This window comes from Mesorhizobium sp. P2_C5_2 (assembly GCF_056404535.1).
This window is the reverse complement of sequence record NZ_JBFUDV010000004.1, coordinates 223,705-332,104: the sequence shown is the minus strand read 5'-3', so window position 1 is coordinate 332,104 and position 108,400 is coordinate 223,705. Positions and strand designations below refer to the sequence as shown.

Sequence of the window (108,400 nt, the reverse complement as noted above, 5' to 3'; positions counted from 1 at the left end):
CAGCCGCGCTTCCGCGACACTTACCACTTCCATGGGCTGGAAAGGCTCGCCGTCGGGTTCTGACGCGAGGCTGGGGTGGCGCAATGAGGCTGTTTTCGACAAGGGCGATGGCGTTCGCCCTGGTACTGTCTTGCGCAGGCATCGCCACCGCATGGGCGCAGCGGCAGCCGGAGAACATCCCGCAGGAAAACAGCGACGCCATCGCCCGTGCCCTGGCAGGGCCTCTGCTCCAACGCCAGATCGGTGCCGCGGTGCCCGCGGACAAATTCTCGGCCTATGAGGTCGATTTCAATCTCGACGGATTCTCTGAAATCTACGTCTACGTCCCGGATCCAGCCTGCGACGGAGTGAAGTGCGGACTGTTCCTGTTCGTGCTGGAAGACGACAGCTATCGCGAGGTTCTCGGCGACATTCCGGGCGCAAGGCTGACGCGCGCGGACAGGGTGGCGCTCGGCGCCTTCAAACGCAACGGCTTCATCGACCTGCAGCTCGACGAGAAGCTGTTTGGCTGGGCGGGCGACCGCTATGCTGACGTTTCGACCTTCCCAGCCACCTCGCTCGACGGTGCCGCCTTCATTGCTGCCTGCCAGAAAAGCAGATCAAACGAACAGCCCGAAGAAGGCGAGGCCGAAAGGGTCGCGGGAGAATGCCAATGCCAGTTCAACCGCTTTCAGGCGATCGGCTTCGCACAGACCGACCTCGATCAATATGCCGCCTCGCTCGGCGAGAAATTCGACTATCCCAGTGGTGACAAGGAGAAGGCCTGGCAGGCCATCGCCACCAACGCAAGCGACACCGCAACTGGCTGCGATATCATCGGCGGCAAGAGCCAGTGGCAGCCGGCCTATTTCAACCATGGCGACCAGACGCAAGAGAAACTCGAATTCAATGCGTTCATCAGCGCCTGCCCTACGCAGGATTTCATCCTGACCAACCGCAAGATCGGCTCGCCGGACCGGGCACTTGGGCTCTGCGGCTGCCTGGCACGCGAAATGCCGACGCAAGGGGTGAAGCAGGAAGGGCTCGACCTGCTGACGCAATATTATCGCGATGAGATATCCGATAGTGATGTCGATGCCGGAAACGCCGACCTTTTGGCCGAGCACGACAAGGCCTCCGACGCATGCCTCGGCCAGTTTCCGGCGAAATAGCCGACCGCCAGCGACAAACCGTAGCGCCGGAATGATAGGGTCGAGCCGATGAGATTCGCGTTCCTGCAAGAACCTCCCTTCTGCTTTACCGACCCCTCCGGGGCACTGCACGGTTGCGACGCCAGGCTGGCCGAGAAAGTCTGCGCATTGCTGGCGGAGCCATTTTCATCGGTCAAGACTGAGTTTGCCGAACTGCTCCCCGGGCTGGTCGATGGTCGATGGGACATGACTACGGGCCTGTTCGTGTCGGCAGAGCGCAGGATGCTCGTCGACTTCACCCGGCCGATCTGGATGCTGGCTGACGGGCTTCTGGTCGCCAAGGGCAACCCGCGTGCCTTCGACGGCTACCGGTCCGTTGCCGAGGATCAGGCAGCCTTGATCGGCATCATATCAGGCCAGATCCAACACCAGACAGCCCTGCAAAACGGTGTTCCGCCCGAGCGCATCAAGGTCTTCGCCACGCAGGCTGAAGCGGCTGACGCTGTCGCTGCTGGTGCGGTGCATGCCTATGCCAGCGTCGCCATGGCGCATCGCGGCTATCTCGGCAGGCACCCCGATGCGACGCTCACCGTCATCGACGTTCCCGCGGCGGAAAAACAGCCGGCCGCCGGTGCCTTTGCGCTGGCCAAGGGCAATGCGGCGTTGCGCCGGCGCATCGATTCCTGCCTCGACGATGTGCTGGGCAGTTCCTGGCACCGCGAGATGATGAGCGAGTACGGATTTTCCGGCGCCGACATCGATCACCTTCTGTGAATCCGGGGCTAGAGCTTGATCACATACTCCTTGCGGGTCGTTTCAAGCACTTCCCAGCTGCCTCTAAAGCCGGGCCTGAGCACGAAGCTGTCGCCGGCGCGCACCGTGCGCGCCTCGCCGCCGTCCTCGGCAACCACCGAGACGCCGGACAGGATGTGGCAGAACTCCCATTCGTCATAGACGATGCGCCATTTGCCCGGCGTCGCTTCCCAGATCCCGGCATAGAGGCCGCCGTCACGCTCCTCGACGTTCCATGTGCGGAATTTCGGATCGCCCGCTATCAGGCGGTCCGGCGCCGGCGCGCCATGTTCGGCGTCGACGCTGTCGACGCCGACGGACAGGAATTTCGGCTCGGCCATGATCAAACCTTGGCCAGGGCCTGTTCCAGATCGGCGACGATGTCGTTGACATCCTCGATGCCGATGGAAAGCCGGACGGTGTCCGGCCCAGCACCGGCCTTGACCTTCTGCTCGTCGGAAAGCTGGCGGTGCGTGGTCGAGGCCGGATGGATGACCAGCGACTTGGTGTCGCCGACATTGGCGAGGTGCGAGAACAGTTCGAGCGCCTCGACGAACTTGACACCGGCCTGGTAGCCGCCCTTCAGGCCGAAGGTGAAGACAGCGCCGGCGCCGAGCGGCGAGTACTTCTTCTGCAGCGCGTTGTTCTTGTCGCTTGGCAGGCCGGGATAGGACACCCAGGCGACCTTGGGATGATTGGATAGCCAGCCGGCGACGGTGACCGCATTGTCGCAGTGGCGCTGCATCCTGAGCGGCAAGGTTTCCAGGCCGGTCAGGATCAGGAAGGCATTGAAGGGCGATATCGCCGGGCCGATATCGCGCAGGCCAAGCACGCGCGCGCCGATGGCAAAGGCGAAGTTGCCAAAAGTTTCGTGCAGGACGATGCCGCCATATTCCGGGCGCGGCTCCGACAGCATCGGATATTTGCCCGATTTCGACCAGTCGAAAGTGCCACCGTCGACAATGGCGCCGCCGATCGAATTGCCGTGACCGCCGATGAACTTGGTCAGCGAGTGAACGACGATGTCGGCGCCGTGCTCGATCGGCCGCACCAGATAGGGCGAGGCCAGCGTGTTGTCGACGATCAGCGGCAGGCCGTGCTTGCGGGCAATGTCGCCGATCTTCTCAATGTCGACGAAGGTGCCGCCCGGATTGGCCAGGCTTTCGATGAAGATCGCCTTGGTCTTGTCGTCGATCTGACTCTCGAAGGTCGAGATGTCGTTGGTGTCGGCCCAGCGTACCTGCCAGTCGAAATTCTTGAAGGCGTGGCCGAACTGGTTGATCGAGCCGCCGTAAAGCCTTGTCGCGGCGACGAAATTGTCGCCGGGGCGCATGAGGTTGTGGAACACCAGCACCTGCGCGGCATGGCCCGAGGCGACGGCAAGTGCTGCCGTGCCGCCTTCAAGGGCGGCGATACGTTCTTCCAGCACCGCCTGGGTCGGGTTCATGATGCGGGTGTAGATGTTGCCGAACGCCTTCAGCCCGAACAGCGAGGCGGCATGATCGGCATCGTCGAAGACGAAGGAGGTCGTCTGATAGATCGGCGTGGCGCGCGCACCCGTCGCCGGGTCTGGCTTGGCGCCGGCATGGACGGCGAGCGTGCTGAAACCGGGCGTACGGGTCATCGAAACCTCCCTCTCCTGAACCTTCTGAAAATCGCCGGGCATTCTTGGCGAAGCCCGGACGCGAATGCAAAGAAGAAAATACCTTTCGGCGGATCATCTGCGATGAACGCGCAGGAAAATCCACTTCTTCCCGGAATAATATTCTGCCTGGGCGGCAATGCGTCCGCCGGCGTTCCCGCACATCACTTCTGGCGCACGCCAAAGCTCTGGAATCCGGACCGCATCAAGGGCTTCTTCGACGACAGTACGCCCGAGTTGACGCCGGTCCAGCCGATCTCGCCGGACAGCTTGCCGTATTCGATCTTCGGGCAGCGGTTCATCACCACCTTGATGCCGGCCGCCTCGGCGCGCGCTGCCGCTTCGTCATTGCGCACCCCAAGCTGCATCCATAGCACTTTTGGCAAAGGGTCCAGCTTCAGCACCGCATCGACAATGCCAGGCACTGCTGCGGAGGCGCGAAAAATGTCGACCATGTCGACCGGCTCGGGCAGATCGGCAAGGCTGGCATACGTCATGCGGCCGAGGATTTCCTTGCCGGCCTGCCCGGGATTGATCGGGAACACCAAAAAGCCCTTGGCCAGCAAATATTTCAGCACGAAAAAGCTCGGCCTGACGTCATTGGCCGACGCGCCGACCATGGCGATGGTCTTCACCGAATTGAGGATGCCGCCGATATAGGCATTGTCGTAGGCGTCGTGGTTCATCCGGCAATCGCCTTCCTGCGGTAGTGATATCGGTAGAGTTCACGGCTGAACCCAAGCGAGGCATAGAGCGCGCGACCCGGCGCATTGTCGGCGACGACCTGCAGGCAGGCCGCCGAGGCCCCTGCCCCCCGCGCCCAGCCGATGAGACTGCCAACCGTCTTGCGGCCGAGGCCTTGCTGCCGAAACCTGCTGTCGGTTTCAACCGACTCCACCACAAGCAGGCGATCGCGGATGACGCCATAGGCCAGGGCGGCAATTTCGCTGTCGCGCCCGCAAGACACGAACGCCTTGTCGCCGACGATCAGCCCAGGCATTTCGCGAAAAACGCGGCGATCCGTGTCGTCATAAGCGCCCATGCGGAATCGCGCCGCGAACCAGTCCTCATCAGGCGTAGGCGAAACGGTGACGTGCTCGTCGCTGACATCAGCCAGCTCGTCGATCGCACCATAGAGATGAATGGTTCCGCCTTCGAGGTCGTAGCCTTGGCAGTCGAGGAGCGCGTCCATCTCGGCAGCGATGTCGGCAACCCGAAACAGTGGCGTCTGGCCATGGCCGGCATAGAATGCCTCGGCCGCCTCAAGCACCTTGTCAGGCGCACCGCGCTTGCCGCGCAAGGGATTGACCGAGTTGCTGCGCCGGATCCGGCCACCGGAGCGCCTGAGCAGCCAGCCGTCAACGACCGTTTCAACCGCTGCCGGCCAGGCTTCACGGCAAGCCTGTTCGCTCTGCCAGTTGAGATCGTCGTCGCTCATCGTCACTTTTCGTCTTCCCGCAGCGCCTCTTCCATAAACGCCTGCGGGTCGATGCAGAAGTCGCGCATCATGCGAAAATGATCGGTGTCGCTGAAATCGGTCGGATCAAGGCCGAAGCGGCTGATGCGAAACAGCCGCGCGCCCGGACAAGCCATCAGCAGCGGCGAATGCGTCGCCATGATTACCTGCGCAGTGCCCGACTGGTCCATGCGACGCAGCATTTTGAGCAATTCGATCTGGCGCGATGGCGACAGCGCGCTTTCAGGTTCGTCGAGGATGTAGATGCCTTGCCGGCGGCAGCGCTCCTCGAAGAAGCGGATGAACCCTTCGCCGTGCGACCACGACAAAAAGTCCGGCGGCGTCCCGCCGGACTCCCTGGCCGCCTCGTCGAGGTAACGGGCAACGGAATAGAAGGATTCAGCGCGGAAGAACCAACCGGCGGTAACCTTCGGCAGCCAGTGGCAACGAAAACTGTTGGCCAGCCCGGCACCGCTGTTGTCGATGGCACGAGAATGGTCGACGGGCCTATAGCCCTTGCCGCCGCCGGCTTCGTCGTAACCGGCCAGAGCGCCGATGGCTTCCAGCAGCGTCGATTTGCCGGTGCCGTTTTCGCCGACAATGATGGTGATCGGTGTGGTGAATTCGAGTTTGAATTCGTGGCCGCGAAACAGCGGCAGGTTCCAGGGGTATTTTTCCCAGTCAGCCACCCGCTCAGGATCGAGCAGGATGCGCTTGAGGTAAGGCGCCTTCAGCCGCGTCAGTTGCTTGCGGTACGCCATCCCCGGCGGTCAGTCCGGCAGCGAGATGGTGCCGTCTTCCGCGATCGGAAAGGCCGGATTGTGCGCGACTTCCCAGACATGGCCGTCGGCATCGGCGAAATAACCGTACCACCCGCCCCAGAAAGCGCGGCCAGCCGGCTTGACGATCCTGCCACCGGCCTTCTCGGCCGACGCCAGCACTTCGTCGACCTCGGCGTCGGAGCGGGTGTTGTAGGCGAGGTAGACGGCCGACGGCGCCTTGGCGAAGGTGATGCCTGAATCTTCTTCGGCGCTTGGGCGCGGAAACAGGCCGAGAATGACGCCGCCCATCTGGAAGAAAGCGACGCCGTCAGTGATACCGGCATGACGCTTCAGACCCATTGCCTCGTAGAAGCGCACGGCGCGCTCAAGATCGTCGGTGGCGATGGTGATGATCGAGATGCGCGGTTCCATGGGTCGAAAAACCTATTCCTCCGTCCATTGCGGCTTGCGCTTGCCGATGAAGGCGCCGATCCCTTCTTCTGCATCGCGCGCCAGCATATTCTCGACCATGGTGCGGCCGGTAAAGGCATAGGCGTCGGCCAACCCCATCTCGGCCTGCGCGTAAAAGGCCTCCTTGCCGGTCTTGATCACCAGAGATGATTTGGAAGCAATGGTTTGCGCGTATTTGGTGACGATCTGATTCAAATATTCTCGCGGCACGACGCGGTTGACCAGGCCGAACTCCTTGGCCGTTGCCGCATCGATGGTCTCGCCGGTCAGAAGCATCTCCATAGCGTGCTTGCGCGACACGTTGCGCGACAGCGCCACCATCGGCGTCGAGCAGAACAGGCCGATATTGACGCCCGGCGTGCAGAAAGTGGCCTCATGCGAGGCAATGGCGAGGTCGCAGCTGGCGACCAGCTGGAGCCCGGCGGCGGTGGCGAGGCCATCCACTTCGGCGATCACCGGGAGTGGATGGCGTACAATCTGCTGCATCAGGGCCGCGCAGGCCGAAAATGTCTGCTCGAAGAACGCCTTGCCCTTGTCGGCGTCGGCGCGACGCGCGGTCAGTTCCTTGAGGTCATGGCCGGCACAGAAAACCTTTCCGGCCGCCGCCAGGACGATGACGCGGACGGATCTATTGGCGTTTGCATGGTCGAGTTCGGCACTCAGCGCTGCCATGACGGCAAGCGACAAGGCATTGGCGGGCGGGTTGGCGAGCGTCAGGCGCAGCACGCCCTTGTCCAGCCGGGCGATGACCGGCCCATCTATGGCAGCAGGTTTGATGGCAAGGATTTCGGCCATGATAAGGTCTCCGCGATTCCGCTGGGCGCCGCCAGACTATCTAATATCGAATCGGGTTTCATCAACACCCATCGCTTGCGCCAGAAGGGTGAAGGTGTTGCCAGAAACGCGCCATTGCGTTCATACAGGCCCGGCACAGAACGAGAGACCGACATGCCCGCCCAGGACAATCTCAAGCCGGTGCTGACGGCGACCGAAGTCAATGCGCTGATGGCCAGCGTCTACCCGCAGCTCAACGACGAATTCACTTCATACGAAGCGCTCAAAGTGTTTCCTGGCGGCTGCACGGTTCGGCTCAACGCAAACGAGCGGCATTTGCGGCCCGGCGGCACCGTCTCAGGGCCGTCGCTGTTCACGCTGGCCGACATTGGCGGCTATGTCTGCGTGCTCAGTCATGCCGGGCCGGACGCGCTGTCGGTGACCACCAACCTCAACATCAATTTCATGCGCAAGGCCGAGGCCGGGCCGATCGACGGCCATTGCCGCATTCTGAAGCTGGGCAAGAGCCTGATGGTGTTCGACATCGACATCGTTGCGGGACCGGAGGGACACACGGTGGCGCATGCCACGGGCACCTATTCGATCCCGCCGAAGCGATAGCCGAATTCCTGCCGCCAATTATTTGTCAGCCAGCGGTCCCAAGATTTGCAGAACCGTCTCAAGAATGAGGCGACGCAAGTTTGCAGGCCTATCGAGGTGACTGGCGATGAGCAGCCCATCGCTGGCAACGGTGAGGATATCGGCGGTGGTTTCGGAATCCGAACTGCCGTCGGCCACAAGCAGGCCGCGCAGCAGGTCGCGCTTCCAACGCCTATGCTCATCGATCGCCTGCCGTACCGGATGGCTCGGGTCGGGATATTCGGCGGCAGCGTTCAGAAACGGGCAGCCGCGGTAGCCAGGCTGGGCGGCGGCGTCCGCAACAAGATCAAAGATAGCCAGGATCGAATCCCGCGCCGATCGCTCGCTGATCTTGTCGATCATCGCCCTTCCTTGCCGGCTTTGATTCTGAATGTACGCGCGGACGAGTTCATCCTTGGCCGGAAAATACTTGTAGAAAGTGGCCTTGGCCACACCTGCCTCGGCGATGATCCGGTCGATGCCGACCGCGTGCACGCCCTCGGCATAGAACAGGTTCGTGGCTGTATCGAGTATGCGGCTGCGCGCAGCACTCTCCCGGCCGATGTCAGTAGCGTGGTCCACCATATCGAATACCCTTTGACGTCGACCCTTTTCCGTCATACAGACAGACTTGTCTAGTAGACAAACTTGTCTGCCCTTAAACGAGAGGTGCAAAAATGGGATCAGTTATCAGGGAAATGATAGTCGACGCATCGCCTGAGAAGGTCTGGCAGACCGTCGGCAACTTCGCCGAAGGGCCGCGACTGACAACGCCAGATATTTTCGTGGATTGCCGGTTGATCGAGCCCGACTTGCGGCAAATGACCTTCGCCGACGGCAACGTCGTGCGGGAGAGGCTTATAGCCCGCGACGAACAGGCACGCCGCATCGTCTGGGCGTGGGAAGGAGAAGAGGTTTCGCACGACAACACCTCCATGCAGGTCTTTGCAGAGAACAATGGACGCAGCCGGTTGGTGTGGATTCATGACACCTCGCCGGACGAGCTCTGCGGCTGGCTTGCCGCCGCGATGGACCAAATTGCGCCGGAGATCCGTCGCTCGCTCGAAAGAGCCAACTGAAGACCGGACCGGTCAAAGAACGTTCCGGCCATGCTCCCGGAGCGTTCTTTTCTCTTGGTATTATAATACCACATCGATAACCCATTGTTTTTGCATAACCTTTTAGGAATACTCCAGAAACTTCAGCCTTGACGCGCCCCCTCGCCCTCGCCTATAAGCCCTCACGAAGCAGCGGCCCGCAAAGGCCGCCGTTTTGTTATTGGCGGCGGGCAAGTGCCTTGTCACCAATCCAAGCAACAAGAAACGCCTTCTCCATCATTTGGGGTAGGTCCAAACCGAAAGCAGAAATCCATGGCAACCTTTTCGCAGAAGCCTGCGGATGTGGTGAAGAAGTGGGTGCTGATCGACGCCGAGGGTCTCGTCGTCGGCCGTCTCGCCACTGTCATCGCCAATCATCTTCGCGGCAAGCACAAGCCGACCTTCACCCCGCATGTCGACGACGGCGACAACGTCATCGTCATCAATGCCGACAAGGTGGTGTTCACCGGCAAGAAGTTCACCGACAAGGTCTATTACTGGCACACCGGCCACCCAGGCGGCATCAAGGAGCGCACCGCGCGCCAGCTGCTCGAAGGCCGTTTTCCCGAGCGTGTCGTCGAGAAGGCCGTTGAGCGCATGGTCCCGCGTGGCCCGCTCGGCCGTCGCCAGATGAAGAACCTGCGCGTCTACGCAGGTGCCGAGCATCCGCATGTCGCCCAGCAGCCCGTCGTGCTCGACGTGGCCAAGCTGAACGCCAAGAACAAGAAGGTCGCATAAGATGGCTGAGCTTTCCTCGCTCGCAGAACTGGGCGCCGCCACCGGCAATACCAATACCCAGCCGGCGGCCCCCGTCCACGTCCAGAAGCTCGATAAGTCGGGCCGCGCCTATGCCACCGGCAAGCGCAAGAACGCCATTGCGCGCGTCTGGGTCAAGCCGGGTTCCGGCAAGATCGTCGTCAACGACAAGGAATTCGCGACCTATTTCGCGCGTCCGGTCCTGCAGATGATCCTCAACCAGCCGATCATCGCCTCCAACCGCGCCGGCCAGTACGACATCGTCGCCACTGTCATCGGCGGCGGCCTGTCCGGCCAGGCCGGTGCAGTTCGTCACGGCATCTCCAAAGCGCTGACCTATTACGAGCCGGCACTGCGCGCCGTGCTCAAGAAGGGCGGCTTCCTGACCCGCGACAGCCGCGTCGTCGAGCGCAAGAAGTATGGCAAGGCGAAGGCTCGCCGCAGCTTCCAGTTCTCGAAGCGCTAAGCGCTACGAAACGTCCATATCGAAAGGCCGCCTCCGGGCGGCCTTTTCTTTTGAGTCTCGGCAGTCACCCCACCCGCGCCTTCGGCGCGACCTCCCCATCGAGGGGAGGTAGGGGGTCACGGCAGTTTCGCCGCCCGAACAATCCACAATGGTCCAGCTGATACCAAGCCAATCGCCCGACTGAAGGGCGCGGCACCCTACCTCCCCTCGATGGGGAGGTCGGCGCGCAGCGCCGGGTGGGGTGATGGCGCCGGCCTCGGTTCAAGTCTCAATACTTGCCGGCTTTGACGAAATCGATAAACGCCCGTAGCGGCGCTGGCACCAGGCGCCGGCCAGGATAATAGAGGAACGGCCCGGGAAAACTCTGCCACCACGGTTCGAGCACCGGCTCAAGGGCGCCGCTCTCGAAATGAGGGCGAAGCCAGCCTTCGAAGAGAGCGATGATGCCGCTGCCGGCGATGGCCGCATGAACGGCAAGATCGCTCGCGCCGCCGATCCGCACGATCAACGGCCCCGTCGTGTCGACCCGCACCACCTCGCCGTCGCGCTCAAACTCCCACGGCAGCATTGCTCCGCTGGCAAAGCGGCCGCGCAGGCAAGCATGGCCAAGCAGGTCACTCGGATGCTGCGGCCGGCCATGGCGGTCGAGATAGGCAGGGCTGGCGGCTGTGGCGAAATGCTGGACGCGCGGGCCGATCGGCACCGCAATCATGTCCTGTTCCAGCCGCTCGTCGTAGCGAATGCCGGCATCACACCCGGCCGCTAGCACATCGACAAAATTCTCGTCGGCGATCACCTCCAGCCGAATACCGGGGTAGGCGGCGAGGAACCCCGGGACGATGTCGGGCAGGATCAGCCGCGCGGCGCTGACCGGCACGTTGAGACGCAACGAGCCCGCCGGCCGGTCGCGAAAGCCATTCACCACGTCGAGGGCCGCCTCCACCTCCGACAGCGCTGGGCCAAGCCGTCCGAGCAGGCTGAGGCCTGCTTCGGTCGGAACAACGCTGCGCGTCGTGCGGTTGAACAGCCTGACGCCGAGCTGCGTCTCCAGGCGGCGCACCGCCTCGCTCAAGCCCGACGCGCTGCCGCCGCTGGCGCGCGCCCCTTCGCGAAAACCGCCGGCACGCGCCACCGCCACGAAGGCGTTCAGATCGCCAAGGTCCATCATTGTTCGCCATTCCGCACAAGCTGTGCGGAATGTAGCTGATTATCCCAAGGTTGAGCAGCGCCTATCTTCGCCTGCTCAAAGGAGATCGACCATGTCCACCATCCAAAAGTCCGGCACGTTCACCCTCGGCAGCCACACCGTGAAACGGCTCGGCTATGGCGCCATGCAACTTGCCGGCCCCCACGTTTTCGGTCCGCCGAAGGACCATGACGCGGTCATAGCGGTGCTGCGCGAAGCGGTGGCGTCGGGGGTCAACCACATCGACACCAGCGACTATTACGGCCCGCATGTCACCAACCAGCTGATCCGCGAAGCGCTGGCGCCCTATCCGCAAGACCTCGTCATCGTCACCAAGATCGGCGCACGGCGCGGCAGCGATGGCTCATGGCTGCCTGCCTATTCGGCCAAGGAATTGGAGCAAGCCGTGCACGACAATCTCAGGAATCTCGGGCTTGAGGTGCTGGATGTCGTCAATTTGCGCATCATGTTCGGGATAGGCCCGACCGAGGGCTCGATCGAAGCGCAGCTGACCGCACTCGCTGAACTGCAACGCAAGGGGCTGGTGCGCCATATCGGCCTGAGCAACGTCACCCGCGCGCAGGTCGAGGAAGGCCGTGGGATCGCCGAGATCGTCTGTGTGCAAAACCAGTACAATCTGGCGCACCGGGATGACGACGCACTGATCGATGAGCTGGCGCGCGACGGTATCGCCTACACGCCCTTCTTCCCGCTCGGCGGCTTCAGCCCGCTGCAGTCGTCGACCTTGTCGGATGTGGCGGCGCGGCTTGGCGCCACGCCGTTGCAGGTTGCGCTCGCCTGGCTGCTCAAGCGCTCGCCGAACATCCTGCTGATCCCGGGGACGTCGTCTGTCGGGCATTTGAGGGAGAACCTGGCGGCGGCGGAGCTGGAGCTCTCGGAGGATGTGTTGAGGGAGCTGGATGGCGTGGCGAAGGCAGCTTGAGATTAGCCAATCTCCCCCCAAGTGGGGGGAGATTGCCGGCAGGCCAGAGGGGGGCGCGAAGGATCCCCAGCCTCTCGTCAAACCCATGTCAGAAATTGACGCCAAAGCAATTTCAATTTAGCAAAAAATTGACTGATAGTCCGGCGGGACAGCGCCCCCCTCTGCCCTGCCGGGCATCTCCCCCACAAGGGGGGAGATCAGCAGCTTCCCCGCTCTAATTGATACTCGCCGTATTCGCCGGCACGGCCGGCTTTGCCTCATCGGCATAAGGCACGCGAAACCCATTTGCCGCCAGCCAGCCAATCGCCGCCTTCGGTTCGTCGGTCTGGATGATGGTGGCGCCGCGTTCGGCCCAAAAGCCGTAGGTCTCGGCCGGCAGGCTGGCCTGCACGGCAAGCTCGTCGCCGCGGCCGCCGGAGAGGAAGCCGCCCGGCTTGTTGACGATGGCGTAGGTGTCGGCCCAGATGTGCCAGCCGCCCCGCACCGACATCGCCCGCATGCGCGTGCTGAACAGTGGTCCGCCGGTCTGCGTCAGCGTCTGCGCCCTCGCCCGCCAGTTGATCAGCTCGATCGCGCCGGGCGCAAAAGCCTTACCGACCTTTTCGGCAAAGGCAGCGTCATGCACCGCGTCATCAGCGATGATAGGCATGAACTGGAAGCCGCCGCCGATGGCGTCCAGCGTCGCCTTGACGGTGTCGATCCGCTGCTGGTTCCAGAGGTTTTCCTTGACGATCACCTGTTCGGCCATGCCGAGGTCGCGGGCGATAGCGATCATGCCAGGCAGCGCCTGGACATCGAGCTTGTTGTCGAGATTGATCAGGATGCGATCCCTGGTCGCCAGCAGCATTTCGCGCAGCGTGGAAACCGCCTCGTCGGTGACGGCACCGGTGCCTTCGACCACCAGCCTGCAGCGCTTGAGTTCGGCCAGCGTGTAGTTGACCACCTCGCCCTTGCAAGTCGTGGTGCGGTCGAGCCAGCTGTCGTGCATGACGACGAATTCGCCGTCCTTCGATCGCCTGATATCGACCTCGACGATCTCGGCGCCCATAGCGATCGCGCCTTCGACGGCGGCAAGCGAATTCTCGGCATAGAGCGTCTTGCCGGCCTGCATGCTGCCGGCACGGTGCGCGGCGACCATGACATGGTCGCGCCACTGGTTGGCATGTTCGAAGCGGTCGAGAATCTGCCGGGCGCGGGTTTCGCTCGCCGAGGCCTGGCCGGTGAAGGCGCCAAGGGCTGCGCAAAGCAGAAGGCATATGGTCCGCATCGAGAATCGCTCCTTGCTGGATCGACCCGGGGATAGGCGACGTCAGTGACAGGCCGGTGAACGAAGCCGGCTAGTGGATTGTCGCGCCGCTGCAACAAAGTCGTGCTGAAACCATGTCGGCAGCGCGCCGGAGCGGAGTTGGGAAGGCAGCCTGTAGAGCGCTGCGGCGTTTCGCCAAGCTGTGACTGGCATCTTGCGTGCCGGTTCTGTAGTTGTGGCAGCCCGATGAACAAAGAGGACCCATAATGGCGAACCAGAACATCGACAACGCCTTCACCGCCCGCTCCAAGACGGGGGCATCCTTCGAGCCTACCTATGCCGGCGCGCTGTCGTTCATGCGGCGCAAATACACCAAGGATGTGAGGGGCGCGGACGCAGTCGTGTGGGGCATTCCCTTTGATGCCGCCGTCACCAACCGGCCGGGCGCGCGCTTTGGGCCGCAGGCGATCCGCCGCGCCTCGGCGATCCTCGACAACGACCCGCAATATCCGTTCTCGCGCGACCTGTTCGAGCATCTGGCTGTCGTCGACTATGGCGATTGCCTGCTCGATTCGGGCAACCACCAGAAGACGCCGGGCACGATCGAACGCGAAGCGGCAAAAATCCTGAAGTCGGGCGCTTTCCTGTTGTCGCTCGGCGGCGACCATTTCGTCACCTGGCCACTGCTGAAGGCGCATGCCGCCATCCATGGGCCGCTGGCGCTGGTGCAGTTCGATGCGCATCAGGACACCTGGCCGGATGACGGCAAGCGCATCGACCACGGCTCCTTCGTCGGCCGCGCCGTCAATGAAGGCATTATCGATCCCGACCGCTCGATCCAGATCGGCATCCGCACCCATGCCCCCGATACGTTCGGCATCAAGATCCTCTACGGTCACGAGATCGAGGAGATGCGGGCGTCCGACATCGCCTATGCCATCGTCGACCGCACCGGCGGCAGGAAAACCTACCTGACCTTCGACATCGACTGCCTCGACCCGGCCTTTGCGCCCGGCACCGGCACGCCGGTTGCAGGCGGACCGTCCTCGGCGAAAATCCTGTCGACGCTGCGCCAGCTCGGCCAGGTCGATATTGTCGGCGCCGACGTCGTCGAGGTTGCGCCGGCCTATGATCACGCCGATATAACGGCGATCGCCGGTTCGATGGTGGCCATGCATTATCTCGGACTGGTCGCCGAGCGAAAAGCACGGGCGGAAGACTTAAACAACGGCAACCATGGCGCGGCGAACCACGGCCAAGGCATATAGGTTTGAGTTAGCAGGGAATTGACGGGCACATGAAACCGAAAATCTTCATCGACGGCGAACACGGCACCACCGGCCTGCAGATCAGGGCGCTGCTGGCCGAGCGCGGCGACCTCGAGATCATCTCGATCCCGACCGAGCGCCGCAAGGAAACGGCGGCGCGCGCCGAATTCCTCAATGCCGCCGATGTCGCCATCCTGTGCCTGCCGGATGCGGCCGCCAAGGAAAGCGTTTCGCTGATTGCCAACGACACCACCAAGGTGATCGACGCCTCGACGGCGCATCGCGTCGCCGAGGGCTGGGAATATGGCTTTGCCGAACTGGACAAGGGACAGGCGAAAATCATCGCAAATGCGAAGCGCGTCGCCAATCCCGGCTGCTGGCCGCAAGGGCCGATCGCGACGCTGCGGCCGCTGGTGGCGGCAGGCCTGCTGCCGCCGGATTTCCCGATCACGGTCAACGGCATTTCGGGCTATTCGGGCGGCGGCCGGCCGATGATCGAGGAGTATGTCGCTCAGGGCGAGGATGCCTCCGAATTCCTGCCCTACGGGCTGACCCTGCAGCATAAGCACGTGCCGGAACTGCGCACCTATGCGAAGCTGTCGCATGATCCGATCATGCAGCCGGCGGTCGGCAATTTCGCGCAAGGCATGATCACCGTGGTGCCGCTGCAGCTCGGCGGCCTCGATTATGTGCCGGCCGGTGCTGACCTGCACGCCGCGATCGCCGACCATTTTGCCGCAATAGAAGGCGGCGTGGTCGAGGTGGCGCCTTACGCGCATATGGAGCGGATGCCGGAGATCAATCCGGAGGTCTATAACGGCACCAACCGCATGAAGGTCTATGTCTTCGCCAACGACGACAGGGCGCAGGCGCTGCTGATTGCCGTCTATGACAATCTCGGCAAGGGCGCATCGGGTGCGGCCGTGCAGAACATGGACCTGATGCTCGGTCTTTAATTCAGTTGGAGAGAGCATGATGTTGCCCGAAAACCGCTTAACACTTTTCGGCATCATGCTCTGAATGGAAGCGCCGGCATTTCCAAACCGCTGGAAGGTCAGCGCGCCCGAACTTATTGATGAGACTTTTTCAAGCCGCATCTGGAAGGTGCGGCTTGAGGACGGCTCGCCGGCCATCGTCAAGGCGCTAAAACCGTTTGACGATGTCGAGGACGAGTTGCGCGGCGAGCACTATCTCGCCTGGCGGCGCGGCGAAGGTGCGGTGCGGCTGCTTGGCCGTGACGGCCACCGCATGCTGCTCGAATATGCCGGTGACACCTTGCTGTCCGAGGTTCTGAACAAAGAGGGCGACAACGCTGCCACGGCAATCGCGGCCGAATTGATGGCGCGGCTGTTTTCGCCCTCAAAGCACCCTGTCCCGTCGGACCTGCAGCCGCTGCGGGCGCGGTTTGCCAGCCTGTTCAAAAAGGCCAAGACCGATCGCAACGCCGGAGAGCGGAGCCTCTATGTCGAGGCCGCCGAAATCGCGGACCGGCTGCTCGATGCCCCGCACACGGTCGCGCCGCTGCATGGCGATTTGCATCACGACAACATCCTGCATGGTACGCGTGGCTGGCTGGCGATCGACCCGAAGGGCGTGCTCGGCGATCCCGGCTTCGACGCCGCCAACATGTTCTACAACCCGCTCGAACGCGACGACCTCTGCCTCGATCCGGAGCGGATCGCGCATATGGCGGAAGTCTTTGCCAAGACGCTCGGCCAGACACCGGCCGCCATCCTCGACCACGCCATCGCCTATGGTTGCCTGTCGGCCGCGTGGCACCATGAGGACGAGAATGAGGTCGACGAGAACCGTGAACTATCGGTCGCTGAAGTGATCCGGAAGGTGCGGCTCAGCTTCTGACCCCGGCGCGATCACATCATACTAGATGTAACGAGGCAGGTCGTTTGCAATATAGATTATTGCTACGATCAAGACGCCGTAGACGATGTATCTGCGTTTCATGGGCGGCCGCGTCGGCAGCGGATAGGCGCCCTTGGTGCCGCGCCAGTGTGCTGCGGCAAACCCTAAAAGGACCAGCGCGAAGGCCTGATGCGTCAGCGCCATGTGCAGCGGTACCTGCATCAACAGCGTGCCGATGCCGATCGATGCCTGCACCACAACGAGCAGGAACAGCAGCGTCGCGCGCCGCGCATGCGTCGTGCCGGGCAGGCGCCGGCGTGTCGCGATCATATGCCAGAGCGCCACGGCGAAGACTGTGTAAGCGCCGATCCGGTGGATGAACTGGACCGTCTTCGGATTCTCGAAAAAATTGCGCCAGGCCGGTTCGAGCAACAGCAGGTCGGACGGGATCACCTTGCCGTCCATCAGCGGCCAGGTGTTGTAGCTCAGGCCGGCATCGAGCCCGGCGACCAGGCCGCCGAGATAGATCTGGACGAGCGCCAGCAGCACGATGAAACCGGCCAGCCTTTGCGTCGACCGGTCGGCGGCGGGTTCCGAATGCGGCGCCAGTCCGCGCGCGACCACCATGGTGGCGGTGAAGATCAGCGCGGCAAGGGTCAGGTGTGTCGCCAGCCGGTACTGGCTGACGGAGACCCGGTCGATCAGGCCGGAGGCCACCATCCACCAGCCGATGGCGCCTTGCAGGCCGCCGAGCAGCAGAATGCCGAGCAGTTTTGGCCCAAGGCCACGTTCGATGCGCCGTGTTGCCCAGAAGATCAGAAGCGGCAGGCCGAAGACGAGGCCGACACTGCGCGCCAGAATGCGGTGCACCCATTCCCACCAGAAGATCGACTTGAAGGCGTCCAGGCTCATGCCCTTGTTGAGCTCGGCATATTGCGGGATTTTTTGGTAGAGCTGGAATTCTTCCTGCCACTCGGCGTCGTTGAGCGGCGGTATCACACCGTGGATGGGCTTCCACTCGGTGATCGACAGGCCGGAATTGGTGAGCCTGGTGGCGCCGCCTACCAGCACCAGCGCAAACAGCACAAGAAGCACGACATAGAGCCAGCCGCGCACCAGCGCCCGATTGTACAGGGCGCGGTCGCGATCGATGTAGGGCGCGGCAGCTGATATCGCAGCCATGGATCTGTCCCGGCAGGTTGACGTGGCGAAGTGGTGAACCATCGCAACCCGGCTGACAAGACCGGGCGGCGCGGCACGCCGTCGCGCCGCAAGTCACAGGTTGCACAGGCGCCCGGTTGGGCCTAAGCGAAGGCGATCAACGAGAACGCCTCATGCCCATCCGCCTGAAAAAGCTGATCGGAACCTTCCTGCTGGTGGCGCTGGTCATCATCTATGCGCTGGTCGCGTCGATCATAGCGGTGGCGCAGCTGTCGGAATCCGGCCCGCTGGTGCATTTTCTGTTCTTCCTGTTCAGCGGCCTGTTCTGGGTGCTGCCGGCGATGGGCATCATCAAATGGCTGATCCTGGAGCCGCGGCCGAAAGGCTGAAAGCGGGCCATTTGCAGGCCGGCTGAATATCAACACAGCCTAGATCGTCACCACCATTTTGCCGGCATTGGCCAGCGGCGTCGTTACGCCCGACAACATGGTGCGGATGTGGGCGACGCTCTGGTAGCGGCCATTCACCGAAATGCGCGGCAGCGCGTGCAGGAAGCCGGCGTGCTCGGCATGCAGCACGCCGTGGCGGGTGGTAACCGCCGAGGCATAGCCGGCATCGCGGGCAAAGCCCACTTCGCGGCAGCCGACAGCGCTGGCGTAGCCATAGGGGTAAGCGAGATGGCGCGGCTCTTCGCCCAGCTGTGCCTGCAGCTGGCGCCTGACGTCACCGATCTCATGGCGCGCATCGGCTTCGTCAAGCCGCTTCAGATTGCGATGGTTGACCGTGTGCGCGCCGATCGTCACCAGCCTGTGCCCGGCCATGGCGCGTATGTCGTCCCAGGTCATCAGCGTGCTTGAGCGCAAGCCGTCGAGTTCGATGCCGTTCGAGCGCGCGAGATCGCGAAGCACGGCGCGCTGATCCTCCTCGCGCACCTCGAGCGTGAGATAGGCGTGCAGGCGCGCATTGGCCTGGAGTTTTTTGCCGTGGCTCGAACAGTCGATCGTCGCCGGCCCCTTCGGCGTCGCCAGCGTCAGCCGGTCGCGTGCGTTGACGATGTCCTCGACGACGTCCCACCACAAATCGGCAGTGCCGTCGATCAGCCCCGGCGCGACATAGATGGTGATCGGCGCGTCGTGCTTTTCCAGCACCGGCAGCGCCTCCGTCATGTTGTCGCGATAGGCGTCGTCGGCGGTGATGGTGGCGAACTGGCCGTCCTTGCCACCGGCCTTGATGCGCTCGATCGCCTCGTCGAGCGTGACGAAGGCATAACCCCTCGCCTTCATGTCGGCGACCACAGCATCGAGGAATCGCGGGGCGATGTTGAGATGGCGGTTGACGCCGTCGGGCTTCTCCGGCGTGGCGGTGACCCGGTGCAACATGAGGATGGCGCCAATGCCGCCGACAAAGGGCTTGGCCAGCGGTGCAAGGCCGGTAAAGCGGGCGATGTTAAGCGCCAGTTTCCGAACTGCCTCCCCGCCGTCGATCATTCATTCACCTTTTGCGCCTAGGCTCAATCCAAGCACGGAACGCGCCGACGCGAACTCCCTGATCGCGACGAATACGCCTTAAGGATTGAGGTATGGTTGACGCAACCGCGTCTTTTGACGGCAATCGACTCGCCGCAAGCAAGGCGTCTGCGCGCGCAACGGCTGCCGACCAGACGAGCATGTCGGTGTCGATCGCCGACGCTGCCGCACTCGCTTCCTACGGCGAATTCTGCCATTCGGCACTGTTTGCGCCGGCGCAGAGCGCAGCCTGGGTCAGCGCCTGGACTTCGCAGGCCAATCCCGATGCCGTCGTCGCCACGCTGAAAATCGAGGACAGGCCGGTCTTTGCACTGGCACTAGAAATCACACGAACTGGTCCATTCCGTGTCGCCCGTTTCATGGGCGGACGTCATGCCAACGGCAATTTCGCCGCCGCCGATCCGAGTTGGCTGGCGAAGGCCGATGCCGGGGCGATCCGTAGGCTGGTGACGGCGATCGGCAAGGCGCGTCCCGATATCGACCTCGTTGCGCTGGAAAGGCTGCTGCCCGACCTCGACGGCGTTGCCAATCCGCTCGCGACATTCTCCAATTTTGCCAGCCCCAATTTGTCGCTTGCGGTCAACCTCGATGGCGGTTTCGATGCGCTGCTGTCGCGTGCAAGCGGCAAGCGCAAGCGCAAGAAGCACCGTTCGCAGACGCGCAAGTTCGAGGCTGTCGGCAGCCATCGCCGCATCGAAGCGCGGACCCCGGAAGACGTGAACAGGCTGCTCGACGGTTTCTTCGAGATGAAGGAATTCCGCTTCCGTAAAATGGGCATCGCCAATGTCTTCGGCGAGCCGGAGGTGCGTGCCTTCTTCCGCACCCTGTTCACCGACGCGCTCACCGAAGAAAAGCCGTCCTTCGTGCTGCATGGGCTCGAAGTCGCCGGCAAGCTGCGCGCCATCACCGGCTCGAGCCGCTCGGGCAAACGGCTGATCTGCGAATTCGGAGCCATCGCCGAGGACGATCTCGGCCACACCAGCCCCGGCGATTTCCTGTTCTTCGACAACATCCAGGAAGCCTGCGAGACAGGTTTTGAAGTCTATGATTTCTCGGTCGGCGACGAGCCCTACAAGCGGCTCTGGTGCGATATCGAGAGCCAGCATTTCGAGGTGCTGGTGCCCCTGACGCTGAAGGGACACGCCCTTGCGTCGGCGCTGCGGCAAGGCGCGCGGGCGAAAGCCTTCATCAAGAATAACCCGACGGTCTGGAAGCTGACCAAGATGCTGCGCCGCAAGGCTGCCGGACAGGCAGCGCCCGCGGCCACGGAAGACGAAAGCTAGCCGTCAAAAATTCAGAGCCTCGCGGAGCGCTGGACCGGCCCTGACTCGCAGATCGAGATCTGCTTCTATGTGGTCGATATGGTGCAGCATCAGCCGGCTTGCCAAGCCGGAGTCGCCGCTCTCCAGCGCGCCGACAATTTCCGTGTGCTCGCTGTGCCCACAGGCCGACACGCCAGACCGTCCGTAAAGGGCAATCACCAACGACGAACGCGCCACCAGTTCCTCCATGAAGCGTTGCAGGATGGCGTTGCCGGCGACGGAGGCGAGCAGCAGGTGGAAATCGCCTGATGCCTTGATTTCTGAGCGCCGCGCGGTCGGGCCGCGCTCGGCGATGAAGCGACCTTCCTCGTCGAGTTGTGCCCTGAACGCAGTAAGGTTGGCCGCGGTCACGCGCCCGCAGGCAGCGATCGCGATGCCCGGCTCGATCAGCCGGCGGGAGGCGAACACCTGGCGCGCTTCCTCGGGCGACGGGTTGGCAACGAAGGCGCCACGGTTTCGCTCGGTACGCACCAACCCCTCGAACGACAGCATCTGCAGCGCCGCGCGCGCGACGGTGCGCGAGACGTCAAACAGCGTGCCGACCTCGCCTTCCGACAGCTTAGTGCCTGGCGCCAGCCGGCGGTCGACGATGGCGTCGCGCAGATTATCGCGGATCGCCTGGGCGCGATCCTGATTGGCGCTATCGGCTGCGGAATAGATCTGATCGGCAATGTTCATGGCGATGATGTTCCCGGCCCCTTCTAGCGCGACTCGTCCCCGCCGCACGAGAGACAAAGTGAACACGAAGGCAAAAAAGATTGCATACGATTCTTGTGCAGATCGCGCACAATCGCCCATAATTTGTGCAATGCACAAGGCAGCCAGCCAGATAGGCAGCAATCCGGAAACCTGATTTTTCAGACAATTCAATCGCTTGGCCGCTCGCCCCCGAACTGGCACGCATGATGCTTTGGTTAATGCGACCAAACGGGGAAGCCTGAATGTCAAAAGCCGCCGAGATCGACATCGTGTCCGTTTCGAAAGTTTACGGAATGACGACCGCCGTCGAGGCCATCAGCCTAAAAATACCGGCAGGCACCTATTGCTGCCTGCTGGGTCCCTCCGGCTGCGGCAAGACCTCAACACTGCGCATGATCGCCGGGCATGAAAGCATTTCATCGGGCGATGTCCGCCTCGGCAACACCGTCGTCACCGACCTGCCGCCGGCCAAGCGTGGCACGGCGATGATGTTCCAGTCCTATGCGCTGTTTCCGCATCTCGACCTCATCGACAATGTCGCCTTCAGCCTGAAGATGAAGGGCGTCGACAAGGAACAGCGCCGCGCCAAGGCGCTCGACATGCTCAAGCTGATGCAGATGGAAGCCTATGCGACGCGCCGGCCAGCGCAGCTTTCCGGCGGCCAGCAGCAGCGCGTGGCGTTGGCGCGGGCGCTGATCACCGATCCCGAGGCGCTGCTGCTCGACGAGCCGCTGTCAGCGCTCGACCCGTTCCTGAAGATACGCATGCGCGCCGAACTGAAGAAATTGCAGACCTCGCTCGGCATAACCTTTGTCCACGTCACCCACAGCCAGGAAGAGGCCATGGCCTTGGCGGACCTGATCGTGGTGATGAATGACGGCCGCATCGAACAGGCCGCGCCCCCGCGCGAGGTGTTCGAGCGGCCGGCCACCGCCTTCGTCGCGCGCTTCATGGGCGACCACAATGTCATATCCGGCCGGGTCACCGGCGAGCGTGACGGCATGGTCGTATTCGACGTCAATGGCGGCGGCTCGCTCGCTGCCTGCGGACGAGGCCAGGAAGCGGGAGCCTCGATCGACATCGCGATCCGCACCGACCATGTGCGCATCGGCGAGCCACCCTCGCCCGGCCTCGGCTTCACCGGCATCGTCTCCAACATCGAATATCGCGGCGCCACGGTGAAGCTGTCGATCACCGGCGCCGGTATCGACGATTTCACCGTCATCATCGACGACTCCGACTTCTTCGCCCGACCCGTCGCTCTTGGCGACGCCGTACCGCTCGCGTGGGATTCCGAGGACGCCATCGTCCTCGGGCGCCTTCACTCATGAATTCAACGAAGCAAAACAAAACAGGGGAATAAGCATGACAAACACTATAGAAACCAAGACTGGCATTTCGCGCCGCTCGCTGCTCAAGACGGGTGCCGCCGCCGTCGGCCTCGCCGCAGGCTCGGGCGTCATCACAGGCTTCCCGACCATCTGGGCGCAGTCCAACATCACGCTGCGCCAGTTCGGCACCGGCGTGTCGAACCTCAATGCCATTGCCGACAAGTGCAAGGCCGACCTCGGCATCACGCTGGAAATGACGGCGACCGATTCCGATGCCGCGGCCCAGCGCGCCGTGACCCAGCCCGACAGCTACGACATCGCCGACATCGAATATTGGATCTGCAAGAAGGTGTTCCCGAGCGGCGTGCTTCAGCCGATGGATGTCAGCAAGTTGAAATATTACAACGAGCTGGTGCCGCTGTTCAAAACCGGCAAGCTGACTCCGGATAGCGTCATCGCCCAGGGCACCGCGCCGCACACCGTCGGCTATGTCGAGGCGCAGGACTCAAAGACCTTCGCCAAGGCGCCGACCAACTGGTTCACCATGGTGCCGACCATCTACAACGCCGATACGTTGGGCATCCGGCCCGACCTCGTCGGCCGCGACATCACCACCTGGGCCGACATCATGGACCCGGCCTTCAAGGGCAAGACAGCTATCCTCAACATTCCGTCCATCGGCATCATGGATGCGGCCATGATCATGGAGGCCACCGGCAACATCAAATATGCCGACAAGGGCAACATGACCAAGGAAGAGATCGACAAGACGATCGACTTCCTGATCAAAGCCAAGCAGGCCGGCCAGTTCCGTGCCTTCTGGAAGTCGTTCGACGAGAGTGTCAACCTGATGGCATCGGGCGAAGTGGTCATCCAGTCGATGTGGTCACCGGCCGTCGCCGCCGTGCGCTCCAAGGGCATCGCCTGCCGCTTCCAGCCGCTCAAGGAGGGCTACCGCTCGTGGGGCGGTGGCCTGGGCCTCGCCGCCCACCTCAAGGGCGCCGAGCTCGACGCCGCCTATGAATACATCAACTGGTATACGTCGGGCTGGGTCGGCGGCTATCTCAACCGCCAGGGCTACTATTCCGCCAATATGGTCTCGGCCAAGAAGTTCATGTCCGAGGACGAATGGGGCTACTGGATCGAGGGCAAGCCCGCCAAGGGCGAGATCAAGGCACCGGATGGCACCGTCATGGAAAAGGCCGGCGCCGTACGCGACGGCGGCTCGTTCGAAGAACGCATGGGCAAGGTCGCCTGCTGGAACTCGGTCATGGACGAGGACCGCTACATGGTGAAGCGCTGGAACGAGTTTATCGCGGCGTAAGGGAACAAGCAGCGTCCCTCCTCTACCCCTTCTCCCGCTTCTGGGAGAAGGGAACGCGGCTCAGGCCGCATCGCCAAACCCGAGAGCATTGATGACAGTCGCGCTCGAACGCCCCGCCATCGCCGCCGCCAATCCCAGCAAGCGCCGCCGCTTCACGCTCGGTGCCGTCACGCCTTATTTGCAGTCAGCGCCGCTGGCGCTCATCCTCGGTGCGTTCCTGCTGCTGCCTATCATCATGATCGCCGTCGTGTCTTTTTGGGATTACGACTTCGCCGCCATGTATCCGGATTTCCTGACGACGAACTATTCCGACGTGCTTGGCTCCTGGGTGACGTGGAAGACCTATCTCAACACAATCAAATTCGCGGCCATCGTCTGGGCGCTGACCTTGTTCATCGGCTTCTGGGTCGCCTATTTCCTGGCCTTCCACATCCGCACCACGGCCATGCAGATGGTGCTGTTCCTGGTCTGCACCGTGCCGTTCCTGACCTCCAACATCATCCGCATGATCTCGTGGATCCCGGTTCTTGGCCGCAACGGGCTGATCAACTCGACGCTGGTGCAGCTAGGCCTGGTGCCAAAACCCATCGAATGGCTGCTCTATTCGGAATTCGCCGTGGTGCTGGCCATGGTGCATCTCTACACGCTGTTCATGGTAACGCCGATCTTCAACACGTTGATGCGCATCGACCGCTCGCTGGTCGAGGCCGCACGCGATGCCGGCGCGTCCGGCTGGCAGGTGCTATGGAACGTCATCATCCCGCTGGCCAAGCCCGGCATGGCGATCGGCACCATCTTCGTCGTCACGCTGGTGATGGCCGATTTCTCCACCGTGCAGGTGATGTCGGGCGGCCAGAGCGCGTCGGTCGCACTGATGATGAAGAACCAGATGTCATTGCTGCAATATCCCGCAGCCGCTGCCAATGCCGTGGTGTTGCTGGTGTTGGTGCTGTTGATGGTCGCCGGCATCCTGCGCATCGTCGACATCCGCAAGGAGCTTTGAGGTGAGCCACGAAAAACGCACCCTCGAATTCTATGTGCTTGCGGCCTTCTTCACTCTCTTCGTCCTGTTCCTCTACGGCCCGCTATCGGCAATCCTGATCCTTTCTTTCCAAGGCGAGACCGGCGGCCTCACCTTCCCGCTCAATGGCGTGTCGCTGCACTGGTTCGCCAATCTGTTCGAGCGCCAGGCGGTCGGCGATTTCGGCGGCAGCTTCAAGCGCTCGCTCGTGCTCGGCCTGATGGTGATGATCGTCACCGTCGTCGTGTCGCTGCTCGCAGGGCTCGCTTTCCGGCAAAAATTTCGTGGCGCTACCGCGCTGTTCTACCTGGCGGTCGCCAGCCTCGTCGTACCCTCGATCATCATTTCGTTGGGCATCGGTGTCGTCTTCCAGCAGGTCGGCTTCCGCCCGGCCTGGTACACCTCAGCCTTCGGCGCGCACCTGACCTGGACCTTGCCTTTTGGGGTGCTGATCATGTTTGCCGTCTTCAACCGCTTCTCGCCCGCCTATGAGGAAGCCGCGCGTGACCTGGGCGCCAACTCCTGGCAGACCTTCGCCCATGTCGTGCTGCCGATGATCGCGCCGAGCCTGATCGGCGTCGGCCTGTTCGGCTTCACGCTCTCCTATGACGAGTTCGCCCGCACGCTGATGACGTCGGGCACCTTCAACACGCTGCCGCTCGAGATCTACGGCATGACCACCAATGTCACGACGCCGGTGCTCTACGCACTGGGCACGGTGACCACCGTGTTCTCCTTTCTGGTGATCCTGGCCACACTGGGCGCCATCCTCTATGTCGGCCGCAGGCGGGCCAGGGTTTGATTGTGCAGATACTGGTGGTGAACCCCAACACGACGGCGAGCATGACTGAGACGATCGCGGCGGCGGCGCGCGGCGTTGCCGGCGCCTGGACCGAGGTGATCGCGGTCACCTCCTCGATGGGTCCGGCCTCGATCGAGGGCTATTATGACGAGGCATTGGCCGTGCCCGGTCTTTTGATGGAGATCGCCGCCGGCGAGCGTGCCGGGGCGCAGGCCGCCATCATCGCCTGCTTCGACGATACCGGCCTGGATGCGGCACGCGCCATGGCCTCCATTCCGGTCATCGGCATCTGTGAGGCCGCGCTCAGTGTCGCCTCGTACATTGCCCAGCGCTTCACAGTCGTAACGACCACCGAACGCTCGCGTGTCCCTGTCGAGGGGCTGGTGCAGCGCTACGGCATGGCCGGGCGCGCCCGCGTGCGCGCCGCCGACATTGCGGTCCTTGCACTTGAAGATCCGGCGTCGGGCGCCGTCGAGAAACTGCGCGGCGAGATTGCCCGTGCCATTGAGGAGGACCGCGCGGAGGCCATCGTGCTCGGCTGCGCCGGCATGGCCGACCTCGCCCACCAATTGCAAGAGGAGTTCGACCTGCCGGTCATCGACGGCGTCGGCGCGGCGGTCAAGCAGGCCGAGGCGCTGATCGCCTTGGGGCTGTCGACCTCGAAGCGCGGTGCCTATGCCAGCCCGCTGGCCAAGTCCTACCGCGGCGTGCTGAAATCCTTCTCGCCCGGGACTATCGCCGCGGAGTGAGCCATGAAGCCGACCATCCGTGCGCTATCGCTGCAAGAACTGGCCGTTCTAATCGACTGGGCGGCCGCCGAAGGCTGGAACCCTGGCCTTGACGATGCCGCCGCGTTTCAGCCAACCGACCCTGAAGGCTTCATCGGCGCCTTTGTCGGCAACGAGTTGGTCGCAGCCATATCGGCTGTCGCCTATGGCGGCAATTTCGGTTTCATCGGTCTCTACATCTGCCGACCAGATATGCGCGGCCAAGGCCATGGCAAAGCGGTCTGGAGCGTCGGCATGGCCAGGCTGGCCGGCCGAACGGTCGGCCTCGACGGCGTCGCGGCGCAGTTGGCTAACTACCGGCGTAAGGGATTCAGGCCGGCTTACGAAACCATCCGCTTCAGTGGCCGTACCGCGATCCCACCCGTCCGAAGCGAAGGGGTGCGCATGATAACCACGCAACTCGTGCCCGACATCATCGCCTATGACGCCCGCTGTTTCCCCGCACCTCGGCGAGCCTTCCTGCACCGTTGGGCGCAGCCACCGCATTGCGGGTTCGCCGCGATCAGTTCACTTGGTACTATAGGTTACGCCGTGGCTCGTCCCTGCCGTTCGGGTTACAAGATCGGCCCGCTGTTTGCCGACGACACCGAGACCGCGATGCAACTCTTGGGCGGTCTGGCTGGTGCATGCGAAGGCGGCGAGATGCATATCGACGTTCCAGCCGACAATATCGATTTCACGACCGCGCTTGCAGCGATTGGTTTCAGGCCGACCTTCACCACCACCCGCATGTACAAAGGCCCGCCTCCGAAGGTCGACTCGCGCCGAATATTTGGCGTGACGACCCTGGAGTTAGGGTAGATCCCGGCGCAGCCTGACAGGCTTGGCCAGGCGCTTGCGTTTCTTCACGCCGCGCAGCTGACAGCTTTGGTTTTTGGGAGCCCGCGCGCAATGGACGATCGACTCTGCAAGAAACTGGTGGGCGCCGCCTAAGTAGAAGTGTCTGATGGCTCAGGCGGCGCTACGTCGTCCCGGCACGGGGTTTCCCGGCGTCTCATGGCCTACCGGCGTCACCAGAGTGAGGTCGGGATAGCCGCTTTCGATCAACTTGACGGCGGCCTGCGCCACCTCATCGTCCGCTTGCAGCATGGAGAGGAAGACCTCGGTGCTGTCGCCGACCAGTCGGCTGATACCGTTCGCGTCGGCCGGTCCGCATTCGACAATGACCAGATCATAGGCGGTGGTCAGCGACTGCATGATGATCGGCAGCCGATCGGCGGCGCGCATGGCGCGAACCGGGTCGGCGGTGCCGACGGGAACGACATGGCAGTCCGAATAAAGGTCGGCGTGGATGACATCGCTGAACTGCGCTTCCGAGGCCAGCAGATTGGTGATGCCGGCGAAAAGTCCGCTGTCCAGCATCGGCCGCGAGGCGGCGCCCGATGCAGTCAGGTCGAGCAGCAGCACGCGCAGGCCAGCGTCGGAGACTTCGCGCGCCACCAGCACTGCCGAGGCCGCGGCCTCATCGCCCTCAGGCGACACGAAGATGGCACGCGCCGCGCCGCTGGCGATCAGCTTTTCGGCGGCCTTCTCGACATCGATCTCGCCAAGGCTGGAGCGCACCGGTTCGGGTTCGGCGTCCACAACCGCTGCTTCTTCCAGCGCTGCGGGAGCCGGCTCGGGCTCAGGCTTGAGCTCCAGCTCGGATTCCATGTCCGTCGGCCGATCTTCCGCCTCCTCGGTCGCTGCCGCCGGTTCCGGCTCGACGACCGGCGCCGACATGGCCGGCATCGCAACCTGTTCGATGCGCTCGAAGCGAGCGCCGGGGGCCGGACGCATGGCGCGGCCCGAAAACAGCTCCTGCAAAAGCGTGATGACCGACATCAGCAACAGCGAGCCGACGAAAGCAGCGCCGACGATCGGGACAAGTTTGGGGAAATAGGGCTCCGAAGGCACGCGCGCCGCGGAAAACACACTGGCATCGACCGGAAGATAATTCTTGCGCGAGGACACTTCGCGAAAACTTGTCATATAGGATTCAAGCTGCTGGCGCCGGACGTTCGCCTCACGCTGCAGCGCATCCAGCTGGACCTGCTCCTCGCCGGCGCGCGACGATGCCGCCTTCAGCTTGTTGACGTCCGAGATGAGCTGGTTTTCGCGCGCCTGGGCGGTCTGCGCCTGCGTCAGCAACCCGCGCATGACCTTTTGCGCTTCGTTGCGGATCTGGCCGTCGAGATCGGCTAGCTGGGACCTCAGCGCCCGCAGACGCGGGTGGTTGTCGAGCAAGGTTGTGGAAAGATCGGCGATGTTGGTCCTGAGCTCGATCTGACGCTCACGCAGCCGCTGAATCAGGTCGGAAGACAGAACTTCCGGTACAGCGTCCAGCGAGCCGCCATTCTGCAAGGCCTGGCGCACCCTTTCGGCAGTCGCCTCGGCCGAGGCGCGGTTGGCGCGCACACGCGACAGTTCGGTCGACAGTTCGGACAATTGCTGTGTCGCCAGCACCGAATTGTTGCCGCCCATCAACAGGTCCGACTGGGCGGACCGGAAGGCCGCGACCTTGGCCTCGGCATCCCTGACCTGCTTCTGCAACTCGTCGATCTGCGGCCCCAGGAAGGCGGTCGCGGCGGCGTTCGACTTGGTTTTGGCATCCGCCTGATAGGCCATGTAGGCCTTGGCGATGGCATTCGGAATGTCGGCGGCAAGCCCGCGATCTTCCGAGGAAAATTCGACGGCGATGGCGCGCGTCTTTTCCACGCCATAGACATTGAGCTTGTCGCGCATCTTCGTCAGCACGCGCTCTTCGAGAGGAATCTCGTCCGGGTCACTCTTTAGCCCGGCAATGACCAGAAGCCGACTCACCGGCGACATGCCGAGCGCATCGTTGAATTCGGGCTTGTTGTCCAGATGCAGATCGCCAGCCACCTTATTGAGAATGTCGGATGAGGAAATGACCTGGACTTCGGTTGCAACGCCTTCCGGGTCGAGCACAGGTTTGTCGTCTTCATTGGTGCCGGCAGGCCGCGTATAGGCCGATTCGCTCGGCTGGATTTTCAGCTGCGTCGTCGCCTTGTAATGCGGCGTGGCAAGCCAGGCGAAGGCGAAGGCGAGACCGGTGACGATGAGCGTGACCACAAGGATGCGCAGCCAGTTCCTCGCCAGACTGGCGAAGAGCTGTCTCAGGTCGACATCGACATCTGCGGCCGCGGACTGAACGGACATGCATTCCTGCTCCGGAACATGAGTCTAGATGTTACCGTAAACAACTATGGTAACTCAGCCGTTAAGATCGCGGTAAGCACCCGTTAGGGTTTGCTGACACCAGGTAAACAAAGGCCGCGAAACTACTCGGCTTTTTGTCGATTGCCGCCAAATCGGCCGCATCCCTTTACCGGCCATTAACCCTAACAGGATGATAACAAACCCAGATCCTTAAGATTTGCCGCCGCGCCATGGCGGCCACAGCGACGAAGGTGTGTGTCCGATCATGAAAAGCGCTGCTGGTCTGTTTCGCGCTCTGCTGGCCGTGTCGATGCTCGCCGGCTGCTCCAGCTACCGGCCGACGCCGGCGGCTTTCCATGAGGTACTCGACCAGCCCTACCGGCTCGGCGCCGGCGACCGTGTCCGCGTCACCGTGTTCGAGCAGGACGGGCTGACCAATACCTACAGCGTCGACCAGTCCGGCTACATGTCCTTCCCGCTGGTCGGTGCTGTGCCGGCACGTGGCCACACGGCCCAGCAGCTGGAAAAAGAGCTCGCCGACAAACTGCGCCAGGGCTATCTGCGCGACCCCGACGTGTCGGTCGAGATCGACCGTTACCGGCCGATCTTCGTCATGGGCGAAGTGGGCGCCGCCGGCCAGTATTCCTACGTGCCGGGCCTGACCGTGCAGAAGGCGATTGCGATTGCCGGCGGCTTCTCGCCGCGCGCCAACCAGGAAAGCGTCGACATCACCCGCGACATCAACGGCAAGGTGATGACCGGGCGGGTGGTTACCTCCGATCCACTGCTGCCCGGCGATACCGTCTACGTTCGCGAACGCCTGTTCTGACATCAACGTGGCGGACCAGCTCAGGATCGTCCACTGCTTTCGCTCACCCGTCGGCGGGATCTTCCGGCATGTGCGCGATCTGACGGAGGCGCAGCTCGCCGCCGGGCACGTCGTCGGCATCGTCTGCGATTCGACCACGGGCGGCGAATACGAGGAACGCCTGTTCGATCAGATGAAGGACAGCCTGGCGCTGGGTATCCATCGCACACCAATGCAGCGCCATGTCGGACCGGGCGACCTCGCCTCGGCATGGCGTACCTATCGAATCATCAAGGAATTGCGGCCGGACGTGTTGCATGGGCACGGCGCCAAAGGTGGCGCCTATGCCCGTCTGTTCGGCTCATTGTTGCGGGTATCAAGGTCTCGCGTAGCCCGCCTTTATTCGCCGCATGGTGGCTCCCTCCACTATGACGAAACGACGACCACGGGAAAGCTGTTCTTCGCTCTGGAGCGCTTCATGGCGCGCTTCACCGACTGCCTGCTGTTCGTCTCCGACTATGAGCGGCGCACATATCGCAGGAAGGTCGGCGAGCCGCCGATCCCGAACACGCTGGTCTATAACGGCCTGCGCGCCGCCGAGTTCGAGCCGGTGATCACACTGCCCGACGCAGCCGACCTGCTCTACATCGGCATGATGCGTGACCTCAAAGGCCCGGACATCTTCATCGACGCGCTGGCGCTGGCCGGCACGCAGCTCGAGCGTCGCTTGACCGCTGTCATGGTCGGCGACGGCGACGACCTGCCACGCTACCACACGCAGGTGAAACGGCTGGGGCTCGAAAAACAGGTTCGCTTCCTGCCGCCAATGCCAGCCAGGGACGCCTTTGCGCTAGCCGACCTCGTGGTCGTGCCGTCGCGCGCGGAAGCCATGCCCTATATCGTGCTGGAGACGCTGGCCGCCGGCAGGCCGATGATCGCCACCGCCGTCGGCGGCATACCCGAAATCTTCGGTGAGGGCTCCCCTGCCCTGATCCGTCCCGATCCGCGCCAACTCGGCGACAAGATGGGCGAGGCGCTGCGCGATCTCGACGCCTATCGGCGCGCCATGCCCGACATCGCCAGCCTCAAGGCGCGATTCGGCGCCGATGTGATGGCAGCCGAAATCGAAAAGGCCTATTTCGCCGCGCTCAGCAAATAGACGACCTCCCAAAACCACAAGTTGTCTCAAGGTTTTTTTAGCTCTCTTCTGCTATGGTCACGGCGGAAGCTTGTGGGAAACCCGATGAACGAGACCGACCCCACGCGCCGCTTCTCGGCCGATGCGGTGCGCAAATTCGACGGTCCTGCCGAGAGCCCCACGCCCGGCGGCATGAACAGTGTTGCCCGCCAGGTCGCCTCGCAATACCGCCGCGATACGATGTCGCCGGTCATGGTCAGCGGCGTGCTGCGCATCGTCGAATTCGGTTTGCTGTTCCTGTCGGGGCTCGCGCTCTACTTCCATTTTGTCGGCTTCTTCAACTACCTCGCCTGGCAATATCCGCTGACCATTGCCGCGGCGTCGTTCCTGGCCGTGGTGCTGCTCGACGTCAGCGATTGCTACCAAATCTCCGCCTTGATGCGGCCGATCTCCAACCTCGGCCGCGTGCTGGCGGTCTGGGCCGGCACCTTCGCGCTGATGGCGCTGACGGCCTTCATCATGAAGATGTCGGAGGATTATTCGCGCCTGCTGTTTGGCACATGGTTCGTTGTCGGCCTGCTTCTGCTGTTTGGCCTCAGGCTGGTGATGTCGAAGCTGATCCGACGCTGGGCGCGCGATGGACGCATGGAACGCCGCGCCGTCATCGTCGGCGGCGGCAAGGCGGCCGAGATGCTGATTCGCTCGGTCGAAAAGCAACCCTACAACGACATCCGCATCTGCGGCATCTTCGATGACCGCGGCGACAAGCGCTCACCACCGATCGTGGCCGGCTATCCCAAGCTCGGCACCATTTCGGAGCTGATGGAATTCGCCCGCATCGCGCGCATCGACATGCTGATCGTGTCGCTGCCGCTGACTGCCGAAACGCGCGTGCTGCAGTTGCTGAAGAAGCTCTGGGTACTGCCGGTCGACATCCGGCTCTCGGCGCATTCGAACGCGCTGCAGTTTCGCCCGCGCGCCTACTCCTATATCGGCTCGGTGCCGATGCTCGACATCTTCGACAGGCCGATCAACGACTGGGATTCGGTCGCCAAGCGCGCCTTCGATATCGTCTTTTCGCTGATCGGCATCATCCTGTTTTCACCGGTGATGCTGGTGACGGCCCTCGCCATCAAGCTCGACAGCAAGGGGCCGGTGCTGTTCAAACAGAAGCGGCATGGCTTCAACAACGAGATCGTCGAGGTCTATAAATTCCGTTCCATGTACACCGACCGCTCTGACCCGAGCGCCAAGCAGACGGTGACCAAGAACGATCCGCGCGTCACCCGCGTCGGCCGCTTCATCCGCAAGAGCTCGATCGACGAACTGCCGCAGTTCTTCAACTCGCTGTTCGGCTCGCTGTCGCTGGTCGGTCCGCGCCCGCATGCGATCGCCGCGCAGTCGCACAACCTGCTCTACAATGAGGTGGTCGACGGCTATTTCGCCCGCCACAAGGTCAAGCCCGGCGTCACCGGCTGGGCGCAGATCAATGGCTGGCGCGGCGAGATGGATACCAATGAAAAGATCCGCATGCGCACGGAGTACGACCTCTATTACATCGAGAACTGGTCGATGCTGTTCGACTTGCGCATCCTGTTCATGACGCCGCTGCGGCTGCTCAACACGGAAAACGCCTATTGAGCGCGATTTCCCATGATTTGCCGCAGGCCGCGGTCAACACGTTGCCGCCCTCGGCGGTCAACACGTTGCCGCCCTCGGCGGTCAACGCCAAACTGATCGCACTGATATCCTCGGGCGCGGTGTTTTTTGGCGTCTTCCTCTCTGGCTTCGTCATCGATGAGCCGGCGCCTTACGATCTCTTCATGGTCGGGCTGATCGGGGTGTGGGGGCTGTTTGGCCTGCGCATATCGCGCGCGGCCGTGCCGCTGTTGGTGCTGCTGATCACGATGAACATCGGCGGCATGATTGCCATGACGCAGATGGCCGATCTCGCCAACACACCGCTCTATCTCGCCGTCTCGCTGTTCCTCGCCTTCACCGCGGTGTTCTTCGCCTCGGTGACGGCGGTGCAGCCGAACCTCTACCGGCTGATCTTCATCGCCTATGTCTTCGCGGCTGTGGCGACGTCGCTGCTTGGCATTGCCGGCTATTTCCACGCCTTCCCCGGCGCCGACATCTTCACCAGATACGACCGTGCCCAGGGCGCCTTCCAGGATCCGAACGTGTTCGGGCCGTTTCTGGTGCTGCCCGGCATCTATCTGCTCTATCTGCTCCTGACCGGATCGATCGCGCGCATGCCGCTTCTGGCGGTGCCGCTGCTGATCATCACCGCCGGCATCTTCTTCTCATTCTCGCGCGGCGCCTGGGGCATGTTCGCCGTTTCGGCGATCCTGCTCACCGGCGCCCTGTTCCTGCAGAGCAACAGCGGCAAGTTCCGGCTGCGCGTCGTCATCATGACCATCGCCGCCATCGCGCTGCTGGTGGTGGCCATGATCGTCATCCTGCAACTGCCCGGCGTCAGCGAGATGTTCTCCAGCCGCGCCCAGCTGGAACAGAGCTATGACACGGCGCGGCTTGGCCGTTTCGCCCGCTACACGATCGGCTTCCAGATGGCGCTCGAGCATCCGCTCGGCATCGGCCCGCTGGTCTTCGGCACCATCTTCGGCGAGGACACGCACGACATCTGGCTTAAGACGCTGATGGACTATGGCTGGCTCGGCTTCGTCTCGTTCCTGTCGCTGACGCTGTGGACGATAGGGGCCGGCTTCCGCATCCTTTTGCGCGATCGCCCGTGGCAGCCCTATCTCTTGTGCGCCTACGTCGCCTTCATCGGCAATATCGGGCTCGGCACCTTCATCGACATCGACCACTGGCGCCACCTTTATCTGCTGCTCGGCCTGATCTGGGGCGCGATCGCGCTGGAATACCGGCATCAGCGCGGGTTGAGGGCGCCGGCAATCCGAACCAATGGGAAAGCCGCCGAATTCGGATGACTCCGCCCTGCTGACGGATTGCAGAGATTTCACTTATCTCGCGATGCCGGCAACCCTCTCGGGGTATTGCACGGCAAGCATCGAATTGTCGGCGTGGCTGGCAAAGACGGCGCTGACCTTTTCCGCGTCAAACCTCGCCCTGCGTTTGCGCTTCTCGTCGTTCAGCAAAATGCCGCTGATGGCGTCGAACTTGCGTCCGAGGTTCTTCATGATGCCACGCTTGATCGGCCAGCTGCGGCTGAAGCGGCTGGCCCAGGGCGTGCCTTTCGCCAGATCGCGATAGATCGCCATGGCTTCAAGTTCGACACCGATCGGTGGATGATCCCAAGGCTTGCCCCAGGCGAAGTGGCGGGCGTAGCACCGGCTGAAAGGGATTTGACTGGTGTAGTTGGTCATCACGTTCCAGAACGGATGCATCGTCTGCCACCGACCCTCGAAGGCCACGTTCAACGCGCCTTGATCCATTCCGTAGATATGCTCGGACGCCAACTGCCGCGTACGCTCCAGCAGCCCTTCCTGCTTGATCAGCGGCATGTTGAAGAGAAGAACGCCTGCATTGAATTTCGGCGCTCCAGGCTGCACCGGCAGATGTTGCCTGTACTTCGCATCGAAATAGGTCTGCTCGTCGTGTGAGGCCAGCAGTGGAGCGCTGAGCGGGACGTTGCAGAGGTCGGTTATCGATCGGTTGAAAAGCACGTCGGCGTCGGAATAGGCAATGCGGTCGTACGGCTCGAACTCAGGCAATTGGTCTGCGAACAGCCTGATGTAGGTCGCAAGGGTGGGATGCGTTCCACGGTTGAAGTTCGTCGCCTCCATGAACTTCGTTACGTCGATGATGCCGATCCTCCCGCCGAGCAAACGCTCGCCGGCAGACCGGTCTTCACTGGGAATGGTGCCGGTGTGCAAAATAAAGCCGTCGACGGGGGCTGAGACATCCAGCACGCGGCGCGCCGCCAAACAGGCAAAGGGGAAGAATTTCTGGTCGGCGGCAAAAAAGAAACACGATTTCTGCGACATATCACACCACCCGCTGCCTGCGTCTCTAGCCGTCAATGCTCGTTGTAGTTCTCAGTCGAATCCGCCGAGTCTTTCTGGAAACTGCACAGCCATCGCATCCGCATCAGCATGCTCGGCATATATCTTGTGGACCTTGGTGCCGTCATACCGTGCTCGCCGCCGATACCGATCCCTGTTCGGCAGCATCCCCATGATGCCGTCGAACCTGCGGGCGAACCGCCTCATGACGCCCCGCTCAAAGGGAATGCGCTGCCGGAAGGGCTGAAGCCAGGGCGTATCCTTTGCGAGATCGCGCCAGACGGCAAGCGCCTCGGGCTCCACGTCGACCTGGCTCCCCCACGGCTTGCCGCCGGCGAAATGCCGCGCATAGGCTTGGGCGAACCGAAATTCCCTGGTGTCGTTAGACATCAGATTCCAGTTCGGGTGCATGGTCTGCCACTTGCCCTCGAAGACGATGTTCAGCGCGTTCTGATCGTTCATCTGCCCGGCAACGGCCACATCCCTGGCGCGATGCAAAAGTCCCTGTTCACGCACCGGCGGCATATTGAAGACGATGATACCGGCATTGAAATAAGGCGCTCCCGGCTGCATCGACAACTTCTGCCGGTAGCCCGGGCGGAAGTACATATAATCGTCGTGAGCGGCCAACAACGGAGCATGGAGTGTCTGGCCCACCAGGTCGCCGATATCTCGATTGAAGAGAACATCACAATCGACGTGGGCGATGCGGTCATAGTCCGCGAACTGAGGCAGTTGGTCGGCGAAGAGCCGAACAAAAGTGCCGACATTGCTTGGCCGGAAAGTATGGCCAGCCTCCGCAAACAGCGCCGAAACGTCCATTATGCGAAGACGATTCTTCAGCAGGCGTTCAGCAACACGCATATCGGTATCGCGTGCGCCGACATGCAGGATGAAGCCTGGCGTTGCGTCTCCCGAAACGTCCAGAATTCTGCGCGCCGCCAAGCATGCATACGGAAAATAGTTGGCGTCAGCCGCTAGAAAAAAACAGGAACTTGCCACGCGCAACCCTTCTTATCGATATTGGGCGAGCCATACCGTCTTGGCGTTGTGCCGACAAGGCCGGATGCCTGGCGACTTTCCGGCCCAACGCGCCGTTTTAGCGCTTGCACCATAACCCTTGAAAATATATGGCTTTGCGCGGTCCGGAGTGTAGCGCAGCCCGGTAGCGCACTTGACTGGGGGTCAAGGGGTCGTCGGTTCGAATCCGGCCACTCCGACCATTTTTTAACAGGACTTGCCCCCAAAAGTCCCTTCTTCTCAAATCCCCCCTCAACGATCTCTACTGGCACACATCGACCCATTCGGCGCCGACGATTTCGGCCATGCGCTGCGGGCTGAGCCGTACGGCGGCGTTGGTGGCGCCGGCGGCGGGGACGACTTCATCGAAGGCACGCAGCGAGACGTCGCAATAGACCGGCAGCGGCGCCGGCAGGCCGAACGGACAGACGCCGCCGACAGGATGACTTGTGGCGGCGACAACCTCATCCGCGTCAAGCATGCGCGGCTTGCCGCCGAAGCGGTCCTTGAATTTGCGGTTGTCGAGCCTCGATAGGCCGCCGGCCACGATCAGCATGGTCTGCTCGCCGACACGCAGGCAGATGGTCTTGGCGATCTGCGCCGGCTCCACGCCATGCGCCGCCGCCGCCAGCGCTACTGTCGCAGAACTCGCTTCCGTCACCAGGACTTCGACATCGGGCGCATGGACAGCCAGGAAGGCGCGCACGGATTCAAGGCTCATCTCGGCATCGTCCCATTCGAAAATGCGGTTAGCGTTCACACTGGATAGCTTCACGCTCGGTTGCCGGCAACCTCCCCACCCCTCGACGGCTCCAGCGATGCCAAGCCTGGCGGGTCGCGCCGCATGTCAGCAACGGAAGGCGCATCCCCCGTGCGGGAGATGTGTTCGGGCTGCTGCCTTGGTAGGTCGCAATGGATCAGGGCCGGCGCTGATGCTGAGCTCCTACGATCCACTGGAGAGATCATCATGCTCAAACTCGCCTCGGCTCTGGCGCTGCTGCTTATCGGAACGACGGCGGTGCTTGCCGACGATATGCCGATAAACGCGGGCGATATCAAATGGGGTCCCGCTCCCGCTGTCCTTCCTGCTGGCGCGGACCTGGCTGTCATCGCCGGAGATCCTTCAAAGAATGGCATTTACGTACTGCGGCTGAAGCTGCCGGCCGGCTACAAGATTGCCGCGCACAATCATCCCACCTCGGAATATGTGACGGTGATTTCCGGCAATTTTCATATCGGAATGGGTGACAAACTCGACGAGACCAAAGGCATCGAACTGACCTCCGGCGGCTTCGGCGTTGCCCCGCAGGGAATGAACCATTACGCTTGGACGACAAGGGATACGATTGTCCAGGTTCATGGCGAGGGGCCGTTCGCGATCACCTACGTCAACCCGGCGGACGATCCGAGCAAAAAGTGACATTTTGTCGTGCATAAAAAAGCTCGCCAGGGCAAACCATGGCGAGCTTGTCGAGAGACGCCTTGGCGTCGTTGTTATGAAACGGACCGATTCTCCACAGGCGTCGTCGGCGCCGGGGTATCGATCAGGGCCGTTTCCGGCAATTGCAATGCTGCGGCGATCCGGCGAAGTTTCGACGGATCGGTGTCCTTGCCGCTCTCTATGTCGGCAATCTCGCTGGTCGACAGACCGCAGGTCAGGGAAAGCTCTTCAATACTGTATCCCTTTGTTTCCCGGATGGCTTTAAGGCCGGGGTGCTCAAGCGCAACATCGGCCGCCAGCCTGGAGAAGGGTTCGTGTTTTGCATTTTGGGGCATTGGCAACTCCATGGGCTAAAGAGTTTTGGATCAAATGATAGGGTGTTGCCTGAGAGCCGGGACAATGCCCGCTCAAGGGCGATTTGCCAAGACCCAAACCGACCGTCACGGCATCGTGAACCGGCGTCAAAAACCGCCTGCATCGGGCACGTCGCGATCAAGTTCTTTTGAAGGACCGCACGCCGAAGTGTTCAGCGGTTTCGGGCCGCTCGCACGTTAGCCTGATGTCGCTGGCAACCGCATTAGGCCAGCTTTCCCCAAGAGGATCAGACCCATGACATTGAAGACATCAGCCATCGTGCTCGCAACGATCTCAGGCCTCGCCGGCGCCAGCCTGGTCGCGGCGCAAGCCGCCGACGCCGTGCGCATTCGCGGCACCGTGACCGCCTTTGCCGGATCGACGCTGACGGTGAAGACCCGCGAAGGCGCCACCGACGCCATCGCGCTGGGTCAGGGGTGGAAGATTTCCGGCGTCGCCAAGGCGGACGCCGGGGATATCAAGCAAGGCGATTTCCTCGGCATTGCCTCGGTTTCGAAGGCCGATGGCGGCAGCGGTGCGCTGGAGGTGGTGATCTTCCCGGCGGCGCTCAAAGGCGCCGGCGAAGGCGACCGCCCGTGGGATCTCGAGCCCAACAGCCGGATGACCAACGGCACGGTTGCCGATGTCACCGAGATTGCGGGCCGTACGGTGACGCTGACCTACGACAATGGCCAGAAAAAGCAGATCGCGATCCCGCAGACGACACCGGTGGTAACCTTCGCGCCGGCGACGCCGGCCGACCTCCGGCCTGGTGCTGTGGTGTTCGTCAACGCCGAGCGTGGCAGCGACAGCACGCTGACCGCCGACCGGGTCGTGGTCGGCAACAACGGCGTCGTTCCGCCGATGTGAGCGGTTGCTGCGCCTGCAAAGACGCCAGACACAATCCAGAAACAAAATTCTACAGTCGGGAAAAACTGTCGAAAAATTCGGAGGCGATAGTCATGGCTGCGGGGTTCACGTCACCGATCTTGCTCGGTGGCGGTCAAATTCAGCCCGCGCAGAAAAGGAAACGAAGTCATGAAGAAGTCCCTCCTGTCGGCTCTCGGGCTGGCTTTCGCCCTTGCTGTCTCGCTGCCGATCATCGGCGCCAGCAGCGCGGACGCAGCTCCGATGGCGAAGAAGCATCACCACCATCATCATCATCACCACAAGCACCACAAGAAGCATCACCGCCATCACCACCACCATCACCACAAGAAGGTGGAAGCCAAGAAGGCCTGAGCCGGCTGACTTGCCCGACGGGAAGGCTGGCTTTGGAGTCCTCGCCAGGGCCGCCTTCCCGTTGGTTTTTGCCAGGCGAGACGTGGTGAGATGAAGACAGAATTCGATGGCGCCCATGCGCCAGAAGGCGAGCAACCAACGAACGTATCAGGCGCAAGGCCGAGGCAGCACAGCGGTTGCGAGGCATGCTGCAGGACACCGCGAGTGTCTCAGTGTGTTGCCGAAAACCCGCTAGGATGGCGCCGCGAACGCGAGCACTATCGCGATCAGAATCAACAGCGGTCCCATCCATTTGAAATGCTTCGCGACCTGCAACAACCACGGCTGCTGACCTGACCGAGCCTGAAAAGGACTTTGGAGCAGCCCAAAGCCAACGCCTGTCACCCACAGCCCGACGCAGAACATGATGAACTCGTCGATGTAATTTGCGACCACGCCCCGCCTCCTCCGCCGGTATCTTTGGATTGGCGTTATAGCCGCAGCCGGGCGGGGCAGAAAGCGCGGTGCCAAGATGGTGACAATGACTGCTGCCGCCACCTGACATGAGCCGGGCGGACTCGGTCTTGGCCGGCCATTTTCGGCATGACTTGCCCGACGGGAAGGCTGGTCTTGGAGTCCTCGCCAAGGCCGCCTTCCCGTTGGTTTTTTGTGCCATGCTCGCCTCACAAATGCGGGCGTGATACCGCCTGGATGATTATGCTATGGGGATAGTTGCGGGTCGATCGGCCCGCTTGCCGGCCTGACAGGGATTTCCCTAGAGGTATCCCTCATGAAGGCCAACATCGCGGCCAGACACCGTCTCGTTCTGGCTGTGGCGCGTCTGCTGCTCACGCTTCGCCACCCGGCCCTGGTCGTTCGATTCGTCATGAAACTGGGCTATCTGCCCAATCCGGCCGCGCCCGAGAGCTATCACGAGCTGGTGCTCTGGCGAAAAATCTTCGACCGCAATCCGCTGTTCGTAACGCTTACCGACAAGCTCGCTGCCAAGGCTCACATAAGCAGCGCCTGCCCCGAACTTGCCTTGCCACGGACGCTCTGGTCGGGGCGCGATCCTCTAGACATTCCCCTCGACTTGCTGGCCGGCGATGTCGTCGTCAAGACGAACCACGGCTGTGCGATGAACATATTCGTCGCCGGTGGCGACCCCAACCGCGGCTTCATCGTCGCCAAGGCGAGGCACTGGCTGAGAAAGCGCTATGGCCGCCGCGATGGCGAATGGGCCTATTGGCCGATTGTCCGAACCGTGTTCGTGGAAGAGCGGCTGGCGCTCGCCGGCGCAAGCATCGCAACCGACATCAAGGTGCATGTCTGCGGTGGCGTGGTCACGCATGCCTGGGTCGAGGATAAGGCGGCGCGGCGCTCGCTGCTTCTCGACCGGGAATCCAATCCATTACCCGGGCGCGATCCGGACTATCCCCGCGAGGATCAGGCGGTGCCGGTCAATGCGCCGCTTCTCGACTATGTCCGTCAGGCGGTATCGATCGCCCCTGTCATCGCCGGCGACCTCGACTACATCCGCGTCGACTTCCTGGTTACCGATCATCGTCTCTACGCCGGCGAGATCGTCGTCTATCCCGGCGCCGGCTATGGCACCACCACCAACCCGGCGTTCGCCGGCGAAATCGAGCGCGGCTGTGGCGGCTCGATCGGTCGCATTATCTGCAGCGGCGGCGCAGCGGCCTGGCGCGCGTCTATGCCAGCGCGCTTCACGCCAAATGCATGATCGATGCCGGCAATTCTCGCCCAGCAGGGACTGTTGGCGAAGGCTAAAAATCGACGCCGCGAAAAATGCGAAGAAATTCGAACCACGCATGAACCTTTGTTCTGGGGGCCGCACTAACCCGGCATGGACGCCAAGAAGGCGATCCCAACCCAGAAGGACGCCATGACGGCGATCCCATCCAGAGAAGGAAATGCTCAAATGACCAACTTCAAGCGCATCACGCTCGCCGCGGCCTTCGTCGTCTCGGCTTTCGGTTCAGCCTCGGTTTCGACCTCGGCTTTCGCCAACGGCACGCATCCCACAGGCGACGGCGGCGCGGTTTGCAAGGGCGCCGGCCATTGCCTGGTGCTGTCGATCGAGTGCAAGGGCACCTATACCGACGCCACTGACAAGAATGGCACGGTCTATGGCAAGTGCAGCCAGACCGCGCAGGTTTCGCCGCAGGGCAAGATCAAGCTCGCCAAGTAATCGGCCCCTTATCAAGGAAATGGCGGCCGTCCACGGGGCGGCCGCCATTTTCTTTATTCCCTAGAATTGTTTTAGCGCCGGCTGAGCAACAGGCTGGCGACGAGACCAACCACGACCAGGCCCACCGCAGCCGCCGTCGCCGGATGGTCGCGCGCCGTCTTTTCGATCGCCTTGCCCTGCTTCCTGATTGCGGGCATGGCATCACTGATGCGGTCGGCAAGCTGCGCATAATAGTCGGAAGCAGCATCGCGCCCGTCCTCGTAGTAAGCGCCGCCGCGTTTGGCCACAGCTTTCCTCAAAGCAGCCAGTTCCTTGGAAAGGGTCGCGACCTGCTTTTCAAGATCGAGATCGGAGAGGGTCGAAAGCATGATTGTTTTCCTTCTTTTCAGAGAAGGCCAAACGCACGGCCGCAGAACCGGTTCCGATTTTGCTTGCCTCTGGCATTGCCTAGAGATCTAGCGCACCTGGTCGAGCAGGCGCTTGCATTCCAAAAGGTCGAACAGCGCCTCCTGCAGCAAGGCGCGGTTGTCGCGCGACAGTTTCGACGCGCCGGGCTGGACTGGACCTTCCTCCTCGGTCTTGCCCAGGCCGAAAAAGCGGCGGCTGGGTTTCACCTTGGGCTGGCCGACAAGCATCTCGTCGTCCATGCCGCGCGGTTGCGCCGCCGGCGTCAGAGGCACCTGATCGGCCTGCTTGCGCTGCGAGATCGCTTCGACGGCCGCCATGTCGCCATTGCCGATGGCAACCAGGAAATGGTTGCCGTTCTCGCGCAGCAGCTTCTGCACGCCCTTGATCGTGTAACCCTGGTCATAGAGCATGTGGCGGATGCCCTTGATCAGTTCGACATCCTGCGGCCGGTAATAGCGGCGGCCGCCGCCGCGTTTCATCGGCTTGATCTGGTTGAAACGGGTTTCCCAGAAGCGCAGCACGTGCTGCGGCAGATCGAGATCCTCCGCAACCTCGCTGATGGTGCGGAAAGCGTCGGGGCTCTTGTCCATGGGCGAAATCCTCACGCTGGACGGCGATCCGGCCTAGTCTGCCGAATCGAGTATTATTTCAGCGGTTTATGAAACAACATTCAAGCCCGGCGTCAAACCGGCGGCCGTTTTCAACCGAAGCTTTCGGCAGAAGACTTATTTGCCGCCCTTGGCCTTGCTGTTCTGGTGTGAGCGCAGGATACGGCTTTTCAGCACGTTCGACGACTTGAAGGTCATCACCCGGCGCGGCAGGATCGGCACTTCCTCGCCGGTCTTGGGATTGCGGCCGATGCGCTCGTTCTTGGAACGGACATGGAAGGTGGCAAAGGATGACAGCTTCACCGTCTCGCCGCGTACGATGGCTTCGCAGATTTCGTCCAGCACCGCTTCGACGAGTTCTGCCGATTCAGTGCGCGACAGGCCGACCTTACGGTAAACAGCTTCGGCAAGGTCGGCGCGCGTAAGTGTCTTTCCCCCCATGCGACCGTCCCATCAGCTCTAAAAACATAAATCGATACAGGTAAAGGCAGAGCCTAAGTAATTGATCCGTCAAGGTCAAGGACCGAAACCGGACCGTTCGGCACTTACCAGCGAACGAGAACCGCGCCCCAGGTGAAGCCGCCGCCCATCGCTTCCAGGAGCACGAGGTCGCCCTTCTTGATACGGCCGTCGGCGACGGCCACCGAAAGCGCCAGCGGCACGGAAGCAGCCGAGGTGTTACCGTGCAAATCGACGGTGACCACCACCTTTTGTTCGGCAATCCCGAGCTTCTTGGCCGAAGCGTCAATAATCCGTTTATTGGCCTGATGCGGCACGAACCAGTCGAGGTCGTCGGCGGTGATACCGGCCTGCGAGAACGTCGCCTCGATGACGTCGGTGATCATACCGACGGCGTGCTTGAACACTTCGCGGCCTTCCATCCTGAGATGGCCGACCGTGCCGGTGGTCGAGGGGCCGCCGTCGACGAAAAGCTTGTCCTTGTGGGCGCCGTCGGAGCGCAGGCTCATCGCCAGCACGCCACGGTCGGCAATGCCGCCGGCGCCCTCGTCCGCTTCCAGCACCAAGGCGCCGGCGCCGTCGCCGAACAAAACGCAGGTCGAGCGATCACTCCAGTCGAGGATGCGCGAAAAGGTTTCCGCGCCGATCACCAGCACGCGTTTGGCCAGGCCGCCTCTGATGTAGAGGTCGGCCGTGGTCACCGCATAGACGAAGCCCGAGCACACCGCCTGCATGTCGAAGGCAAAGCCGTGATGCATGCCGAGCCGGTTCTGAATCTCGACGGCGGTCGCCGGAAAGGTGTTATTGGGCGTCGAGGTCGCCAGCACGATGATGTCGATGTCGGCGGGCGTCAGGCCGGCGCTGTCGAGTGCCGCGCGCGCGGCCGCCTCGCCGAGCGACGCCGTCGTCTCGTCATCGGCGGCGATATGGCGCTGGCGAATGCCGGTGCGCTGGGCGATCCACTCATCGGAGGTCTCGACCATGCCTTCGAAATCGGCATTCTTCATGATGCGGCGGGGCAGCGCGGCACCGGTGCCGCGCACGACTGATCTGATCAAGGTTCTTTCCCTATTCCTTTGCGTCGACGGCGGCGTCGGCTTTCCTGTTTGCCTGGGCGTGCGGATTGCGCGCATGGAACAGATCCAGATCGGCCTCGATGCGGTCGATCAGATTGTTGCGCACCATATCGTAGCCAAGCTCGATCGCTGCCGCAAAACCATCCGAATCGGCGCCGCCATGGCTCTTTACCACGATGCCGTTCAGACCCAGGAAGACACCGCCATTGGAGCGGCCCGGATCGAGCTTTTCGCGCAGACGGTCAAAGGCGCCCTTGGCGAAGACATAGCCGATCCTGGCCATCAGCGTGCGGCTCATCGCGGCACGCAGATAGCCTGAGATCTGGCGTACCGTGCCTTCCGCCGTCTTGAGCGCGATGTTGCCGGCAAATCCTTCGGTGACGACCACATCGACCGTGCCCTTGCCGATGTCGTCACCCTCGACGAAGCCGTGATAATTCATCGAAGCCATATTGGCCTCGCGCAGCATGCGTCCGGCTTCCTTGACCTCTTCCTGGCCCTTGATCTCCTCGACGCCGACATTGAGCAGGCCGACTTTCGGCCGGTCGATGCCGAACACCGAACGCGCCATGCCGGTGCCGAGAATGGCGAAATCGATCAGCTGATGCGCATCGGCGCCGATCGTGGCGCCGACGTCGAGCACAACGCTCTCGCCGCGCATCGTCGGCCAGATCGCCGCGATCGCCGGGCGATCGATGGTCGCCATGGTGCGCAGGCAGAATTTCGACATCGCCATCAGCGCGCCGGTATTGCCGGCCGAAATGCAGGCTTGCGCCGTGCCTGATTTGACCGCTTCGACCGCCTTCCACATCGACGACTTCCAGCGGCCATGGCGCAGCGCCTGGCTCGGCTTGTCGTCCATCCTGACCGCGATCTCGCAATGGTGGAACTCGCTGACCTCGGCCAATTTGGGGAATTTGGCGAGCTCGGGGCGCACCATCTCCTCGCGGCCATAGATGATGAAGCGGATGTCGGGACGCCTGACAGCGACCGTCATGAGTGCCGGGATGACCACGTTTGGCCCGTGATCGCCACCCATGGCATCGATGGAAATCCTGATCACGCGGTCTTTATCTCACTAGCTTGGGCCAGGGCTCGTGGCCCGCGAAATACGAACTCGCGAAATTCGGGGGCTCGCGAAGGTTCGGCGAAAATAGCGGTTTTGGGCTGCCGCACAACCGACTTTTCTCCGATCGCGTCGTGTTTTAGGATTTTCTAAGCAAGGATCGCAGCTTTTGCTGGAATTCGTTCTCGACCGGCTCGTCCGGGCCAGCCGGCTCGAGCGAGGCGCCTGCCTTGCGTGGATAGGGATCGATCGCCAGCCCGAAGAACTGTTCGGCGAGCGCGCCGACATCGATCGTGTCGCCGGAGAATGTTTCAGGGCTGTCCGGCCCTTCGGCGTCGATCAGGATTTCGCCACCGCCTTCGAAACCTTGCCGTCCGAGCTTGGATTGCTCCGGCAGGAACAGCGCCTCGACCTCCTCGTCGATATGGGCCGAGACAGGCTCAAGGGTGACGATGCAGGCCTGCGTGATATCGGCCTCGACGCGGCCGCTGACCTTGACGCCGTTGCGCTTCCACGGCGCCACCAGCAACTCGGCGCGGTAGTTTTCGACCGAGAGCAGCTCGTGCTCTGCGGCAAGGGCGGCGCGCTGCGCTGGGTCGGCATCGATCACCACCGGGAGGCCTTTTTGCGGCAGGCGACCGACATTGGCCTTGAATGACACCGGGCTCGGCGTGTCCGCATGTTTCATCTCAGCCTCCCTCTTGATTTCCCTCATTGCGCCTTGCCGTCATTGTATCTTGGCGACGGGAAACGCCACCGTGCCGGAGAGGATCGATTCGAACGGCTGTGCCTCAAGCTGCCTTGCGGCATCGATCACATAGGACGCCAGCGGCAGGGCCTGCGGCCAGGCGCCGGCGTCGGGCCTAACATTGCGCGCCAGGGCGGCAGCAAGCGCATCGCCATCACGGCGTTCCAGCGCGTCGTCATAGGCGGCGGTACGGCCGTAGAACATTTTCGCCAGCCTCTTCATGCGCTTCGGCACGCCGACATCGCCGACGCCCAGTTCCCGCAGCGAATGCTCGACATCGAGAAAGAACTCGTCGATCAGCACCTGCGCGACCTCTTGCGCGACGCCCTCTTCGCCGCGCAGCCTGTGCTGAAACAGGAACATGTGAAGCGACAGCATCTCGAAACGGCCGAGCGGCGTGTCCGGCACATTCCAGTCGGAATAAAACACAGGCTGCCGCGCCGCTGCCACGATTTGTGCGTAAAGCGCCTCGGTGATAGCGCGGTTGGCGTTGCGTTCGCGGCCAAAAAGGCGCTGGAACATTGAGGGTGGTCTCCTGGGGACCTTTTGTTTGAATTGGCCTTGTTGCATCGGCAAGCAAGCTGGTTTACCGGTTTTGCCGCCCAGCGCAAGTTGCGGTCAGCTAATGGAGTTGTTGTTGCGCGCGCTGAAATTCAAGTCGACTTTGCTGCCCGGGGCTACCGCGGCGGTTTCGCTGGTGTTGGTGGCTTCCGCGCTGTCAGGCTGCAATTCGTCCAAAATGTTCGGCGACCTTACCCCGGGCGAGACGCTGACGCAGGGCTATGTCATTGACCAGCAGGCGGTCGACTCGGTGCCGGTAGGCTCCAGCCGCGAACAGGTGCTTCTGGCGCTCGGCACGCCGTCGACGACGGCAACTTTCGACAATGAAGCCTTCTATTACATCTCGCAGACGCGCAAGCGCTATGTCGCCTTCGACAAGCCGCACCTGGTCGACCAGAAAGTGCTGGCGGTCTATTTCGGCGAAGACGGGCGCGTCACCCAGATCGCCAATTACGGCCTGAAGGACGGCAAGATCTTCGACTTCGTGTCGCGCACCACGCCAACCGGCGGCAAGGACCAGAACTTCCTCAGCCAGATCATCAACGGCGCCAGCAAGCTCGCACCCAGCATCCCCGGCGGCGGCGCCTAAGAAGCGGCCGCTTACTCTAGATTTTCTCGCTTTTTGCTTCCCTCGAAGCAACATCATCTCAGGCGACCAAAAGCCCGCGGGAGCGATCCTGCGGGCTTTTGTTTTGAGGTCATGCCGCCGCCTCGCCCGTCGCGCTTCGCCGCGCTTCCGATGGTGTCATGCCGAAATGCCTGCGAAAAGCATGGTTGAAGGTCGACAGATCGCCGAACCCTACATCGAAGGCGATGGCGCCGATGGTGCGATGGGCAAGGCGGGGGTCGGCCAGCTTCCGGCAAACCAGGGCTAGCCGGCGGCCAAGCACGAATTGCGAAAGCGATGTGCCCTCACCCTCGAACAGCTTTCTGATATAGCGCGGGCTGACGCGGTGGCGCCCGGCCAGCGCGTCGGAGCCGACGTCGCCGGAAGCCAGATTGCTTTCGATGTCGGCTTTGATGGTGCGCAGCCGCGCGGCACGTATACCGCGCCCCGCGGCGACCTCGGTGGCTTCCTGCGTTGCCCCGATGGTGACCGCAACGAGGTCCTGTATGTGATTGGCGGCAAGCCAGCACAGTTCGGATGCGGCAAGGTCCGGCTCCTGCATCAGCAGGCGCACATAGCTGGCCAGCAACCCGAACTTCTCACCCACGCACGACATCGGCGTCATCAGGACGGCATCCGCGTTCGCAGCCATGGGCCCGAGGGCCGCCTTCGGAATGGTGATGAAGAGATGACGCGACATTGCCCTCTCGATCACATGCGGGTCGGAAGAGGGCAGAAGGATGGCCTGGCCGGCCTCGATGCTGGCCTCGCGGCCGAGATGCGAGAAACTGGCCGCACCCTCGAGACACATGAAGAAAATGTAATCATCCGTCCCCTTGGCCATTGCCCGGGAACGGGTGGTGCGGAAGGCTGTGGTCCTGGAATCGGCGACGCCGACCCCCGGCAGCCGCAGGATGGTCGCGTCGACGGAGAGTTTTTCCTCGGTGACGTTGAAATCCATGTCGGTCACCATCCGACGCAACAGGTCGCAATAGACACCACGCCATTCAGTTCGCGGCCACATGGCCGTTGAAAAGCGCGCATGAGCAAACTCAGGTGGTCGAATGGTCATGGGTACTCCCAAGCGATTGTCATCGTTTCACAGTCGTTCGTGGTCGAGGCTCGTTCCGTGAACGGGCCTCTCATTCCGACGGCGGCAATCGGGGGGCAGTGGATGGCTACAGTGATTTGCGCATCTGGACAAAAGACTATTTACGACGCTATGAATGAGGAATGCTCATCCATGCCAATGGAGTGGATGGACGGATCGGTAGCGCCAAATGACGAAACGACTTCCACAGCTGGAATCCATTCGGGCTTTCGAGGTCATCGCCCGGCTGGGCAGCTTCAAACGCGCCAGCGAGGAGTTGAATGTCACGGCGAGTGCGCTCAGCCATCGGATTGCCGACCTTGAGGCCGATCTCGGCGTGCTCCTGTTCACCCGCCATGTCCGCCGCGTCGAGTTGACGCTTGAAGGCGAAAGACTGGCGGCGGGGGTGCGGCGGGCTCTGCTCGAGATCCAGAGCACGATCGCCAGTGTGGCGCGCAGTGAACGCACGAGGCTGAGGGTCACCGCCATTCCTTCGCATGCTGTGCGCTGGCTGGCGCCGCGGCTGGCCGGATTTCGCAAGAAACATCCGGAAACCGAAATCGACATTACCGCCGACCTGGCGCTCGCCGACCTCGCGCAGCGAACCGTCGACATCGCTCTGCGCTTCGGCGGCGGCCACTATCCGTCCGTCGAGGCCGAGTGGCTGATGGCTGATACGATCTTTCCCGTCGCCAGCCCGGATTATCTTGCCGCCAACGGTCCGGTCAGGGACCCGTACGATGTGTTGAGGCTGTTTCGCATCCTCGACACCACGGCCGAGAACGACGAAAGCGGCGCCAACTGGCGGCACTGGTTCGAGATGAACAAGCTGCCGCTGGACACGATCGGCGACGGCATGAACCTGAACGGCGCCCTGCTGGCGCTCGAGGCGGCGGCAAGCGGGCTTGGCGTTGCCATTGCCAGGAAATCGCTGGTCGAAAACGAATTGCGCACCGGCCGGCTGGTTCGGCTGGTGGCAATGGATGTGCCGACGAACTGGAACCACTATGTGCTCATCCACCCGTCCATCTCGGCCTGGGAACCTGCCCGATCGTTCATCAACTGGCTGAAGGCGGAAGCCGGCGATAGCACCGGCGCCGGGTAACCGCAGCGGCCGTTGAGAACTGCCCTCCCGAGGTCATCAGAAGGCGTCTCCAGTGCTCACGGGCTCATAGCATCGGCCAGATGCTCATCCTTGCAGCCCCGCTGGGTCGCGGCTTTGGCGGCAAGAGCTGCCGCCATCTGGCTCTCCAGCTCGCGCAGCTTGATGTTGAGTGTCGCCATGCCGCCCCAGCCGAATGTCGCGCGGTAGAGCGGTGCGATCTCGGGCGTCAGGAATTCGACGAGGGTTTCGTCCTCGATCCAGACCTTGAGCACCTTGAACAGGCGCGCATCGATCAGTTCACTGTGCCAACCCGTGCGGGCGGCAATGCCCTGGATGGTTTCGGTCGAATTGGGCGTGCTGAGCAGCACATGCGAGCCGGAGCGCAGGCGCATGTTGGGATCAAAGTCGATGCCGAGCGGCGCCTTCTGGTCCAGAACCGTGCCACAAGGCAGGATTTCGATCAGCGAGCCGAAATCATCGCCAAGGCAGACGAACCATGCGCCCTGCGGGAATGGTGGCGACGGCGCGCGAACCGCTGTGGCGACAAGCATTTCGGCAAGAACGGTGGCGACGGCCTGCGGATCGCGGGCGTTGAATGAAGCGTGGTGCAGCATGGCAATAGTCCTGTCTTTCAATACGGCCCGTCACAGCCACCTTGTCAGTGAGGTGTTTTCTGGACCCGGGATGTAACCATCGCGTGGCGCCGCGGCGGAACTGCCAGGTTACCTGGCGGTCTCAGCAACTCGATCAGGCGGTAGCTGTTGATCGGCAGCAGGATCAATTCCATGACCATTATCGGCCCGGAAGAAGTCAGAACGGCATAGACAAGAAGCGCGACGCTGCTCAGTACCGCGGCCACGCGCAGGGCCTGACCAGATTGTGCAGTTGGTGGAACGAAATCTTCGGCCTGATGCCTTTGGGCAGGTTCGGTGCGACATAGGCGGAGAAGAAAAGGGTCGCGGCCTCCTTCGACTGCCAGATCTCGACCACGCGCCAGCCCTGCTCGGTGGGGTGGGAGGCGTGCAGGACAAAACCATGCGACTGCCTGACGGCATCGCCGACCTTGACCAGCACGCTCTCGTAACCGGCCTGGGTCTGTCCTTCGATCTCGGTAACCAGCAGAACCGGCATCGTCTGTTTCTCCTTCAAAAGCGGGCACGAGCGGCCAGCGCCGGCCCATGCCGCAGCGTTTCGCAAAAACGGAATCACCGGCTCAGGGTCAGGATGACCGCGGCAAACAGGCAGGCGTACTCAGCCAGCCCGAGCACAAGGCGCAGATTGTGGTTGGCCGCCCAGCGGTCGCGCGTTTGCGCCCAATCATCGGGAATGGTCACCGGCGTCCAGCTCTGGACCTGTTTGTTGAGCGGCACCTGTCGGCTGACGGTAAAGCCAATGTCGATCACCACCAGCGCCGCGGCGACGATGGTCAGGATGCGCGGCAGACCGGCGTCGACCGCAAACATCGCCATCGCCGCGATCAGCACCAGCGTCGTCAGCCTGACGACCGGCATCACCCGGGTAAACGTCCTGTCACGCATCTGATGCATGGCCATGTACTGGCCGGCGGTGAGATCATCGATGCGAAAGTCGTGGATTACGCCCGAGACGTAGATGCCGGCAATAATCCCGGCCAGCGCAAGCGAAGCCGTCATCAGAAAAATATCCATGTCTTTTCCCTGCCCGAAATGTCTTTTCCCTGCCCGAAATCGCCGCGTGGGCGAGCCGGACGCCGCGTCAATCGCAACGCCCTGGCCAGTGGCTGGGTATTAAAAGAGGCGGATGACCCGGGCTTGGGCAGGACGGAACGATGTTTTGGGCAATGCGGCCCTTCGGTCCTGTCGGAAGCATCAAGTGCAGTAAGGTTGAAACCCATCAGCAGACGTTGAGGCATACTTGCCAGCGACCGGTCGAATTCGTATCAGACCGTGCTGGGCCAATGGCGGCATCGCGCTGAATTGGGAGGCACCCGTGCAGGACAAAAACCAGACAAAACCGACCGGCTGGATGGCGACCGGAACGGCTGACGGCCAGGTGGTGACGCCTGACTGGATGCCGATCGAGCCGGTGGCGATCGATGGCGTGAGGGTCAAGGAGATCAGGCCGGTCGCAACCTCCACCGGCTATCTGACCGAGATTTTTCGCGAGGAGTGGGAGCTCGATTCCGAGCCGGTCGGCCAGGTCTTCCAGCGCACCTTGTATCCCGGCGCGGTGACAGGTTGGCATGCCCATGCTGTGGCAACCGATCGGCTGTTCTGCTGCGTCGGCAGCGTTCGCATTTCGCTGTTTGACGGACGCAAGGCCTCACCGACCTTCGGCGCCGTCTGGCACAAGATTATCGGCCCGTTGCGCCCGGCGGTCATCATCATTCCACCCGGCATATGGCACGGCGTTGTCTCGCTTGGAGCGGAGACGGCGGTGCTCCTCAATCTCGTCGACAAGGCCTATGCCTACGATCAGCCCGATCACTGGCGCCTGCCGCCGGATACCGACCACATCCCCTACAAACTGGTGTAGCGTGGAAGTATCCGGGCAGCGCGATCAGGTCGGCGGCGAACCGCTGGTCTCGGTCGTGATCGCAACGCACAACCGGCCGGCAGCACTGCGGCAGGCGCTGACCAGCCTGATGCGCCAGTCACTGCAGGATTGGGAAGCCCTGGTCATCGGCGATGATTGCAGGCCGGATACGGCGGCCGTCGTCGCTGAATTTAACGATGCCCGCATCGTCTATATCGATCTTCCCGTCAATTTCGGCGAACAGTCCGGCCCCAACAATATCGGCTTTGCCAGGGCGCGTGGCCGCTTCGTCGCCTTGCTCAACCACGACGATTTGTGGTTTCCCGACCATTTGGCGGCGATGACCGGCTGGATCGACGCGACGGGGGCCGACGTGGTGCTGGCACGCGGCGCCGTCATTCGGCCGCCGCCGGCGGCCGGCGATCCCATCAATTCGATCTTCGGGTTCGGCAAGGACGGCTTCTATGACCCGGTCACGACGGAAGGATTTGGCTCGGCCCAATTGTTCCGCCGCGCTTCGTTCAGCCTACTCGGTCCCTGGCGGCCGGCCAGCCAGTGCTTTTGCGAAAGTTCGCAGGATTGGTTGTTTCGGGCATGGCGAAAGGGCGCGGTGATCGCGACGATGCCGCACCTTACGGTGATCAAACTGCACTCCGGCATCCGCAAAGGTTCCTATCTCGACGACAACGTGCAGGAACAGAAGGATTTTCTGGACGCCATGCAGGCGCCGGACGCCTTGCGCGTGAAAATCCTTGCCCATGCGAGCGAACCCGTCCGCCTTGCGCCGTCGAGCTACCTCAGGCGCAGGCTGATGGCGGCTCTCGGCATCCATCCCCGCGCCCGCGCCTTCCGCCGCAAGCACAAGCGAGGCGCCTTCGTCACCAGGCTGCGCCAGCTGCGTGGCCTGGCGCCGATGCCTGAGCGCGAGCCTGGCGTAAGCGAATTGCTCGATCGCTACAGCAAGCGTGGCGATGCCGGCACCGAGCCGGGTGAGGTCTGACTCGCCTCCAGCGTATATCTCAAACAAAAACCCGCGGGATCGCTCCCGCGGGTTTTTTCCTGAAGCGGTGGCTTTGCCTTAGCCGTGCGCGAGCACGGCCAGCAGCAGGAGCGCGACGATGTTGGTGATCTTGATCGCGGGGTTGACCGCAGGACCGGCGGTGTCCTTGTAGGGATCGCCGACCGTGTCGCCGGTGACCGAGGCCTTGTGCGCCTCGGAACCCTTCAGGTGCTTGACGCCGTCCTTGTCGACAAAACCATCCTCGAACGACTTCTTGGCGTTGTCCCAGGCACCGCCGCCCGAGGTCATCGAGATGGCGACGAACAGGCCGTTGACGATGACGCCGAGCAACGAAGCGCCGAGGGCTGCAAAGGCGGATGCCTTCGAACCCGAAATCAACAGCACGCCGAAATAGACGACGAGCGGTGCCAGCACCGGCAGCAGCGAGGGGATGATCATTTCCCGGATCGCCGCCTTGGTAAGCAGGTCGACGGCGCGCGCATAGTTCGGCTTGGAGGTGCCGGCCATGATGCCCGGATCCTCGCGGAACTGCTTGCGCACCTCCTCGACGATGGCGCCTGCCGCACGGCCGACAGCCGTCATGGCGATGCCACCAAACAGGTAAGGGATCAGGCCGCCAAAGATCAGGCCGGCGACGACGTAAGGGTTGGAGAGGTCGAAGGAAACATCGCCCATGCCCTGGAAGTAGGGATATTTGTCGCCATTGGCGGCAAAGAACTTCAAATCGTTCGAATAGGCAGCAAACAGCACCAGCGCGCCGAGCCCGGCCGAACCGATGGCATAGCCCTTGGTCACCGCCTTGGTGGTGTTGCCGACCGCGTCGAGCGCGTCGGTGGAGTGGCGCACTTCCTTGGGCAGGCCGGCCATTTCGGCAATACCGCCGGCATTGTCGGTGACCGGGCCAAAGGCGTCGAGGGCGACGATCATGCCGGCAAGGCCGAGCATGGTGGTGACTGCGATCGCCGTCCCGAACAGGCCGGCGAGCTGGTAGGTCGAGATGATGCCGCCGACGATGACGATTGCCGGCAGTGCGGTCGATTCCAGCGACACCGCAAGGCCCTGGATGACGTTGGTTCCGTGACCGGTCACCGAAGCCTGGGCGATGGAGTTCACCGGGCGCTTGCCGGTGCCGGTATAATATTCGGTGATCACCACGATGAGACCCGTCACCACGAGGCCGATCAGGCCGCAGATGAACAGGTTCTTGCCGATGATGGTCATGCCGGCAACGGTGCCGACCTCGCCCCAGCCGACGGTTGCCGAGGTAGCGACACCGAGGCCGACGATCGACAACAGGCCAGTGACGATCAGACCTTTATAGAGGGCGCCCATGATCGAGCCGTTGGAACCGAGCTTGACGAAGAAGGTGCCGACGATCGAGGTCAGGATGCAGGCGCCGCAGATGGCGAGCGGATAGAGCATCGCCGCACCCAGAGCGGCGGTGCCGCCGAAGAAGATGGCGGCCAGAACCATGGTGGCGACGACGGTCACCGCATAGGTTTCGAACAGGTCGGCGGCCATGCCGGCGCAGTCGCCGACATTGTCGCCGACATTGTCGGCGATGGTGGCCGGGTTGCGCGGATCATCTTCGGGAATACCAGCTTCGACCTTGCCGACGAGATCGCCGCCGACGTCAGCACCCTTGGTGAAGATACCGCCGCCGAGACGGGCGAAGATCGAGATCAGCGAAGCGCCGAAGCCGAGCGAGACCAGCGAGTCGATCACGATGCGGTCATTGGGCTGCAGGCCCATCGGGCCGGTCAGGATGTAGTAGTAGATCGAGACGCCGAGCAGCGCGAGGCCAGCCACCAGCATGCCGGTGATAGCGCCCGACTTGAAGGCGATGTCGAGGCCGGCGGCAAGGCTGTTCGATGCCGCCTGCGCGGTGCGCACATTGGCGCGCACGGAGACGTGCATGCCGATGAAGCCGGCAGCACCCGAAAGCACGGCGCCGATCAGGAAGCCGACCGCGGCGGTGATCGAGAGCAGCCACCAGGCGAGAATGAGCACGACGACGCCGACGATGGCGATGGTGGTGTACTGGCGCGCCAGATAGGCCTGCGCGCCTTCGCGGATGGCGGCGGAGATTTCCTGCATGCGTGCATTGCCCTGATCGGCTGCAAGAACCGATCGTGTCGCCCAGATGGCGTAGAGGATTGAAAGCAAGCCGCAGGCGATGACGGCGAAAATGATGGTCATTGCCGAATTTTCCTCGATTGATGGCCCAAAAGAACCCCTCCCTGGGCCGTTGAGACGGGGAGCGGATGCCGGCAGGCGGAATCCGTCCTTCGCAGCGGTGTATGCGAAACAGGGCTTGGAACGTCAAGATATTGTTCGGTTTTTGCCCGGCTTTCAGCCAAAAGGTTTAGGCCAGAACATTCCTGTCGCCGATGCCTTGCTATTAGATCGATTGAAATGACGCAGCGGCATCCGGGCTGTTGGTTTGCCACTTGGTCGGTTATCGTTAGGGTCAAACCGGATTTAGCTCATGAAGTTCGCAGCGATCATTCACGAGGCCGAGGAAGGTGGCTACTGGGCAGAGGTGCCGGAAATCCCCGGCTGCGCGACCCAGGGCGAAACCTTGGAGGAACTGGTTGAGAATTTGCGTGAAGCTATCGAAGGCTGCGTCTCAGTAGACATCTGAAATCAGCGCTCGGTCTCCTGCCCCATGCGGCGCGCCGTGTAGCGCTCGATTGCCGACAGGCCGTCATAGATCAGCACGGCAAGGGCGGCGACGATCAGGCCGCCTTGCAGGACGAAAGCGAGATTGTTCGACAGCAGGCCAGCGATGATCACCTCGCCCAGCGTCTTGGCGGCAACCGTCGAGCCGATCGTGGCGGTCGCAAGGCTGATCACCACTGACAGCCTTATACCGCCCAGAATGATCGGGGCGCTGAGCGGCAATTCAACCTTGATCAGCCTTTGCCAGCCGGTCATTCCGGCACCGCGCGCGGCCTCCATGATATTGCCGGGCAGCGTCGTCAGCCCGGTCAGCGCGTTCTCGAAGATCGGCAGCAGGCCATAGAGGAACAGTGCAATCAGCGTCGGTTTCTCGCCGAAACCGACGGCGGGCACCGCCAGCGCCAGCACCGCCACCGGCGGGAAGGTCTGGCCGATATTGACCAGGCTGCGCGACAGCGGCAGGAACTCGGCGCCCGCCGGCCGGGTGACGAGGATGGCAAGTGCGACCGCCACGATGGTGGCGGCGACGGTGGCGATCAGCACGGTCCTGAGATGCAGCAGCGTCAGCGTCAGCAGGCTGCCCTGATTGTAGATCGCCGGCGCGTTGTTTTCGGTCAGCGGCTTCAACAGCGGCTCGAACCAGCTGGGATTGGTGACAAAGGCGACGAGCAGCACCACCAGGGCCAGCCTGAGCAGCGAAGGCAGCCAGGCTTTCATGCCGGCCTCGCCGCGCGCTTCACCAGGCCATCGACAGTGACGCGGCCGAGCGGCTTGCCGTCTTCGCCCTTTACCGGCAGCGCCGGCCGGCCCGACCACAGGAGTTCGGCGAGCGCATCGCGCTGGCTGGCGTCGCCGGGAATCGCCTCTCCTTCGGCGGTTCCCTTCTCCACGGCATCGCGCACCCGGCCGAGCGACAAAAGCCGGAACGGCTTTTCGCTGGCGCCGACCAGGGTCTCGACGAAGGCGCTCGCCGGCCGCGCCAGGATCTCTTCCGGCTTGGCATATTGCACCAGCTTGCCGGCATCCATGACGGCGATCTTGTCGCCCATATGGACCGCCTCTTCCATGTCGTGGGTGACGAGGATGATGGTGGTGCCGAAGCGCTTCTGGATCGCCAGCAGGTCCTCTTGCGCCTTGGTGCGGATGATCGGGTCGAGCGCGCCGAACGGCTCGTCCATGAGAAGCACATTGGGCTCGGCGGCGAGCGCACGGGCAACACCGACGCGTTGCTGCTGGCCGCCGGACAGTTCGTGCGGATAGCGCGGACCATAGGCCTCGGGGTCGAGCTGATAGAGCGTCATCAGTTCGGCGACGCGGGATTTGATACGGGCGCTGTCCCAGCCGAGCAGCACCGGCACGGTGGCGATGTTCTGCGCCACGGTGCGGTGCGGGAACAGGCCGTGACCCTGGATGGCATAGCCGATGCTGCGGCGCAGCTCGTAGCCGGGCAACGAGCGGTTATCGTTGCCGTCGAGCTTGATCACGCCCGCGGTCGGCTCGACCAGCCGATTGATCATTCGCAGCAGCGTCGTCTTGCCGGAACCGGAGGTGCCGACGATGACGCAGACCGTGCGCGGCTCGATGACCATCGACACGTCGTCGACCACGGTCGTTGCGTCATACCGCTTGGTAATGCCTTCGATCTCGATCATGCCGTTTCAACCCTGCGCTTGGTGGCGGTCATTTCGATCACAGCGTCGAGGGCGATGGCTGCGGCAAAGGCCAGCGCCACCGTCGGCACGGCGCCGAGCAGCACTAGGTCCATCGCCGTCTGCCCGACACCCTGGAACACGAACACGCCAAAGCCGCCACCGCCGATGAGCGCTGCGATTGTGGCTAGGCCAATATTCTGCACCAGAACGATGCGGATGCCGGTGAGGATGACCGGAAAGGCCAGCGGAAACTCGACGCCGAACAGGCGCTGGCGATCGGTCATACCCATGCCGCGAGCGGCATCGTTGGCCGCGCGGGGTACACCGGCAAGTCCGACCACCGTGTTGGCCACCACCGGCAGCAGCGAATAGAGGAACAAAGCGACGAAGGCCGGTGCGGTGCCGATGCCTCTGATACCGAGCGCCGCAGCACCTGGAACATGCGCGGCGACCCAGCCGAGCGGCGCGATCAGCAGGCCGAACAGCGCGATCGAGGGTATGGTCTGGACGATGTTGAGCACATTGAGCACGCCGGCCCGCAACCGTTCGACGCGATGGCACAGAATGCCGAGCGGCAGGCCGACGATCACCGCCGCCGCCAGCGATCCCAGCGCCAGCGTGATGTGCTTGGAGCCTTCGGCCCAGAAACTGTCGGCGCGGTTGGCATATTCCTTGAGGATCGACAGACTGTCCCACTGCCCCGATATCAGCAGCAAGCCGATGGCGAGCGCCGCAATGACGAGCACGCCGACGCGGGCCAGTGGCGACAGGTTGAGCCTGGTCAGCACATCGGCCAAAAGCAACATGAAGGCAAAGATCAGCAGCCAGAAGCCGGAAGCCGGCGAGATGCGGGCGAAGGTGTTGCCCGCCGGCGTCAGGAAGGTGCCGGCAACGCCGATCAGCATGGCAAGGGCTGCAAGCGCCGCCACGCTTGCCGCAAGGCGCAGGACCAGCGGGGTCTTCAGCAACGCAATAATTGCGGCCACGACGACGATTGCCAGCAGAAGCGGCCCGACAGTGGCGGGCAACGCCTCGAGTATCGAACGCGCCTCCCCGGGCACGATGCGGTTGGCGCGGAAGGTGGCGAACGAGGCGAAGAACGCCGCATAGGCAACGATCGCCGCAATGACCACACCGAGCTTGTCGAAACGGAGGGTCATGGATGCCTCTCATGAGAGGCGATTGGCGAAAGCCCGCGCGACATCCGATCTCCCCCCTTGCGGGGGAGATGGCCGGCAGGCCAGAGGGGGGTGTGAAGGATCGCCAGCTTTCGAGCGTCGGCTTGTTCAGAAGCAACCCTGTCCGAGCATGCGGCGGTGACGGGCCGGAAGGTCGGCGGGGCAGCACCCCCCTCTGTCCTGCCGGACATCTCCCCCGCAAGGGGGGAGATCAGCAGCTTCCAGAAGGGAGCGCCTCGCACCGATGTCACGATCAGCTGGCTGCGCTGACTACTTCAAAAACCCGTTCTTCTTCAGGAAGTCCTCGGCGACGCCCTTGACCGGCTCGCCGCCGACCTGGACGCGGCCGTTGAGTTCCTGCAGCGTGACGAGGTCGAGCTTGGCGAAGACCGGCTTCAGCAATGTCTCGATCTCGGGATGCTCCTTCAGCACGGCTTCGCGGATGATCGGCGCCGGCTGGTAGACCGGCTGCACGCCCTTGTCGTCATCGAGCACGACCAGGCCGGACGGCGCGATGCCGCCGTCGGTGCCGTAGACCATGGCGGCGTTGGCGCCGTTGGTCTGGTTGGCGGCCGCGCCGATGGTCGCCGCAGTGTCGCCGCCCGAGAGCGTGATCAGCTGGTCCGGCTTCAGCGTGAAGCCGTAAGTGGTCTGGAAGGCCGGAAGTGCCGCCGCCGAATTGACGAACTCGGCCGAGGCCGCCAAAACCACTGTGCCGCCGCCGGCGACGTATTTGCCGAAGTCGGACAGCGTCGCCAGCTTGCTGGTCTCGGCAACCTCCTTGCGCAGCGCGATCGCCCAGGTGTTGTTGGCCGGCGACGGCGACAGCCAGACAATCTTGTTGGCGTCATAGTCGAGCTTCTTGGCCGTCTCATAAGCCTTGGCGGCATCCTTCCAAATCGGATCGTCGGCCTTCTCGAAGAAGAAAGCGGCGTTGCCGGTGTATTCGGGATAGATGTCGATCTCACCGGCGGTGATCGCCTTGCGCACCACCGGCGTGCCGCCGAGCTGGATGCGGTCGGTGGTCTTGATGTTGTTGGCGTTCAGCACAAGCTGGATGATGTTGCCGAGCACGCCACCCTCGGTGTCGATCTTCGAGGAGACGACGACCTGGGCATTGGCGGAAGCCGCGGTGATGCCAAGCGCCAATGCCGCGCTGGCCAGAACCTTGACTGAAAACATTATGAAAACCTCTTGCTTTGAACCGGAATGCGGCGGCCGCATATGAGCATGGCTTCAACGCCCCGTCGGGGCACACGGTTTCATAACAATAGGTACAGGCGCAATAATTTTGTGCCGCCGCCGCGATTTCGGCCGGCGCCATGCTGACAGGCCGTGTCAGCGATCAGGCGCGGGCTTTGCGCAATCCCGTCAACTTGAGCGCGCCCAGCGCGACGAAGCACAGAGCGACGACCGGGAAGACCAGCCAGTTCAGCATCTCCCAGCCCCAGGCATTGTAGATGGCACCCGACATCAGCGAGGCGAAGGCGACGGAGCCGAACAGGACGAAGTCGTGGAAGCCCTGCACCTTGCTCTTTTCGGACGGATGGTAGCTGTCCGCAACCATGGCGGTGGCACCGATGAAGGCGAAATTCCAGCCGAGGCCAAGCAGGATCAGCGCCGTCCAGAACTGCCACAGATGCAGGCCCGACAACGCCACCGTGCCGCAGCCAACGAGCAGGACCAGGCCGGTGGCAACGATGCGTTCGGCGCCGAAGCGATGGATCAGCGAACCGGTGAAGAAGCTCGGCGCAAACATCGCCATCACATGCCAGGAAATGCCAAGCGTGGCGTCGTCGGTCGACAGGCCGCAGCCGACCATGGCCAGCGGCGCGCCGGTCATGACGAAGCTCATCAGCGCATAGCTGCCGACGGCGCAAAACAGTGCCGCGACGAAACGCGGCCGGGTGACGATCTCGGACAGCGGCCGGGCGTCTCTGGACGCCACTTCCGTATGGCCGGTGGCCTTGGCCGGGATGCGCAGCATCCAGAGAATGGCTGCGCCAACTGCCGCCAGCACGGGAATGGCCGCGAACGAGCCGGCAAACATGACCGGCGCCAGCAATTCGCGGGTGAAGATGACGATCTGCGGCCCGAGGATGGCGGTGATGATGCCGCCGGCAAGCACGAAGGAAATGGCGCGCGCCTTGAATTCGGGCGGCGCGTTGTCGGCGGCGGCGAAGCGGAACTGCTGGACGAAGGCGCCACCGACGCCGATCACCAGCAGGGCGAAAGCAAACAGCCAGAAGCTCGCCTGGAACAGCGCCAGCGTGGAGATAACGCCGCCAAGCGCGGTGACGATGGTGCCGGTCATGAAGCCGCCGCGTTGGCCGAGCCAGCGGATGATGGCCGCGGCCGGCAATGCGCCGAGCGCCACGCCGATGTTGAAGCCGGTGATCGGCGCTGTCGCCAGCGACTTGTCGGGACCGAGCAGATATTGCCCGGCCAGTCCGCCCATGGAGATGGCTATCGGCGCCGCCGAACCGATGATCGCCTGCGAGGCCGCCAGGATAATTGCCGTGCGGCGCGCTTCCCTTGCTGCGCCGGCGACCGCGTCGATCACGACGCGTCCTTGCCGCGGCCCTCACCGCGCACCCGGCGCGACACGCGATCCAGCACGGCATTGGTCAGCTTCGGCTCGTCTTCCTCGTAGAAGGCCTTCGCGATGTCGACATATTCCGAAACGATGACGGCCACTGGCACGTCGTCGCGCTTCATCAGTTCGTAGACGCCGGCACGCAGGATGGCGCGCAGTGTCGAATCGAGCCTGGACAGCGGCCAGTCCTCGGTGAGCGCCTGGCGGATGATCGGATCGATGGTCTTCTGGTTCTCGACGACGCCGGTCAGGATGGCCCGGAACCATTGCGCGTCGGCCTCGCGGTAAAGCGCGCCGTCGACTTCCTTGCCGAGCCGGAAGGCCTCGTATTCGGCGGTGATCTCGAAGACGCCGCTGCCGGCCAAGTCCATCTGGTAAAGCGCCTGCACGGCGGCCAGACGGGCAGCGCCACGTTTGTTGGCGTGGCGCGGACCGGGCGAAGCGGGTTCGCTCACGATTGCGCTCCCAGTTTCTCTTTGAGCGCGATCATGGTGAGTGCTGCGCGCGCGGCAAAGCCGCCCTTGTCGCCTTCCGAGCGCTTGGCGCGCGTCCAGGCCTGCGCGTCGTTTTCGGTGGTCAGGATGCCGTTGCCGATCGCAATCGCCTCCTGCACGGACAGGTCCATCAGCGCGCGGCTCGATTCATTGGCAACGATATCGAAATGATAGGTGTCGCCGCGGATGATGGTGCCGAGCGCGACAAAACCATCATAGTCCTTGCCGCCCTCGCCCATGCCGTCGAGCGCAAACGTGATCACGGCGGGAATTTCCAGCGAACCGGGAACGGTGACGACGTCATAGGTCGCGCCGGCTTCGTCGAGTGCGTTTGTCGCCCCGTCGAGAAGCGCATCGGCAAGATCGTCATGGAAACGCGCCTCGATGATCAGAAGGTGGGCCTTCTTCTTCGGGCGGATGAACGCTTTGCCGTGTTGGGATGTGCCAGCCATAAATGTCTCCGGGGGTCGCCGGTGACTTAGGCCGAAGCGGCCGCATTCGCAAGCTTTGTCCGAAGGGCCAGGCCAATTTCCGTGCTACCTCGACCCCGGGAGCGGGCATTCGCGAACTGCGCCCGGCAATGAAATAGTTCAAGACCGATGTCGACTTTTGCGAGCCTTATTCGTCTTAACGATAGGACACCGAAGAATTTCGCCCAGGCAGGGAAACAGATACGATGACAATCACCATCACCGCCTTTGAACGATCGCCCGATGGCGGCAAGGGACTGGCACGCGATACGCGCATTCGCTGGGCGCTCGAAGAAGTGGGACAGCCCTATGAGGTTCGTCTTGTGTCCTTCGCAGGGATGAAGGCGCCTGACCATCTGGCCATCCATCCCTTCGGCCAGATCCCCACCTATGAGGAAGGTTCCCTCTGTCTGTTCGAGACCGGCTCGATCGTCTTTCATCTTGCCGAGCAGCATGCGGGCCTGCTGCCTGGGGATCGCGATGCGCGGGCGCGCGCCATCACGTGGATGTTTGCCGCCCTCAACACCGTCGAGCCACCGATCCTCGAACTGACGACGGCAAGAATATTCGAAGCCGACAAGCCCTGGGGCGAGGCACGCTTGCCGTTGGTAAAGGACCGTGTTCGCGCCCGGCTGCACAAGCTCTCGGCTCATCTGGGCGCGGCCGACTGGCTCGATGGTGCGTTCAGCGCGGGCGATCTGCTGATGGTATCGGTGCTGCTGCGGCTGAGAATGTCAGGCATTCTGGACGAATATCAAAACCTGGCTGCCTATGTCGCACGCGGGGAAGCGCGGCCTGCTTATATCAGGGGTTTCATGGCGCAACTTGCGGTCAACGCCCCAGCCGCGAGTTGAAGGCAGCAGCTTTCAAGACGACGATCAATTTGGCGCCTTTGGGCGGAATATCGACTGTCGCTACAGACCCTCTTTCGCCGCCTCGACCAAGCGCGCGGCGTAGCGGGCCATGGTGTCGATCTCGAGGTTGACGCGGTCGCCGACCTTGCGCTCGCCCCAGGTGGTCACGGTCAGCGAATGATGGATCAACAGCACGTCGAAGCGAGTGCCTTCGACCTTGTTCACCGTAAGCGAGGTGCCGTCGAGCGCGACGGAGCCTTTTGGCGCAATGAATTTCGCCAGCTCGCGCGGCGCCTCCAGGGTGAAGCGCACGGCATCGCCCTCGTCCTTGCGCTCGACGATCTCGGCCATCCCGTCGACATGGCCGGAGACAATGTGGCCGCCGAGTTCGTCGCCGATTTTCAGCGCCCGCTCGAGATTGACCTTGGTGCCTGATTTCCAGCCCGACGCCGTGGTCAGCCTGAGTGCCTCTTCCCAGGCCTCAACCTCGAACCAGCGTGCGTTGGACCCGCCGTCTGGCAGCGCCGTCACCGTCAGGCACACCCCACCGCAGGAGATCGAGGCGCCGATGGCGATGGTCGCAGGGTCATAAGCGGTATCGATGCGCAGGCCGACGCCTTCGCTCAGCGGCTTGACGGCCGCGACAGTACCGACATCCGTGACAATTCCAGTGAACATTTCAGATATCTCTCACCCATTCGGCGTACCCGTCTTCGCCAAAGCGCATCTCCCGCAGCTTGCGGAAGCCTGCCGGGATATGGTTGGCGTCGATGGGCGATGCAATGCCGCCCTCGCCGATCGCATCCGGCCCCTGGAACAGCACGATGCGGTCGACCAGTCCGTCGGCGAGGAAGGCGCTGGCCACTTTGGCGCCGCCTTCAACCAGAACGCTGGCCATGCCGAGCGCGCCGAGATCCTCGAGCAGTTCCGGCAAGGCCACCCCGCCTTCGTGGGTTTCGGTGCCGATGAAGCGCACGCCGGTGCGCTCAAGCATCGACCGCCGCAGCGGGTCGGCCTCCAGGCAGGCGGCGACGTAGAGCGGCACCCTGTCGATGCCGGAGACCAGTTTCGAGGCTTCCGGCAACCTGATCTGGCGGTCGAGCACGATGCGCGCCGGCGAGCGGTTTTCCAGCCCAGGCAGCCGCACGGTGAGCGCCGGATCATCCTCCAGCGCCGTGCCGATGCCGACCAAAATCCCGTCGGCCTCGGCCCGCATCAGATAGACTTCGCGGCGGGCGATATCGCCGGTGATCGTGACCTGGCCGGCGCCATGCCTGCCGATCTTGCCGTCGCTGGAAAGCGCAAGCTTCAGAATCACTTCCGGGCGCTTTTTCAGCGATCGAATCAGATAGCCGGCCATCTGCTCGGCGGCCTCGGAAGCCAGCACTTTCTCGACCACCTCGACGCCGGCGGCGCGCAGAATGGCGTAGCCCTTGCCGGAAACGCGCGGATCGGGGTCGCTGGCGGCACCAACGACGCGCACCACGCCGGCATTGACCAGCGCATTGGCGCAAGGCGGCGTGCGGCCATGATGAGCGCAAGGTTCAAGCGTGACGTAAGCGGTGGCGCCGCGTGCCAACTCGCCCGCTTCAGCCAGCGCCTCGGTCTCGGCATGCGGCCGGCCGCCGACGGCGGTGACGCCGGTGCCGACGATCATCGGGCCAGCGCCCTCATCGCGCACAATGATCGTGCCGACGGAAGGGTTGGTGGAGGTGCGGCCGGCATTTCTGCGCGACAGCCGCAGCGCGGCAGCCATGAAACGGCGGTCGAGAACTTCCTGCTCAGCTTTGCCAGGCGCTGCCATGCTCAGCCGGCGTCCTCTTCGCTCTTCAGCTCGTCGCCCTTGAGCTCGTCACCCTTGAGTTCTCCCAGCACGTCATGGAAATCCTTGGCCTCGCGGAAATTGCGATAGACCGAGGCGAAGCGGACATAGGCGACGTCGTCGAGCGATTTCAGCGCCTCCATGACCAGACGGCCGACCTCGCCCGAGGCGATTTCCGTCTCGCCGGAGCTTTCGAGCTGGCGCACGATGCCGGTGACGGCGCGGTCGATGCGCTCGGGATCGACATTGCGTTTGCGCACCGCGATCTCAACGGAACGCAAGAGCTTGTCACGGTCGAACGGCACTTTGCGGCCGGACTTCTTCACCACAACGAGGTCGCGCAGCTGGACGCGCTCGAAGGTGGTGAAGCGGCCACCACAATCGGGGCAGACGCGCCGCCGGCGGATCGCCGCGCCATCCTCGGCGGGGCGCGAATCCTTCACCTGCGTATCTTCGGACTGGCAATAGGGACAGCGCATGGAGAGCCTTCGGGTTGGCGAATCTGGCGGAACGAGAGGCTTAGAGGTTTTTGCCGGGACGGCAAAGGTTCGGTAACGGCCGCTCGTGCCCTCAGAGATAGCGAGGCGCGAGGAAAATTGCCAGCACCGCCAGATACCTCAGGGCGCGACGTCCTTGGTCGGGAAGCCGCAGGACGTTCCGAGGTTGCGGTAGGCCTTGGTGAAGCCATCCATCGGAATGCTGGCGACGGTTTGCTTGCCGAACGTCACATCGAGCGAGATGACCTGGCGCATGGCACGCAGCAGCGCCAGACTGGTCTTGGCCTGATTGTCGACCGTCCAGCTCGGGCGGCCGGCGGCATCGTTCGAATAGACCGTTGCGGAAACCTTGACGCCGGGGTCGCCGAAGGTCGCCGCCACCTTCTTGCCGGTCGGCAGGTCCTTGTTGGCAACCGTGATCATGATGGCCGGATAGGCATCGGGCGGCAGGGCGTCGCCGGTCGAGATCGAAAGCGTCAGCGTGCCGGCATTGCCGCTGCCATCGAGAAAGGCCGTCGAGGCGGCACAGGTCTTGTGTGAATCCTGGCCGGTGTCGAGCGCATCGATGATGGTGGTCCACCTGCCAAAGGTGTTGGTGGCCGGCATATCCGTGCTCGTTTGCGTCTGCTCCTGGGCAACCGCGCCTGACACGGCGAAGGTGGCAAGCGAGCCGAAGAGCGCCAGAGTGGCAAGACGGAACATTCGCATCATCAAATCTCCAGTAGACCGCGCCGCCGAACAGGAGCGGCGCAGAGCGCGGGATAAAAGACGAAGCGCCGCTGGCGGTCAACCGAGATAGGGATAGAGCGGGAAACGATCGGTCAGCGCCACGACCTTGGCCTTCACCGCTGCCTCGACTGCGGCATTGCCTTCGTCGGAATTGGCGACCTTCAACCCGTCCAGAACTTCGGCGATCAGCTTGCCGATCTCGCGGAACTCGGCCTGGCCGAAGCCACGCGTGGTGCCGGCCGGCGTGCCGAGACGAACGCCCGAGGTGACGAAAGGCTTTTCCGGATCGAAAGGAATGCCGTTCTTGTTGCAAGTGATGTTGGCGCGGCCAAGCGCTGCCTCGGCGCGCTTGCCGGTGGCGTTCTTGGGCCTGAGATCGACCAGCATCAGATGGTTGTCGGTGCCGCCGGAGACGATGTCGAGGCCGGTCTCCTTGAGGCTCGAAGCCAGCGCCTTGGCGTTGGCGGCGACGCTCTCGGCATAGAGCTTGAAGCTCGGCTTCAACGCCTCGCCGAAGGCTACCGCCTTGGCGGCGATGACATGCATCAGCGGACCGCCCTGCAAGCCAGGGAAAACCGCCGAGTTCATCTTCTTGGCGATGTCCTCGTCATTGCAGAGAATCATGCCGCCGCGCGGGCCGCGCAGCGACTTGTGCGTGGTTGTCGTGACGACATGGGCATGCGGCAATGGCGAGGGATGCACACCGCCGGCGACGAGGCCGGCAATATGGGCCATGTCGACCATCAGATAGGCGCCGACCGCATCGGCGATCTCGCGAAAACGCTTCCAGTCCCAGATGCGCGAATAGGCGGTGCCGCCGGCCAGGATTAGCTTCGGCTTGGTCTCGTGCGCGGTCTTCTCGATGGCGTCCATGTCGAGCAGATGGTCTTCCTTGCGCACGCCGTAGGAGACGACCTTGAACCACTTGCCGCTCATGTTGACGGGCGAGCCGTGGGTCAAATGGCCGCCGGAATTCAGGTCGAGGCCCATGAAGGTGTCGCCGGGTTGCAGCAGCGCCAGGAAGACCGCCTGGTTCATCTGGCTGCCGGAATTCGGCTGGACGTTGGCGAAGTTGCAGCCAAACAGCTTTTTGGCGCGCTCGATGGCGAGTTCTTCTGCCACGTCGACGAACTGGCAGCCGCCATAGTAGCGCTTGCCCGGATAGCCCTCGGCATATTTGTTGGTCATGATCGAGCCCTGCGCCTCGAGCACGGCGCGCGAAACGATGTTTTCCGAGGCGATCAGCTCGATCTCATGGCGCTGGCGGCCGAGTTCGTTGCGGATGGAGCCGAAGATTTCCGGATCGGCATCTTCCAGCGTGGTTTCGAAGAAGGATTCGAATTTGTTCGACGCTGCCGCTGCTGTTGCCATGGCCTGAAATCCTCCGGTTTGGGGTAATTTATCTATGCATATCGCTACCGCAAAACCGTTGCGCAGTTCCGGGCGACATGCATTGCCGCGCCATTAACACAGTTGTTTTGGCCTCGCCACGTTTGCGGCGCGAAATTTGCTGGTCGGTTTGCGGCAGAGCGGCCCTGAACCTGCTATTTCCGCTCCTGCCGCCCTTGCAGCAAGGCTTCCGTGAGCGTGATCTCGGTAAACAGCGCCCGCGCCGTGTGGTCGTTGATCGCGCCGCTGCGGACCATGTCGCGCACGGCGGTGCGTTCGGCCTCGATGCCGGCGAGCCGCATTTCGAGCTCGAGCCGCCCGGCTTCGCGGGCCTCTGCCCGGGCGTCATCGGCCTCGTCGGAGGTGGCGATGCGGCGCCGATAGCCGGCGACGATGTTTTCGGCTGCGGCAAGCCGGGCGCCGGGCACCTCGCCCTGGTCGTCGTCGCTGGCGCCCACCATGCTCTCGATGCGGGCGATCGCCGCCTTGGCGGCGCCCACACGGGCCAGACGCTCCTCGATGGCGCCCTCATCCTCACCCGGTTCCACCAGCCCGCGCGCTATCTTTGGCAGCGCCACGCTGGCGATCGCCAGCGAGCAGATAATGACGCCGGCGGCGAGGAAAATTGCGAGATCACGCGCCGGAAAGGGTGAGCCATCCGGCATGGCAAGCGGCAGCGACAGGATGCCGGCCAGCGTGATCGCGCCGCGGACGCCGGCCACCGAGCCGGCAAGCCGCACGCGCATGCCGAAAGGCTCGGCCTTGCGCTTACCCAGCCGCGCCTTGATGCCCGCCGCGATATCGCCGACCCAGATCCAGAGGAAGCGCAGCGCAATCAGGCAGAGCGTCAGCGCTATCACCGTCGCGATCGGCTGGAGGATCGGGTAGTGGCCGGCAAGCTCGGGCGGCACGCGGCGAATGATGTCGGGAAGCTGCAGGCCGAGCACGATGAACAGCGCGCCGTTGTAGGTGAAGGACAAAGTGCTCCACAGCGATATCGTCTGTATACGGGCCGAAACGCCAAGGAAGCGAAACACGCCGGAGCCGCCGGTCAAAAGCCCGGCGGTGACCGCCGCCAGAATGCCCGAGGCATGCACATGCTCGGCGATGAGATAGGCAATGAAGGGCAGCAGCACCATAACCAGAACCTGTACCTCGGCCGGCACGCCGCCGATGCGGTTCAACAGCTGCAGCAGCCGGGCGGCGATAAACAAGGCAGCCACCCCGGCCAGGATGCCGATGGCGACGGCATAGACGAAAGACAGCGATGCACCGGCGAAGGAGAAGCTGCCAGTCACTGCGGCCGCCACGGCGAAACGGAACATGACCAGGCCCGATGCATCGTTGAGCAGCGCCTCGCCTTCCAGAATATGCATCAGCCGCGCCGGCACCAGGCTCCTGTCGACGATCGAGGACACGGCCACCGCATCGGTTGGCGACAGCACAGCGGCAAGTGCAAAGGCGACGACCAGGGGGATGCTCGGCACCAGCCAGTGCAAGGCATAGCCGAAGCCGACAATGGTGAAGAAGACCAGCCCGATGGCGAGGTCGAGGATCGGTCCATGCAGCGCGATCAGCTCGCGCTTGGGCGCGCCGTAGGCGTCGCCGAACAACAGCGGCGGGATGAACACCAGCAGGAACAGTTCGGGATCGATCTCGACATGAATGCCCTTCACCGGCCAGGCAAGCGCGGCGCCGATGGCAATCTGCAGCACCGGCAGCGGCACCCGCACCAGCCGCACCAGCGCGCCGGAAAGCGCGACGAAGACGAGCACGGTGAGGATGAAGACGGCGACCTGCATGCGCGATTCCGGCTGTTTTCCGGACCATGCGAAATTGCTGTCGATCCGTCCAGCCGCGGGCGGCGATCAGGCGCCCGGGCGGTGGCGAGGCTGGTGAACCAGCGGCTCATATAGACCGAGACCAGTCAGGACGGCGCAACAAAAAAGGCCGCCTTTCCGGCGGCCTTTCGTTAATTTAATCAAGTACTTATAGCGAAGATGTGATCTGCAATTCGCTGGCGCCGTCGAGTGCGTAAACATCGTCGCGGAACTGCACGACGCCCGGACCCGTCGACCATGCAGACAGATAGAGGAAGTGGACCGGCACCGGGTTGACGACCTGCACAGGCGTGTTCTCACCGGTCTTGATGGTCGCCTCGAAATGCTGGCGGTCCCAACCGGGGGTGTCGCGCAGGATCCAGGTGACGAGATCGCGCACGTTCTGGACGCGCACGCAGCCCGAGGAATCGAAGCGCATCATCTTGCCGAACAGGCTCTGCTGCGGCGTGTCGTGCATGTAGACGCCGTCCGGGCTCGGGAAATTGATCTTGACCGAGGCCATGGCATTGCCGGAGCCCGGATCCTGGCGGAAGCGGTACTTTTCGGCATCGTCCGTCGACCAGTCCACATTCATCGGGTCGACTTCGCTGCCATCCGGCGCAAACAGGCGGATATGGCTGTCCTTGAGATAGTCGGGGTTCTTCCGCATCAGCGGAATAATGTCCTTGCGCACGATCGAGACCGGCGCGTTCCAGTATGGATTGACGATGATCTCGTTGATCTTGGAATTGACCACCGGCGTCTGGCGGTCGATCTTGCCGACGATTGCGGTGTGGCGCAGCACGACGCGGTCGTTCTCGACCGCCTCGATCTGAGCCGCCGGGATGTCGACCAGCACATAGCGACTGCCTAGCGTGCCGGCCTTTTCGCGCAGACGCTGGAGATTGGTCTCCAACTGGCCAAGCCGTATCTGCGCCGAAACGTTCATCGCCGCGTAGGTGTATTTGCCCATGGCGCCGTCGGCCGGCAGGCCGTGGCGGGTCTGGAAACGCTTGACCGCGGCGTCGACATAGGAATCGAACGACGTCGAAATGCCGGCGCTCTGCGCCAGGTCGCCCGCAATCATCAGCCGCTTGCGCAGCGGCACGACATCTGGATCGTCGACGCCAAGCTGCAGCTTCTTGGTTGCCGGAACCTCTTGCCAACCGCCTTGGGCGACAATGTTCTGATACTGCGCCACTGCCTGCTCGGTAAAGGCGACCGTCTGCAGGCTGAAGATCGGAAGCGTCGAGGCGACCTTGCCGCCTTCCGAGGCGCGGGCGTCGAACTGGTCGTCCCAATTGCCGCGGGCCGAGGATTTCAGGATATCGTCGATGACGTCCTGCGCGCTGGCGGCATTGGCAACCATAGCGACGGCGAGCGCAGAGGCTCCGGAAAGGAAAAAGCGGCGGCTGGTTCTCATCGACGTTCCAGACATTCTTCTAGCACTTGGCTTGTAGCGTTTGGCGCGTAGCGTTCGGCTACTTGCACGATCATTGGGCGATATCGCCCGCACTCTAAAGTTGGCACTGTTAACAATTAGCCAACCATGACCTGCATCACTTAGCCGTGAAAAGCGAACCGCGATGCGACATGACAGGCGCGCCGATGGCTTTCGCCGCCGCATCACCCGCATCCTCGCTTCCACCGCGAATATGGCGGCAACGTGGCTTTGCGTCGAATTTGGGCGCACCGGCGATCTGAAATGGAATGACCGGTGCTTTTCGGCACCGTTCCCTGACTGTTCCCTCGAAGCCGCGCCTTTCTGGTGCTGCGGCTCAGTTCCTGGCGTTGCCTTCCAGTTCCGAACAGCGTTGCAACACCTGGTTTTCCGGGTATCGCAGCAGCTTGTTGTCATCGAGCTTGAGCAACAACGTTCGTCTTTTGTCGACGCTCTGCTCATCGTCGGAGCACGTCATGTCGAGAATAATGGCGTCCAGGCCTTTCAGCTTCTGGACTTTTTGGACGGCACAGCCGACTTCCCACATATCGGCTGATTTGTCCGTGAACGTCACGACGGAATCATTGCTGTCGCACGGGCTTGAGCCTTCGCTGGCGAAGGCGCCTTGCCACCACTCCTCAGCCAACGCCATTTGCGGCACAGCCAAGAGCATCATTGCGACCGGATAGATTTTGAAACGGCCAGCCAGACCCATATCGCCCCCCTTTTTTAGGGGACATTAGGCATTGCAGAGGCGAAAGCCTAGCGCGACCCAGGTGCGAGACGGTCAATGGTGGTCACAGCCATGATCGTAAAAAAGGACCGACGCCCCCCCGGCGCCGGTCCTTCATTTGCTTTCCCCCGGGCCGCGCTTCTTCTGGCGCGGCTCGCGATCTGATGTCCGGATTACATCCGGTAGGCGATGGTGTCGTTCCAGAAGCGATCCAGGCGCTGCAGCGCGCGGTTCATCTGCTTGAACTCTTCGCTGTTGATGCCGCCGACCTGTTCGATCGAACCGACATGGCGCTCATAGAGACCGGCGACGACGTCGGCCACTTCATTGCCCTTCGGCGTCAGCGAGACGCGGACCGACCGGCGGTCGATGCGCGAGCGCTGGTGGTTGATGAAGCCGAGATCAACCAGCTTCTTCAGATTGTAGGAGACGTTCGAGCCGAGATAGTAGCCCCGCGAGCGCAGTTCGCCGGCGGTCAGCTCGGAATTGCCGATGTTGAACAGAAGCAGCGCCTGGATGGCATTGATGTCGGAACGGCCGTTGCGGTCGAACTCGTCCTTGATCACGTCAAGCAGGCGGCGATGCAGCCGCTCCACCAGCTGCAGCGATTCCATGTAAAGCGAACGGATAGCCTCGCGGCGATCGTCGGATACGTTGGCGGTCTTCGCCGCCGGACGCGAATTGATCATTGTCTTTGCCTCTCGTTTGTCGCCTGGTGATTTTTTGTTTTTCACCTTGATCGCGACACTATCGAATACTCATAAAATTCGACTTAAACGCTAGGGCTAACAAGAGCTTACCGGTAATAGGTTTCGGAAGACGCTTAACGAACGGTCACCCGAGCAAGGATAATTAACCTAAAGATTTAGCCAACGGCGGCGGGGCGGCGTTTCAGGCGCGCGCGGGGCGCTTCTGCATCCAGATCACGACGCGAAAGACGATGTAAAGCAGCGCCACGGCGGCATGCGAAAACAGGATCAGCGGCCGGTGGCCGAACAGATCGGGAAAGCCGGCATACATGATGGTCTCGGTGACAGCGCAGATGAACCAGATCACCGGACCCCAGGACGCCAGCATCCACAGGCCGGCTGCGGCGAAGGGAAAGAACACGGCCAGCATCACCGCCGCGACCTGCCAGTGCACCGGCATCAGGTCAAAGCGCCACAGCGCGCCGGGATAAAAGCCGATCAGCCGGATCCAGTACAGGATGCCGAACAAGAGGCAGTAGCCCGCTATGACGCGCTGGAACCAGGCGAAGATAATTTCGACGCCCGAAGGCTGTAGCACGATCCGCCGCGACGTGACCTCGCTCACAGCTCGAGCTCCCGTTCGAGCGGCGCGAAATAGGCATCCACGGAAGCGACATCGACCTCTGCCAGATCGGCCGGCCGCCATTGCGGCTTGGAACCCTTGTCGACGATGACGGCGCGGATGCCTTCATAGAAGTCGTGGCCGGCCAGCATGCGGTTGAGGATGCGGAACTCCATCTTCATGCAGGCTTCCATCGACAAAGTCAGACCGGCGCTGATCTGGCGCCAGGCGACATTGAGGCTGGTGGGCGAGCGGGAGCGGATGGTGGCCAGCGTCTTGGCGGCAAATTCGTCGGCGCCGGCCGCCCGCTCCAGGCTGGCAATGATATCGGCAAGCGAGGATTGGGCGAAATGATGGGCTATGGCTTCCAGCACCGACTGGCCGGTCTCGCGCTTGGCCGGCACGAAGAAGCCGCGCAGCACCGATTCCGGATCGCCATTGGCACACAGCCGGTCGAGGAAGGCTGCCTGGTCAGCTGCCTTGATGGTGTGGGTGGCTAGGCCCGACCACAGCGCATCGCCGTAACGGATACGGTTGCCGGTGAGCGCCAGATACATGCCAAAACTGCCGCCGAGGTCCGGCAGAAGATGGCTGCCGCCGACATCGGGGAAAAAGCCGATGCCGACTTCGGGCATGGCGAACTGGGCGTTCTCGGTCAGCACACGCTGCGAGCCGTGGAACGAGATGCCGACGCCACCGCCCATAACGATGCCGTCGATCAGCGCGACATAGGGTTTTTTGTAACTGTTGATGCGGGCGTTGAGCCGGTATTCGTCGGCGAAGAAGTCGACCGGCGGCTTTCCGGCCCGCGCCTCGTAGACGTGCATGATGTCGCCGCCGGCGGAAAACGCCCTGCCCTCGGCCTTGACGACGACGACATCGATGCCGGCATCGCGCTCAAAGGCCTCGAGCGCCTGGTCCAGCGCCTTGATCATGCGATGGGTCAGCGCATTGAGCGCCTGCGGCCGCGTCAGCGTGACAACGCCTGCCTTGCCCAACCGTTCGAAGCGGATCTCGTCGCCGCCGCCAAAATCCATCGTCAGAGATTCCCTCCCCGCGCCTGCGGGACTGAAGTGCTAAAGGTGGCGCATGGGTGCGTCAACCGGCGGAGGTGGTTTGGATTTTCGCAGGGGAACGTGACCGTGCTTTGCCCCAGGCAAAAATGCGGGCAAAATTCCCGGCGAAACACCATCTCAGCACCCAGTCGGTGTTGTGATCCAGGGACAAACGCATGACGCTTGAAACCGCAGCGCCGGGCTATGGCTGGGAGACGCCGCAAAAGTTCGACCCGGACGATGTGCTCCGCCGCCCGCTGATGGCCAATCTGGCGACCTTGACCGAAGATGGTGCGCCGCGCAACGCGCCGATGTGGTTCATCTGGGAGGATAATGCGATCTGGCTGCTCGGCTCGACCGAGGCCAGCGCGGTCAAACACCTCGAACGCGACCCACGCTGCGCGGTGGAGATTGTGCATTTCGATAGTGAGGCCGGCATTCTCTTGCATCTCGGCCTGCGCGGCGCCGCCACCATCGAGCCGATGGACCCGGAACGTTTCAAACGGCTGCTGCATAAATATCTCGGCCCGGAGCCGAACTGGAACCGCTGGTTCGTCGACACAGTGGCCGACATCGACCATCCGAACGGGCGCCTGATCCGGCTCGCACCGGAGAGCATTTTCACCAACAACGTGTCATTCTTCAAAACCGGCCCCGAGCTGGCCTGGCCGCCGAAGGCGTAGACGGCGCTGGCACAATCGTGTCGCATTGGTCAGCGGCAGAAGCTCGTGGTAAAAGCCGCCTCAAATGGCGGCGGGGCTCGTGGTAAAAGCCGCGCGATCCGGAGTTATGGCGATGAACAAATTCACCCCCGCAAAGCCCGCCGGCGCGCGCAGCGTCGACGAGATCACCGGCAGCCGCCGCTTGCGGCGCATGCGCAAGGCCGACTGGTCGCGCCGCCTGGTGCAGGAGAACCGGCTGTCGGTCGACGATTTGATCTGGCCAATCTTCATCATCGACGGCAAGAACACGCGCGAGCCGATCGCCGCCATGCCCGGCGTCTTTCGCCTCTCGCTAGACCTCGCCGTCAAGGAGGCCGAGCGCGCTGCCAAGCTCGGCATTCCGGCGATCGCCACCTTTCCCAATGTCGAGCTTGCGCTGCGCGACCAGACGGGATCGCACATCCTCGACCCCGAAAACATCATCAACCGCGCAACGCGCGCCATCAAGGATGCGGTGCCGGAGATCGGCATCATCACTGATGCCGCGCTCGACCCGTTCACCTCGCACGGCCATGACGGCATCTTGCGCGACGGCATCATCGTCAATGACGAAACAGTGGAACAGGTGACCGCCGCGGCCGTCATCCAGGCGGCGGCCGGCGCCGACATCATCGCACCGTCCGACATGATGGACGGCCGCATCGGCGCCATCCGCGACGCGCTGGACGCCAATGGATTCTCGGATGTGGCGATCATGTCCTATGCGACGAAATTCGCCTCGGCCTTCTACGGCCCCTATCGCGAGGCGGTCGGCACCGCCGGCCTGCTCAAGGGCGACAAGAAGACCTACTATCTCGACCACGCCAATTCCGACGAAGCGGTGCGCGAGGCTGAGCAGGACATCGCCGAGGGCGCCGACATGCTGATGGTCAAGCCCGGCCTGCCCTATCTCGACATCATCCGCAGGCTGAAGGACGAGCTTCAGATGCCGACCTTCGCCTACCAGGTGTCGGGCGAATATTCGATGATCAAGGCGGCGGCCGCCAATGGCTGGATCGACGGCGAGAAGGCGATGCTGGAATCGTTGCTCGCCTTCAAGCGCGCCGGCTGCGACGGCATTCTGACTTACTTCGCGCCAGAAGTGGCGCAGCTGCTGAAGGGATAATTGGTTCGACCAATGCCCGGCCGGTGTCGCACCAGCCGTCTCCGACTGCGCTTAGAATTCGACGTCCAGTTCGATGATATCCTCGGGTTCATTCAATGCGTCCTGCGTCCATTCCTGCATCAAGGACCAGGCAAAGACGGTTTCACAATAGGCGGCAAGTGGCGCTTCGAGCTCGACGGCATAGGTACGGAAACGGGTGCAGACCGGCGCGTACATCGCATCGGCCACGGTTGGCGACGCACCGAACAGCCAGGGACCGCCATAGGTCTTCAGGCATTCGGACCAGATTGCCTTGATCCGCTCGACATCCGGCCGCGCGCCCGAAAAAATCTTGAAGCTCTTGTGCCTGGCCTTCAGGCTCATTGGCAGCGCCGAGCGTAAATTGTGAAATCCCGAATGCATCTCGCCAGACACCGCTCGGCAGTGTGCGCGCGCGACCCGGTCTGCGGGCAACAGTCCCGCACCTGCCATGGTTTCGGCCAGATATTCGGCGATCGCCAGCGTGTCCCACACCGTCACCTCGTTATGGGTTAGCCGAGGCACCAACACAGATGGCGACAAAAGGAGCAACTCCTGCCTTTGCTCCGGGTCATCGATATCTATGCGCTTTTCCTCGAACTCCAGTCCGGCCATGCGGCAAAGCAACCAGCCACGCAGGGACCAAGAGGAGTAATTCTTCGACGAGATCGTCAACGTTGCCTTGTTGGTCAGGGCCTTTTTGGTCAGGGCCTTGTTGGTCAGGGCCTTGAGGCCTGCTTTCGTCGCGGCGGCCTTACTCATGCGTCCTCGTCATGCCGTCGACCCTCCTTGCCCTTTGCCGGCAACAATCCTCTCGCAATGCACAAGAATTTGCACTAGTTATTTTGCACTGCCACATGGCCGCCTCGGAACGGGACGCATTCGATGCTGTACCAGGCCTATCAGCTTCAGGACGACCTGATCACGCCGACGCGCTTTTTCGCCGACCTGATCCGTTCGACGATCGGCGGCATGCTTTCCGGTGACAGCGTGAAACAGCGCCTGGCCGCCGGCCTGGAAATGATTGGTCGTTTCAAGCTCACCCATGCGCGGCCGGATTTCGATATCGGTACCGTCAAAGTGGGCAATCGTGACGTTCCGGTCAGCGTCGAAACGGCGCTTGACCTGCCCTTCGGCAAGCTTCTGCGCTTCGCCAAAGACATGGATACGCGCCAGCCACGGGTGATGGTGATTGCCCCGCTGTCGGGCCATTTCTCGACACTGCTGCGCGGTACGGTGGAGACGCTCCTGGCAGACCACGAAGTTTACATCACAGATTGGGCCAATGCCCGCGACGTGCCGCTCGCCGCAGGCTGCTTCGGCGTCGACGACTACGTCGACTACATCATCCGCTTCCTGGAGGCGATCGGCCCGGGCGCGCATATACTGGCGGTCTGCCAACCCTGCGTCCAGGCGCTCGCCGCGGTCGCCATCATGTCCGAGGACAGGCACCCAGCAACACCGCGCTCGATGACGCTGATGGCTGGGCCGATTGATCCTCGCGAGAGCCCGACCAAGGTCAACGAATTTGCCGTCAGCAAGTCGTTGTCCTGGTTTCAGAGTTCCGTTATTTCCCGCGTGCCGTGGCGCCACGCCGGCGGCGGGCGCCGTGTCTATCCGGGCTTTCTGCAGCTTGCCGCATTCATGGCAATGAACATGGACCGCCACACCAAGGCTCACCGCAAGCTCCATGACCATCTGGCGGCTGGAGAGATAGCCGAGGCCGAGAAAATAAAGACCTTCTACGACGAGTATCTGGCGGTGCTCGACCTCACCGAAGAATTCTATCTCGAAACCATCGACCGCGTGTTCCACAAAGCGGAAATGGCTACCGGTACTTTCACGTTCCGTAGCAGCCGGGTCGATCCCGGCGAGATCCGCAACACGGCGCTGCTCACCGTGGAAGGAGGGCGTGACGATATCTGCGCACTTGGCCAGACGTCTGCCGCTCATGAGTTATGCCGGTCGCTGCGTCCGCATCTCAAGCGCCATCACCTGCAGGCCAATGTAGGCCACTACGGCGTCTTCAACGGCAAGCGCTGGGAGCGCGAAATCTATCCCGTCGTGCGCAACCTCATCCTGTCTATGGAATAGTCTTGCCCGGCCGGGACAGGGTTTGCCGAAGGACAGCCGGAACCCGGGCATGCCGGGTTCCGGCTTTTCCTCACGCCTTGGGCAAATAAGGGATCGTTCCGGCCAGATCGGTATCGTCGATCAGCTGGAAGCGGCTGTCGCTGCCCTTCCGACGCTCCGTCACAAACGGAGCGTATTGCGGATCGTTGGTGAAGGCTTCGGCTGCCTTTGCCGACGGAAACGCCATGATGGCGATCAGGCTGGTGTCGAGCGGCTTGCCTTCGAGCGTCTTCACGTTGCCGCTGCGGGCCAGGTACTTGCCACCGTGCTTGTGCACGAGGTCGTGCACCGAAGCGGCGTAAGCCGGCACCCATTTGTCGTCCTTCACCTTGATGTCTGCGATCACGTAAGCGGTCATTGTCTAACTCCTCATGGATCGGCGCCGGACTGCCCGGCGACGTGACCGCTGCCTCGCATGACGGCGCCGCACCGCTCCAGTCACCAAACTGTACCGGGCGGCCCAGTACAGCTTCTGTACTGGCTGATCTCAGGTTTTCTGAATAAGGTCCGGCAACATCTTTTGGAGATCACCACATGACACAAGCCGGATACAAGCAGTTCTGCCCGCTCTCCATGGCGGCGGAGCTGTTGTGCACACGCTGGACCATGGTGCTGCTGCGCGAACTGGTGGCGGGCTCGACCCGCTTCAACGACCTGCGCCGCGGCGTACCGAAAATGTCGCCAACCCTTCTGTCGCAACGGCTGAAGGACCTTGAAGCCGGCGGTATCGTCGAGCGCACCGAGATCGAATCCGAAAAGGGCGTGTTCGAATACCGGCTGACTGAGGCTGGCCGGGATTTACGCCCGGTGGTCGAGGCGATGGGCTTCTGGGGTCAGAAATGGGTCGAGGCCAGGCTGTCGCTCAAGAACCTCGATCCGTCCCTGCTGATGTGGGATATGCGGCGCAATCTGAACCCCAGTCCACTGCCCGACGGACGCACCGTGATACAGTTTCTGTATCATGACCTGCCGGCGTCGAAACGCTCGTGGTGGCTGATCGTCGAGAAGCACGGCGATGTCGATCTGTGCTGGTACGATCCGGGCTTTGACGTCGATCTCTATGTCTCGACGGACCTCTGCACCATGACCTCGATCTGGATGGGGCTGACGACGGTTCACAAGGAACGCGACAAGATCAGCCTGACCGGAGATCTTGACGTCGCCGGCAAGATGCAGACCTGGCTTGGCCTCAGCCCGTTTGCGGTGATGCCGAAGCGCGCCGCGGCTTGAGGCCAGATTCTCGTCAAAGGCGCCGCAAATTTGCTGACCTATCCCCCCAGCGCCCTATACTCGTAGGTGCTGGGGCGACGCCGCGTCGGGACCTTGTCTGTCAGGTCAACCACGCGGATCCATTTACAGGCGTCGCCTCGCAAGGTGACCTTGCGGCCGACCACCTTTTCGGCTGCTCCAAACGGTGTACTGGCCTGCGTTTCCTGACTCTCCTGGACGATTTCTCCGTCCATCCTGTCGACGCGATACGCCTTCATCTCGTGCGCTCCCCGACTCAGGGCTTCAGTGGAAGGTAACGTAGCTTTCGCCGTCAAGTATTAGCATATTCTAATTTTCTTTGGCCTCCAAAAAACCACTTGCATTCCGCAATCGGTTTGTTACAAAGAAACCACTTGCAAATCACAACCGGTTACCTCGGAGGCTTTCATGTCCAAGCTGCGCGTCAATGCATTCACCCTGTCGCTCGACGGTTTCGGCGCAGGTCCTGACCAGACCCTGCAAAATCCGCTCGGCGTTGGTGGCGAAGATCTGCACAAATGGATGACCAGCACCCGCAGCTTCCACAAGATGGTCGGCAAGGATGGCGGCACCACCGATGTGGACGATCGGTTCACCGTCAGCAGTTTCGACAATCTCGGCGCCTGGATCCTCGGCCGCAACATGTTCGGACCGATCCGCGGCGAGTGGCCGGACGAGAACTGGAAAGGCTGGTGGGGCGACAACCCACCCTACCATGTGCCGGTCTTCGTGCTGACGCACTACAAGCGCGACCCGATCGAAATGGAAGGCGGCACCACTTTCCACTTCGTCACCGGGGGCATCCATGATGCGCTCGACCAGGCAAGAGCCGCGGCCGGCGGCAAGGACGTCCGCGTCGGCGGTGGCGTCTCCACCATCCGGCAATATCTCCAGGAGAAGCTCATCGATGAACTGCATCTGGCGGTGTCGCCGCTGCTGCTCGGCAAGGGCGAGAACCTGTTTGCCGGGCTGGATATGCTGAAGCTCGGCTATCAATGCACCGAGCAGGTGGCGACGGCGCTGGCGACGCATGTGACGATCAAGCGGGGGTAGGTGGCGAAACCTTCGGCGCAAGCCTATTTCTCCCCGTTTACGGGGAGAAATGCCCGGCAGGGCAATGAGGGGCGGCGCAGCCGGTCGAAAGATGCGTCGGCGTATGCTGGGCCATTCAAACTGTTGAGGTTGGCGCCGAGTGCTAATACTTCTCCGGCACGTAAAGTTCGCGCGGCAGAACCTGGCGTTCGTACTCCGGATTGAACACCCGCTCGGGCAGCGTGATTTCTTCGTGCGGCACCTCCTCGTAGGGCAACTGCTTGAGGAGGTGATCCATGCAGTTCAGCCGCGCCCGCTTCTTGTCGTTGCCCTCGACGATGTACCACGGTGCCTCGGGAATGTTGGTGCGGGCGAACGTCTCTTCCTTGGCCTTGGTGTACTGTTCCCAGCGCACGCGCGACTGCAGATCCATCGGCGACAGTTTCCACTGTTTCATCGGATCGTGGATGCGCATCATGAAGCGCATCTGCTGTTCCTCGTCGGTGATCGAGAACCAGTATTTGACCAAAGTGACGCCGGAGCGGACCAGCATGCGCTCGAACTCCGGCACGTCGTGGAAGAATTCCTCGACCTGATCGGGTCCGGCAAAGCCCATCACCCGCTCGACGCCAGAGCGGTTGTACCAGGAGCGGTCGAACAACACGATCTCACCGCCGGCCGGCAGATGCGGCACGTAGCGCTGGAAATACCATTGCGATTTCTCGCGCTCGGTCGGCGCCGGCAGCGCCACAACGCGGCAGATGCGCGGATTGAGGCGCTGCGTGATGCGCTTGATGACGCCGCCCTTGCCGGCGGAGTCGCGGCCCTCGAAAATCACCACCAGCTTTTTCTTGTGATAGGCGACCCAGGACTGCAGCTTGATCAGTTCCGACTGCAAGCCGATCAGGTCGCGGAAATACTGCATGCGATCAATCGATGGCGGATGCGCGTTCTTGTAGATCTTGGCGATCTCCAGCGACAGCGCCGGCTCCGACATTTCCAGCTCATAGTCCTCGTCGAGCGTGTCGGCGAGTTCGGCTTCAAGCCAATCCCTGGCCGGAGAATTCTGCTTTAACTCGGTCATTCTGCTGCTCCGCTTGCCGGCTGACATGAAACCCTGAGCCGACTTGATATAGGCCGGCAATGACGGTTTTATTGCAAGCGGCCGGCCAGCCGATCATCCCTGCAAAAACGGCGAGGCATGGCCGATCCGTCACCGTGGCATGGCGACAAGCTGCTCAAATTGTCCTACAAATGGCGGACCGTTCGGGCCTCCCCGCCCTCCCCCACCAAAATTACGAGGATCTGACATGGAATACCGCACGCTTGGCCGTTCAGGCTTGAAAGTTTCGACGCTGACGCTGGGCACCATGACCTTCGGCGGCAGCGGGCCGTTCGCCGCCGTCGGCAATTCCGACCTCGCGGAGGCCTCGCGCATCATCGACACCTGCATCGATGCCGGCATCAATCTCATCGACACCGCCAACGTCTATTCGAACGGCCTGTCGGAAGAGATCATCGGCGAGGCGCTCGGCGGCAAGCGCAAGAATGACGTGCTGATCGCCTCAAAGGCGCGCATGCGGATCGGTAAAGGTCCCAATGACGAAGGCCTGTCGCGCCATCATCTGATCCGCGAATGCGAGAAGAGCCTGAAGCGCCTCAGGACCGATCTGATCGACATCTATTTCCTGCACGAATGGGACGGTGTGACGCCGCTCGAGGAAACAATGGCGGCACTCGACACGCTGGTTGGCCAGGGCAAGATCCGCTATGTCGGCTGCTCCAATTATTCCGGCTGGCAGGTGATGAAGGCGCTCGGCATCAGCGACAGCCATCACCAGCCGCGCTTCATCACCCAGCAGATCCACTACACGCTGGAAGCGCGCGAGGCCGAATATGAACTCTTGCCGATCTCGGTCGACCAGGGCCTTGGCGTGCTGGTGTGGAGCCCGCTTGCCGGCGGCCTGCTGTCGGGCAAATACCGCCGCGACAGTCCGACCGCGCGCCAGCTTGCCGGCTGGTCGGAACCGCCGATCCGCGACGAGGACCGGCTGTGGCGGATCGTCGATGTTGTCGTCGACATCGGTGCGGCGCGCGGCGTCTCGGCGGCGCAGGTCGCGCTAGCCTGGCTGCTTGGCCGGCCTGCCGTCAGCTCGCTGGTGATCGGCGCGCGCAACGAGACGCAGCTTAGGGATAACCTCGCCGCCGCGGCACTCACCCTCACCGTTGAGGAACGCGATCGTCTCGATGCCGTCAGCCGGCCGCCGGTGCTGTACCCCTACTGGCACCAGCAGTTCACGGCGAAGGACCGGTTCGGTCCGGCCGATCTGGTTCTCGACCGAAGCGTCATCTGAGGCCGACAGTTAGCCCGCGATAAACCGCCAGACCTCCGGATCGGGCTCGATCTGGCCGCTGAGCACGAAATATTTGTAGAGCACGAGCAGGCAGATCGCCTGCTCGGCCCGCTCGTCGGCGAATTTGCGGCAATAGGCGTTGGCCGCCGCGACGATCCGCTGGGCTTCGGCCGGGTGCTTCTCGAGATGATGCACGCGCTCGGCCAGATCGCTGAAGTCGGGCGCCAGCGGCACATAATGGACATCGGGCTCGAGTTGACCCTCGGCGAACCAGGTCTCATAGGTCGGCGGCGGCATCAGGCAGAGCGAATTCGAGCTCATGATCCATTTCAGGTTGGTCGCGACATCGTTGCCTTCGAGGGAAATGATGTAGCGGTAGCGCCGCTGCTGATCGATGGTGAGATAGGGCTTGCGGTATTCCGCCGGTGCTGTCGCCCTTGGCGTGCCGACATCGCAGAAGGGCAGGTCGCGGACGGCCTCCAGCAGCAAGGTGCGGATCGGATTGTTGAGCTCGCCGCGCCAGACGACGAGCGGATGCTTGTCGGCGAAGGCGACATCGTCGGCCGGCATGTGGAAATGGCGGAACTTGTTCAGCTTGAACAGGACGCCGTTGCCGTTGTCGCCGATGATCGGCCGGTCCTTGACGATCGACGGCATCTTCGGCACTTCGATGACGTCGCCGAATTCCAGGTCGATCTTCAGACCCGGATCGAAATAGCGGGTGAACTCCTTCAGATCGTAATAGTACATGCTGCGGTCCGACGGCAGCCGATTGACCGGCACAGCCTCGGGGCTGGGTGTAAAAGGCTCCCGCAGCGTGTTGTAGTAGTTGAGCCGCTCGCGGACCGATGCGTCGGAAAGCCTGGCCTGATCGAGCAGACGGCCGAGCCGGCGCCGGAAAAGGACCGGCGGCGCGATGTCGCGCATTGCGTTGCGCGCATAATAGATCAGCTTCTGTGCGTTTCTTTGAAGCGTGGCCATCGGTCGTTTTGATTCGAAATCGGTCGGCGGCGGCTCCAGTGACTGTCCCGCAGCCTTTTCTAAACCATTGTGTTAGCCATCACGCAAGTCCCGAACCGCTGGCATCTGCCGTCCCGGCGCTGTTGTGTTTGCCGGCCAATGCTTCTAGGCAGGGTCAGGTACAGCGAAAGGAAACGATATGGCGCGACCACCGAACTACGGTCAGGAACGCAAGGAGCGCGACCGGCAGAAGGCCGCCAAGAAGGCGGAGAAGCTGGCCGCCAAGGTCGCGGCCAAGGAGCGCTCCGAGCCTGAGAATGAGGCCGGTTCCGAAACCGAGACCGAGACGGCAAAATAGGCAAGACAGGATTGCACGATGTCCGGCCCGCAAAGCGGGCCGGATTCCGGCGATGCTGCCGCGATCAGGCCGTCGCTTTGTCGCTGACGAAGACGTTGACTTCGCGCGCCGCGGCAATGAAGGCGCGCCTTGCGATCATTGCCGGCTTGTCGCCGGCCAGCGCATCATGACAGGCCTGCAGCGCTTCGCGATGCTTGGGACTGCGCTTGCCGGGCCAGCTGTTGAGCAGGTAATCGGAGGCCTCGCGGGCCGTGCGCAGGAGCTGGTTGGCTCCCCCCGCGGCTGCCTTGACGGTCACGGGTGTTTCAAATCGGTTGTTTTCCATGGCCGCTCCTTACGCCATCGGCGTCCATGAAGCGAGGCCGAAAGCGGATGGCGCCTGACATCTGTCACTTTCGTGACCGATATCAAGCGGCGACGACGGCAAATCCCCTCGCGCGAAGTCCGCGCCGGTCATTGTGCAACGACGTCACCAGGCGGTCGCGGCTGCCAACGATATGGGCGGAAAGCCGCGCCGCCGCCGCGTCGGCGTCACCGGCCCGCACCGCCGCCAGGATAGCGTGATGTTCGCTCCAGGCACGGCCGAGCGCGGCCTCGTCGCGGACCTCCAGCCAACGCGCCCGCGACAAGCGCGTCATGGCATCGCGCACCGCCCTGAACAGGAACTCGTTGCCGGAGAGCCGCGCCAGCTCGATGTGGAAATCCATGCCGACGCGGTGCCATTCCTCGCGCGGTGTGGCGGCGTCACAGGAGTCCAGCATCGCCTCGATGACATCGACGGCGCTCCTGTCGGCCAGCGCCGCGGTCAAGCGGACCGCCGCAACCTCGACCGCCTCGCGATAGACAGCGATCTGTTGCAGTTCGGCAAGGTTGATCGGCGATACCGTCCAGCCGCGCCCGTCGCGGCAGATCAGCCCTTCCGTCTCGAGCCGCAGCAGCGCCGCCCTCACCGGCGTGCGCGAGGCCCCGAAGCGGCTCTCGATCCAGCGCTCCGTCAGCCGCTCGCCGGGACCGACCTCAAGGCCGAGGATCATCTCGCGAAGCGCTTTCTCGACGGTCTGCATCTGCGACATCTTTGGTTCCGTTGCTGGCGATCGGCCTCGCATTTGAGGTCTGGCCGATCACGTTTGAGAGTGCCGGATTGACACCAGCCGGACTTTGCGTCCATGAGGATACCGACCTGGTATCCCAAAATGGTATCCGCAGCAAGCGGACAGGACACGACATGCCGCAGGACAGTGCAGCGCAGGCCGCCGAACAGCCCTCCACCTACAATGTGCATTGGCGGCGCAACCTGTTCGTGTGCTTTGCCGGATCGTTCAGCACGCTTGTGGCGATGACGCTGCTGCTCCCCTTCCTGCCGCTCTATGTCGAGCAGTTGGGCGCTGTCGGCCACGCCGCGATCGTGCAATGGTCCGGCATCGCCTTCGGCGCCACCTTCTTTGCCGCGGCCCTCGTCGCGCCGCTGTGGGGACGGCTGGGCGACCGCTACGGCCGCAAGCTGATGCTGGTGCGCGCCAGTTTCGGCATGGCGATCTGCATGTCGCTGACCGGCATGGTGCAGACCGTCTGGCAATTGGTGCTGCTGCGCCTGCTGATCGGTTTTGCCGGAGGTTATTCCTCGGGCTCGACCATTTTGGTCGCCATGCAGACGCCGAAGGACCGCTCCGGCTGGGCGCTCGGCGTGCTGTCGGCCGGCATCACCGCAGGCTCCCTGGTCGGGCCGCTGCTCGGCGGCGCGCTGCCGCCGCTGATCGGCATCCGCGCCACCTTCCTCATCGCCGGCGGCGTCATTTTCCTGGCGGCATTGGCGACGACGTTCCTGATCAAGGAGATGCCTCGCCCGCCAGCACTGGCAAAACCCAAGGAGAGGCCGAAGGGCGGCTGGGCGCAGATCCCCGACAAGCGCCCTGTCGTCGCGATGCTGGCGACCGGCATGCTGTTCACCTTCGCCAACATGTCGATCGAGCCGATCATCACTGTCTATGTCCAGCAGCTGGTCGCGGACGCAAGTCGGGTGACGCTGGTCTCCGGCGTCGTCATGTCGGCGGCCGCACTCGGCGCCATCCTTTCGGCGTCACGGCTGGGCAAGCTCGCCGACCGCATCGGCCACTGGAACGTCATCGTCGCATCGCTGGCCGTCTCGGCGCTGCTGTTGATACCGCAGGCCTTCGTCACCGAGAGCTGGCAACTTGTCGGCTTGCGTTTCCTCATGGGTCTGGTGCTGGGCGGACTGTTGCCCTGCATCACCAGCGTCATCCGCCACAATGTTCCCGATGGCGTCGGCGGCAATGTGCTTGGCCTTGCGATCTCGGCGCAATATGTCGGCCAGGTCGCGGGCCCGCTGCTTGGCGGCTTCGTCGGCGGCCATTTCGGCATGCGTGCAGTGTTTCTCGGAACCTCCGTGCTGATGGCCGGCGGTGCCGTGTACAATTGGCTGGTCCAGTCGCGCCGTACGCGCGACATGCTGGCGGTATCAGGCAAATCCTGACAGGTTGCGCCGCCTATCACCAATCACAGGAGCCCGAGACATGAGCATCGCCGACCATCCGGCAGAAGGCAGCGCCCGCATCCTGGTCTTCGCCGGCGGCCTATGCGGCGCAGCCGGCGTGGCGTTGTCGGCGGCGGCGGCGCATCTGGGCGGCGCCTTCGTCGGCACCGCCGCATCTTTCCTGATCATGCATGCGCCGATGTTTCTGGCTGTCGGCTTCGCCGGCGCAAACCGGATCTTGCGGATCGGCAGCCTGGTGCTGCTCGTCGGGCTTGTGCTCTTCTGCGGCGATCTGCTGGCGCGGGATTTCGTGGGATCGCGGCTATTCCCGATGTCGGCGCCGATCGGCGGCACCTTGCTGATTGCAGGCTGGTTGGCGATCGCGGCCTCGGCGCTGGTGCGTCAACGTTCCTGATGGGGCAAGAACCCTGCCCCATCAGATATTTCTCACACGAGGCTTAATCCTGCCGGCGTTCGGGCAGCAGGTCGCGGCTGCGCTTCGCAAGCTTGGTCAGGCGCTGCCGTTCGGGTCGCTCCACCGTCGGCGAGATGCCCCAGTAATTGCGGTAAATGTCTTCGAACAGATGCTTCATGGGATGCATGGTTCATCTCCTTCTCGAGAATTGAATCGATCCAATCGGCCGGCACGAAAATGCGAACCGATCAGCTCCGCTTGCGTTCCACGAGGAAATGCAGGTCGCGCTTCCACGGGCCGGTCTTGCCGCGGCGCTTGCGGGTGGCGGCATCGGAGGCGATGCCCCAGTCATTGCCGTAGATGTCTTCGAACAAATAATTCATGGGATGCATGGCACCCTCCTCTTGAACCGATCCAATGGATAGCTAGTAAATTTCCTTGGATCGATTCAAATATAGACCCTCCCCGCCCTCCGATCAAGGGAAAATTTGAACCGATCCAACGAAAGTGCTAGATGGAGGCTGGTTCAGGAGACGAAGATGACGGCATTGACCTCCGGGAAGACGAGACCAGTGCGGCTGGCCGACATTGCCAAGGCGGCGGGCGTCTCGCACGGCACCGCCTCCAATGTCTTCGCTCGGCCCGAGATCGTGCGCGAAGAGGTGCGAGACCGGGTCAAGGCAGCAGCCGAGGCAATGGGCTATGCCGGGCCGGATCCCAAGGGCCGGCTGCTGCGCGCCGGCAAGGTCAACGCCATCGGTGTGGCGACCGGCGAACCCCTCTCCTATTTCTTCGACGATCCCTTCGCCCGCGTCATGATGGCCAGCATCTCGCAAGCCTGCGACGCGACCGGCGCCGGGATTTCGCTGGTCTCCGCCGCCAACAACGAACAGCTCGCCTGGAACATCCAGAGCGCGCTGGTCGACGGTTTCATCGTGTTCTGCATCGAGGGCAGTTCGCGGCTGGTCGAACTGGCGCGCGAACGCAAACTGCCTTTCGTGGCGCTCGACCTCGATTCGGAGAATGAGTCGGTCGCGGCGATCGGCATCGACAACGTCGCTGGCGCCAGCCTTGCCGCGCGCCATCTGGCCGAGCTTGGCCATCGTCGCTTTGCCGTGCTGGCCCTGGAATTTGCCGACGCCGGCTTTGGTCCGGTCACGCAAGAGCAGGTCGAGACGTCGGCCCTCTATTCCGGCACGCGCGACCGTCTGCGTGGCTACTTGGGCGAGCTCTCCCGCTTCGGCATCGACGTCTCGCAAGTGCCGATCTACGAGACCCTGAACGACGAGGAGAGCGTGCGGGCCGGCCTCGAGCATATTTTCGCGCTGCCGCAGCGGCCGACGGCAATCCTGGCCATGTCGGACAGGATGGCGTTGCATGCGCTCGACTGGCTGCGCGAACACGACATCGCTGTGCCGGGCGACGTGTCGATCGTCGGCTTCGACGGCGTGCCGGAAGGCGCGATGTCCGAGCCGCCGCTGACCACCGTTGCGCAGCCGATCGCCGAGATGGGCCGCCTTGCCGTCAAGGCGATCCTCGACAATGACGGCTCGCAGCACCGGCAATTGCTGCCAGTCGATCTTGTGATCAGAGCCTCGTCAGGCCCCTCTCCTGCCTAAAGGTCTGCGCCTTCACCGGCTCAGCCTTGCCACCACCGGCGACATGCCGAAAGGCTGGCGAGCGGCCGGCCCTTCGATGCGAACCGGTTTCTTGCCAGACCAGCCGATGCCCGACAGCCATTCGAGATAGAAGGCGAGCGCGAACTGCATGGCGATGCCGGCCGATATCAGCAGCGCATCATAGGCAAAGCCGCCCGGATTGATCAGCTTCATCACCTGCGCCACCATGGCGATCACCGTGCCGGCCAGGAACACCGGTAGCGAGCGCTTGCCGAGCAGGGCAAGCGGATGGTCCGGGCTGAAACGGAACAGGTTCGAGAAAGCTGGCAGGGCGACGATCAGATAGCTCACCGACAATATGTGCAGCAGCCGGGGCAGCGACAGGAAGGTCTTGTCAAAGCCGCCGATCACCACGGGCAGGTCGAACCACGTGATCTGGCCCCAGAGCGGGCTGTGTACCCAGACCGCTGCTGCCGCGACATAGGTTGCCGCGGCGCCCACCAGCCAGCGATTGACGGGAATTGTGCCGCCACGCCTGACATGCAGCATGCCGGCGAGACCAATGTTGAACAGGAACTGCCAAGACAACGGGTTGAGGAACCAGAAGCCGGGCTCCGGATAGTTCGGCGGCGCGATCTGCCAGATGCCGGCGACGAGCCACAGAGCGCCGGAAAAGATCAGCGCCGGCAGCGGCCTGTAGCTGACGAAGAGCAGGAAGAGCGGCGCCATCAACAGTAGCGCCGCATAGACCGGCAGGATATTGTTATAGCCAAGCTGGTGGCCGAGCGTGACGATGCCGACAATCACCTCCGGCGTGTTCTTCATCAGCGGTTCGATGTTGATGAGTTTCAGCAGTTCAGGCCGGTGGGCGAACACCGCCGCTGCACAAAACATCGCCATGACCACGATCGTCGTGACGATATGGGCGGTATAAAGGACGCCCGCGCGCCGCCACATCTTCAACGTCGCCAGCAGCCGGCTGCCCGGCTGGAATTTGTTGCCATAGGCGAGCGCGACCGACATGCCCGAAATCAGCACGAAAGCTTCCGCCGCGTCCGAGAATCCGAAATTCTTGTAGGTCAGCGTTTCGAAGACGGTGCCCGGCACATGGTCGATATAGATGGTCAGGAGGGCGAGCGCGCGGAACACGTCAATACGGGTGTCGCGTTCGGCGCGATCCGGCGGGAGTTGCGTAGTCATCGACAAAAGGCCTCAAAGCGAGAGCAAGTGTGCTCGTGTTGTTCATGCCGGGATGCGACCATCGGCGCACACCGCTTCGATTCCTCCCGCAGGGAGCATATCGGCGCAGAAACGGTCTGAAATGAGCCTGGTTCAATCACATTTCGCGGAGCATGAAAATATTCCGTTTTGAAGCCGGCAAATGACCAATATATCCGCGAAATCAAAGAGATATGAGCGTGTCTGAATATAGCGAAAAGAACGCCGGCCTGCACCGGGATCTGGCCTTTCCCTACCGCCTCCTCAAGTCGGAAAACGCTGACGGGGAGTGCCTGTTTTTGCTGCACGGATCAGGTGTCGACGAAACCACGATGCTGCCGATTGCAAGGCAGATCGCCTCCAACGCCACGCTGGTTGCGGTACGGGGTCGCATCCCGCAGGAAGACGGCTTCCGCTGGTTCGAGCGGATCACCCCGACCAGTTTCGAACAGGCAAGCATCCGTGCCGAAACATCAGCCTTTGCCGCCTTCGCAAGCGAGGCCGCAAAACGCCATGGGCTCGACCTCGCCCGCACGACGTTCCTCGGCTATTCCAACGGCGCCAATCTGGTCTCCAGCCTGATGCTGCTCAACCCCGGCCTGGTACGAAAAGCGGCGCTGCTGAGAGCTATGCCGGTGCTTGACGACGCGCCGGCAACCGACCTCACGGGGACGCGGGTTCTGATTATTGCCGGCGCCGCCGACCAGACCTACGGGCCGTTTGCGGCGGCATTGATGACGCTGCTCCACGGACGCGGCGCCGAGGTCGACGCGCGCATCGTGCCTTCAGGCCATGAAATCGGCGCCCCTGACGCGGCAATCGTCCGGCAGTGGCTGGCGGCGCCGGTTGCTACATAGCAAATCGTCACTTGCCGCGTCGTGCCGGCAATCGCGGCCATCCGTCCGAAAGTGTCAGGATAGAGAGCGCTGTCGACGTTCGCGACCGCGCCACGATCTCGGCTAAGGAAGCCGAGAACCCACTGGCCGCTGCCCGCCGGAGCGCGCTATAGCCCGGCCGTCTGCACTGGCGCGACCAAGACCCGTATCGAAGGCAATCCCGATCCTTTGCATGTCAGCACGTCGCACATCGAGCGCGCCAACCTCACCATGCGTATGGCAAACCGCCGCTTCACGCGTCTTGCCGATGCGTTCTCAAAGAAGTTCGAAAACCATGTCCACATGGCCGCCATTTACACAGTCTGGTACAACTTCATTAAGATGCACAAGACGCTGAAAATGACGCCGGCAATGGCCGCTGGCGTATCGCAAACTCTCTGGTCGATGGACGACCTTTGCGAGAAGATGGACGCAGTTGCGCCGAAGTCGGGGAAGCGCGGTTCCTATAAGAAGAAGATCGCCTAGGGCTATCTGCCCTTCACGCCGTCCTTGCCGACTATCGATAGCTTCGGAGCGTAGGCATCTCGGATGATCTGGGCGGCTTCGGCTGTGGTGATGCCGCACTTACGGGCATAGTAGGCGGCTTCCGCTTCAAGCTTGCCGTCTATTGGTTCTGCGATCGCCTGTTTGGCTTTCTGCTTCGCCTTCTTCCCCATGTGTCGAATCATAGCACATTGCGGGACTTAGCTGAATGACCGCTTCGGACAAGGTTAAAATTTCAAACTATGATTCGTGTCGTGGGCAAGAAGGCAAAGCAGAGAATCGAACCGTAGGCAGATCGCGAAATGGCGATCGAAGCCGCCTATTTTGCCCGCAAGTTCGGCCTCACCAAACAGGAAGCGCTCAAACCCTCAGAGAGGCCAGCGCCGTGAAACATCGCCCGTATTCAGATTTCGGCGCCCGCTCCCGTCAGCCGCCAAGGCGCGTAACAAAATAAGTGAGGGCCGAAATGGCGGCCGTCGCCGGCAAGGTGATGATCCAGGCAATGACGATGTTGCCGGCAATGCCCCAGCGCACGGCCGAGACGCGGCGGGCAGCGCCGACGCCGATGATCGCCCCGGTGATCGTGTGGGTGGTCGACACGGGAATGCCAAGCCAGGTGGCCGCGAACAAAGTGATCGCGCCACCTGTCTCGGCGCAGAAACCCTGCATCGGGTTAAGCCGTGTGATTTTCGAGCCCATTGTGTGAACGATGCGCCAGCCACCGAACAGTGTGCCCAGCGCCAGCGCCGACTGACAGGTGAGGACGACCCATAGCGGCACGTAGAAATTGGCGCCGAGCATGCCTTGCGAATAGAGCAGTACGGCGATGATGCCCATGGTTTTCTGGGCGTCGTTGCCGCCGTGCCCGAGCGAATAGAGCGAGGCCGAAAAGAACTGCATGACGCGAAAGGTGCTATCGACGGCGAACGGTGTCTGGCGCACGAACAGCCAGGAAACGGCCAGAATCAGGACCAGCGCCAGAACAAACCCGGTCGCCGGCGACACGACGATTGCGGCGACCGTCTTGCCAAGCCCCGTCCAGACGATGGCGCCGACGCCGGCCTTTGCAATACCCGCGCCAACCAACCCGCCGATCAGCGCATGCGAGCTGCTCGATGGGATACCGGCAATCCAAGTGACAATGTTCCAGACAATGGCACCGACAAGCGCCGAAAAGATCACCGCCGGCGTGACAATGGTGACATCGACTATGCCTTTTCCCACGGTCTCGGCAACATGAAGACCAAAGAACATGAACGCAATGAAATTGAAGAAGGCCGCCCACAACACCGCATATTGCGGCCTCAGCACGCGGGTGGAGACGATGGTGGCGATGGAGTTCGCCGCATCGTGCAGGCCGTTGAGAAAGTCGAAAAACAGCGCGACGGCGACAAGGCCGGCCAGCACGGGAAAGGCGATGGTGGCTTCCATTGCCTAGACGTTCTCGATGACGATGCCGCTGATCTCGTTGGCGACGTCCTCGAAGCGGTCGACCACTTTCTCCAACTGGCCATAGATCTCGCTGCCGATCAGGTAGGCCATCGGATCGCTGCGGCCATGCCGCTTGAACAGGTCCTTCAATCCTTGCTCATGCAGATCGTCGGCGCGGCTTTCGACGCGCATGACTTCTTCCGCGATGGCGTTGAGGCGCACCGTGTGCGTGCCGACTTTGCTGAGTAGCGGGATTGCTTCGGCAACCAGCCTGGAGGCGGCAACGATGACGCCACCCATTTCCTGCATCAGCGGGTCGAATTCCTTCTTTTCAAACAGCTTCACCGTCTTGACGGTCTTGTGCATCATGTCGATGGCATCATCCATCGACTGGATCAGGTCCTTGATGTCGCCGCGATCGAAGGGCGTGATGAAGGAGCGCCGCACAGCCAGCAGGACTTCGGCCGTGATATGATCGGCCTCGTCCTCGAGATCGATGATTTTCTGGCACCAGCGCTCGATGTCCTTGCCCAGCAGAAGCTGCTCCAGCGCCTCGGCGCCACCGACTACGGTACGGGAATGCCGTTCAAACAGATCGAAGAAGCGATCTTCGCGCGGCAGCAGCTTGCGGAACCAGCCCAGCATGTCGACCTCCCGTCGCGCCTCCACGACCCGTCCATTCACATAACGCCCCAGCGAGCCACTGGAAACAGTAAGCCGGCTGAAAGATGTGGATGCGGACGATCGCAGATGCGGCTAGACGGCGAGAGGCGTTGACCAGCCCGAAGCTGCAGGAACTCGCCTGGTCGAAGCACGGCTTCCGCGGACCGTTGGGCACCGTCGCCGCCGGCGCTGACGCGATCGCCGGCGTGCGGCCGGCGGAAATCGAAGCGGTGCTACCGATGCCCTCGGCCGATGTGATGCTGTCGCTGCTCGCCCAGATGGAAGGCTGAGCAGATACCGCCTGCCTACCCCTGCCCCATCCGGTTCCAGGCATCGAGCCCGGCGATCTTGTAGGCTTCGGCCAGCGTCGGATAGTTGAAGGTGTTGTTGACGAAGAAGTCGACCGTGCCGCCAAGATTGATCACCGCCTGGCCGATATGGATCAGCTCGGTGGCGCCTTCGCCGACGATGTGGGCGCCGAGCAGGCGGCGGGTTTCGACCGAGAATAGCAGCTTCAGGAAGCCGGTGTTGACGCCCATGATGTGGCCACGCGAGGTTTCGCGGAACCGCGCCAGGCCAACCTCATAGGCAGCACCGCTTTCGCGCACCTGTTCCTCCGACTGGCCGACGGTGGAGATTTCCGGCACGGCGTAGATGCCATAGGGAAAGGTTTCCGGCGGCGGTGGCAACTGCACGCCGAAGGCATGGCAGGCGGCCACCCTGCCCTGCTCCATCGAGGTCGAGGCAAGGCTGGGGAAACCGATGACATCGCCGGTGGCATAGATGTTGGGCACGCTGGTCTGGAAGGTTTGCGGATCGACCTTGATGCGGCCTCTGGAGTCGGCCTCGATGCCGACCACGTCGAGGCCGAGGCTGCCGAGATTGCCGCTGCGGCCGGCGGCATAAAGCACGATCTCGGAGCGGATGGTGCGGCCATCTGCGAGCGTCACTTCCGCATAGTCGGGCTTGGAGACAATTTCCTTGACCGTGCTGCCGAGACGAATGGTCATGCCGCGGTCGCGCATCTGGTGGATGAAGTCGTCGACGATCTCACGGTCGACGAAATCGAGGATGGTGTTGCGCGGCTCGACCAGCGTCACCGGCACGTCGAGGGCCGAAAAGATGGTGGCATATTCGACGCCGATGACGCCGGCGCCAATCACCGTCAGCGTGCGCGGCAGATGGTCGAGCTCCAGCATCTCGTCACTGTCGAAGACGCGGATCTTGTCGAAAGGCACGTCGCGCGGCCGGTGCGGCCTGGTGCCGACCGCGATCAGCGCATTGGCGAAACCGACCTCCGAATAGTCGCCATTGTCGGCCGTCAGGCTGACCTTGTTGGGGCCAACGAATTTCGCCATGGCGCGCACGCTCTTGACCGCGTTGCGCATGAACTGGTGCTGCAGCACCTCGACCTCGTGGTCGAGCGTCTTGTGCAAGCGCTCAACCAGATCAGCGATGGAGATGTCCTGCTTGACCCGGTAGCCGCGGCCGTAAAAGCCGCGCTCGCGCCAGCCGGAGAGGTTGAGCACCGTTTCGCGCAGCGTCTTGGACGGGATGGTGCCGGTGTGCACGGAGACGCCGCCGAGGCGCCGACCCCTATCGACCACCAGCACCGATTTGCCGAGCTTGGCCGATTGCACGGCGGCGCGGCGGCCGGAAGGGCCGCTGCCGATGACCAGCATGTCGTAATCCATATTTCCCCGTCCCCTCGGCGTCTTGTTGCGCCGCAGCAAGCTAAACTGGGAAGAGTGTCATGTTCAACTGCCCAGACGGCAAACTCGTGCGGTTCGGCCCAACTGTGATGAATCTTCCGGCGTAATGTGAGAAGTGCGCGAGAAAGCTTAACCCGACGGCAACGCTTGCGTGCAATGGTCGCTCTCGAGGGGACCACCAGGTGACTGATTTGACCATTTTCAAGAGTGAGCCGCTGTCTGGCGCGGAAACGGGTCTCTGGTCCAGCCTGCGCAGCCGCGATATCCTCATCGATCTGCGAGAGGGACTGTTCCGTTTCATAGCCCTGGCTGTCGCCGCACTCTTTGTCTATCGGGGCGTGCAGCATCTGTTCGTCGATCCAGCCCGTCTCAACCTGTTGCTGCTGATGATCTCCGACTCGTTGACTTTCATCTGGTTGCTGACGGCGCGGCGACCCTTGGTGCGCGACTGGAACCCCTTAACCGTCTTCATCGCTCTGGCAGCCGGTTTCGGCGCCGGCTTTGTCTCGATGGAGGCCGGCGTTTCCATCATACCGCTCTATATCGCGGCGCCGATCCAGTTCATCGGGCTTTGGATTGTCATCTGGGGCAAGGTTTCGCTTGGCCGCTCCTTCGCCATCCTGCCTGCCAATCGCGGCGTCGTGACCGGCGGCGCCTACCGGTTCGTGCGGCATCCGATCTATGCCGGCTATTTGATCGGACACATTCTATTCCTGCTGTCGAGCTTCTCGATCTACAATTTCACCGTCTATGCCATCATCACGCTTTTCCAGATCCACCGCATCCTGCGGGAGGAAGCTATCCTGGCAAGGACGCAGGAATACCGCGAGTATATGGACAGGGTCCGCTACCGTCTTTTCCGCGGCATCTTCTAGGACTTCAGCCGGACGCCGGAGTGCCCGTTTCTTGAATTCGCCATCGCCCTCACCATTTGAAAGGGCGACGGGCATTCCCATTGGATGCCGTCGCGAGGACATGACATGAACGCGCGCGTACTTGACGGCGAAATCATCACCAGCAGGCTCGACGACGTCAGGGCCTATGACGGTGTGCGCACGCGGCGCATCCTCGCCTTCATCATCGACTATTGCATCGTGGCGCTGCTCACCATTCCGTTCGCGATCCTGGTGGCCGTGCTTGGCCTTCTGACATTCGGTCTTGGCTGGGCGCTGTATTCCATCCTCGTGCCGGCGGTCGCCATTCTCTACATCTGGAACACGCTGGGCGGTCGCAACCAGGCCACTTCAGGCATGAGGATGATGGGCATCCGGCTCGATCGCCTCGACGGCACGCGCATCGACGGACTGACCGCTGTCGTCCATTCGGTACTGTTTTGGGCCAGCACCGTCATCCTGACGCCGCTCATCCTCCTGGTGACGCTGTTTTCCGATCGCAAGCGCACGCTGCACGACCTGCTGCTTGGCACGGTTGTCAGCCGCAGCGACCGTTGAACCGGTGTTCAACCGACCTCAACAGGCATTTGTGCGCAAATGTGAAGGCGTCCATTCAACCCCACCTTCACAATCCTGTTGAATTTTTCGCCAGCCAAGCCAAAGGTAGAGCGATTCGCAGGAGTGTTCCCAAGGTTCGATGACGCAGCATCCAACCCAGTCGCCGCAGTTCTTCCTGACCGCGCCATCGCCGTGCCCGTATCTTGAGGGCCAGTTCGAGCGCAAGGTGTTTACGCATCTGGTCGGCGACAAGGCGCCGGAGATGAACGACCTGTTGACGCAAGGCGGCTTCCGGCGATCGCAGAACATCGCCTACCGGCCTGCCTGCGAGACCTGCCGCGCCTGCGTCTCGGTGCGCATCCTGGCGCAGGAATTCACCGCCAGCCGCAACATGAAGCGGGTGATCCAGCGCAATTCCGATCTCATCGGCGCCATGCACGACGCGCAGCCGTCAACCGAGCAGTATTCGCTGTTCCGCGGCTATCTCGACGCCCGCCACCGCCGCGGCGGCATGTCCGACATGACGGTGCTCGACTACGCCATGATGGTCGAGGACACCCATGTCGACACCAAGGTCATCGAATATCGGCGCCGCGGCCCGGATACTTTCATCACCGGCAAGGGCCAGGGCGAGCTGATCGCGGTGGCGCTGACCGACAAGATGGCCGACGGCCTGTCGATGGTCTATTCCTACTTCAATCCCGAGTTCGAGGACCGTTCGCTCGGCACCTTCATGATCCTCGACCATATCGCTCGCGCCAGGGCCATGGGCCTGCCCCATGTCTATCTCGGCTACTGGGTCAATGGCTCGCGCAAGATGAACTATAAGATGCGCTTCATGCCGCAGGAGCATCTCGGCCCAAAGGGTTGGGAACGCTACGACCACGAAGCGGTCACGCGCTGATTTTTCTTCTTTCCCCAATCCGGGCCTAAACATTTTCAACCGAGACGATGCTGGTCTTTCCGCTGTTGGCGGAGAGTGTGCGATTGCGCCGGCCGGTCATCCTGCCTCTCGTCCATTGCGAAAGCCATTGCATGTCATCTCACAACGCTCACACCAAAGGACTGCTGCTCACCGCGCTTGGCGGCCTGACGCTGACCGTAGACATTCCGCTGATCCGCCTCGCTCATGGCGAAGCCTGGACGATCCTTCTGCTGCGTACCGGCTGCACCTTCGTGGCGGGATTGATCGTATGGGCCGTCTGGCGCTCGTTCAGCAAGAATGCCCCGCAGCTCATACCCGGCTGGTCGGGGCTCGTCGTCGCCACCCTCTACGGGCTCGGCGCCATCGCCTTCATCACCGCCGTCTACAACACCTCGACCGCCAATCTGGTTTTCATCCTGGCCTTCTCCACCATGTTTTCGGCGCTGCTGTCGTGGCTGTTCCTGAAAGAGCGGCCGCGGCCGCTGACGCTTGCGGCCATGGCGCTGATGATCGTCGGCATCGCCATCATCGTCGGCGATTCCGTCGGCACCGGGTATCTGTTCGGCGACGTGATGGCGCTGTGTTCGGCCTTGGCGATCGCCTGCGCCATCACCGTCTCGCGCGCCAGTGGCAAGGATATGGGGTTCACCGCGCTGACCGGCGTCCTGCTGCCTTTCGGGCTGGCGGCGATCATGGTCTCCAAGACCGGTTTTCAGGTGGAGGCGCCATGGTGGATCATTTTCAACGGCGCCGTCATCATGCCGTTCGCCTTCTTCTGCCTCGCCAACGGGCCGAAATACATTTCAGGCCCGGAAGTGGCGATGTTCTATCTCCTGGAAACGGTGCTGGCGCCGGTCTGGGTGTGGATGATCTTTGCCGAGACGCCGTCGCGCAACAGCCTGATCGGCGGCGTGATCCTGATCGTCACGCTGGTGGCGCATTCGCTATGGCAGTTGCAGGAGGGGCGCAAACGGCGGGCAGCGCTTGCCGTCGCCTACCCGGCCTGACTTTTCTTCGCTGGGCCGGCGACAATCTCGATCTGTGGCGGCCCGCCTTCGATCTCGGCGACGGCATCGGGAACGGGGTCTTCGGCCAGTTCCACCTCGCGCAGCCATTCGCGCCAGATCGCCACCAAGAGCGCCATCAGCACGGGGCCGATGAACAGGCCGAGAAAGCCCATCGTCTTGACGCCGCCGATCAGGCCGAAAAAGGTCGGCAGGAAAGGCAGCTTGATCGGTCCACCGACCAGTTTCGGGCGCAAGGTTTTGTCGACGATGAACAGTTCCACCGCGCCCCAGATGAACAGCGCCAGCCCCGCCATCGGCGAACCGCTGGCGGCGAGGTAGATCGACACCAGCGTGAACGACAGCGGCGCGCCGCCGGGGATCAGCGCCATCACGCCGGTGAGCGCGCCAAGCGTCACCGGTGACGGTACGCCGGCCAGCCAGTAGGCGATGCCCAGCACCAGCCCCTCGCCGATGGCGATCACGGTCATGCCGGTGACGGTCGAGGAAATGGTTGCCGGCACGACGCGCGAAATCCGCTCCCAGCGTGTCGGCAGGATGCGTTCGCCGAGGCGGTCGATCTGGCCGGCAAAATGTTCGCCGTCGCGGTAGGCGAAGAACAGCGCGATCATCATGAACAGCAGCGTCAGCAACAGGCCGAAGGCGCTGCCGCCGGCCGCCAGTACACCGCGATAGATGCTGCCGATATTGGCGCCGCTGACCAGCTGGATCAGTTCGCCAATGCCGCCGGGATGGCCGAAATTGTCCGCCCACTGTTCGTTCAACCACTCGCCGACGACAGGCAGCGTCGTGATCCACTGCGGTGTGACCGCGCCGTGCCGGTTAGTCTCGATCGCCCAGCCGACCCATTCGCGGACTTCGTTGATGGCATAGGTGCCGGCGAGCGCGATCGGCACCACCAGGAAGGTGAGGATGAACAGGATGGCGAGCGTCGCGGCGATGGTGCGATTGCCGCCGACGCCGGCAAGCAGCCGGCGGTAGAGCGGCCAGCTGGCAAAGGCGATGACGAGCGCTGCCAGCACCGGAAACAGGAAACCGTGGAAGAAATAGACACCGGCGGCAACGATCAGCACCAGGAGCCAGCGCGCCGCCGACAGCGGCGGAATGACGGCGGCTCTCAGCGGCGTCGACAGGCCGAACAGGCGCTGCTGACGTTCCGGCTTCTGAATCTTAGCTTCCTTCAAACGCCCATCTCTCCCCGGCCTACCCAGCGTTTATGCACTGTTATAGTGCCGCAATCGTGACGATAGTCCAAATGGTGATGGAGCGCCTTCCCTTCTCCCCTTGTGGGAGAAGGTGGATCGGCGCGCAGCGCCGAGACGGATGAGGGGTGCTGGAAGAAATGAGACGTTGGTAGTGTGTCAGTTTGAATTGCGGCGGTCGCCGACCCGTGGCAAGTTTATTGGATGTATATCGAAACCGCCTATGCGCGACGAGAGGCTCTATCCGACGTGGACCTAGAGCGACTTCACGCGGCCCTCGTTGACGAAACAGAGCGGTATCGCTTCGCAATCAGAAACTATCCTGCTGATCGTATGGAGAAACACGGCACCCCGTTCCTCGCGAAGCTAGAGGCGCGTGTCGCTGACGTCGAGCAGCTATTGAAACAGCGCCGAAGCTCTTAGGGGCGCTTCTTGTAAGGCTTGCGCTTGCCTGGCTTTGGTGCAACGGCGTCCATCCTCTCGCAAACTGAGCACTACTGAGGCGTTGGTTTGGTGTCCCGGGTGCGCCAAGCTGGAACACCCTCATCCGACCGAGCTTCGCTCGGCCACCTTCTCCCACAAGGGGAGAAGGAAGAGGCGCTACCCAAATTTCCCCGTCCGCGGGAATCCCTTCGGCACCATCCGCCCGGCCGAGGCCCTGGCGCCGATCCACTCTGCCAGTTCCTCGCGCGACCTAGTGAAGGTACGGTCGGCCGAATCCTGCCAGGACAGCCCGCTCGCCAGCGTGAAGGGTTTCAGGTCGAGCAGACCGCCATCCTTGTATTTCTGCAGGCGAACACCCTTGCCGCGGCCCATTTCGGGGATTTCGGACAGCCCAAACACCAGCATCTTGCGGTTCTCGCCGACAATGGCGACGTGATCGCCTGAAAGCGGCACGCAGGTCTTGGCCTCATCGGGCGCCTTGACGTTCATCACCTGCTTGCCCTTGCGGGTGTTGGCGACGACCTCCTCCTCCGGCACGATGAAGCCGTTGGCGTCGTAGGAAACCAGTAGCAGCTTGCGTTTCGGGTCATGAACGAAAGCAGTGACGATGTCCTGGTCGTTGTCCATGTCGACAATGATGCGGATCGGTTCGCCATGGCCACGGCCGCCCGGCAGCCGGTCGGCGCCGATGGTGTAGAACTTGCCGCCGGTGGTGAAGACCAGAATCTTGTCGGTGGTCTGGGCATGGAAGGCAAGCTTGAGGCTGTCGCCTTCCTTGAAGGTCAGCGTGGAATGGTCGGCCAGATGGCCTTTCATGGCCCGCAGCCAGCCCTTTTCCGAGACCACCACGGTGACCGGCTCGCGCTCGATCATGGCGTGGGCAATGTCGGTCAAATCATGCTCGGGTGCGTCGGCGAACTGGGTGCGGCGCTTGCCGAGTTCGGTCTCCGGCCCGAACTTGTCGCGGATGCTGGCGACTTCCGACTTGATCGTCGACCATTGCTTGGCATTCGACGCCAGCAGCGCCTCGATCTGCTTCTTCTCGGTGGTGAGGCCGTCGAATTCCTTGCGGATCTCGAACTCTTCCAGCTTGCGCAGAGCGCGCAGCCGCATGTTGAGGATGGCTTCGGCCTGGGTGTCGGTGAGCGACCAGCGGGCCATCATCACCTGCTTGGGCTCGTCCTCCTCACGGATGATCCTGATAACCTCGTCGATGTTGAGATAGGCGATCAGGTAGCCGGCGAGGATCTCGAGGCGCCTTTCGATCTCGCCCAGGCGATGCTTCGAGCGGCGGATCAGCACGTCGCGCCGATGCTCCAGCCATTCCTGCAGCACGCCTTTCAGCGACAGGACGTTTGGCACCTTGCCGCGCGACAGCACGTTCATGTTGAGCGGGAATCGGCTTTCGAGCTCGGTCAGCTTGAACAGCGATTCCATCAGGATGCCGGGATCGACCGAACGGCTCTTCGGCACCAGTACGACGCGGATGTCCTCGGCGCTTTCGTCCCTGATATCTTCGAGCAACGGCAGTTTGCGCGCGATCAAAAGCTCAGCGATCTTCTCGATCAACCGCGCCTTCTGCACGCCGTACGGGATTTCGGTGACGACGATGCTCCAGGTGCCCCTGCCCTGGTCTTCCTGGCCCCATTTGGCTCGGACGCGGAAACCGCCGCGGCCCGTCTCGTAAGCTTCGAGGATCGAGGCGCGGCTGTCGACGATGATGCCGCCGGTCGGGAAATCCGGCCCCTGGACGAAGTCCATCAGCTTCGCCACCGGCGCGCTTGGATCCTCGATCAGGTGAAGCGCTGCGTCACAAAGCTCGGCGGCATTGTGCGGCGGGATCGAGGTCGCCATGCCGACCGCAATGCCGGACGAGCCGTTGGCAAGCAGGTTCGGGAAGGCGCCGGGCAGCACGACCGGCTCCTCGTCTTCCTCATTGTAGGTCGGACGATAGTCGACCGCGTCCTCGGTGATGCCGGAAAGCAGTTCCGTCGCCACATCGGTCATGCGCGCTTCGGTGTAGCGCATGGCGGCGGCGTTATCGCCGTCGATATTGCCGAAGTTGCCCTGCCCGTCGACCAGGGGGTAGCGCATGGAAAAGTCCTGCGCCAGGCGCACCAGCGCGTCATAGATCGACTGGTCGCCATGCGGGTGGAATTTGCCCATCACCTCGCCGACGATACGGGCGCATTTGGCAAAGCCCTGGTCGGGGTTGAGCCGAAGCAGCCGCATGGCATGCATGATGCGGCGATGCACGGGCTTCAGCCCGTCGCGCACATCCGGCAGCGCCCGGTGCATGATGGTCGACAGCGCGTATGCCAGATAGCGCTCTTCGAGCGCCTTCTTCAGATCGACCGGTTCGATGTGGTCACCGCCGCCATCTTCAGGCGGCAAAAGCCTTTTTCCCATGCGGGTGGACTAGCCGAGCGGGTGATTCGCGGCAAGGCGGGGCTGCGGAAATCCGCAATTTGCAGCCTCTGGGCTGCGAAGGCGGCTCAAGATCCGACGATGGATGTGATGGACTTCATGTTCCAACGTGCCGTCCCTGTGCAACAGCACCGGTAGCAGTGCTGTTGCCAACCAACATCAATCTGTTACACGCCCTCTCTAAGGCAGGAGACGGTACGCAGGGAGCCCGACCTTCATGACATATTCACCGCATCGAGCGAAGGCTCCCGCTCCGATTTGCCTTTCGCCGTGATTTTCGACAAATCTGGGGGAAAGTGCCTTTTTCCCGTCCAGTTCGTCACGGAATGGTGACGGCGTAGAATTCAGAAAACAGTTTTTCAGGACTCTCTCAGGGAACTCGCGATGACAATCCAACGCTCGACACTCAAGACACTCGCTTTCTCGACCTTTTTGCTGACGCTGCCGCTGAATGCCGCCTTTGCACAGGACACTGCGGTTGCCGACCGGCTGAAGGCCGCACTTGCCGCCCAGGGCGTCGATATCACCTGGACCGGGGTTACCGGCGACAATTCCAGCATGGTGCTGCAAGGCGTGTCGGTTAAGCCGGCGGCCGAAAAGGAAGCGCTGCCGATCGGCGACATCAAGCTTGAAGGCGTGACCGAAGCCAATGGCGGCTTTGATGTCGCGACCATCACGACTTCGGCCTTCGAGCACAGCAAAGACGGTGTCACGCTCAACCTCACCCCCTTCGTCATTCATGACGCCAACATCCCGGCCGAGGGCGCTACGGGCCCGCTCGGCTCGATGATGATGTACAAGTCGGCCGAACTCGAAAACCTGACGGTCAAGGTTGCCGACAAGACCGCCTTCTCGGTGGATGGCGTTGCTGTCCAGATCACGCCTCCGGCCGACGGCAAGGCGATGGAATTTTCCGCCACCACGGAAAAGTTCAACGCCGACCTGACCCTGGTCGACGATGCGAAGTCGAAGGAAGCCATCGAGGCCCTCGGCTATCAGAACATCTCGGGCAATATCGATATCGGCGGCACCTGGCAGCCGAGCGATGGCAAGATGGACCTGTCGAAATACGACATCTCGGTCGAGAATGCCGGCACGCTCGGCATGACCTTCGGCCTCGGCGGCTACACGGTCGACTTCGTCAAGTCGATGCAAGAGATGCAGAAGAAGATGGCGGCGCAGCCCGAAGGCGCCGACAATTCGGCGCAAGGCATGGCCTTGCTCGGCCTGTTGCAGCAGCTTTCCTTCAACAGCGCCTCGGTCCGCTTCGACGACGATTCGCTGACCGGCAAGGTGCTTGAGTATGTCGGCAAGCAGCAGGGCATGTCGGGCAAGGACATCGCCAACCAGGCCAAGGCGATCGTGCCGTTCGGCATGGCGCAGCTCAACAATCCTGAACTGACGGCCGAAGTGACGGCCGCGGTGAGCAAGTACCTCGACGACCCGAAGAGCCTCGAAATTTCGGCGGAGCCGCCGGCAGCAGTGCCGTTCGCGCTGATCATGGCGGGTGCGATGTCCAACCCGCTCGACCTGCCGAAGACGCTCGGCGTCCACGTCAGGGCCAACGAAGACTGATCGAGCGAAACGCTCAAAAGCAAAAAGCCCGGCAGAGATGCCGGGCTTTTTTTGTTGAATTATCGAATCAAAAGAATCGGTTCGGGCGGTTTGTTAAAGGACCGTCCGAACGTCGCGGTCAGGCGTCCTTCTTGACCGCCGCGACGCGCAGCGACAGCTCGCGCAGCTGCTGCGGACTGGCTTCCGAAGGCGCACTCATCAGCAGGTCATAAGCCTGCTGGTTCATCGGGAACATGGTGATTTCGCGCAGGTTCTTGGCCCCGACCAGAAGCATCACGACACGGTCGACACCGGCAGCCATGCCGCCATGCGGCGGCGCGCCATACTGGAAGGCGCGGTAGAGGCCGCCAAAGCGCTCCTCGACAGTGGCGCGATCCAGCCCGACCGTCTCGAACGCCTTGACCATGGTCTCGGGCAGATGGTTGCGGATACCGCCCGAGGCGATCTCGAAGCCGTTGCAGACCATGTCGTACTGGAAGGCCTTGATGCCGAGCAGGTCGTCGCCACCGAGCGCCTCGATCCCGCCCTGCGGCATCGAGAACGGGTTGTGGGCGAAATCGATCTTCTTCTCCTCCTCGTTCCATTCGAAGAACGGGAAGTCGACGATCCAGCACAGTTCAAAGCGCTCGCGGTCGACAAGGTTCAGCTCCTCGCCGGCGCGGGTGCGTGCGGCACCCGCGAAGGTGACGAATTTCTTGGGGTCGCCGGCGACGAAGAAGGCGGCGTCGCCATCGGCAAGGCCGAGCTGCTGGCGGATCGCCTCGGTACGCTCCTCGCCAATGTTCTTGGCCAGAGGACCGGCGCCTTCGAGCTTGTCGCCTTCCTTGCGCCAGAAGATGTAGCCCAGCCCCGGCTGGCCCTCGCCCTGCGCCCAGGAGTTCATGCGGTCGCAGAAAGCGCGGCTGCCGCCGGTCTTTGCCGGAATGCCCCACACTTCGGCCTTCGGATCGTTGGCCAGTATGTTGGCGAAGACCTTGAAGCCGGAATCGCGGAAGTGATCCGAAACGGCCTGCATCTCGATCGGATTGCGCAGGTCCGGCTTGTCGGAACCGTATTTGCGCATCGCGACATCATAAGGAATGCGCTGGAATTTCTGCGTCACCGGCTTGCCGTTGGCGAAGGTCTCGAAGACGCCCCGCATCACCGGTTCCATGGTCGACAGCACGTCGTCCTGCTCGACGAAGCTCATTTCGAGGTCGAGCTGGTAGAATTCGCCGGGCAGACGGTCGGCGCGCGGATCCTCGTCGCGGAAACAGGGCGCGATCTGGAAATAGCGGTCGAAGCCAGAGACCATGATCAGCTGCTTGTACTGCTGCGGCGCCTGCGGCAGCGCGTAGAAGGTGCCGGGATGGATGCGCGACGGCACCAGGAAGTCGCGCGCGCCTTCCGGCGACGAAGCCGTCAGGATCGGCGTCGAGAATTCGGTGAAGCCGACATCGGTCATGCGCTTGCGCATCTCGGCGATGATTTTCGTCCGCGCCACGATGTTCCTGTGCAGCGTCTCACGGCGCAGGTCGAGGAAGCGGTACTTCAGGCGGATGTCCTCGGGATAGTCCGGCTCGCCGAACACCGGCAGCGGCAATTCCTTGGCCGCCGACAGCACCTCGATCTCGCGGGCAAAGATCTCGATCTCGCCGGTCGGCAGGTTGGCATTTGTGGTGTCCGGCAGGCGCGCCTTGACCTCGCCGTCGACGCGGATCACCCATTCGCCACGCAGCGTCTCGGCGACCTTGAAGGCCGGCGAATCCGGATCGGCGACGATCTGGGTCAAGCCGTAATGGTCGCGCAGATCGATGAACAGCAGGCCGCCATGGTCGCGCACGCGATGCACCCAGCCCGACAGGCGAACCGAAGAGCCGACATCGCTCTTTCTCAACTGGGCACAGGTGTGGCTGCGGTAACGATGCATTGTCATGTCAAAAGTCCGGGGTGCTGGGTTGTGGGCCGAGCATCAAAGCCCGGTCCAAAATTTGCGCGAAAAGCGCATGGGAGGCCGGGTTTGTCAAGGCGAGCCAGGTGATCGGGCGCTGGCTCGTTGTTCAAGCAAAGTGGATTTCGGCGCCCTGACGTTCGAAGTCGGCGAGGATCGCGGCCGGCGCGGTCTTTTCGACCACAAGGTGGCGGATCGCCTCGGGCCTGGCGACCCGGTAGGGTGCGGCGGTGGCCAGCTTGTCATTGGTGACGGCAATGACGATGCCTGCGCTGTTCTTGGCCATCGCCCGCTTCACCTCGGCCTCCGCCGAATCGAAGGCCGTCACGCCGCGCGAGGCGTCGAGGCCGCAGGAACCGAGAACAAACAGGTCCGCGCCAAGCTGCGCGACGGCGGCAAGCGTGTCGGCGCCGACGCAGGCGCCGAGGTGGCGGTCGAACCGGCCCCCCAGCACAATCAGCTCGACCAGGGCGTGGTCCGACAGCGCCGAGGCAATTTCGAGCGAGTTGGTGGCGACGGTCAGGTCGAGGTCGCGCGGGATGGCCCTGGCAATCGCGGCATTGGTCGAGCCGCTGTCGATGAACAGGGTCTGTCCGCGTGAGAGCAATGGCACGGTGGCGCGGGCCAGCCGCGTCTTTTCTTCGACCGCATGGCCGGCGCGCAGGCCGACCGGCGTGGCAGCGAAGGGTGCGGCCGCGACCGCGCCGCCATAGACACGGCGGCATTGCCCAGCCTTGGCGAGTTCCCTGAGGTCGCGGCGAACCGTGTCTTCCGAAACGCCGAAGCGGCTTGCCAGCTCGCCGGCCAGCACCCTTCCCTCGACGGCCAGGCGATCGCGGATGATTTGATGCCGCTCATCGGTCAGCATTGCATGATCCTGTTTTCTTAATGCACGTTCTTGCACGATTTGCATGTTTGTGCAAGATACAGGGCATGCCAAGCGGCGACAAGCGCCGGTTCTCTTCCTTGAAAGCATCGCCATGACGTTCGGCCTCAGCCTCGCTCCGCAACACCGGGTCTATGCCGGATTTGCAATCTATTCGTTCGGCATGGGCAACATCTTTCCGCGGCTGCCCGACATCAAGCATGCCATGGGCATCGAGGACGGCACGCTCGGCCTCAGCCTGATCGGGACGCCGATCGGCACCTTGACCGCGCTGACGCTGGCGGCGCCGATCCTGGAACGCGTCGGCTTCCGCCGCGCATTGCTCGGGCTGGTTCCGCTTTTGTCGATTGCCTATGCCATCGCCGTGCACGCGCCTGGGCCGCTCGCGCTGTTCCTGATGCTGATCCCGGTCGGCCTGATGATCGGCAGCGTCGAGATCATCCTCAATGTCGAGGCCGACAGGACCGAATTCCTGCTCAAGCGCCGGATCATGAACCGCGCGCATTCATTCTGGAGCATCGGCTTTTTCGGCGCCGGCCTGTTTGGCGCCGCCCTTGCGCATCTCGGCATATCGCCGCAACTGCACCTGGCCATGGTTGTACCGATGGTGGCGATAGGAATAGCGCTGTTTCTCGGCGGTTACCAACCGGCGCCGAGCCGCTTCGCCGGCAATGACGAGACGGCGCCAAGGCTGGCGCGGCCGACGCTGCCGATCCTCGTCCTCGTCGCGGTGACACTGTCTGCGATGCTGATGGAAGGCGCCAGCATCGACTGGTCGGCGATCTACATGCGCACCGTGTTCGATGCAGGCCCGTTCGTCGCCGGCTTCACGGTGGCGCTGTTTGCATTCTCGCAAGCAAGCACGCGCTTCTTCGCCGACTCCTTTGTCGACCGCCACTCGCCGACCGGCGTGGCGCGGGTGCTGCTGGCGACGATGGCGGCAGGCGTGCTGCTCGTCTTCTTCTCACCCGCCCCGCTTGTGTCGATGCTGGGCTTTGCCCTGCTGGGCATCGGCAGCAGTGCGATCTTTCCGCTGGCGATCTCGGCGGCGGCCCAGCGGACGGACCGCTCCGCGGCAATCAATGTCGCGGCGCTGTCGCAGATCTCCTTCGTCGCCTTCCTGCTCGGTCCGCCGCTGCTCGGCTTCGTCTCGGATCATTGGGGCATCCGCTCGGCCTTCGGCATCGGCATCCCGTTTATCATCCTCAGCCTGCTGACCGCCGGCTCGCTTGGCCGACGGCCATCCTCGGATAAGCCGGCAAAGCCGTCGAGCGAGGTGCTGGCAAGACCCGGCGAGGCATGAAGGGCTCTCCCATCGTCGAATCAGTCACCATGGAAGCCTGCTTGGAACAAGTCCACTATCAACCGCTCATGGCGGTCAGCGGGTGAAGCGTGCACTGTCGCTGGGCGTGGCAGCCCCACACACGACAGTGGGATCTGGACGAAGTCCGCACGATTCCACCATTCGTCGAGACGGTATGTTCGATGCTGAGACGAGCTCATAAATATGCGTCGCATGTAGATCGCGAAACACACTGAGGATCATGCGAGCGTTGATGTAGTTGCCGAGTCCTCGTTGCCTCTGCGATTCCGCGACTGCAGCCAATCCACCCCATGCATATCGGTGATAGGCGCTGTAGGAATTATGCGCCAGGTAGCCATGCGCGGTTGCTGCGACAGTTCCCGTCTCGTCGCCCACCACGACCGTCGTCGCCGGTCCCAGGGTTCCGGCCAGCAGCGACCCTGAAAATGGGACTACGCCCGATACCGCCATAAGCGCCTGGATGCGGGCCGTATACGCACCATCCGGCTCGGCCGGCTTGTCTTGATCGATAAGCCCGTCGGGCAATCCGCGGCGGACAATTGCCTCCGATGCCGCCAAAGC

At 62.6% G+C, this 108,400-nt stretch carries 119 protein-coding genes, 1 tRNA gene and 2 pseudogenes (2 of these 122 running past the window's edge); 55 read left to right on the top strand and 67 right to left on the bottom strand.

Annotation, left to right across the window (positions count from 1 at the left end; genetic code table 11):
* The 3 genes in view from AC1D1B_RS16760 to AC1D1B_RS16750 are tightly spaced (at most 48 nt apart) and all read left to right on the top strand, a layout consistent with a single transcriptional unit that may run on beyond the window.
* Positions 1-63, top strand: partial view of a cytochrome P450 gene (locus tag AC1D1B_RS16760; RefSeq protein ID WP_477333599.1) — the end only. Its footprint begins 1,188 nt before the window's first position; 63 of the gene's 1,251 nt are visible here — the last part of the coding sequence; its start codon lies off the left edge, out of view; its stop codon occupies positions 61-63.
* A gap of 20 nt (positions 64-83) precedes the next feature.
* Positions 84-1,151, top strand: a complete 1,068-nt coding sequence (locus AC1D1B_RS16755; protein WP_477333598.1) for a hypothetical protein — start codon at positions 84-86, stop codon at positions 1,149-1,151.
* Positions 1,152-1,199: 48 nt separating this feature from the next.
* The gene (locus AC1D1B_RS16750; RefSeq protein WP_477333597.1) at positions 1,200-1,904 is read left to right on the top strand and encodes a transporter substrate-binding domain-containing protein; all 705 of its coding nucleotides are present in this window, start codon (positions 1,200-1,202) and stop codon (positions 1,902-1,904) included.
* A gap of 8 nt (positions 1,905-1,912) precedes the next feature.
* Here the strand turns inward: AC1D1B_RS16750 and AC1D1B_RS16745 are convergent, their stop codons facing one another.
* The 7 genes from AC1D1B_RS16745 to AC1D1B_RS16715 all read right to left on the bottom strand — a co-directional run bounded on the left by AC1D1B_RS16745 (position 1,913) and on the right by AC1D1B_RS16715 (position 7,047).
* Positions 1,913-2,263, bottom strand: coding sequence for a cupin domain-containing protein (locus AC1D1B_RS16745; protein WP_477333596.1), 351 nt, complete (start codon positions 2,261-2,263; stop codon positions 1,913-1,915).
* Positions 2,264-2,265: 2 nt separating this feature from the next.
* Positions 2,266-3,546: an O-acetylhomoserine aminocarboxypropyltransferase gene (locus tag AC1D1B_RS16740; protein ID WP_477333595.1), complete on the bottom strand. Its 1,281-nt coding sequence runs from the start codon at positions 3,544-3,546 to the stop codon at positions 2,266-2,268.
* Between the two features lie 182 nt (positions 3,547-3,728).
* On the bottom strand, positions 3,729-4,250 hold the full coding sequence (locus AC1D1B_RS16735; RefSeq protein WP_477333594.1) for a CoA-binding protein: 522 nt from the start codon (positions 4,248-4,250) through the stop codon (positions 3,729-3,731).
* A complete protein-coding gene (locus tag AC1D1B_RS16730) occupies positions 4,247-5,002 on the bottom strand; it encodes a GNAT family N-acetyltransferase (protein WP_477333593.1) in 756 nt (251 codons plus the stop codon). The genes AC1D1B_RS16735 and AC1D1B_RS16730 overlap by 4 nt, the downstream gene beginning before the upstream one ends.
* 2 nt (positions 5,003-5,004) lie before the next feature.
* A complete protein-coding gene (locus AC1D1B_RS16725; RefSeq protein ID WP_477333592.1) occupies positions 5,005-5,781 on the bottom strand; it encodes an AAA family ATPase in 777 nt (258 codons plus the stop codon).
* 9 nt (positions 5,782-5,790) lie between these two features.
* On the bottom strand, positions 5,791-6,213 hold the full coding sequence (locus AC1D1B_RS16720; RefSeq protein ID WP_477333591.1) for a VOC family protein: 423 nt from the start codon (positions 6,211-6,213) through the stop codon (positions 5,791-5,793).
* A gap of 12 nt (positions 6,214-6,225) precedes the next feature.
* A complete protein-coding gene (locus tag AC1D1B_RS16715) occupies positions 6,226-7,047 on the bottom strand; it encodes an enoyl-CoA hydratase (protein ID WP_477333590.1) in 822 nt (273 codons plus the stop codon).
* Between the two features lie 153 nt (positions 7,048-7,200).
* Here AC1D1B_RS16715 and AC1D1B_RS16710 point away from each other — a divergent pair, with 153 nt between their 5' ends.
* A complete protein-coding gene (locus tag AC1D1B_RS16710) occupies positions 7,201-7,647 on the top strand; it encodes a PaaI family thioesterase (RefSeq protein ID WP_477333589.1) in 447 nt (148 codons plus the stop codon).
* Positions 7,648-7,665: 18 nt separating this feature from the next.
* On the opposite strand, the gene AC1D1B_RS16705 is transcribed toward AC1D1B_RS16710, so the two are convergent.
* Positions 7,666-8,250 carry a TetR/AcrR family transcriptional regulator gene (locus tag AC1D1B_RS16705; protein ID WP_477333588.1) on the bottom strand — a complete coding sequence of 195 codons (585 nt, stop codon included), beginning with the start codon at positions 8,248-8,250 and terminating at the stop codon, positions 7,666-7,668.
* A gap of 92 nt (positions 8,251-8,342) precedes the next feature.
* On the opposite strand from AC1D1B_RS16705, the gene AC1D1B_RS16700 reads away from it, so the two are divergent.
* The 3 genes from AC1D1B_RS16700 to rpsI all read left to right on the top strand — a co-directional run bounded on the left by AC1D1B_RS16700 (position 8,343) and on the right by rpsI (position 9,984).
* On the top strand, positions 8,343-8,744 hold the full coding sequence (locus tag AC1D1B_RS16700) for an SRPBCC family protein (RefSeq protein ID WP_027037041.1): 402 nt from the start codon (positions 8,343-8,345) through the stop codon (positions 8,742-8,744).
* Between the two features lie 291 nt (positions 8,745-9,035).
* A complete protein-coding gene (gene rplM, locus AC1D1B_RS16695) occupies positions 9,036-9,500 on the top strand; it encodes a 50S ribosomal protein L13 (RefSeq protein ID WP_477333587.1) in 465 nt (154 codons plus the stop codon).
* Position 9,501: 1 nt separating this feature from the next.
* Positions 9,502-9,984 (top strand): 30S ribosomal protein S9, encoded by a 483-nt coding sequence (rpsI, locus tag AC1D1B_RS16690; protein ID WP_023669408.1) that lies wholly within the window; start codon positions 9,502-9,504, stop codon positions 9,982-9,984.
* A 268-nt stretch (positions 9,985-10,252) separates the two neighbouring features.
* On the opposite strand, the gene AC1D1B_RS16685 is transcribed toward rpsI, so the two are convergent.
* Positions 10,253-11,152 carry a LysR family transcriptional regulator gene (locus AC1D1B_RS16685; RefSeq protein ID WP_477333586.1) on the bottom strand — a complete coding sequence of 300 codons (900 nt, stop codon included), beginning with the start codon at positions 11,150-11,152 and terminating at the stop codon, positions 10,253-10,255.
* Between the two features lie 91 nt (positions 11,153-11,243).
* Between AC1D1B_RS16685 and AC1D1B_RS16680 the strand changes: the two genes are divergently transcribed.
* Complete coding sequence (locus tag AC1D1B_RS16680) at positions 11,244-12,113, top strand: aldo/keto reductase family oxidoreductase (protein ID WP_477333585.1); 870 nt, start codon at positions 11,244-11,246, stop codon at positions 12,111-12,113.
* 214 nt (positions 12,114-12,327) lie between these two features.
* Here the strand turns inward: AC1D1B_RS16680 and AC1D1B_RS16675 are convergent, their stop codons facing one another.
* Entirely contained in the window at positions 12,328-13,380 is a 1,053-nt protein-coding gene (locus AC1D1B_RS16675; protein WP_477333584.1) for a glycerophosphodiester phosphodiesterase family protein, read from the bottom strand.
* A gap of 245 nt (positions 13,381-13,625) precedes the next feature.
* Between AC1D1B_RS16675 and speB the strand changes: the two genes are divergently transcribed.
* The 3 genes from speB (at position 13,626) to AC1D1B_RS16660 (ending at position 16,487) form a co-directional block, all read left to right on the top strand.
* Positions 13,626-14,627 carry an agmatinase gene (gene speB, locus AC1D1B_RS16670; RefSeq protein ID WP_477333583.1) on the top strand — a complete coding sequence of 334 codons (1,002 nt, stop codon included), beginning with the start codon at positions 13,626-13,628 and terminating at the stop codon, positions 14,625-14,627.
* A gap of 29 nt (positions 14,628-14,656) precedes the next feature.
* Positions 14,657-15,583: an N-acetyl-gamma-glutamyl-phosphate reductase gene (argC, locus tag AC1D1B_RS16665; protein ID WP_477333582.1), complete on the top strand. Its 927-nt coding sequence runs from the start codon at positions 14,657-14,659 to the stop codon at positions 15,581-15,583.
* Between the two features lie 64 nt (positions 15,584-15,647).
* Complete coding sequence (locus AC1D1B_RS16660) at positions 15,648-16,487, top strand: aminoglycoside phosphotransferase family protein (RefSeq protein WP_477333581.1); 840 nt, start codon at positions 15,648-15,650, stop codon at positions 16,485-16,487.
* Positions 16,488-16,508: 21 nt separating this feature from the next.
* Here the strand turns inward: AC1D1B_RS16660 and AC1D1B_RS16655 are convergent, their stop codons facing one another.
* Positions 16,509-17,669: a COX15/CtaA family protein gene (locus tag AC1D1B_RS16655; RefSeq protein ID WP_477333580.1), complete on the bottom strand. Its 1,161-nt coding sequence runs from the start codon at positions 17,667-17,669 to the stop codon at positions 16,509-16,511.
* 152 nt (positions 17,670-17,821) lie between these two features.
* Between AC1D1B_RS16655 and AC1D1B_RS16650 the strand changes: the two genes are divergently transcribed.
* A complete protein-coding gene (locus AC1D1B_RS16650; RefSeq protein WP_142868027.1) occupies positions 17,822-18,037 on the top strand; it encodes a DUF2842 domain-containing protein in 216 nt (71 codons plus the stop codon).
* A gap of 39 nt (positions 18,038-18,076) precedes the next feature.
* On the opposite strand, the gene AC1D1B_RS16645 is transcribed toward AC1D1B_RS16650, so the two are convergent.
* The gene (locus AC1D1B_RS16645) at positions 18,077-19,135 is read right to left on the bottom strand and encodes a polysaccharide deacetylase family protein (protein WP_477333579.1); all 1,059 of its coding nucleotides are present in this window, start codon (positions 19,133-19,135) and stop codon (positions 18,077-18,079) included.
* 92 nt (positions 19,136-19,227) lie between these two features.
* Between AC1D1B_RS16645 and AC1D1B_RS16640 the strand changes: the two genes are divergently transcribed.
* Positions 19,228-20,457 (top strand): GNAT family N-acetyltransferase, encoded by a 1,230-nt coding sequence (locus AC1D1B_RS16640; RefSeq protein ID WP_477333578.1) that lies wholly within the window; start codon positions 19,228-19,230, stop codon positions 20,455-20,457.
* 3 nt (positions 20,458-20,460) lie between these two features.
* Here the strand turns inward: AC1D1B_RS16640 and AC1D1B_RS16635 are convergent, their stop codons facing one another.
* Positions 20,461-21,174, bottom strand: coding sequence for a GntR family transcriptional regulator (locus AC1D1B_RS16635; RefSeq protein ID WP_477333908.1), 714 nt, complete (start codon positions 21,172-21,174; stop codon positions 20,461-20,463).
* A gap of 263 nt (positions 21,175-21,437) precedes the next feature.
* Here AC1D1B_RS16635 and AC1D1B_RS16630 point away from each other — a divergent pair, with 263 nt between their 5' ends.
* The 6 genes from AC1D1B_RS16630 to AC1D1B_RS16605 all read left to right on the top strand — a co-directional run bounded on the left by AC1D1B_RS16630 (position 21,438) and on the right by AC1D1B_RS16605 (position 27,262).
* Positions 21,438-22,526 (top strand): ABC transporter ATP-binding protein, encoded by a 1,089-nt coding sequence (locus AC1D1B_RS16630; RefSeq protein ID WP_477333577.1) that lies wholly within the window; start codon positions 21,438-21,440, stop codon positions 22,524-22,526.
* A gap of 34 nt (positions 22,527-22,560) precedes the next feature.
* Positions 22,561-23,850, top strand: a complete 1,290-nt coding sequence (locus tag AC1D1B_RS16625) for an ABC transporter substrate-binding protein (RefSeq protein ID WP_477333576.1) — start codon at positions 22,561-22,563, stop codon at positions 23,848-23,850.
* 91 nt (positions 23,851-23,941) lie between these two features.
* The gene (locus AC1D1B_RS16620) at positions 23,942-24,853 is read left to right on the top strand and encodes an ABC transporter permease (protein ID WP_477333575.1); all 912 of its coding nucleotides are present in this window, start codon (positions 23,942-23,944) and stop codon (positions 24,851-24,853) included.
* Position 24,854: 1 nt separating this feature from the next.
* Entirely contained in the window at positions 24,855-25,673 is an 819-nt protein-coding gene (locus AC1D1B_RS16615) for an ABC transporter permease (RefSeq protein WP_352460127.1), read from the top strand.
* Positions 25,674-25,675: 2 nt separating this feature from the next.
* Entirely contained in the window at positions 25,676-26,422 is a 747-nt protein-coding gene (locus AC1D1B_RS16610; protein WP_477333907.1) for an aspartate/glutamate racemase family protein, read from the top strand.
* A 3-nt stretch (positions 26,423-26,425) separates the two neighbouring features.
* Positions 26,426-27,262 (top strand): GNAT family N-acetyltransferase, encoded by an 837-nt coding sequence (locus AC1D1B_RS16605; protein WP_477333574.1) that lies wholly within the window; start codon positions 26,426-26,428, stop codon positions 27,260-27,262.
* Positions 27,263-27,412: 150 nt separating this feature from the next.
* On the opposite strand, the gene AC1D1B_RS16600 is transcribed toward AC1D1B_RS16605, so the two are convergent.
* Entirely contained in the window at positions 27,413-29,623 is a 2,211-nt protein-coding gene (locus tag AC1D1B_RS16600) for a GumC family protein (protein ID WP_477333573.1), read from the bottom strand.
* Between the two features lie 265 nt (positions 29,624-29,888).
* Between AC1D1B_RS16600 and AC1D1B_RS16595 the strand changes: the two genes are divergently transcribed.
* From AC1D1B_RS16595 to AC1D1B_RS16580, 4 genes are all read left to right on the top strand, one after another.
* Positions 29,889-30,452 carry a polysaccharide biosynthesis/export family protein gene (locus AC1D1B_RS16595; protein ID WP_181060702.1) on the top strand — a complete coding sequence of 188 codons (564 nt, stop codon included), beginning with the start codon at positions 29,889-29,891 and terminating at the stop codon, positions 30,450-30,452.
* A 7-nt stretch (positions 30,453-30,459) separates the two neighbouring features.
* A complete protein-coding gene (locus AC1D1B_RS16590) occupies positions 30,460-31,590 on the top strand; it encodes a glycosyltransferase (RefSeq protein WP_477333572.1) in 1,131 nt (376 codons plus the stop codon).
* 84 nt (positions 31,591-31,674) lie between these two features.
* Entirely contained in the window at positions 31,675-33,210 is a 1,536-nt protein-coding gene (locus tag AC1D1B_RS16585) for an undecaprenyl-phosphate glucose phosphotransferase (RefSeq protein ID WP_477333571.1), read from the top strand.
* Between the two features lie 5 nt (positions 33,211-33,215).
* Positions 33,216-34,523, top strand: a complete 1,308-nt coding sequence (locus AC1D1B_RS16580) for an O-antigen ligase family protein (protein ID WP_477333906.1) — start codon at positions 33,216-33,218, stop codon at positions 34,521-34,523.
* Between the two features lie 33 nt (positions 34,524-34,556).
* On the opposite strand, the gene AC1D1B_RS16575 is transcribed toward AC1D1B_RS16580, so the two are convergent.
* Both AC1D1B_RS16575 and AC1D1B_RS16570 read right to left on the bottom strand, forming a co-directional pair.
* Positions 34,557-35,540 (bottom strand): glycosyltransferase family 8 protein, encoded by a 984-nt coding sequence (locus AC1D1B_RS16575; protein ID WP_477333570.1) that lies wholly within the window; start codon positions 35,538-35,540, stop codon positions 34,557-34,559.
* A gap of 51 nt (positions 35,541-35,591) precedes the next feature.
* Complete coding sequence (locus AC1D1B_RS16570) at positions 35,592-36,560, bottom strand: glycosyltransferase family 8 protein (RefSeq protein ID WP_477333569.1); 969 nt, start codon at positions 36,558-36,560, stop codon at positions 35,592-35,594.
* A gap of 144 nt (positions 36,561-36,704) precedes the next feature.
* On the opposite strand from AC1D1B_RS16570, the gene AC1D1B_RS16565 reads away from it, so the two are divergent.
* A tRNA-Pro gene (locus AC1D1B_RS16565) sits at positions 36,705-36,781 on the top strand.
* A gap of 59 nt (positions 36,782-36,840) precedes the next feature.
* Here the strand turns inward: AC1D1B_RS16565 and AC1D1B_RS16560 are convergent.
* Positions 36,841-37,299: a YbaK/EbsC family protein gene (locus tag AC1D1B_RS16560; RefSeq protein ID WP_477333568.1), complete on the bottom strand. Its 459-nt coding sequence runs from the start codon at positions 37,297-37,299 to the stop codon at positions 36,841-36,843.
* Positions 37,300-37,545: 246 nt separating this feature from the next.
* On the opposite strand from AC1D1B_RS16560, the gene AC1D1B_RS16555 reads away from it, so the two are divergent.
* Positions 37,546-37,998 (top strand): cupin domain-containing protein, encoded by a 453-nt coding sequence (locus AC1D1B_RS16555; RefSeq protein ID WP_477333567.1) that lies wholly within the window; start codon positions 37,546-37,548, stop codon positions 37,996-37,998.
* Between the two features lie 74 nt (positions 37,999-38,072).
* On the opposite strand, the gene AC1D1B_RS16550 is transcribed toward AC1D1B_RS16555, so the two are convergent.
* A complete protein-coding gene (locus tag AC1D1B_RS16550; RefSeq protein ID WP_181060713.1) occupies positions 38,073-38,354 on the bottom strand; it encodes a helix-turn-helix domain-containing protein in 282 nt (93 codons plus the stop codon).
* Positions 38,355-38,628: 274 nt separating this feature from the next.
* Here AC1D1B_RS16550 and AC1D1B_RS16545 point away from each other — a divergent pair, with 274 nt between their 5' ends.
* Both AC1D1B_RS16545 and AC1D1B_RS16540 read left to right on the top strand, forming a co-directional pair.
* Positions 38,629-39,243 (top strand): hypothetical protein, encoded by a 615-nt coding sequence (locus AC1D1B_RS16545; RefSeq protein WP_477333566.1) that lies wholly within the window; start codon positions 38,629-38,631, stop codon positions 39,241-39,243.
* A gap of 168 nt (positions 39,244-39,411) precedes the next feature.
* Positions 39,412-39,615, top strand: a complete 204-nt coding sequence (locus tag AC1D1B_RS16540; RefSeq protein WP_181060715.1) for a hypothetical protein — start codon at positions 39,412-39,414, stop codon at positions 39,613-39,615.
* A gap of 231 nt (positions 39,616-39,846) precedes the next feature.
* Here AC1D1B_RS16540 and AC1D1B_RS16535 read toward each other — a convergent pair whose 3' ends face one another.
* Positions 39,847-40,050 carry a hypothetical protein gene (locus tag AC1D1B_RS16535; RefSeq protein ID WP_477232894.1) on the bottom strand — a complete coding sequence of 68 codons (204 nt, stop codon included), beginning with the start codon at positions 40,048-40,050 and terminating at the stop codon, positions 39,847-39,849.
* A 334-nt stretch (positions 40,051-40,384) separates the two neighbouring features.
* On the opposite strand from AC1D1B_RS16535, the gene AC1D1B_RS16530 reads away from it, so the two are divergent.
* Positions 40,385-41,338 (top strand): ATP-grasp fold amidoligase family protein, encoded by a 954-nt coding sequence (locus tag AC1D1B_RS16530; protein WP_477333565.1) that lies wholly within the window; start codon positions 40,385-40,387, stop codon positions 41,336-41,338.
* A 198-nt stretch (positions 41,339-41,536) separates the two neighbouring features.
* Complete coding sequence (locus tag AC1D1B_RS16525) at positions 41,537-41,806, top strand: hypothetical protein (RefSeq protein WP_477333564.1); 270 nt, start codon at positions 41,537-41,539, stop codon at positions 41,804-41,806.
* Between the two features lie 71 nt (positions 41,807-41,877).
* On the opposite strand, the gene AC1D1B_RS16520 is transcribed toward AC1D1B_RS16525, so the two are convergent.
* The 7 genes from AC1D1B_RS16520 to AC1D1B_RS16490 all read right to left on the bottom strand — a co-directional run bounded on the left by AC1D1B_RS16520 (position 41,878) and on the right by AC1D1B_RS16490 (position 46,693).
* The gene (locus AC1D1B_RS16520) at positions 41,878-42,174 is read right to left on the bottom strand and encodes a hypothetical protein (RefSeq protein WP_477333563.1); all 297 of its coding nucleotides are present in this window, start codon (positions 42,172-42,174) and stop codon (positions 41,878-41,880) included.
* An 87-nt stretch (positions 42,175-42,261) separates the two neighbouring features.
* The gene (locus AC1D1B_RS16515; RefSeq protein WP_142868005.1) at positions 42,262-42,804 is read right to left on the bottom strand and encodes a MerR family transcriptional regulator; all 543 of its coding nucleotides are present in this window, start codon (positions 42,802-42,804) and stop codon (positions 42,262-42,264) included.
* A 135-nt stretch (positions 42,805-42,939) separates the two neighbouring features.
* A complete protein-coding gene (locus tag AC1D1B_RS16510) occupies positions 42,940-43,263 on the bottom strand; it encodes an integration host factor subunit alpha (protein WP_006201891.1) in 324 nt (107 codons plus the stop codon).
* A gap of 104 nt (positions 43,264-43,367) precedes the next feature.
* Positions 43,368-44,339 (bottom strand): beta-ketoacyl-ACP synthase III, encoded by a 972-nt coding sequence (locus AC1D1B_RS16505; protein ID WP_477333562.1) that lies wholly within the window; start codon positions 44,337-44,339, stop codon positions 43,368-43,370.
* 10 nt (positions 44,340-44,349) lie between these two features.
* On the bottom strand, positions 44,350-45,420 hold the full coding sequence (plsX, locus tag AC1D1B_RS16500) for a phosphate acyltransferase PlsX (RefSeq protein WP_477262895.1): 1,071 nt from the start codon (positions 45,418-45,420) through the stop codon (positions 44,350-44,352).
* Between the two features lie 142 nt (positions 45,421-45,562).
* Positions 45,563-46,111: a YceD family protein gene (locus AC1D1B_RS16495; protein WP_477333561.1), complete on the bottom strand. Its 549-nt coding sequence runs from the start codon at positions 46,109-46,111 to the stop codon at positions 45,563-45,565.
* 39 nt (positions 46,112-46,150) lie between these two features.
* Positions 46,151-46,693, bottom strand: coding sequence for a ubiquinol-cytochrome C chaperone family protein (locus AC1D1B_RS16490; RefSeq protein ID WP_477333560.1), 543 nt, complete (start codon positions 46,691-46,693; stop codon positions 46,151-46,153).
* A gap of 115 nt (positions 46,694-46,808) precedes the next feature.
* Between AC1D1B_RS16490 and AC1D1B_RS16485 the strand changes: the two genes are divergently transcribed.
* Complete coding sequence (locus tag AC1D1B_RS16485; RefSeq protein WP_477333559.1) at positions 46,809-47,321, top strand: outer membrane protein assembly factor BamE; 513 nt, start codon at positions 46,809-46,811, stop codon at positions 47,319-47,321.
* Between the two features lie 109 nt (positions 47,322-47,430).
* Here AC1D1B_RS16485 and AC1D1B_RS16480 read toward each other — a convergent pair whose 3' ends face one another.
* Entirely contained in the window at positions 47,431-48,411 is a 981-nt protein-coding gene (locus AC1D1B_RS16480) for a helix-turn-helix domain-containing protein (protein WP_477333558.1), read from the bottom strand.
* Positions 48,412-48,619: 208 nt separating this feature from the next.
* Here AC1D1B_RS16480 and AC1D1B_RS16475 point away from each other — a divergent pair, with 208 nt between their 5' ends.
* Positions 48,620-49,534 carry a LysR substrate-binding domain-containing protein gene (locus tag AC1D1B_RS16475; RefSeq protein ID WP_477333557.1) on the top strand — a complete coding sequence of 305 codons (915 nt, stop codon included), beginning with the start codon at positions 48,620-48,622 and terminating at the stop codon, positions 49,532-49,534.
* 56 nt (positions 49,535-49,590) lie between these two features.
* Here the strand turns inward: AC1D1B_RS16475 and AC1D1B_RS16470 are convergent, their stop codons facing one another.
* The 3 genes from AC1D1B_RS16470 to AC1D1B_RS16460 form a co-directional block, all read right to left on the bottom strand.
* A complete protein-coding gene (locus tag AC1D1B_RS16470; RefSeq protein WP_477333556.1) occupies positions 49,591-50,148 on the bottom strand; it encodes a hypothetical protein in 558 nt (185 codons plus the stop codon).
* Between the two features lie 229 nt (positions 50,149-50,377).
* Positions 50,378-50,665 (bottom strand): hypothetical protein, encoded by a 288-nt coding sequence (locus tag AC1D1B_RS16465; RefSeq protein ID WP_477333555.1) that lies wholly within the window; start codon positions 50,663-50,665, stop codon positions 50,378-50,380.
* A 74-nt stretch (positions 50,666-50,739) separates the two neighbouring features.
* Complete coding sequence (locus tag AC1D1B_RS16460; RefSeq protein WP_477333554.1) at positions 50,740-51,201, bottom strand: anthrone oxygenase family protein; 462 nt, start codon at positions 51,199-51,201, stop codon at positions 50,740-50,742.
* Between the two features lie 301 nt (positions 51,202-51,502).
* Here AC1D1B_RS16460 and AC1D1B_RS16455 point away from each other — a divergent pair, with 301 nt between their 5' ends.
* Positions 51,503-52,048, top strand: a complete 546-nt coding sequence (locus AC1D1B_RS16455; protein ID WP_477333553.1) for a dTDP-4-dehydrorhamnose 3,5-epimerase family protein — start codon at positions 51,503-51,505, stop codon at positions 52,046-52,048.
* Between the two features lies 1 nt (position 52,049).
* On the top strand, positions 52,050-53,048 hold the full coding sequence (locus tag AC1D1B_RS16450; RefSeq protein WP_477333552.1) for a glycosyltransferase family 2 protein: 999 nt from the start codon (positions 52,050-52,052) through the stop codon (positions 53,046-53,048).
* 78 nt (positions 53,049-53,126) lie between these two features.
* Here AC1D1B_RS16450 and AC1D1B_RS16445 read toward each other — a convergent pair whose 3' ends face one another.
* The gene (locus AC1D1B_RS16445; protein ID WP_477333551.1) at positions 53,127-55,268 is read right to left on the bottom strand and encodes a sodium-translocating pyrophosphatase; all 2,142 of its coding nucleotides are present in this window, start codon (positions 55,266-55,268) and stop codon (positions 53,127-53,129) included.
* Here AC1D1B_RS16445 and AC1D1B_RS16440 point away from each other — a divergent pair.
* Together AC1D1B_RS16440 and AC1D1B_RS16435 are read left to right on the top strand one after the other, a co-directional pair.
* On the top strand, positions 55,258-55,488 hold the full coding sequence (locus AC1D1B_RS16440; protein WP_477333550.1) for a hypothetical protein: 231 nt from the start codon (positions 55,258-55,260) through the stop codon (positions 55,486-55,488). The genes AC1D1B_RS16445 and AC1D1B_RS16440 overlap by 11 nt on opposite strands.
* A gap of 69 nt (positions 55,489-55,557) precedes the next feature.
* Positions 55,558-55,713, top strand: coding sequence for a type II toxin-antitoxin system HicB family antitoxin (locus AC1D1B_RS16435; RefSeq protein WP_477333549.1), 156 nt, complete (start codon positions 55,558-55,560; stop codon positions 55,711-55,713).
* 2 nt (positions 55,714-55,715) lie between these two features.
* On the opposite strand, the gene AC1D1B_RS16430 is transcribed toward AC1D1B_RS16435, so the two are convergent.
* The 7 genes from AC1D1B_RS16430 to ribH all read right to left on the bottom strand — a co-directional run bounded on the left by AC1D1B_RS16430 (position 55,716) and on the right by ribH (position 62,123).
* Positions 55,716-56,468 (bottom strand): ABC transporter permease, encoded by a 753-nt coding sequence (locus AC1D1B_RS16430; protein WP_477333548.1) that lies wholly within the window; start codon positions 56,466-56,468, stop codon positions 55,716-55,718.
* Positions 56,465-57,403, bottom strand: coding sequence for an ABC transporter ATP-binding protein (locus AC1D1B_RS16425; RefSeq protein WP_477333547.1), 939 nt, complete (start codon positions 57,401-57,403; stop codon positions 56,465-56,467). The genes AC1D1B_RS16430 and AC1D1B_RS16425 overlap by 4 nt, the downstream gene beginning before the upstream one ends.
* The gene (locus tag AC1D1B_RS16420; RefSeq protein ID WP_477333546.1) at positions 57,400-58,563 is read right to left on the bottom strand and encodes an ABC transporter permease; all 1,164 of its coding nucleotides are present in this window, start codon (positions 58,561-58,563) and stop codon (positions 57,400-57,402) included. The genes AC1D1B_RS16425 and AC1D1B_RS16420 overlap by 4 nt, the downstream gene beginning before the upstream one ends.
* A 288-nt stretch (positions 58,564-58,851) precedes the next feature.
* A complete protein-coding gene (osmF, locus tag AC1D1B_RS16415) occupies positions 58,852-59,763 on the bottom strand; it encodes a glycine betaine ABC transporter substrate-binding protein OsmF (protein WP_477333545.1) in 912 nt (303 codons plus the stop codon).
* 163 nt (positions 59,764-59,926) lie between these two features.
* Positions 59,927-61,144: an MFS transporter gene (locus AC1D1B_RS16410; RefSeq protein WP_477333544.1), complete on the bottom strand. Its 1,218-nt coding sequence runs from the start codon at positions 61,142-61,144 to the stop codon at positions 59,927-59,929.
* Positions 61,141-61,632 carry a transcription antitermination factor NusB gene (gene nusB / locus AC1D1B_RS16405; RefSeq protein WP_181060737.1) on the bottom strand — a complete coding sequence of 164 codons (492 nt, stop codon included), beginning with the start codon at positions 61,630-61,632 and terminating at the stop codon, positions 61,141-61,143. Before nusB ends, AC1D1B_RS16410 begins: the two co-directional genes overlap by 4 nt.
* Positions 61,629-62,123, bottom strand: a complete 495-nt coding sequence (gene ribH / locus AC1D1B_RS16400; RefSeq protein WP_477262863.1) for a 6,7-dimethyl-8-ribityllumazine synthase — start codon at positions 62,121-62,123, stop codon at positions 61,629-61,631. Before ribH ends, nusB begins: the two co-directional genes overlap by 4 nt.
* Positions 62,124-62,347: 224 nt before the next feature.
* Here ribH and AC1D1B_RS16395 point away from each other — a divergent pair, with 224 nt between their 5' ends.
* Entirely contained in the window at positions 62,348-62,995 is a 648-nt protein-coding gene (locus AC1D1B_RS16395; protein ID WP_477333543.1) for a glutathione S-transferase family protein, read from the top strand.
* 60 nt (positions 62,996-63,055) lie between these two features.
* Here the strand turns inward: AC1D1B_RS16395 and AC1D1B_RS16390 are convergent, their stop codons facing one another.
* The 11 genes from AC1D1B_RS16390 to AC1D1B_RS16340 all read right to left on the bottom strand — a co-directional run bounded on the left by AC1D1B_RS16390 (position 63,056) and on the right by AC1D1B_RS16340 (position 73,774).
* Complete coding sequence (locus AC1D1B_RS16390; RefSeq protein WP_477333542.1) at positions 63,056-63,673, bottom strand: riboflavin synthase; 618 nt, start codon at positions 63,671-63,673, stop codon at positions 63,056-63,058.
* Position 63,674: 1 nt separating this feature from the next.
* Positions 63,675-64,799 (bottom strand): bifunctional diaminohydroxyphosphoribosylaminopyrimidine deaminase/5-amino-6-(5-phosphoribosylamino)uracil reductase RibD, encoded by a 1,125-nt coding sequence (gene ribD / locus AC1D1B_RS16385; protein ID WP_477333541.1) that lies wholly within the window; start codon positions 64,797-64,799, stop codon positions 63,675-63,677.
* A 2-nt stretch (positions 64,800-64,801) separates the two neighbouring features.
* On the bottom strand, positions 64,802-65,296 hold the full coding sequence (gene nrdR / locus AC1D1B_RS16380; protein WP_023669351.1) for a transcriptional regulator NrdR: 495 nt from the start codon (positions 65,294-65,296) through the stop codon (positions 64,802-64,804).
* Between the two features lie 138 nt (positions 65,297-65,434).
* On the bottom strand, positions 65,435-66,022 hold the full coding sequence (locus tag AC1D1B_RS16375) for an invasion associated locus B family protein (protein WP_477333905.1): 588 nt from the start codon (positions 66,020-66,022) through the stop codon (positions 65,435-65,437).
* A 78-nt stretch (positions 66,023-66,100) separates the two neighbouring features.
* Entirely contained in the window at positions 66,101-67,414 is a 1,314-nt protein-coding gene (gene glyA / locus AC1D1B_RS16370; RefSeq protein WP_477333540.1) for a serine hydroxymethyltransferase, read from the bottom strand.
* Positions 67,415-67,587: 173 nt separating this feature from the next.
* Positions 67,588-69,234, bottom strand: a complete 1,647-nt coding sequence (locus AC1D1B_RS16365) for a Na+/H+ antiporter (protein WP_477333539.1) — start codon at positions 69,232-69,234, stop codon at positions 67,588-67,590.
* Between the two features lie 187 nt (positions 69,235-69,421).
* Positions 69,422-70,675 carry a L,D-transpeptidase family protein gene (locus tag AC1D1B_RS16360; protein ID WP_477333538.1) on the bottom strand — a complete coding sequence of 418 codons (1,254 nt, stop codon included), beginning with the start codon at positions 70,673-70,675 and terminating at the stop codon, positions 69,422-69,424.
* Positions 70,676-71,030: 355 nt separating this feature from the next.
* Positions 71,031-71,408 (bottom strand): hypothetical protein, encoded by a 378-nt coding sequence (locus tag AC1D1B_RS16355; RefSeq protein ID WP_477333537.1) that lies wholly within the window; start codon positions 71,406-71,408, stop codon positions 71,031-71,033.
* 191 nt (positions 71,409-71,599) lie between these two features.
* The gene (ldtR, locus tag AC1D1B_RS16350; protein WP_142869475.1) at positions 71,600-72,115 is read right to left on the bottom strand and encodes a transcriptional regulator LdtR; all 516 of its coding nucleotides are present in this window, start codon (positions 72,113-72,115) and stop codon (positions 71,600-71,602) included.
* Positions 72,116-72,317: 202 nt separating this feature from the next.
* The gene (locus AC1D1B_RS16345) at positions 72,318-72,740 is read right to left on the bottom strand and encodes a DUF6163 family protein (protein WP_181060748.1); all 423 of its coding nucleotides are present in this window, start codon (positions 72,738-72,740) and stop codon (positions 72,318-72,320) included.
* Positions 72,737-73,774, bottom strand: a complete 1,038-nt coding sequence (locus AC1D1B_RS16340; protein WP_477333536.1) for an enoyl-CoA hydratase/isomerase family protein — start codon at positions 73,772-73,774, stop codon at positions 72,737-72,739. Before AC1D1B_RS16340 ends, AC1D1B_RS16345 begins: the two co-directional genes overlap by 4 nt.
* Positions 73,775-73,968: 194 nt before the next feature.
* Between AC1D1B_RS16340 and AC1D1B_RS16335 the strand changes: the two genes are divergently transcribed.
* Both AC1D1B_RS16335 and hemB read left to right on the top strand, forming a co-directional pair.
* A complete protein-coding gene (locus tag AC1D1B_RS16335) occupies positions 73,969-74,475 on the top strand; it encodes a pyridoxamine 5'-phosphate oxidase family protein (protein ID WP_477333535.1) in 507 nt (168 codons plus the stop codon).
* Positions 74,476-74,587: 112 nt separating this feature from the next.
* Positions 74,588-75,619: a porphobilinogen synthase gene (gene hemB, locus AC1D1B_RS16330; protein WP_477333534.1), complete on the top strand. Its 1,032-nt coding sequence runs from the start codon at positions 74,588-74,590 to the stop codon at positions 75,617-75,619.
* Positions 75,620-75,670: 51 nt separating this feature from the next.
* On the opposite strand, the gene AC1D1B_RS16325 is transcribed toward hemB, so the two are convergent.
* Positions 75,671-76,399, bottom strand: coding sequence for a glutathione S-transferase (locus AC1D1B_RS16325; protein ID WP_477333533.1), 729 nt, complete (start codon positions 76,397-76,399; stop codon positions 75,671-75,673).
* A 123-nt stretch (positions 76,400-76,522) separates the two neighbouring features.
* Here AC1D1B_RS16325 and AC1D1B_RS16320 point away from each other — a divergent pair, with 123 nt between their 5' ends.
* Positions 76,523-77,731, top strand: a complete 1,209-nt coding sequence (locus tag AC1D1B_RS16320) for a polyhydroxyalkanoate depolymerase (RefSeq protein ID WP_477333532.1) — start codon at positions 76,523-76,525, stop codon at positions 77,729-77,731.
* A 70-nt stretch (positions 77,732-77,801) separates the two neighbouring features.
* On the opposite strand, the gene AC1D1B_RS16315 is transcribed toward AC1D1B_RS16320, so the two are convergent.
* The gene (locus AC1D1B_RS16315; RefSeq protein ID WP_477333531.1) at positions 77,802-78,128 is read right to left on the bottom strand and encodes a DUF1330 domain-containing protein; all 327 of its coding nucleotides are present in this window, start codon (positions 78,126-78,128) and stop codon (positions 77,802-77,804) included.
* Positions 78,129-78,304: 176 nt separating this feature from the next.
* On the opposite strand from AC1D1B_RS16315, the gene AC1D1B_RS16310 reads away from it, so the two are divergent.
* Together AC1D1B_RS16310 and AC1D1B_RS16305 are read left to right on the top strand one after the other, a co-directional pair.
* Positions 78,305-79,000, top strand: coding sequence for a winged helix-turn-helix transcriptional regulator (locus AC1D1B_RS16310; protein ID WP_477262839.1), 696 nt, complete (start codon positions 78,305-78,307; stop codon positions 78,998-79,000).
* A gap of 426 nt (positions 79,001-79,426) precedes the next feature.
* Positions 79,427-80,071 carry a dihydrofolate reductase family protein gene (locus AC1D1B_RS16305; protein ID WP_477333530.1) on the top strand — a complete coding sequence of 215 codons (645 nt, stop codon included), beginning with the start codon at positions 79,427-79,429 and terminating at the stop codon, positions 80,069-80,071.
* A gap of 142 nt (positions 80,072-80,213) precedes the next feature.
* Here AC1D1B_RS16305 and ppk2 read toward each other — a convergent pair whose 3' ends face one another.
* The gene (ppk2, locus tag AC1D1B_RS16300; protein WP_477333529.1) at positions 80,214-81,134 is read right to left on the bottom strand and encodes a polyphosphate kinase 2; all 921 of its coding nucleotides are present in this window, start codon (positions 81,132-81,134) and stop codon (positions 80,214-80,216) included.
* 226 nt (positions 81,135-81,360) lie between these two features.
* Between ppk2 and AC1D1B_RS16295 the strand changes: the two genes are divergently transcribed.
* Complete coding sequence (locus AC1D1B_RS16295) at positions 81,361-82,404, top strand: aldo/keto reductase (RefSeq protein ID WP_477333528.1); 1,044 nt, start codon at positions 81,361-81,363, stop codon at positions 82,402-82,404.
* A gap of 9 nt (positions 82,405-82,413) precedes the next feature.
* On the opposite strand, the gene AC1D1B_RS16290 is transcribed toward AC1D1B_RS16295, so the two are convergent.
* Positions 82,414-83,385 carry a glycosyl transferase family 90 gene (locus tag AC1D1B_RS16290; RefSeq protein WP_477333527.1) on the bottom strand — a complete coding sequence of 324 codons (972 nt, stop codon included), beginning with the start codon at positions 83,383-83,385 and terminating at the stop codon, positions 82,414-82,416.
* A 178-nt stretch (positions 83,386-83,563) separates the two neighbouring features.
* On the opposite strand from AC1D1B_RS16290, the gene AC1D1B_RS16285 reads away from it, so the two are divergent.
* On the top strand, positions 83,564-83,722 hold the full coding sequence (locus AC1D1B_RS16285) for a hypothetical protein (RefSeq protein ID WP_192253203.1): 159 nt from the start codon (positions 83,564-83,566) through the stop codon (positions 83,720-83,722).
* Positions 83,723-83,786: 64 nt separating this feature from the next.
* On the opposite strand, the gene AC1D1B_RS16280 is transcribed toward AC1D1B_RS16285, so the two are convergent.
* Positions 83,787-84,047, bottom strand: coding sequence for a DUF982 domain-containing protein (locus AC1D1B_RS16280; protein WP_477333526.1), 261 nt, complete (start codon positions 84,045-84,047; stop codon positions 83,787-83,789).
* Between the two features lie 82 nt (positions 84,048-84,129).
* Positions 84,130-84,795 (bottom strand): GntR family transcriptional regulator, encoded by a 666-nt coding sequence (locus AC1D1B_RS16275; RefSeq protein WP_477262831.1) that lies wholly within the window; start codon positions 84,793-84,795, stop codon positions 84,130-84,132.
* Between the two features lie 152 nt (positions 84,796-84,947).
* On the opposite strand from AC1D1B_RS16275, the gene AC1D1B_RS16270 reads away from it, so the two are divergent.
* Both AC1D1B_RS16270 and AC1D1B_RS16265 read left to right on the top strand, forming a co-directional pair.
* Positions 84,948-86,213 (top strand): multidrug efflux MFS transporter, encoded by a 1,266-nt coding sequence (locus tag AC1D1B_RS16270; protein ID WP_477333525.1) that lies wholly within the window; start codon positions 84,948-84,950, stop codon positions 86,211-86,213.
* Between the two features lie 40 nt (positions 86,214-86,253).
* Positions 86,254-86,628, top strand: coding sequence for a DUF423 domain-containing protein (locus tag AC1D1B_RS16265; protein WP_477333524.1), 375 nt, complete (start codon positions 86,254-86,256; stop codon positions 86,626-86,628).
* Between the two features lie 43 nt (positions 86,629-86,671).
* Here AC1D1B_RS16265 and AC1D1B_RS16260 read toward each other — a convergent pair whose 3' ends face one another.
* Complete coding sequence (locus AC1D1B_RS16260) at positions 86,672-86,815, bottom strand: hypothetical protein (RefSeq protein ID WP_477333523.1); 144 nt, start codon at positions 86,813-86,815, stop codon at positions 86,672-86,674.
* Positions 86,816-86,876: 61 nt separating this feature from the next.
* Entirely contained in the window at positions 86,877-87,020 is a 144-nt protein-coding gene (locus AC1D1B_RS16255) for a hypothetical protein (protein WP_477262822.1), read from the bottom strand.
* A gap of 147 nt (positions 87,021-87,167) precedes the next feature.
* Here AC1D1B_RS16255 and AC1D1B_RS16250 point away from each other — a divergent pair, with 147 nt between their 5' ends.
* Entirely contained in the window at positions 87,168-88,247 is a 1,080-nt protein-coding gene (locus tag AC1D1B_RS16250; RefSeq protein WP_477333522.1) for a LacI family DNA-binding transcriptional regulator, read from the top strand.
* 12 nt (positions 88,248-88,259) lie between these two features.
* Here the strand turns inward: AC1D1B_RS16250 and AC1D1B_RS16245 are convergent, their stop codons facing one another.
* Positions 88,260-89,447, bottom strand: coding sequence for an OpgC family protein (locus AC1D1B_RS16245; RefSeq protein ID WP_477333521.1), 1,188 nt, complete (start codon positions 89,445-89,447; stop codon positions 88,260-88,262).
* Between the two features lie 218 nt (positions 89,448-89,665).
* On the opposite strand from AC1D1B_RS16245, the gene AC1D1B_RS16240 reads away from it, so the two are divergent.
* Both AC1D1B_RS16240 and AC1D1B_RS16235 read left to right on the top strand, forming a co-directional pair.
* Positions 89,666-90,322 (top strand): alpha/beta hydrolase, encoded by a 657-nt coding sequence (locus tag AC1D1B_RS16240; RefSeq protein ID WP_477333520.1) that lies wholly within the window; start codon positions 89,666-89,668, stop codon positions 90,320-90,322.
* A gap of 135 nt (positions 90,323-90,457) precedes the next feature.
* A pseudogene (locus tag AC1D1B_RS16235) lies at positions 90,458-90,826 on the top strand (IS1 family transposase); the annotation flags it as partial.
* A 2-nt stretch (positions 90,827-90,828) separates the two neighbouring features.
* Here AC1D1B_RS16235 and AC1D1B_RS16230 read toward each other — a convergent pair.
* The 3 genes from AC1D1B_RS16230 to AC1D1B_RS16220 form a co-directional block, all read right to left on the bottom strand.
* Positions 90,829-91,017 (bottom strand): hypothetical protein, encoded by a 189-nt coding sequence (locus AC1D1B_RS16230; protein WP_477328431.1) that lies wholly within the window; start codon positions 91,015-91,017, stop codon positions 90,829-90,831.
* Between the two features lie 253 nt (positions 91,018-91,270).
* Entirely contained in the window at positions 91,271-92,275 is a 1,005-nt protein-coding gene (locus tag AC1D1B_RS16225) for an inorganic phosphate transporter (RefSeq protein ID WP_477333519.1), read from the bottom strand.
* Positions 92,276-92,278: 3 nt separating this feature from the next.
* Positions 92,279-92,920 (bottom strand): DUF47 family protein, encoded by a 642-nt coding sequence (locus AC1D1B_RS16220; RefSeq protein WP_477333518.1) that lies wholly within the window; start codon positions 92,918-92,920, stop codon positions 92,279-92,281.
* A gap of 104 nt (positions 92,921-93,024) precedes the next feature.
* Here AC1D1B_RS16220 and AC1D1B_RS16215 point away from each other — a divergent pair.
* Positions 93,025-93,228 (top strand): annotated as a pseudogene (locus tag AC1D1B_RS16215) (hypothetical protein); the annotation flags it as partial.
* Between the two features lie 15 nt (positions 93,229-93,243).
* Here AC1D1B_RS16215 and sthA read toward each other — a convergent pair.
* The gene (gene sthA, locus AC1D1B_RS16210) at positions 93,244-94,632 is read right to left on the bottom strand and encodes a Si-specific NAD(P)(+) transhydrogenase (RefSeq protein WP_181060773.1); all 1,389 of its coding nucleotides are present in this window, start codon (positions 94,630-94,632) and stop codon (positions 93,244-93,246) included.
* Positions 94,633-94,832: 200 nt separating this feature from the next.
* Here sthA and AC1D1B_RS16205 point away from each other — a divergent pair, with 200 nt between their 5' ends.
* From AC1D1B_RS16205 to AC1D1B_RS16190, 4 genes are all read left to right on the top strand, one after another.
* Complete coding sequence (locus tag AC1D1B_RS16205; protein ID WP_477333517.1) at positions 94,833-95,525, top strand: methyltransferase family protein; 693 nt, start codon at positions 94,833-94,835, stop codon at positions 95,523-95,525.
* Between the two features lie 105 nt (positions 95,526-95,630).
* A complete protein-coding gene (locus tag AC1D1B_RS16200) occupies positions 95,631-96,101 on the top strand; it encodes an RDD family protein (protein WP_477262806.1) in 471 nt (156 codons plus the stop codon).
* A 139-nt stretch (positions 96,102-96,240) separates the two neighbouring features.
* Positions 96,241-97,005: an arginyltransferase gene (locus tag AC1D1B_RS16195; protein ID WP_192253163.1), complete on the top strand. Its 765-nt coding sequence runs from the start codon at positions 96,241-96,243 to the stop codon at positions 97,003-97,005.
* Positions 97,006-97,136: 131 nt separating this feature from the next.
* A complete protein-coding gene (locus AC1D1B_RS16190; protein ID WP_477333516.1) occupies positions 97,137-98,033 on the top strand; it encodes a DMT family transporter in 897 nt (298 codons plus the stop codon).
* Here the strand turns inward: AC1D1B_RS16190 and AC1D1B_RS16185 are convergent.
* Together AC1D1B_RS16185 and parC are read right to left on the bottom strand one after the other, a co-directional pair.
* Positions 98,021-99,235 carry an AI-2E family transporter gene (locus AC1D1B_RS16185; protein ID WP_477333515.1) on the bottom strand — a complete coding sequence of 405 codons (1,215 nt, stop codon included), beginning with the start codon at positions 99,233-99,235 and terminating at the stop codon, positions 98,021-98,023. The genes AC1D1B_RS16190 and AC1D1B_RS16185 overlap by 13 nt on opposite strands.
* A 618-nt stretch (positions 99,236-99,853) precedes the next feature.
* Complete coding sequence (parC, locus tag AC1D1B_RS16180) at positions 99,854-102,106, bottom strand: DNA topoisomerase IV subunit A (protein ID WP_477333514.1); 2,253 nt, start codon at positions 102,104-102,106, stop codon at positions 99,854-99,856.
* A gap of 402 nt (positions 102,107-102,508) precedes the next feature.
* Between parC and AC1D1B_RS16175 the strand changes: the two genes are divergently transcribed.
* Entirely contained in the window at positions 102,509-103,699 is a 1,191-nt protein-coding gene (locus AC1D1B_RS16175; protein ID WP_477333513.1) for a hypothetical protein, read from the top strand.
* 118 nt (positions 103,700-103,817) lie between these two features.
* Here AC1D1B_RS16175 and aspS read toward each other — a convergent pair whose 3' ends face one another.
* Both aspS and AC1D1B_RS16165 read right to left on the bottom strand, forming a co-directional pair.
* A complete protein-coding gene (aspS, locus tag AC1D1B_RS16170; protein ID WP_477333904.1) occupies positions 103,818-105,608 on the bottom strand; it encodes an aspartate--tRNA ligase in 1,791 nt (596 codons plus the stop codon).
* Positions 105,609-105,738: 130 nt separating this feature from the next.
* A complete protein-coding gene (locus AC1D1B_RS16165) occupies positions 105,739-106,497 on the bottom strand; it encodes a DeoR/GlpR family DNA-binding transcription regulator (RefSeq protein ID WP_477333512.1) in 759 nt (252 codons plus the stop codon).
* A gap of 112 nt (positions 106,498-106,609) precedes the next feature.
* On the opposite strand from AC1D1B_RS16165, the gene AC1D1B_RS16160 reads away from it, so the two are divergent.
* The gene (locus tag AC1D1B_RS16160) at positions 106,610-107,818 is read left to right on the top strand and encodes an MFS transporter (protein ID WP_477333511.1); all 1,209 of its coding nucleotides are present in this window, start codon (positions 106,610-106,612) and stop codon (positions 107,816-107,818) included.
* Between the two features lie 75 nt (positions 107,819-107,893).
* Here AC1D1B_RS16160 and AC1D1B_RS16155 read toward each other — a convergent pair whose 3' ends face one another.
* Positions 107,894-108,400, bottom strand: partial view of a GNAT family N-acetyltransferase gene (locus AC1D1B_RS16155; protein WP_477333510.1) — the 3' portion only. The gene runs 288 nt beyond the window's last position; 507 of the gene's 795 nt are visible here — the last part of the coding sequence; the start codon falls outside the window, past its right edge — the gene reads right to left on this strand; its stop codon occupies positions 107,894-107,896.

What these genes read in the sequence shown, in the direction of transcription:
- AC1D1B_RS16390 (WP_477333542.1), bottom strand. Translation starts at nt 63,673, where the DNA reads ATGTTCACTGGAATTGTCACGGATGTCGGTACTGTCGCGGCCGTCAAG.
- AC1D1B_RS16175 (WP_477333513.1), top strand. Translation starts at nt 102,509, where the DNA reads ATGACAATCCAACGCTCGACACTCAAGACACTCGCTTTCTCGACCTTT.
- AC1D1B_RS16310 (WP_477262839.1), top strand. Translation starts at nt 78,305, where the DNA reads ATGACACAAGCCGGATACAAGCAGTTCTGCCCGCTCTCCATGGCGGCG.
- AC1D1B_RS16265 (WP_477333524.1), top strand. Translation starts at nt 86,254, where the DNA reads ATGAGCATCGCCGACCATCCGGCAGAAGGCAGCGCCCGCATCCTGGTC.
- AC1D1B_RS16480 (WP_477333558.1), bottom strand. Translation starts at nt 48,411, where the DNA reads ATGACCATTCGACCACCTGAGTTTGCTCATGCGCGCTTTTCAACGGCC.
- AC1D1B_RS16460 (WP_477333554.1), bottom strand. Translation starts at nt 51,201, where the DNA reads ATGGATATTTTTCTGATGACGGCTTCGCTTGCGCTGGCCGGGATTATT.
- aspS (WP_477333904.1), bottom strand. Translation starts at nt 105,608, where the DNA reads ATGCATCGTTACCGCAGCCACACCTGTGCCCAGTTGAGAAAGAGCGAT.
- AC1D1B_RS16520 (WP_477333563.1), bottom strand. Translation starts at nt 42,174, where the DNA reads ATGCTTTCGACCCTCTCCGATCTCGATCTTGAAAAGCAGGTCGCGACC.
- nrdR (WP_023669351.1), bottom strand. Translation starts at nt 65,296, where the DNA reads ATGCGCTGTCCCTATTGCCAGTCCGAAGATACGCAGGTGAAGGATTCG.
- AC1D1B_RS16725 (WP_477333592.1), bottom strand. Translation starts at nt 5,781, where the DNA reads ATGGCGTACCGCAAGCAACTGACGCGGCTGAAGGCGCCTTACCTCAAG.
- AC1D1B_RS16605 (WP_477333574.1), top strand. Translation starts at nt 26,426, where the DNA reads ATGAAGCCGACCATCCGTGCGCTATCGCTGCAAGAACTGGCCGTTCTA.
- AC1D1B_RS16355 (WP_477333537.1), bottom strand. Translation starts at nt 71,408, where the DNA reads ATGGGTCTGGCTGGCCGTTTCAAAATCTATCCGGTCGCAATGATGCTC.
- AC1D1B_RS16445 (WP_477333551.1), bottom strand. Translation starts at nt 55,268, where the DNA reads ATGACCATCATTTTCGCCGTCATCGCCTGCGGCTTGCTTTCAATCCTC.
- AC1D1B_RS16230 (WP_477328431.1), bottom strand. Translation starts at nt 91,017, where the DNA reads ATGGGGAAGAAGGCGAAGCAGAAAGCCAAACAGGCGATCGCAGAACCA.
- AC1D1B_RS16420 (WP_477333546.1), bottom strand. Translation starts at nt 58,563, where the DNA reads ATGACCCTCCGTTTCGACAAGCTCGGTGTGGTCATTGCGGCGATCGTT.
- glyA (WP_477333540.1), bottom strand. Translation starts at nt 67,414, where the DNA reads ATGGCAACAGCAGCGGCAGCGTCGAACAAATTCGAATCCTTCTTCGAA.
- AC1D1B_RS16530 (WP_477333565.1), top strand. Translation starts at nt 40,385, where the DNA reads ATGAAGGCCAACATCGCGGCCAGACACCGTCTCGTTCTGGCTGTGGCG.
- AC1D1B_RS16225 (WP_477333519.1), bottom strand. Translation starts at nt 92,275, where the DNA reads ATGGAAGCCACCATCGCCTTTCCCGTGCTGGCCGGCCTTGTCGCCGTC.
- AC1D1B_RS16650 (WP_142868027.1), top strand. Translation starts at nt 17,822, where the DNA reads ATGCCCATCCGCCTGAAAAAGCTGATCGGAACCTTCCTGCTGGTGGCG.
- AC1D1B_RS16730 (WP_477333593.1), bottom strand. Translation starts at nt 5,002, where the DNA reads ATGAGCGACGACGATCTCAACTGGCAGAGCGAACAGGCTTGCCGTGAA.
- AC1D1B_RS16675 (WP_477333584.1), bottom strand. Translation starts at nt 13,380, where the DNA reads ATGCGGACCATATGCCTTCTGCTTTGCGCAGCCCTTGGCGCCTTCACC.
- AC1D1B_RS16550 (WP_181060713.1), bottom strand. Translation starts at nt 38,354, where the DNA reads ATGCCCCAAAATGCAAAACACGAACCCTTCTCCAGGCTGGCGGCCGAT.
- AC1D1B_RS16435 (WP_477333549.1), top strand. Translation starts at nt 55,558, where the DNA reads ATGAAGTTCGCAGCGATCATTCACGAGGCCGAGGAAGGTGGCTACTGG.
- AC1D1B_RS16220 (WP_477333518.1), bottom strand. Translation starts at nt 92,920, where the DNA reads ATGCTGGGCTGGTTCCGCAAGCTGCTGCCGCGCGAAGATCGCTTCTTC.
- AC1D1B_RS16660 (WP_477333581.1), top strand. Translation starts at nt 15,648, where the DNA reads ATGGAAGCGCCGGCATTTCCAAACCGCTGGAAGGTCAGCGCGCCCGAA.
- AC1D1B_RS16655 (WP_477333580.1), bottom strand. Translation starts at nt 17,669, where the DNA reads ATGGCTGCGATATCAGCTGCCGCGCCCTACATCGATCGCGACCGCGCC.
- AC1D1B_RS16490 (WP_477333560.1), bottom strand. Translation starts at nt 46,693, where the DNA reads ATGTTCCAGCGCCTTTTTGGCCGCGAACGCAACGCCAACCGCGCTATC.
- AC1D1B_RS16260 (WP_477333523.1), bottom strand. Translation starts at nt 86,815, where the DNA reads ATGCATCCCATGAAGCATCTGTTCGAAGACATTTACCGCAATTACTGG.
- ribH (WP_477262863.1), bottom strand. Translation starts at nt 62,123, where the DNA reads ATGGCTGGCACATCCCAACACGGCAAAGCGTTCATCCGCCCGAAGAAG.
- AC1D1B_RS16340 (WP_477333536.1), bottom strand. Translation starts at nt 73,774, where the DNA reads ATGGATTTTGGCGGCGGCGACGAGATCCGCTTCGAACGGTTGGGCAAG.
- AC1D1B_RS16715 (WP_477333590.1), bottom strand. Translation starts at nt 7,047, where the DNA reads ATGGCCGAAATCCTTGCCATCAAACCTGCTGCCATAGATGGGCCGGTC.
- AC1D1B_RS16440 (WP_477333550.1), top strand. Translation starts at nt 55,258, where the DNA reads ATGATGGTCATTGCCGAATTTTCCTCGATTGATGGCCCAAAAGAACCC.
- AC1D1B_RS16195 (WP_192253163.1), top strand. Translation starts at nt 96,241, where the DNA reads ATGACGCAGCATCCAACCCAGTCGCCGCAGTTCTTCCTGACCGCGCCA.
- ppk2 (WP_477333529.1), bottom strand. Translation starts at nt 81,134, where the DNA reads ATGACCGAGTTAAAGCAGAATTCTCCGGCCAGGGATTGGCTTGAAGCC.
- sthA (WP_181060773.1), bottom strand. Translation starts at nt 94,632, where the DNA reads ATGGATTACGACATGCTGGTCATCGGCAGCGGCCCTTCCGGCCGCCGC.
- argC (WP_477333582.1), top strand. Translation starts at nt 14,657, where the DNA reads ATGAAACCGAAAATCTTCATCGACGGCGAACACGGCACCACCGGCCTG.
- AC1D1B_RS16645 (WP_477333579.1), bottom strand. Translation starts at nt 19,135, where the DNA reads ATGATCGACGGCGGGGAGGCAGTTCGGAAACTGGCGCTTAACATCGCC.
- hemB (WP_477333534.1), top strand. Translation starts at nt 74,588, where the DNA reads ATGAACAAATTCACCCCCGCAAAGCCCGCCGGCGCGCGCAGCGTCGAC.
- AC1D1B_RS16510 (WP_006201891.1), bottom strand. Translation starts at nt 43,263, where the DNA reads ATGGGGGGAAAGACACTTACGCGCGCCGACCTTGCCGAAGCTGTTTAC.
- AC1D1B_RS16425 (WP_477333547.1), bottom strand. Translation starts at nt 57,403, where the DNA reads ATGATCGAGATCGAAGGCATTACCAAGCGGTATGACGCAACGACCGTG.
- AC1D1B_RS16335 (WP_477333535.1), top strand. Translation starts at nt 73,969, where the DNA reads ATGACGCTTGAAACCGCAGCGCCGGGCTATGGCTGGGAGACGCCGCAA.
- AC1D1B_RS16270 (WP_477333525.1), top strand. Translation starts at nt 84,948, where the DNA reads ATGCCGCAGGACAGTGCAGCGCAGGCCGCCGAACAGCCCTCCACCTAC.
- AC1D1B_RS16705 (WP_477333588.1), bottom strand. Translation starts at nt 8,250, where the DNA reads ATGGTGGACCACGCTACTGACATCGGCCGGGAGAGTGCTGCGCGCAGC.
- AC1D1B_RS16755 (WP_477333598.1), top strand. Translation starts at nt 84, where the DNA reads ATGAGGCTGTTTTCGACAAGGGCGATGGCGTTCGCCCTGGTACTGTCT.
- AC1D1B_RS16680 (WP_477333585.1), top strand. Translation starts at nt 11,244, where the DNA reads ATGTCCACCATCCAAAAGTCCGGCACGTTCACCCTCGGCAGCCACACC.
- AC1D1B_RS16275 (WP_477262831.1), bottom strand. Translation starts at nt 84,795, where the DNA reads ATGTCGCAGATGCAGACCGTCGAGAAAGCGCTTCGCGAGATGATCCTC.
- AC1D1B_RS16750 (WP_477333597.1), top strand. Translation starts at nt 1,200, where the DNA reads ATGAGATTCGCGTTCCTGCAAGAACCTCCCTTCTGCTTTACCGACCCC.
- AC1D1B_RS16540 (WP_181060715.1), top strand. Translation starts at nt 39,412, where the DNA reads ATGAAGAAGTCCCTCCTGTCGGCTCTCGGGCTGGCTTTCGCCCTTGCT.
- AC1D1B_RS16515 (WP_142868005.1), bottom strand. Translation starts at nt 42,804, where the DNA reads ATGGACAAGAGCCCCGACGCTTTCCGCACCATCAGCGAGGTTGCGGAG.
- AC1D1B_RS16360 (WP_477333538.1), bottom strand. Translation starts at nt 70,675, where the DNA reads ATGAGAACCAGCCGCCGCTTTTTCCTTTCCGGAGCCTCTGCGCTCGCC.
- AC1D1B_RS16555 (WP_477333567.1), top strand. Translation starts at nt 37,546, where the DNA reads ATGCTCAAACTCGCCTCGGCTCTGGCGCTGCTGCTTATCGGAACGACG.
- AC1D1B_RS16740 (WP_477333595.1), bottom strand. Translation starts at nt 3,546, where the DNA reads ATGACCCGTACGCCCGGTTTCAGCACGCTCGCCGTCCATGCCGGCGCC.
- AC1D1B_RS16285 (WP_192253203.1), top strand. Translation starts at nt 83,564, where the DNA reads ATGGCGCGACCACCGAACTACGGTCAGGAACGCAAGGAGCGCGACCGG.
- AC1D1B_RS16475 (WP_477333557.1), top strand. Translation starts at nt 48,620, where the DNA reads ATGACGAAACGACTTCCACAGCTGGAATCCATTCGGGCTTTCGAGGTC.
- AC1D1B_RS16255 (WP_477262822.1), bottom strand. Translation starts at nt 87,020, where the DNA reads ATGCATCCCATGAATTATTTGTTCGAAGACATCTACGGCAATGACTGG.
- AC1D1B_RS16200 (WP_477262806.1), top strand. Translation starts at nt 95,631, where the DNA reads ATGAACGCGCGCGTACTTGACGGCGAAATCATCACCAGCAGGCTCGAC.
- AC1D1B_RS16495 (WP_477333561.1), bottom strand. Translation starts at nt 46,111, where the DNA reads ATGAAACATGCGGACACGCCGAGCCCGGTGTCATTCAAGGCCAATGTC.
- AC1D1B_RS16525 (WP_477333564.1), top strand. Translation starts at nt 41,537, where the DNA reads ATGACCAACTTCAAGCGCATCACGCTCGCCGCGGCCTTCGTCGTCTCG.
- AC1D1B_RS16710 (WP_477333589.1), top strand. Translation starts at nt 7,201, where the DNA reads ATGCCCGCCCAGGACAATCTCAAGCCGGTGCTGACGGCGACCGAAGTC.
- AC1D1B_RS16365 (WP_477333539.1), bottom strand. Translation starts at nt 69,234, where the DNA reads ATGCAGGTCGCCGTCTTCATCCTCACCGTGCTCGTCTTCGTCGCGCTT.
- AC1D1B_RS16305 (WP_477333530.1), top strand. Translation starts at nt 79,427, where the DNA reads ATGTCCAAGCTGCGCGTCAATGCATTCACCCTGTCGCTCGACGGTTTC.
- AC1D1B_RS16595 (WP_181060702.1), top strand. Translation starts at nt 29,889, where the DNA reads ATGAAAAGCGCTGCTGGTCTGTTTCGCGCTCTGCTGGCCGTGTCGATG.
- AC1D1B_RS16600 (WP_477333573.1), bottom strand. Translation starts at nt 29,623, where the DNA reads ATGTCCGTTCAGTCCGCGGCCGCAGATGTCGATGTCGACCTGAGACAG.
- AC1D1B_RS16700 (WP_027037041.1), top strand. Translation starts at nt 8,343, where the DNA reads ATGGGATCAGTTATCAGGGAAATGATAGTCGACGCATCGCCTGAGAAG.
- AC1D1B_RS16190 (WP_477333516.1), top strand. Translation starts at nt 97,137, where the DNA reads ATGTCATCTCACAACGCTCACACCAAAGGACTGCTGCTCACCGCGCTT.
- AC1D1B_RS16620 (WP_477333575.1), top strand. Translation starts at nt 23,942, where the DNA reads ATGACAGTCGCGCTCGAACGCCCCGCCATCGCCGCCGCCAATCCCAGC.
- rpsI (WP_023669408.1), top strand. Translation starts at nt 9,502, where the DNA reads ATGGCTGAGCTTTCCTCGCTCGCAGAACTGGGCGCCGCCACCGGCAAT.
- AC1D1B_RS16320 (WP_477333532.1), top strand. Translation starts at nt 76,523, where the DNA reads ATGCTGTACCAGGCCTATCAGCTTCAGGACGACCTGATCACGCCGACG.
- AC1D1B_RS16735 (WP_477333594.1), bottom strand. Translation starts at nt 4,250, where the DNA reads ATGAACCACGACGCCTACGACAATGCCTATATCGGCGGCATCCTCAAT.
- AC1D1B_RS16375 (WP_477333905.1), bottom strand. Translation starts at nt 66,022, where the DNA reads ATGCGAATGTTCCGTCTTGCCACTCTGGCGCTCTTCGGCTCGCTTGCC.
- AC1D1B_RS16685 (WP_477333586.1), bottom strand. Translation starts at nt 11,152, where the DNA reads ATGATGGACCTTGGCGATCTGAACGCCTTCGTGGCGGTGGCGCGTGCC.
- AC1D1B_RS16545 (WP_477333566.1), top strand. Translation starts at nt 38,629, where the DNA reads ATGACATTGAAGACATCAGCCATCGTGCTCGCAACGATCTCAGGCCTC.
- AC1D1B_RS16290 (WP_477333527.1), bottom strand. Translation starts at nt 83,385, where the DNA reads ATGGCCACGCTTCAAAGAAACGCACAGAAGCTGATCTATTATGCGCGC.
- AC1D1B_RS16160 (WP_477333511.1), top strand. Translation starts at nt 106,610, where the DNA reads ATGACGTTCGGCCTCAGCCTCGCTCCGCAACACCGGGTCTATGCCGGA.
- AC1D1B_RS16465 (WP_477333555.1), bottom strand. Translation starts at nt 50,665, where the DNA reads ATGCCGGTTCTGCTGGTTACCGAGATCGAAGGACAGACCCAGGCCGGT.
- AC1D1B_RS16325 (WP_477333533.1), bottom strand. Translation starts at nt 76,399, where the DNA reads ATGAGTAAGGCCGCCGCGACGAAAGCAGGCCTCAAGGCCCTGACCAAC.
- AC1D1B_RS16560 (WP_477333568.1), bottom strand. Translation starts at nt 37,299, where the DNA reads ATGAGCCTTGAATCCGTGCGCGCCTTCCTGGCTGTCCATGCGCCCGAT.
- speB (WP_477333583.1), top strand. Translation starts at nt 13,626, where the DNA reads ATGGCGAACCAGAACATCGACAACGCCTTCACCGCCCGCTCCAAGACG.
- AC1D1B_RS16295 (WP_477333528.1), top strand. Translation starts at nt 81,361, where the DNA reads ATGGAATACCGCACGCTTGGCCGTTCAGGCTTGAAAGTTTCGACGCTG.
- AC1D1B_RS16280 (WP_477333526.1), bottom strand. Translation starts at nt 84,047, where the DNA reads ATGGAAAACAACCGATTTGAAACACCCGTGACCGTCAAGGCAGCCGCG.
- parC (WP_477333514.1), bottom strand. Translation starts at nt 102,106, where the DNA reads ATGGGAAAAAGGCTTTTGCCGCCTGAAGATGGCGGCGGTGACCACATC.
- AC1D1B_RS16430 (WP_477333548.1), bottom strand. Translation starts at nt 56,468, where the DNA reads ATGAAAGCCTGGCTGCCTTCGCTGCTCAGGCTGGCCCTGGTGGTGCTG.
- rplM (WP_477333587.1), top strand. Translation starts at nt 9,036, where the DNA reads ATGGCAACCTTTTCGCAGAAGCCTGCGGATGTGGTGAAGAAGTGGGTG.
- AC1D1B_RS16245 (WP_477333521.1), bottom strand. Translation starts at nt 89,447, where the DNA reads ATGACTACGCAACTCCCGCCGGATCGCGCCGAACGCGACACCCGTATT.
- AC1D1B_RS16745 (WP_477333596.1), bottom strand. Translation starts at nt 2,263, where the DNA reads ATGGCCGAGCCGAAATTCCTGTCCGTCGGCGTCGACAGCGTCGACGCC.
- AC1D1B_RS16640 (WP_477333578.1), top strand. Translation starts at nt 19,228, where the DNA reads ATGGTTGACGCAACCGCGTCTTTTGACGGCAATCGACTCGCCGCAAGC.
- AC1D1B_RS16470 (WP_477333556.1), bottom strand. Translation starts at nt 50,148, where the DNA reads ATGCTGCACCACGCTTCATTCAACGCCCGCGATCCGCAGGCCGTCGCC.
- ldtR (WP_142869475.1), bottom strand. Translation starts at nt 72,115, where the DNA reads ATGATCAATTCGCGTCCGGCGGCGAAGACCGCCAACGTATCCGACGAT.
- ribD (WP_477333541.1), bottom strand. Translation starts at nt 64,799, where the DNA reads ATGGCAGCGCCTGGCAAAGCTGAGCAGGAAGTTCTCGACCGCCGTTTC.
- AC1D1B_RS16250 (WP_477333522.1), top strand. Translation starts at nt 87,168, where the DNA reads ATGACGGCATTGACCTCCGGGAAGACGAGACCAGTGCGGCTGGCCGAC.
- AC1D1B_RS16635 (WP_477333908.1), bottom strand. Translation starts at nt 21,174, where the DNA reads ATGAACATTGCCGATCAGATCTATTCCGCAGCCGATAGCGCCAATCAG.
- osmF (WP_477333545.1), bottom strand. Translation starts at nt 59,763, where the DNA reads ATGTTTTCAGTCAAGGTTCTGGCCAGCGCGGCATTGGCGCTTGGCATC.
- AC1D1B_RS16625 (WP_477333576.1), top strand. Translation starts at nt 22,561, where the DNA reads ATGACAAACACTATAGAAACCAAGACTGGCATTTCGCGCCGCTCGCTG.
- AC1D1B_RS16395 (WP_477333543.1), top strand. Translation starts at nt 62,348, where the DNA reads ATGACAATCACCATCACCGCCTTTGAACGATCGCCCGATGGCGGCAAG.
- AC1D1B_RS16720 (WP_477333591.1), bottom strand. Translation starts at nt 6,213, where the DNA reads ATGGAACCGCGCATCTCGATCATCACCATCGCCACCGACGATCTTGAG.
- AC1D1B_RS16575 (WP_477333570.1), bottom strand. Translation starts at nt 35,540, where the DNA reads ATGTCGCAGAAATCGTGTTTCTTTTTTGCCGCCGACCAGAAATTCTTC.
- AC1D1B_RS16315 (WP_477333531.1), bottom strand. Translation starts at nt 78,128, where the DNA reads ATGACCGCTTACGTGATCGCAGACATCAAGGTGAAGGACGACAAATGG.
- AC1D1B_RS16585 (WP_477333571.1), top strand. Translation starts at nt 31,675, where the DNA reads ATGAACGAGACCGACCCCACGCGCCGCTTCTCGGCCGATGCGGTGCGC.
- AC1D1B_RS16165 (WP_477333512.1), bottom strand. Translation starts at nt 106,497, where the DNA reads ATGCTGACCGATGAGCGGCATCAAATCATCCGCGATCGCCTGGCCGTC.
- AC1D1B_RS16630 (WP_477333577.1), top strand. Translation starts at nt 21,438, where the DNA reads ATGTCAAAAGCCGCCGAGATCGACATCGTGTCCGTTTCGAAAGTTTAC.